Here is a 115,343-nt window from a genome sequence, read left to right as displayed (position 1 = left end):
AAGAGCGTAAGGATGAGTATAATGTGCATTTTTTGATTTAGGTATATTGTAAAATTGTCCAAATTTCAAAATGATAACTCATGGCTGTTGCTTACCGTGCTGAAGCAAACGTCCAATTTTCATAGTCGTCCTGCGATGTTAAAGGTGTAAATATGAAACGAATTCAAGCGCTGCTCCTTATCGGTTTTTTATTTTCCTTAACCGCTTGCTCAAAATGGTGGGCAAAAGATGACGATGATTACAATCCCTTTCAGGGCATGACTGCCAAACAATTGCTGACTGAGGCAGAAAAGCAAATTTCGAAAGAGCAATACGATTCAGCAGCTAAACGTTTGGAAGCTATGGAGTCGATGTATCCTTTTAGCGATTATGCTGAAAAGGCTCAAATGGATCTGATCTATGCCTATTATAAAAAGGATGATTTCGCTTCAGCGGCAGCTACTGCAGAGCGATTTATTCATCTCTACCCCAGGTCTCCCCACGTGGATTATGCCTATTACATGAAAGGCTTAGCGAATTTTCAGCAACCTCGGGGCACATTTGCTAATAAGTTGCCTTTGGATGAATCCTGGCGTGATCCTGGAACGCAGGCGCAAGCTTACTCTGATTTCGCAACACTGGTGCAACGATTCCCTGAGAGCCGTTACCGGGCTAACGCATTGCAGAGAATGATTTACTTAAGAAATATGTTTGCAAATCATGAGCTAAATGTTTCAAAATTTTATTACGAACGTAAAATGTATGTAGCGGCGATAGAACGAGCTAATTTTCTCGTAAGCAACTATCCGCAAGCGCCAAGTGCCGAAGAAGCACTGCGCGTCATGTATTTTGCAAACAAAAATCTTGGGTTGAATAAAGCTGCAAATGATGCTTTGGCTGTTTACCAGGCTACTTATCATAAGCAGCCCCGTGAGCTTGTGTTATAGAATACTGTTTTCCTGTTTCAGAAGAGGTTGTTAACTCACAACCTCTTCTTCCTCGATTCCCGTTTCGACTTTGGTTTGTGCCAAACCCGCCTGTAATTCATTGATAAGAGCTCTTAATTCCCCGCTTAATAAAGTCAAGGCTGCATCTTGCTGTTGGTATTCCTCTTCCAACTGCCGAATGTCATTGAATTCATCAATTAGATATTCCAGGGATTTGATGCGTTTGAAGGTTAAATCTTGCGTTAAAGTAAATTGAATGCGCTCATTCCAGATTAAGGAAATTTCAGCGGCTGCCAATCCTTGAGACAGCAAGGTCACAATTTCTTCCGCCGGCAATTCATAGCCTTTGCAATTAACCCGTTTCTTTTCATCGTCCAATGAAATGAGCAGGCAATCAGAAGCCAATTGAAAATTGGATGGGAGCAAACCCGGATCATTTATCCATTGAGCAAAGCGCATCGCTAAATTGTCTTGCTGTACCCATGGTTCAATCTGAATTCCCGGGATTGTCTTTCGCAAGAAGGAAGTTAATTGCGAGGCTTGATTATTGCTGGAGGCATTGACAATTAAACGGTTGTTGACGCTGTCTAGCAAAGCAAATAATTTTTTCTGGATGCAAAAGGATTTAGGTAATAATTCAAACTCCAAATCTTCAGCAAGCTGAGCACGCTCCGAACGTTTTATTTTTCGTTGTTGTTGAGTTTCTAATTGCTGTATTTTTTCAGTCAGTAGACGAGTGATTACGCTGCGGGGCAAAATGCGCTCTTCCTTTCCCAGACAGAGCAAAGAAGCACCAGCAACTTCCTGTACCAGCTCATCGGCAAAGGCGGGTAACCAGCCATAAATGAAACGCGCGTGAGGGGGGCAGGCTTTTAAAATGTCATGAGATAAGGCTTCACTTAAATCAAGTTCTTCTTTGAATTCATAATGATAAATTAAAGCATTGTTAAACCACATACTGCATCCTCTATGAGAAAAAAGAGGATGCTAGCATGTTTCTTTTTATGGGGCGATTGTAAATTCAATTTCACAATCTTCCAGGGAGGTCTATCTGTGATGGAATTTCTACAGGGAGAAGGATGGGGTCTTTTCGTTTTCATCCCTTTCATCAGAAGATAGCTTAAGCTCGGCTTTATCCATTCCACCGGTAAGTATCATCCTCTGGCCTTCTTTTCTTTTTAATTCAATGATGGGATTGAGTATTTTCAATTCCTTTACGCAAAGATGCCGTTCAACTTTCAAGGCCCCTATCTGTACTTTCAATTCGCTAATTTGTTTCTTGTGGCCTGCAATTTTGTTTTCTTTTGAACGACAAAATGAGCTGAAGCTAGCTTCATAGGAAATGTATAGGGAGTTTTGTATAAGCACTCCTTCAACACCCCGATCCCTTTCCCTGAGCATTTCCAGGCGGCTTTGCTCCAAGACTTCCGTTTCCTTTCTTTCCACCTCGATCTGCTGTTCCATATCTGCAATTTGGGAGCTTAACTGTTTAATGGTTTTTTTCCGCTCATCGATTGCGGCTTCAATGCGTTCAAAATGAGGAATATAGGATCGGTTCAAATTTTCCAGTTCACCCAGAGGTTTTGCCTCCAGGTGAGCTTTAAGCTGACTTGGACTATAAGCAGTAAAAAAAGGCATAATATCATCACTTTGATTAAGGATTGGTGATAATATTGCCTTTCTTGTGAAAAATAAACCTTTTTTGTAAAGTAAATTACCAGCTTTACCAATAAATATTGAGAGCAACAACGTAGGAAATAAAATCGGTTGTTTCACGCCCTGCTACCGTAAACCAAGGGCCAGCGATGATGCCAACGTTACCCGAAAAATTGTATTCAATGGCTGGGGCTAAGGTGATTTCTTCTATATCTCCATGACCGATACCCACGGGATTTCCTTGCGCATCAGTACCAACAAAGCCCCTGAATTTGGTTGCTGCCCGGGTGGCATAATAAGCTTCCATCACGGCAACCCAGTTTTGGTTAAGGCTAAATTCCGCTGCCAGATCTGCTGTGAACAGAGAGCCTGGATCGATGGAGCCTCGAGTTTGTGAGGTTCCGCCAAAACTGCTAAAACCGCGCAAGCTGACGCGGCTTGCTTCGAGGTAGTTTAAACTCAATCGGGTGCGAAGGTAATGATCATAGAAAGTTAGCAAATGTTGAGAATTAAAGGCAATACCAGATTGATAACTCCCAAGTCCGGTAGCATCGGCGCCATTATTCAGCGGGTTTAAATCTTTAAATTTTCCGGTGGGGACCACTTCTTGAAACGTGACGCGTAAATCAGGAATCCATTTGGATTTCCTTTGCTCCAGAAGCTGATAGCCAAGAGCTACGGAGGTGTCGCCAAGTCCTCGGGCAGAATGCCCCAGATTGCGATTGTAGACATAAGGAACACCATATTGAACATCCAAACGATCCGTAAGGCCATGGCTGAAAATGGGGTTGCCCACAATGCTTTCACTGCGGGGAGTATGGATGAAATTCCAGTTTTTACCAAAAACTCCGTTTACCTGAGTATCAAAGCCATAAATTTCAAGGTTGCTGTGACCGCGAGGAATGGTATGTCCCGCTGGTGCCAGAAGAGGTCCGGTAAACCATGGCCCTGCCCAACCAGGTTGTGCGGTAGTTAGCGACAGAGCCATTAGGGCGGTTGGAAGGAAATTCCGGGCTATTCTAGACATACAATCACCTTGCAGCATTTCAATACAATAGTGTAGATTAGCCGACTTTTAATGATTGGGAAATATATGAGACCAGCTATTTATTTGCAAAAAATGAAAGAAGGTGCCATTAGGCGCGGACATCCCTGGATTTTCCCAAAAGCCATTAGCAAAATCAAAGCGAAGCCCACTACTGGCGAGTTGGTTGATATCTTTAGTTCAGAAGGGGAATTGTTGGGAGTAGGGGCCTACAATCATCATTCCTTGTATCGGGTTCGCGTTTTGGCACAATCCTGGGAAAACCTGGATTGCACCTCTATTGAGACCTTGGTGCAACATCGTTTGCATCAAGCCTTTCAGGTCCGGGAAAGCCTTAATCTTCCAAATCCCCAAACGAATGCCTACAGGCTATTTAATAGCGAGGCCGATGGTTTGTCGGGACTAACCATTGATCGCTTTAATGATATTACTGTTGTTTCGAGTACCGCGTTTTGGGTAGAGGCAAATAAAAACATCATTAGCAATTGCCTCAGTAAAACAATTCAGGGCGAGCTGCTTTGGTTTTCGCAAGAAAAGCCACTTTCACAAGATGGTTGGCAGGAGTTTGTCGAACAGAAATCGGGTGCGAAAACCCAGGTAATGGAAGCCGGAATCGTCTACGAGATCGATTTTTCGAATGCCCAAAAGACCGGGCTTTTTCTCGATCAGAGGCAAAATCACCAACGCATGGCGGAACTGTCCAGGAACAGGAGGGTGCTTGATCTGTATTGTTATACGGGCGGATTTGCCTTGCATGCAGCAAAAGCCTCTGCCAGCAAAGTGACTGCCGTTGACAGCTCAGCGCAAGCAATAGTGCAAGCAAAACAAAATGCACAATTAAATGGACTTGAACACATCGAATTCATCGAAGCTGATGCCCGTGAATTTCTCAGCAAAGCAGGAGACTATGATGTTGTTATTCTGGATCCCCCCAAATTAGTTCCTTCGCAGCAACATTTGCAACGTGCAAAAAATTACTATCGTTTCTTGCATCGTGAACTGTTTAAATCCATGCGTCCAGGAAGCTTGTTGATGACATGCAATTGCTCATCGGCTTTGTCAACCGCGGAATTTGGTTCTTTGGTGACTAGCCAAGCAATGGCTGTGGGAAAACAGGCTAGAGTCCTTGGAATATATGGACCGGCAAACTGTCATCCAACCTTGCCGGTTTTTCCAGAGGGAAATTATCTCACAGCGGTATTGTTGGCGGTGGTTTAAACTTATCCTGTATGGCGGCCTTCAAGACAGGCTAGCACTGAGTAAAAGCTTACACCACTGGCTTGTAGAAGTACCAGGAAGTGAAATAAAAGGTCGGCTGCTTCATTGATTAATTGTGCAGCATCGCCAAGCGTTGCTGCAATTGCAGTTTCAACCGCTTCTTCACCCAGTTTTTGTGCGCAACGGGGGACACCAGAGGCAATCAGTTGAGCGCAGTAACTTTCGATATTACCGCCTTGGCTTTTCGTTTGAATAACCGCCATCAAAGTGGATAGAAATTGCAATTGAAAGGATGAGGGCTCGTGAAAACAACTGGTTAAACCCAAGTGGCAAGCAGGGCCCTCGGGTCTCACTTGTACCAGTAAACTGTCCCCATCACAATCCATGGTGATGGTTTGGATGCACATTGTATTTCCTGATGTTTCTCCTTTTTGCCATAGACGTTGCTTACTGCGGCTATAAAAGGTCAACTGTTTGGTTTCAAGGCTTCTGTCCAGAGCCTCCTGATTCATATAGCCAAGCATGAGAACACGGCCATTGCTTGCATCTTGAATGATGGCAGGAATAAGGCCATCCATTTTTTGCCAGTCTAACTGATTTAAATTTAGAGAATTCATAATCTTACCTCAATATGATGCGCTGCCAGCGCTTGTTTCACTTGCCTTATGCTAAAAATACCCTCATGAAAGACCGTCGCAGCCAAAGCACCATCTACTCTGGCTTGTGAAAACACCTGGACGAAATCCTCTAACTGTCCAGCTCCACCGGAGGCAATCAGTGGGACATGGGTAATCTCACGAATGCGATGCAGTTGCTCAAGGTCGTAGCCATGGCCAACACCATCTGTTTGCATGCAATTAAGGACTATTTCACCAGCGCCCCGGTCTTGGGCCTCATTGATCCAATCCACTGTCTTGCGCATTGAATTTCTTGTTTTGCTTTCATCGCCTGTGTATTGATAAACGTAGAAATCATCATCCAGCCATTGACTGTCGACCCCAATTACAATGCACTGCTTGCCAAAGGCGCGACTGAGCTCATTAATGAGTTGCGGGTTTTCCAGTGCGGGGCTATTGATAGACAGCTTGTCAGCCCCAGCATGCAAAACAGCTTTGGCTTTTTCTAGAGTGCGTATTCCTCCCGCAACGGTAAATGGAATATTTATCCTTTCAGCAACGGATGAAACCCAGCCTGGACAAACTGTCCGTCCATCACTGCTGGCAGTGATGTCATAGAATACCAGTTCATCTGCGCCTTGCCTGGAGTAAGCGGTTGCTAAAGAAAGAATGTCGCCCATCACTCGATGTTCACGAAAACGGATGCCTTTCACGACTTGATTGTTTTTAACATCGAGGCAGGGAATAATGCGTTTAGCCAACATGGCAGTCCTCCAGATAAATTGTCAAATCGAAGTCTGTTTCATAGAGCATGCGCCCAAGTATGGCGGCCGAAAGACCAATGGTTTTTAATTGTTTTAAATCCTTTTCATGACGGATGCCACCAGAAGCTTGCCAACGGATTTGTGGGAAAAAACGGGTGGCTTGCTGATAAAGCTGAAAATTAGGACCACTCATCATGCCATCGCAAGCAATGTCGGTGCATAATACCTCTCTGATGCCAAGATCCTGATAATAATTGACAACCTCCCAGAGATCGTAAGGAGTTGTTGTTTGCCAACCGTGGATGGCGGGTCTTGGGATGCCTGCATCAATATTCACATCCAGGGCCAAAACAATGCGCTGCGGATCTAAACTCTGGATGAGTTTTGAAACGAACAACCGATCATTTATGGCAATACTTCCAAGCACCAGTTTGTCAATGCCCGCCTTTAGGCAATTTTGGGCCGTTTCAAGAGTTCTGATCCCCCCGCCAACTTGCAACATTACTCCTGGTTGCTTAAGACTTTGAATCAACTCTAATTGCTGAATTTCTCCTGATTGTGCACCATCCAAATCGACAAGATGTAAGCGGCAAGCGCCTTGTTTAGCATAATGCCTCGCGAGTGTTTGAGGAGAAGATGGATAAATGGAAACTTCGGTAAACTGTCCTTGTTGTAAACGCACGCATTGACCCTTGCGTAAATCAATGGCAGGAATTATTAGCATGTTTCCCCCAACTTTAGGAAATTTCGCAATAATTGAAGCCCTGGCTCGGCTGATTTCTCAGGATGAAATTGCATGCCGAAGATATTTCGATGTTGGACAATGGCAGCAAACGGTTCACTGTACTGACATGTGGCCAAAGCGAAATCATCCTTCATCAGGGCATAACTGTGGACAAAGTAGAAATAGTCTTTGTCGCTAATTCCTTGGCCCAAGGGACTGTCTTGAGTCCAAACCAGACGGTTCCAACCCATATGTGGTACGGGGTAGTGCTTAGAGGCGGGTAATGGTTTGATTTCTCCAGGGATAAGCCCCAAGCAAGAAACATCCCCTTCTTCGCTGTGTTCAAACAACAGCTGCATGCCCAGGCAAATTCCCAATATGGGCTTTGTGCAATGTAATAGTGCATCGATTAGACCTGAGCGCTGCAAGGCCTTCATGGCCACACCGGCAGCGCCTACTCCTGGAAGAATAATATGACTGGCTTTTTGAATGTCCTGGCGGCAGTGGGTCAAAAGGCAATCGTCGCCTAATTGTCTAATGGCATTGGTTAAAGATTTTAAATTATTCCCAGCAATGTCAATTACAGCAATCATAGTACTCCCTTGGTGGAAGGTAAGTCGGTGCCGGTTTGCGAACAGGCTTGGCGCAAAACGCGGCCTAAAGCTTTAAAACAGGCTTCAATCATGTGATGGTGATTTTCTCCTTTTACCTGCACATGAATGGTTGCTCCGAGGGCATTGGCAAAAGAATGGAAAAAGTGAGGGATCATTTCAGTGGCTAATCCACCCACAAATTCACGACTGAATTGCCCGTCAAACTTACAATAACTGCGGCCGCTTAGATCAATGATTATTGACGCTTGGGATTCATCCATGGGTAAAGTAAAACCATAGCGGGCTATTCCTTTTTTATCGTTGAGTGCTTGTTTTAAGGCTTCGCCAAGGGCTAAGGCACTGTCTTCAATCAGATGATGATCATCGACTTCCACATCACCCTGTGCCTTTATCTCCAAACAAAAACCACCATGTTTGGCTACTTGTTCAAGCATGTGGTTAAAAAATCCAATCGGTGTCTCAATGGTACTGTCATGCTCATCATCTAAAGTCAATGTGAGCTCCAAGGCCGTTTCCTTGGTTCGCCGGATAACCTTGGCAGAGCGGGGCCTCTTTAAGAGCGAGGAGGTGATGTTTTTCCAGCCATGAGTGGGGTTAATCGGGAAAAAGCCCACGCCAAGATTATCTGCCAGTTGCCTATCACTCTCACGATCACCAATTACCCACGACTGATTGCAATTAAATTGGTTGTCGCGAATGTAATTCAGGAGCAGACCAATCTTGGGCTTTCGACAACTGCAGCCATCCATTTCTTTGTGTGGACATATGAAAATGTGGTCAAAATGAACTCCCTGTGAATTGAATAAATTCAATATAAACTTTTGGCAGAGCTCAAAATCAGCTTGAGGGAAACTCTCACTCCCCAATCCATCCTGATTACTAACCATGATCAACTGAAAACCAGCCTTTTGCAGGCTGAGTAAAGAAGGGATAACATCCTTACATAAGCGAATTTTCTCAAGTCTATCCACCTGAAAATCCTGCGGCTCTTCAACCAAAGTGCCATCTCGGTCAATAAATAGTACTTTTTTCATTGCATTTCCCTAGGTTTAAATGCGGATAGCAACATGAGCAATTCCTGGTTATGTTGTTCATCGCCCACCGTAATTCTTAACGTGTTTTCTAGAGGTGGATTGGTAAAATAGCGAACAGCAATACCAGCTCTCGCAAAAGTATTCATCAGAGCTTCTGCATAAGGACTTCTAATTAAAATGAAATTCGCATGGCTTGGGTAAACTGTGGTTATCCAGGCACAGCTTTGCAATTGCTCATACAACTTGTTTTTTTCGGCAAGAATTCGCTGCAAGCGTTGTGAAAACCAGCTCATATCCCTTAAAGCATTTTGAGCTAAAGCCATCACTGCTGAGGAAATGCTGTAAGGAGCCATACAATTGTGCAGGGCCTTAATGACTTGCTTTTGTGCGCAAATCGCTCCCAGTCGCAAACCGGCCAATCCATAGGCTTTTGACAATGTTCGAAGCACAATCAAATTGTCATAGGAAGGCAAAAGAGTGGTAGCGCTGGCTGATTCAGAGAACTCAATGTAGGCTTCATCCACCACAACAATAGCTTTATCCCTAAACTGTTCGCACAATCCGGCAATGGCGCCTAACTCAAGTAAATTTCCTGTGGGGTTATTCGGTCTGCATAACATCAGTAATTTACAATTTGGCTCCCAGACGCTTAACAACTGGTTAAAATCCATGTTGAAGTAATTGTTGCTGTCTAAGGGGCAATTGAGAACTTTGGCATGCTGTAGCCGTGCGTAAAAAGAATACATTGGGAAAGTAGGGGGGCATTGCAGAATGCTGTCCATACCTGCACGGAGAAACACACGCATGAGAAGGTCAATGCCATCGTCGCTGCCACGAGTAAGCAATAACTCATCAGAGTTCACTTTAAAGCACTCAGAAATACGCTGTTGCAAATCACGAAGTGCCTTTGCCTTCGGATAATAATTTAAGGGAACGGATTCCAGGGCAATGGAACACCATGGGAGTTCATTGGCATGCAAGCGGCACCGGCTGTCATCGCCGCTTGGGATATAAGGTTCTATCGTACTTAACTCTGGTCGAATGAGATCTAAAACCGACATGGCGTGCTCCTAAATGATTTCCATGACTTCCTTTTGAAGTTCAGATTGCAAAAAATCCATGCGCAATTTCACCGCTTGTGCATGGGCGTCCAAACCTTCGATATGGGCTAAAGTTTGTGCGGCTTCGCCAACTTGAGTTATTCCTTCTGCGGTAATTTGTTGCACGGTGATGCTCTTTAGGAAATCAAGAATGCCAAGGCCACTGTGATTACGGGCATAGCCATTCGTTGGCAAGACGTGGTTGCTTCCAGTGACGTAATCACCAAGCGTTTCAGCAGCCCATTCTCCTATAAATACGGTGCCTGCCGCTGTGATGTCTTCAAGATAAGACAGAGCTTCCTTGCAGTTTAAAATTAAATGCTCAGGTGCATAATCATTCACGATATTGATTTGCCTGGTTTTATCCCTGCATACAATAATGCTGCTCTGCTCTAAGGATGCCTGAATGATTTCCCTGCGCGATAACCCCGCCATCTGTTTGATTAAAGCTTGCTGGACGCAATTGGCAAAGAGTTCAGATGAACTGATTAGGATGACTTGCGAATCCATTCCATGCTCGGCTTGAGCCAATAAATCGGCCGCTACAAATTCGGGATTGGCCTCATCATCCGCTAAAATCATGACTTCGGAAGGACCGGCAGGCATGTCAATTGCGGCTCCCAATGGATCAGCCGCCACTTGATTTTTGGCTTCAGTAACAAAACTATTTCCAGGGCCAAAAATTTTATCCACCTTCACCAGGGACTCAGTTCCATAAGCCATGGCGGCGATGGCCTGAGCGCCACCGATTTGATAAATCTCTTCAATGCCACACAGCCTGGCTGCAACCAGAAGGTGAGGATCGATTGTCCCATCTGAGCTGGGTGGAGTGCATAAAATTTTAATGGGGCAGCCTGCAATTTTGGCAGGTATTGCTTGCATCAATAAGGAGGAAACCAGGGGAGTCTTATTTCCTCCAGGAACATATAAACCCACCTTGTTTATAGGTCTGTACAACTTTTCAAGCGTTATTCCTGTTCTTGTGGAAATTGGCCTTGTTTGCGGTAGCATGGCTTGATGGTAATTACTGATGGTTTCAATGGCTGTCATTAACGCTTTCGTTGCCTTTAAACTAATTTTTGCTTTAGCAATGGTTTGAAAAGGCACTCGTAATTGTTCAAGATTGATGTCATCAAACTGCCTCGTAAAAGCAACAAGGGCAGCATCACCTTGGCATTTTACGGTTTCAATAATCATTGAAACTTGCTGTTTAAAATTAAAATTGTTGATGGGCCTCGCAAGTTTTGCCGCTTTTTCAGTTTTTGTCAGTTGATCCCAATTGTTTATGGTTAACATTGCATTTACCCCAACATTTTTTCAATGGGCAATACCAAAATGGAGCTTGCCCCTAGTGATTGTATGGCTTCGAGTGTATTCCAAAAAATTCTCTCGCTTGAAACCACATGAACAGCTACTTTCTCAGGTTGAGCCGGCAAAGGCATGACCGTTGGTGCCTCAGCTCCTGGAAGGCATTGACAGATGCTTTCGAGCGCTTGCTTTGGAGCGTGGAACAAAATATATTTACGTTCCAAGGCTTGTTGCACAGCTTGTATTCGGCGCTTAAGCATGGTGAATAAATCTGAAAATTCTTCGGCAGCGCTCATGGATTGGATGAACATCGCTTCGCTTTCTAAAAGGGTATCCACCTCTATGAGTTTATTGTCTTCCAAAGTTTGGCCACTGGAGACCAAATCGCAAATCGCTTCAGCCATGCCCATGCGGGGTGCCACTTCCACAGAGCCTGAGAGGACTAAAATCTCGGCACGAATTTTATGTTGCCCCAGGTAGTTCTCAAGGAGACGCGGATAACTGGTTGCAATGCGAGTCCCTTCTAAACTGCCAAGACCTCGATAATCAAAATTTTGCGGCACAGCAATGGATAATCGGCAACGGCAAGTACTTAATGGCAGAAGCGTTTTGTAGCTTTGGTTTTTTAAGGCTAAGGCCGCTTCCAATAAGACGTTTTCGCCGACAATACCCGCATCACAAAGGCCATCAAAAATCAAAGTGGGAATGTCATCATCACGGACAAAAAGAAGATCAATAGGAAAATTGTCAACCTGCGTTAGAAGGGCGTTATCTCTCACCCGAAATTTTAGACCGCATCGCTCCAGTAAAGTAAGGGATTCTTGTGCCAGGCGGCCTTTTTTTTGTAAAGCTATACGTAAACGCTTTTTCACGACTGCTCCAAACGTTCTGCAATTAATCGATAGCCGCCACTGCCAAAAGTTAAGGAGCGAGCGACGCGGGTTATGGTGGTAACACTGACTCCTGTATGGTCGTGTATGGTCCTGTAAGGAGTATTCTTGCGCAGTAAAGGCACCACCTGCCAGCGGTCGGCCATCGCTTCAATTTCTGCGGGAGTACAAAGATCTGTAAAAAATGCTAAAGCTTCTTCTTCATTGTTTAATAAGCTAATGGCATGCATCAGTTGATGAATTGAGTCTTGTTTTGCAGTATGTGATTTCATAATAGTGTATTAACGCATTAAAACATTATCGCATTTTATCTTTGTAGTTTTGTACTTGTCAAATAAATTTGACAGCCGCTACGCTTTGGGTTGAGATGATGTTTTTGCGAGAGGGGAAGAAAGGATGTTATTAGAAAGAAATAAATCTTGTCTTGTACTTGTTGATGTCCAGGAAAAATTAGCTCCGCTGGTGAAGAACGCACAATATCTAATGGAACGTTGTGAATGGTTGTTGCGTTTGGCTGCTGATCTTAATGTACCTGTATTGCTGAGCGAACAATATCCGAAAGGATTGGGATCAACCCTTGAGCCGTTAAAAAACCTTATTGAGGGAGGCCCCATTGAAAAAGTACATTTCTCTTGCCTGCGAGAACCGTTCTTCGCGAAAAAATTAAAAGCTTTGTCGCGAACTCAGATTGTTTTAATTGGCATCGAAACGCATGTGTGTGTGCTCCAGACTGCAATGGATTTAAAAGACGAGGGTTATGAAGTGTTTGTGGTGGTTGATGCAGTCAGCAGCCGTTCGGAGCTTGATATAAAGTATGGATTAAAGCGGATGAAGCAAGCAGGAATTCAATTGCTTAGCTCAGAAATGGTCTTTTTTGAATGGGTTGAACAAGCAGGAACTGCAGAATTTAAGTCCTTAAGTAAGGCTTATTTGAAATAAAGGAGTAGGGATGAATTTAGATAATCAAATCGCCGTCATTACCGGCGGTGCCTCAGGAATGGGAAGAGCCTGCGCTCAATTTCTCAACTCACGGGGTGTTAAAGTGGTGGTTTGGGATAAACAAATCAATGCAGTGGATGAAGCCAATTTGACTATTGCTTGCGATGTCAGCTCTGAACAAGAAGTTGACGAGGCGATCGATAAAACCCTAAATGAAGTGGGTGTGCCTAGAATTTGCATCAACTGTGCAGGCATTGCTCCGGCAAAAAGAATGGTAGGAAAAGAAGGCGCTATGCCGTTAGCAGCGTTCAAGCAAGTGATTGATATTAATCTTGTCGGCACTTTTAATGTAATGCGGGTTGTGGCTGCAGCAATGAGCAAAGCAGATTTGATTGATGGGCGGGAAGAGAGAGGGGTGATCATCAATACCGCCTCCATTGCTGCCTTTGAGGGGCAAATTGGACAAATGGCTTATAGTGCATCGAAAGGGGGTGTTGTGGCTATGACCTTACCTGCTGCTCGAGAATTAGCTCAGTTCGCAATTCGTGTAAACTGCATTGCACCGGGACTTATCGCAACGCCACTGTTATTAAACATGCCATCAGATGTTCAGGAGGCTCTGGCTGCAACAGTAACTTTTCCAAAACGTCTTGGCAAGCCTGAAGAATTTGCTGCTTTGGCGGGCCATATCATTGAAAACCCAATGATCAATGGAGAAGTGATTCGATTGGATGGGGCTTTAAGGATGCAGGCACGGTAAACAGTCGGGTGGATTTATCCACCCAATTATTTAAAAGTCCCTAAAGGCATTATTAGGTATTTCGCTGTGTTCATCATCCTCTTCACGCAAAAACTGTTCAACAGCTTCCTTAGGGAAGGATTCAAACAAATCTGAAAATTTTGTGAGTAACGTTGACAATGCCTGATCCACTGACTTTCCAGGCGCGAGGGTTAATGCGAGTTCATCAAAATTGCCCTTTTTATCAAAATCCATTGATTCACTCGTTTTGAAAAAGTCTTGCATGAAGGTATTGCTAGCAAAATTCAATGTTCCCTCCAGGGATTCACCAATCCTCGAAAAATCTTGCAGGAAGGGATTTTTTTTCTCAAGTTTGCGAATTTCTTCTAATAAAACCTTTTGTTCGTTGGCAAGCCGTCTTTGCTGTTTGCTAGGCTTACCGTTGCACACCTGGGTTTTTATCTCCTGTTGCAATTGGAGCAACTCCGTTTTCTTCTGGATTAACTGTAGATGATTCTTGGAATTGGTAAGAACTTGTTCCTTAATGGTTTTAAAATCAAGGGTAGAGATATCAAATTTTGATAAAAATTTATCCAAATTATCCAAATGATTTCTAACATATACCTTGGCCTGTCTTAGTTGCTTTTTCGGGGTCAATGAAAGCAATTCTGCAGCACTGTCTTTGATTTCTCGGTTTATGGCAGTAATTTCTTCATCCTTGCGCAATTTTTCTATGAATGAATTCAAGTGTCTTTCTTCAAAACGATTCATTTTTTTCAACAAGAGCCTTGTTGAGGAATCCTGTTCAAGGCTGGTTAATTCCTTCATTTGTAATTCAAACTGTTCCAACTCTGCTTCGATGGTCTTTATTTCAGAGAAAGACAGCTCGTTTTGCGCTAAATAGATTGTTAACTGGGTAATTATTTGCCTCAAAAAAGACACTGAATTCAGGGTTTTTTCACGATGGCGGTACAATGTATTGCAAAGGGGATGAGCTGTTGCGCTTAAAATAGAATAAGCAATGGGTAAACCTTTCTCATCGCTAAGCAGAAGAGAAGCATCATGTTTGATAAGCACCGCAAGGCATTCACCCATTGGAAACTCTGGGGCATCCTCATAAAAACAGGCATGGACGGCAGATGGATAGTTTTTCTTGCGAATGTTGACAGGTTGATTATTAACATCAACATTAGCGTAAGTTAATACGAAATCCAGTAGCTCTGAATTTCTGGTTTGCAAAGCCACCAGTAAATATTTTTCATGGTTTAGCAAGTAATGAAAAGAAGTAAGAGATTTAGCCAGCTCGAATTTTTTCTGAAATAACAAGCCTGGCAGTAATTTTGTGCCAAACTGCTGCAGTTTGTTTCTTAAACTCTGTAATTGTTTTAACTCTGTAAAGTTGACTGATTTTTCAAAAAATAAATCCAGTTCATAGGTTTTAGCAAGTAAAGCTTCGACTTCTGTAGCTTGAAATTCTTCTTTAGCCTGCAAGAGAGATTCAAATCTGCTTTCTAAGGCTTTAAATTGTTCAGCAAATCTCACGCGCCTGGATGTCTTTGGCTTAAACATTGTGGGTGCTGTATGCAGATGTGCAAGAATTCCTGCTACTTCATGTTTGTTGACTCCCAGATCATCTTTTATTTCAACCTCATCCAAAGAAATAGGATCGGCTTCATGTGCCAGCTCAGACTTACTGCCTGCCATCACTTCTTCGGTTTCAAACTTATCCAATGATGCAAAGTCAGACCCTGGATCGGCTATATCCACAATCGAGCTTTCACAGCCTTCAGCCGTTGTCCCTGTTGTCTTCTCCTGATGCTCTTTCCTTATCGATCCTTTAATATAGGCAGCGGTTTTTTCATGCGAGGAAAGTGCTTTTGCATAAGCTTTGTGCTTGACTAAAGGAATTAACTCACGGAGTGTTTGACAGGCAGTGACTAAGGTTTCTAGAATTTTTTCGGGCTTAGCCTCAGAATCAAACAATTTCCATAATTGCTCCTCAGTGAGACGATGACGTTCTTCCAATGCTTTAATTGTTTGCATTTGCTGCTGTCGGAGCTGACCTATTACCGGTTTTGTATGCCGCAGTGCTTGTTGAATGAGGTGATGCTCAATGTGTTTGCTGTTCACCGTCTTGTAGCAATCAGGAGTTTTTACTTCAAATACTGCCTGTTTCGTTAATTGATCAAACGCATTGAAATAAACATGTAAGCGATAGCGCTCCTCATTTTTTCCGATAAATTCAGCGGTATAATGATATTGGCTTAAATTTGGGTTAGCTCGATATTCTTCTTCATAGACACTGATGTGATGATTGTCTAGCAGGTACTCCTGTTCTTTATCTTTTAAAATGACTGGCTGGGTCACTGGCAATTCAAGGCGAAAATAATTATCGCCGGCTAGATTGTTAGAGTGTATTGATTTGAGTGTTTGAGAAAATGCAGTATCTAGCCCATATATTTTGAGAAAATTATATAAAGTATTTCGAGCCATATTTTATCCAAGTGAAAAATTTGCTCAGATTATACTCAAGAAATACTCAGTGTAAATAATATGATTTTTTTGATCGTTCCTTAGGCTTTTTGAAAACTATTAGGCTCTTTCGAAGTGCTTACACTACCACTGGCGCTGTAAGTGACGGCCGCCTCGGATTGATCCTTGCCTGTTAATGCATTGATGATGTCCTGGCGTGTGCTGATGTTATTGACTATTACTTGCCCATTAACTGCATTTAACTCACGACAAATTAGAATTTTTTCTAAAAGGGTTTGATTTAAGGAGCTAATTTGCTGCCTCTCCTCAGGGCTACAACGCTTCAGAAATTCATCCAGAGCAAGCTTGGGATCGGCAAGGTTCAAATCAAGCCCTAACAATTTAATTCTTTTCTTACTGGCGCTTTCCAGCGATTCTGAAACTTGCTCTTTTTGATTGGCTAAAGTTTCAAGGCTTTCAAACTGTCGATTTGAAAGGGCCTGTTTTTCTAGATTAAGCAAATCAATTAATTGTTGGAGAAGAGCAATTTCAGTTTCAAGAGTTTCAATCAAATGAAGCGATTCTATTGCAGCCATAAAAATCCTTTGTGTTTATGTCAGCCCATATAGGCCATTTCAATATTCAACAAACATTCTCTCAGCAATATTTCTACTTAGAATGGCGTAGCGTCCACTGGCAATTTCCTCTTTAAAAAATTCCACCTTTCCTTTGTCCACAACGGGAGCATTTAAAATGGATTCTTTTAGTTGAGTTAATTGCTTGGATAAAGTGCTGAGATTCACTAAGTTAGAGTCTTCAAGATGAGAGTCCTTCTCAGCAGCCTCTCGACGTGCAAGCCGATTTTCTGAGTGTGAAATATTGAATGTCTTGGAATCATTAATCGGATTAACCATAACAGTGCTCTCAATTGCGCTCATGATTATTATCGGCTCCCTGACGTGCTTCTTTAGTTGATTTTCAAGCTATATCATAGTTTCAATATTTAGTCATCCACTTTTAAATCCTATTAAAGGGTTACTCTAACTTGCTGTTTGCCACTCACGGTGGCTTCGATGATCTTTTTAGATGACAAATTTTTAACCTGGATGACATCGCCTTCGCTGCCATCATTTAAAGCAATCCCAGACATACTGACATGGATTACCTCATTTACAGCCTCAATGCTGACCTGCTCACCTTTATGTATAAGAGACTCTGTTTTGAGATAGGTGGGGTTAATGGCACTCCCTTGGGCAATGCTGGTTTTGGTGAGATGATCAATGACTTCTTCAGAACGCGTGAAATAACCTTGTTTCAACAAGTTACTATCAATCTCCTGGATCTCAATGTCCTCTGAACTGATTTTAACTCCTTTAGGCAATGGACGTTTGGCTATAATAACTGATTTTTGTATCCTTATTTTTACCGGCACATACACGGTCCAATGGTTATCCTGAGCACTGCAGCGCACGCCAATGGTGCTTGCGCGCGAGGTGGATGTGGGAAAGGGATTAAACACCTGCAGGCTTGATTCAGCGCAAGCTTTTAATCTCAATCGGTCATCAATTTGTTCAACCTGTACCTGTATATTGCTGCCTTCCTGACTGGAGAGCGTTGTTAAGAGGTATTGTTCTATTTTCTGTTTTAATAAATCCAGCGATTGGACAGCCTTTGAAGCTAAAGATAAAGTGCTTGCAAATAACAATAAAAAAAATAGTATAGCTTTCATAAAAGAACTCTCAATTTAGAACGTGGAATTTAAGCAAGTTTTACGCCAACTTTGGAGAATACATGCATTTACGAATCCTTCCGTTAATCATTGGCAGCGTTCTGGCCTACACAACGAGTGCAGCTACGCACCATCCTCAAGAGTTTCTCAAAAATATTCAAGGCAGTAAGAATGAAGGAGAGCAAATCGTACAGCATTTTTGTTCAAACTGTCATGCCGAACAACCGATGATCGTCATTGGTGCACCAAGGATGAATCAAAAGGAAGACTGGGAGCCCCGAATAAAAAATGGGGTTTCAGTTGTCATGCAACACACCATTGAAGGGGTGGGTGCCATGCCGCCAAGAGGAGGTTGCTTTGAATGTTCGGATCAACAATTAATTTTGGCCATTATAGCCATGCTGCCTAAGGAATTTAAAGAAAGCTTCTCTACTGCACTGGAAAAGTCCAATTCAAAATAAGGGAAAAAATTGCAAAAACTTGTTAAGGGTCACTTTTAAAAAGATTTATCATGGCGCATCTGTTAGATGCTTTGTCCAGAGTGGCATTACCTCGGTTGATAGTCTTTTGAAAACTATCTGCATGTGGTTAATTACCTTGGTTAAAGAGCTCGCTGGAGCTGAAAAATCCTGCTGTGGCAATCCGGCACAAAAAACAAGTTGTGGGCTTATTAGCCTGAAGGTTAATACTAAAAATACATTCGTAATGATTTACTTGAAATCCAAACATTACCGACGGAACTGATCAAAAGGGTTTAATCAAACGTCGAAGACAATTCAAGTGGAAAATATTATTCCCTTAACCATGTCCCTGTAGGAATACAATATTTCTTGATACGATATAATTGTGTCTGCGCAGACAAAGAAGCAGTAGACGAAGACAGAATTGCCTCATCTCAATGACGCTCAATGGTAGTCTGACAAAAGCCAGTTGAAAGAGATTATTATTAAACAACTAATGCCAGGAGGAATTTAATTGTGAACATTTTTCAACAAAAAACCTATGTCGTAAGCGCCATCCTTTCCTTTTTTATTGTATCCTCAACCTATGCCAGGACGATAGTTAGCGAGGTCCATGCTACTACAGGCAATTCTCTTGGAACCGTTTCTTTTGAGGACAGCAAATATGGTCTCTTAATAAAACCTGAGCTTTCTGGATTGCCTGTGGGCTTGCATGGTTTCCATATACACCAGCATCCCGATTGTGGAGATCATGGGATGAAAGCTGGCGGTCATTTTGATCCTGGCGCTACCAATAGCCATCAAGGGCCCTACGGTGAGGGTCATTTAGGCGATTTACCAGTATTGGCTACCAATAGTAACGGTGAAGCAAATATACCTCTACTAGCCCCGCGTTTAACGACTAAAGATATTAAGGGACGTGCCATTATGATCCATGCCGGTGGTGATAATTACAGCGATAATCCTCCTTTAGGTGGTGGTGGCGCACGCATTGGATGTGGAAAAATTCCATCTTGATTATGAGTAATACTTCGGAATAAAACCAAGTCGTCTCTGCTGTTCTTTTTGCTAAATTCATAATGGCTTTCCCATGGGGATGGCGGGAAAACGAGATAAAAAATCATTAACATTCATGCGGGAAACTCCTTTAAGATGAGTTTTCCCATGAGGTCCCGTTAAAAAGGATCTATGACGGTCAATCCCATGCATCCACTGGCTTATAGATCATAAATAAAACAATAAGTTAAAAATTTTTGTAGAAAATACTAAATTTATTCAGAACTCTCCCGATAACATAAAAAAAAAAGGAGGGTTCACCAATGAAAAAACAACTCATCATTGGACCGCTGTGTGTGCTGACCGTAGCTTGTTCATCAATGGATCAAGTCGGTATCAGGGATGATGCTGGGCACATCCATTACACCAAAAGCATGGATGCCGACCATAAAGGAAGCTTTTATTTTCCCGAACAACGCCCGGCTACCGGCAAAAAAGTCTTCATCTTCGATCCTAAGGCCACTGCTTGGGCCGCTTATGACAAGGATGGTAAGCGCGTAAAAACCGGTAGTGCTTCTGGAGGAAAGGACTTTTGTGAGGATACCGGCAGACCTTGTCACACAGTTACTGGTACCTACCGCATTTACTCCAAAAAAGGAGAGGAATGCACATCAAGCATTTACCCGATTGAAACTGGCGGGGGGGCTCGAATGCCATATTGCATGCATTTTAGCGGAGGCTACTCCATTCATGCGGCTTACGAAGTGCCAAACTGGAACGCAAGCCATGGTTGCATAAGGGTATTGCCTAGCGCTGCTAAATGGCTCAATCAAGAGTTTTTGGATGTAGGCAGCACTGTGATTGTCAAATCCTATAACTAATTATTCAAAAATGTAAATTAACAACCCGCTTTGGCGGGTTGTTTTGTTTATCTGTCAGAACATTGCAAAACCCTTTACACTATTTTTGCTGCAGCAGAAGGGAAATTAATTTGAAGGATGAAAACTTGTGAAGCCAATTAAATATTTTTCTGGGATTTCGAAAAATACCATTCTCCTTGCATTAGCAAGTTTTTTTTCAGACGTTGCAACGGAAATGCTGTATCCCATCTTACCCGTTTTCCTGATGCAAACTCTGCAAGCCAACGGAATTATTGTCGGTCTTATAGAAGGAATTGCCCAGGCTGGTCAGAACATTATTCAAGGTTTTAGTGGATGGTTATCGGATAAGATGCAACAAAAGAAACGAATTGCTCTGATAGGCTATTTTCTTGGGGCACTGGCAAAGCCCTTATTGGGATTGGCGGGTATTTGGCAAATGGCTTTAGGTGCCCGTACACTGGATAGATTAGCCTCTGGTTTTCGTTCTGCCCCCAGAGATGCTTTAGTGGCTGCGTCGGTTACTCGGGAGCATCGAGGGAAAGCTTTTGGCCTCGAAGGATTCGGGGATAATTTAGGTGCTTTCATGGGCCCACTCGTGACGCTTATTCTGTTGGCGTGTTTTTGGAAAGTTCGTTCTATTTTTTATTTGGCTGTTCTTCCAGGTTTGTTAGCATTTTTCATGGTCTTGGCTGTTAAAGAAAAATCAATCGACGAAAGCGGGCAGGAGCCAAAAATTCAACTAACCAAATTTCCGAAAGCTTATTGGAAATATCTGGCGGTCATTGCGCTATTTGGGATTGGCAATTCCAGTAACGCCTTTTTAATTCTTAAAGCGCAAGACACTGGATTGTCTTTGGAAAAAACTGTGCTAATTTATGCTGGATACAATTTGTTGGCTGCACTGGTATCTTATCCGGCAGGATTTTTATCGGATAAATTTGGTCGCAAGTATTTGTTGCTATCAGCATTTTTAATTTTCTTCATTTGCTACCTGGGTTTTGCCCTAAGTGATAACTTCAGTTTTATCGCTTTTTTGTTCATTCTTTATGGTTGCTATCAAGGAATATTCCGCAGCGTAGGCAAGGCTTTGGCTCTTGATTTTGTCCCTGGAAATTTACATGCCAGTGCAGTGGGATGGTTTTCAACTACCGTCGGAATACAAGGTTTGTTCGCAAGCTTAATTGCTGGAATTTTATGGGATTACCTGAGTCATAGCGCCGTGTTTTTTTATGGGGCTTTGTTTGCCTTCTTGGGAAGTGTTGCTTTATTGATTTTGGTGTCAGCAGACAGCCACGCAAGAAGAAGTTAAAGCAGCTTATAAGCGTTGGGGGCGACCCTATTATCCAAAGAAAGCACCGGATAAAGAAGAGGAGTTCAAAAAGATAAACTCTCCCTGGAGTTAAAACAGGGGTTGAAATATTGTTGAACAACCCTCTGAAGAACAAAATGCCAGCAGGGCTGCGTTTAAGAAATTTTTTCTTGAAAAATTACACTCGAAAGATGGGTGAAATGTCCATCCATCATGAAAATTGAAATCACAAAGGTGCAATTAATACGACTTAATCTAAACAACTAACTACAAAAATGCGAAGAGAAGCATTTAAAAGCAAGCACATCTTTCAAAATGTAGTGAATAGCATACCAATAACCCTAAACCATAAAGGGATAGGGTATGAATGCATTTAAAAGGGCAATATCAATTAAGCATTTAAAAATTGTTTTAATAATTGATTAAGCTCTTCAGGATCAGCCAATCCTTTGGTTTCTTTCATAATTTGGCCAATAAAAAATCCCAATAATTTCTCTTTGCCTGCCCGGTACTCTTGAACTTGCTGCGGGTAACGCGCAATGATATTCTGGACGAGTTCGTCAAGTGCCTCATTGTTGTTTAACTGTGCAAGACCCTCCTGTTGGATAATTTCATCGATATTGCTTTCACCTTTCCATAATCGATTAAAGATGCGTTTGGCTGTGTTATTGGACAGGCGTTTTTCCGTCAGCAGATCGAGCAATTGGGCTAAGGATTTAGCTGAAACAGGGGCTTCTTTAAATCCAAGATTGTGGTCATTGAGCGCCGCAGCATAATTTCCCTTTAGCCAATTGACAATTGTTTTTTCCTTCGCAATGCTTTGCCGCTGCACCTCAAGATAAAATTGATAATGTTCTGGAGAAGACAGTAAAAAATGGATGTCCTCATGATTTAAATCCTGCAATTGACTCAATTCTTGCTTAATCTGGTTTGGCAAAAGGGGCATGTTGTCCTTTATTGACTGTAATTGAGCCTCGCTAATAAAAATAGGCAGAAGATCAGGATCTGGAAAATAGCGGTAATCGTTTTCGTTTTCTTTGCTTCTTAAGGCTTGTGTGGTATTGCTGTCTGGGCAATAGAGTCGGGTTTCCTGCTTGACCACTTGTCCGCTTTCTAGCAAATCCTGTTGCCGTGCTTGCTCATAAGCAATTGCTTTTTCAATGAAGCGGAAAGAATTTAAATTTTTAAGTTCGGTTCTTACACCTAACTCATTTGAACCATGCGGTTTTAACGATATGTTGACATCGCAGCGAAACGATCCTTCTTGCATGTTACCGTCACAAATTCCTAAAAAGCGCACCAATTGATGCAGTTGTCGGAGATAAGCTATGGCTTCTTCAGAGGAATAAAGGCAGGGTGTTGTAACAATTTCAAGAAGCGGGGTGCCTGCGCGGTTTAGATCGATGCCGCTATAAGCAGAATGTGCATCGTGCAGGGATTTACCAGCATCCTCTTCCAAATGGGCTCGAACAATGGCTACTTTTTTTTGCTGGCCATTGATCTCAATTTCCAGAAAGCCATTTTGGACAATTGGTGATTGAAATTGGCTGATTTGATAACCTTTTGGCAAATCTGGGTAGAAATAATTTTTGCGTTCAAAATAGGAGTGATCATTGATGTCTGCCTGGATGGCTAAACCAAATCGCACCGCCATAACAACTGCTTCTTCGTTGAGCACAGGAAGTACGCCAGGTAGGCCGGCATCAATAAAGCTTGTTTGTGAATTGGCTACTGCTCCAAAAGTTGTAGAACTCGCAGAGAATAATTTTGATTTTGTTTTTAACTGGGCATGAACTTCAAGCCCAATGACAGTATCCCATGACATAACTCTAGCCTTTATACGTTGGTCTGGCTTGATGCCAGTCAGTGCATTGTTGATAGTGGTGTGCTACGTTTAGCAGTAATTCCTCCTGAAAGTAATTCGCCATCATTTGCATTCCAATCGGCAAACCTGCACTAAATCCTGCTGGAATGGAAATCGCCGGGAGTCCAGCCAGATTGGCGCTAACTGTAAATACATCTGCTAAATAATTTTGCACCGGATTGTTATTATGATTACCTAATGTAAACGCGCAAGTAGGAGTCGTTGGCCCTAATATTATATCCACTTGCTTCAAAGTTGTTTGCAGCTCAAGTTGGATTAATCGTCTGATTTTTAAGGCTTGCAAATAATAGGCATCGAAATAACCTGATGATAAAACATGAGTGCCCGTTAAAATACGTCGTTTAACCTCGATCCCAAAACCTTCCATTCTCGAATTGCTAATTAATTCCCGCAGTGTATCCCCTTTGGTACTTCGGTGGCCATAACGTATACCGTCGTAGCGTGCCAAATTGGATGAAGCTTCCGCACAAGCGATGACGTAGTAACAAGGAACCCACAAGGATTGCAGGGAAAGTTCCAAGTCGATAATTTGCGCACCTTCTTGTTCTAAGATTTTAACAGAATTTTGTATACTGTTTTGAATATCAATGTCCACATCTTTGCTTAGGAAGCTGGTAGGAAGCCCCAATCGCAATCCTTTTATCGGGCGATTTAAAGCTTTAGAATAATCAGGTATCGCGCGATTTACTGAAGTAGAATCTTTGGCATCAAATCCTGCCATGGCTTGAAGAACAAACGCTAAATCCTCCGCACTTCTAGCAATAGGCCCAGCTTGATCCAGACTGGATGCATAGGCAATCAGACCAAAGCGCGATAATAATCCATAGGTCGGTTTTATGCCTGAAATGCCGCAAAAAGCTGAGGGCTGACGTATTGAGCCTCCTGTGTCGGAACCTGTAGCAAAAGAAACCAATGCAGCGGCTACGGCCGCGGCTGAACCTCCAGAAGATCCTCCAGAAACGCATTGCAAATTCCAGGGATTCTTTACAGGGCCGAAATAACTGAACTCATTGGAGGAGCCCATGCCGAATTCGTCCATGTTGGTTTTGCCAATCATGACGGCTCCCTTTTCTTCCAACTTGTGAGCGACGGTAGCTTGATAAGGCGATTTAAAATTAGCCAGCATTTTTGAACCACAAGTGGTCGGTAACCTTTGTGTGCAAAAAATATCTTTATGGGCCATAGGAATGCCGGTTAAATGACTATGTTTTTCTTCTTTAAGCATTTGATCAGCCCTGGCTGCCGACGTTAAGGCTTGCTCTTCATCCAGGCTAATAAAAGCATTCAAATTCTTGTGTTGTGCTATCCGGCTGAGGAAATATTTTGTTAATTCAACGCTTGAAAAATCCCTTTGTTGCAAAGCGAGGGATAATTCTTTAATAGAATAGTTATGCATAATTACTCACCTGAATCGATGACCTTAGGCACCAAGTAGAGATTATCTTCAAACAAAGGGGCGATAGCTGCTAGCTCTACACTGCAGTCGTTTTCATGCACCGTATCTTTGCGAAATCGCTGCTGCAGATCAAGAGGATGAAAGAGTGGTGAAACACCGGATGTGTCTACCTGTTTTAGTTGCTCAACAAAATCCATAATGGCATTAACGTCCTCAGCTAAGGTGTCGCCGTACTCTGAATCTATATCCATACAGGCTAATTGTGCCATATTTTTCAATTCGTCATCTCTAATAGTCATTAATATTCCCAGGAAAGAATGCAAAAGGCCTAAGATACATTTTTTTATCCCTGGATAAAAGTAAGGTTTGATTACGCAGTCCGATTTCGCTTCGCTAACGTACACTCATTTAATGAGGCATTTAAGCTCAGCTGACTGACTTTGATTTAAAAATTTGCTAAATTGCTGATCTTCTGAGAGCGATTAGGGAAAGGGATGCGCAATGAATAGATTAGGTTTATTAATATTATTGCTTCTATTGCTAACATCCTGCACCAATTTTGGTCCATATCGACTTCCACCCAATCGTTTGAGTTATAATTATTCCTTACAATACAGCGATGCTCAGCAGCAACTTCTGAACATTGTTCGCCTGAGATATTCGGATTCACCTTATTTTTTGACCGTGAATAACATCGTCTCACAATACAACTTTAGCAACGAAATTAGTGGGGAGGTCAGTAATAATTCGGGAACATTTCCTCTACGCACTATTGGCACAGCTGCTGGACAGGCAAGCTTTACTGAGTCCCCAACGATCACGTATACACCTTTACAGGGAAAAGCCTATGTCACACGGTTACTAACACCGATTGACCCAAGTGTCATTTATACATTGCTTCGTTCTGGTTGGGGTGTGCATCATGTACTTAGAATGTTGGTGCAGCGATTGGGGCCTGTCGAAAACGCGATTTTAGCTTCGAGGACCACTTCTTCGCGAGTGCCACGCTTTAAGGAGTTTCAGGAGCTTTTACTGGTTTTGCGAAAATTGCAATATAAAGAATCTTTGTTGATTGAAAACTCGACCATTGATAAACAGTTTGCTATTCAATTCAGGGTGCAAAACTTTGGAGGTTTAACCGTAAAAGAACGTCAACTTTTAGCCAGAATTGGCATCACCCCCCAGACTCCAGTAGTGTGGTTAGTGGGGCACCCAACGCAGCAAAAAAATCAAATTTATGTTCAAACCCGGACAGTACTAGGTCTTTTTAATTACCTATCCAAAAGCGTTGACTTGCCTAAGGCTGATATTCTTGGCGGCAAAGCACCAATGACATACATGGCAAATCGGCAAATTTTTGATTGGCGACAAGTCACTGCTGGGATTATGCGAGTGCACCACGCTAAAACCCCACCAAAGGATGCCTTAGTGGCTGTTCCTTATCGCGGGAACTGGTTCTATATAGCCGACTCCGATTCGGAATCTAAAGAAACCTTAAATTTATTAACCGTAATTATCGGAATTTATGAAGGTAATCCAAAGTCTAATATTCCTGTTTTTACCATTAGTTAATCATGATATTCCCTTGCAGAGACAAGGTTTTGCAGTAGAATGAAATAACGTCAGCCTTAAGAGTAGTTCGATGTTACAACAAGTAAAAACTGAAGGTGGTGTTCACATTGAATTTGAACAACACCAACTCAACTATGAAAATGCAATTTCCCCTTTACTTGAGCGGCTAGATACGCAACGCGGGGCATTATTTGCATCCAGTTTTGAATATCCTGGACGTTACACTTGTTGGGACATAGGATTTTATAATCCTCCCCTTGTGATTGTTTGTAAGGCTTCAGACATCAATATCGAAGCTTTAAACCAGCGAGGGGAAATCCTTTTATCCATGATTGATTCTGCATTGAGTGAGAATCAGGATCTAATCATTGCTTTGAAAGACAAAACTTGCATCAAGGTAAAAGTTCAAGCTTCCAATAAAATCTTTAGTGAAGAAGAGCGCAGCCTCCAGCCGTCTGTATTCACAATTTTACGAAGATTATTAGCTTTTTTTAAGTCTGACGAACCTTATTTAGGATTTTACGGGGCTTTTGGTTATGACCTCATTTTCCAATTTGAAAAACTGGTGCAGTGTAAGGAGCGTTCAATTCAACAACGAGAGATGGTTCTCTATCTTCCGGATGAAATTTATGTCGTGAACCATCGTAAAGAAGAAGCATTTATTAGACGTTATGATTTTCAATTTCAGGGTAAATCCACGCAAGCATTACCTCGTGAAGGAGAGTTTAGAAAGTATGAGCCTAAATACCAACCTGAGCAGGATTGCGATCATATGCCTGGACAATACGCAGAGTTGGTGGAGAAAGCTAAGGAGCGCTTTGCCTGCGGTGACCTGTTTGAAGTTGTACCCAGTCAAACCTTTTATGCTGCTTGTGACGAACAACCCTCGGCCATCTTCAGTAAGATGCGCCAATTAAATCCTTCACCTTACGGCTTTTTTCTTAACCTTGGGGAGGCTGAATATCTGGTAGGTGCTTCTCCGGAAATGTATGTTCGCGTTCAGGGAAAAAGGGTTGAAACATGCCCTATTTCCGGAACCATCAAGCGAGGTGCAGATGCCATTGAGGACGCGCATAATATCCAATTGTTATTGGATTCTGAAAAAGAAGCTTCAGAATTAACCATGTGTACCGACGTGGATCGAAATGATAAGTCTCGTATATGCGAAGCGGGGAGCGTCCGTGTATTAGGACGTCGTCAAATTGAAATGTATTCTCGTTTAATTCACACCGTAGATCATGTGGAAGGACTTTTGAGGGATGACTTTGATGCAGTAGATGCTTTTTTAACTCATATGTGGGTGGTTACCGTTACAGGTGCTCCCAAGCTGTGGGCAATGAATTTCATTGAGCAACATGAGCAATCACCCAGAAAATGGTATGCGGGGGCTGTAGGTTGGTTTGGCTTTAATGGTCACTTAAATACTGGCCTGGTATTAAGAACCATGAGGATTCAGGAAGGGATCGCCGAGATCCGTGTTGGTGCAACCTTGCTTTATGATTCAGATCCAAAAGCGGAAGAGCAAGAAACGCGCCTTAAGGCTTCTGCTTTTATCGATATGTTGCAAAAACCTGGAAAAACGATAAAAAAATCGGATGCCGAACAACGATCAGGCTTGGGAAAATCAGTTCTACTGATAGACCATCAGGATTCATTCGTACACACCCTGGCAAACTACCTTCGGCAAACAGGCGCACAGGTGCAAACCGTAAGAAGCGAATATGCAATTGAATTCTTGCAAGAACGTGATTTTGATCTGGTTCTGCTTTCCCCTGGTCCAGGAAGACCAGATGATTTCAAGTTGAAAGATAGCATTGATGCGGTTTTACAAAAGAAAATTCCGCTGTTTGGGGTGTGTTTGGGCTTGCAGGGTATTGTGGAATATTTTGGCGGAAGACTTGGTGTTTTAGATTATCCCATGCACGGCAAAGCCTCAAAAATTGAGGTAAAAACGAATTCTCTGTTATTTAAGGGATTAAACTCTCCTTTTACTGCTGGACGTTACCATTCTCTTTATGCTTTAAAAGAGTTTTTGCCTTCTGAACTTGAAGTGACTGCCGAAAGCGAAGACGGCATTATCATGGCGGTTTCTCATAAACAGCTTCCCATTCACGCCGTACAGTTTCATCCGGAAACTATTTTATCCATGCAAAATCAGGCGGGTTTGAAAATCATAAACAATCTTATGGAGACGATAGGGAGTCATGCGAAATAAACTATTAGTTTTGTATGCCATTTCCATTTTACTGGGTGTACTCACAGGGATTGTGGGCTCTTTTTTTCAGCTGTCCACGGTCTGGGGTTTACACTTGATTGGTAGGATTCTGGCAAGCGTCCAGGCTGTCGGTATTTCTCCCAGTTTGCTTTCCATATTGATTTCAATGTCACTCATTTTTTTATCCTGGTATCTTGTAAAAGGTTTCGCTCCCGAGGCATCTGGCAGTGGCGTTCAGGAAATAGAAGGAACCTTATTGCATAAACGGCCTATTTTTTGGCGGCGATTACTGCCCGTGAAATTTTTGGGTGGTGTTATGGCTATCTCAGCCCGATTAGTAGTAGGGCGAGAGGGGCCCACCATTCAAATGGGCGGCAATCTGGGTGAAATGCTTGGAGAATGGTTTGGTTTATCAACGAGACGTTGTGATGCTTTAATCGCAGCGGGTGCTGCTGCAGGCCTTGCTTCCGCTTTTAACGCCCCTTTAGCAGGTGTCCTCTTCGTAATGGAGGAAATGAAAGATAAATTCAATTTATCATTTACCAACTTTAAAACGGTAGCAATCAGTTGTGTGGTGGCAACCATCACGCTTCATTTGATTATTGGTCCACAAGCGGCAATTCCAATGGCTATTTTTACACTTCCCAGCCTTCATTCCCTATGGGCATTTTTCGTATTTGGTTTGCTGATGGGCTTTGTGGGGCTCTTATTTAATAAGGTGTTAATGGCTACTTTATCTTTAACGGACAAACTAACCACAAGAATGCGAATTGTTTATGTTCTTCTGTTAGGAGCAATCATCGGCTATCTCGCTCAGAACTATCCAGAGGCTGTGGGCGGAGGATATGACATTATCGAGCGTTCTCTAACTATGTCGCCGGCTTTCTCATTTCTATTGATTTGGATTGTGGTGCGTTTTCTAACCACCATGTTGTCCTATTCAACAAGTGTCCCGGGTGGTATTTTTGCTCCCATGCTGGCTTTAGGAACGCTGTTTGGTTTGGCTTTTGCCTACATTGCCCAAGGGCTTATCAATGATGCCAGCATTCATCCTGGCATGTTTGCTGTAGCAGGAATGGGGGCCTTGTTTTCTGCAGCGGTTAGAGCGCCCATTACAGGCATTATTCTCGTGGTTGAAATGACGCAAAATTATTCTTTAATTTTGCCGCTTATGGTGAGCTGTCTGACGTCCACTACAGTGGTACAAATTGCAGGGAATGAGCCAATCTATACCCAATTGCTGCATCGAACTCTAAGGCGTGAGCAACAAACCCATTAAACGCAACTGTGGTTGGTTACTTTGATAAAATCGTCTACAGTATGCTCGATGTTAATGTCTGTTGCTTCAACCTTATAAAGATTTCAATCCCTATCATTAGGGGCTAAGCCTTTCATGGCCCTTTGAAGCTTCCAAGATTTATAAGGACAAAGTTCTATAATTAAATTATCAGTTCATGGAATATGGATGAGTATTATGAAAGACAAGGAATTGAAAATACCCAAGGAAGCGGCAAATCAACAGCAGCAATCTTTAAAAGAAATCTATAAAAAACAATCTGAAGAGCGTGCCTGGGCAACTGCCTTAGAAAAGGATAAAGCGGGTAAATAGTACGAGGTAGAAAAGCAATTTGCATGCTCCTCTTGCAAATTGCTCTAACATAACTGCCATTTTGCTTCTACTATGTATTATAATGCGGCAATTTGTCTGCAAGGGTTTAGCGTGCATTCGAGACGTACTGTTGAGGTTGTAACTTTAGGTGCCAAAAATTCAGGCAAAACCCAAATCATTCACCGGCTTTTTTGCAGTTTGCCTTTTAGTGAAAGACCTTTAGACTGGGATCCAGTGTACTGGGTCACTAAATATTATTCACGAATAAAATTGAGCATCTGGGATTTAAGTCATGAGATGTGGGAGTGTAGAAAAAAGCCAAGGCTAAACTCCTTAGTCAAGGATTTCTATGCAAAGGCAGAAGTAGTCCTTTATTGCATTGACTTATCCCAGGAAATGAATGAAATCGCCATCCAAAACGACATCAATGCCTTTCGTCAAATCAATCCTGACGCCAATCTGATTTTAATCGGAACGAAATGTGACCTTGGCCTCCCTGATGCTGAAAGGCAATTCTTAAATCTTAACCTGGAAGTCACAAAAAGAATCATTACCTCTTTGAAATTTGATATAGGGATTGAAGAGCTTTGTGAGTCCATACTGTCCTGCAAAAGAACAATGTGGGATATATGCGAGCAAAACCTTCTTGATGCTTTAAAACATCTTCCATTCGATAAATGCAAGAAAATCGAACATGAGTTGGATTTTTTGTATGAAGAGTTAGGCCGCAATTCAGATAAAGAACAATGCATTAAAAACTTTGTTTTAAGTTCACAAAAAATTCTTGAAGGCAGTCATCCTTATTTTATAAACGCGGTGCTAACCTTTGCCTCAGCAATTGTGGTTACCCTTATCCTTGTATCGGTTGGTTTTACCGGCGGTTTAGCACTAGGGTTATGGACGAGTCCGTTCGTTTTGCTTTCTGCTTTTTTAAAAGGTAGTCCAGCTGCCATTTTTCTGGGCTCAACCGGCATTGGCTCAGGCATTTGTACAGCCGGTTTCTTTGGATATAATTTATTCAAAGAATCTAAGGAAATGGGGGCTATAAAGCGCTTTGCCGAAGAAATTAATTGTTCTTTATCTATCTGAGGAATACTAAATTTGTATATACCTGGATAGTGAAATCGTCCTCACAAAATCAGCGAATGTTTACAATAATTTTGCCCATATGTTCACTGCTCTTCATGCGTCGGTGTGCTTGTTCTATCTCCGATAAATCAAATTCCGAGTCAATGATGGGTAAAATATGCTTGTTCAAAATTGCAGTTTGCCAATGTTGCTGGGCCGATTTCCAAATAGCCTTCTTTTCAGCGAGTGATTGTGAGCGCAACACGAAACCATTTATTTGAAGGCGTTTCTGCATCAAAAAGAGCAGATTGGCTTCTGCCATATAGCCTTTCATACAAGCAATTTGAATTAGTCGACCCAGTGGTTTTAAAACGTTTAAGTGCTTGGAAAAATAATCACCGCCAATAAAATCAACCACAACATCAACGGATTGTGGACCTAAAATGTTTTCAAAATCCTCATTCTTATAGTTAATCGCCTGGATTCCCCAGCTTTGAGCCCGCGAAATCTTTTCATCCGTACCGGCAGTGCTAATCACCGAGGCCGATCGCAATTTGGCCATTTGAATAGCTAAAGAAGCGATGCCGCTGCCTGCCCCATGAATCAGCAATGTTTGACCGGAGTTTAATTGACCAAGCATAAAAACGGTGGCATGAGCCGTCATAAGCGCTTCAGGAAGCCCCGCAGCTTCTGAATACGTCCAGGCTGGAGGGATTACTTCTGCCAAATTTTGGTTTACACAACAGTACTCAGCGTAAGCGCCACCCGCAACCAATCCATAAACTGCATCTCCCGGTTTAAAACGGCTTACATTAGCGCCAATTTCAGTGACTTCACCAGCAATTTCAAGGCCTGGGATCAGAGATGCCCCAGCGGGTGGGGGATATTTACCCTGGCGTTGCAATAAATCAGCACGGTTTACAGCTGTGGCTTTTACAAGTACCAAAAGCTCGTCGTCACCGCATTTTGGTTTATCTTGCTGACTGAGTACCAGTTTGCTATCAGGGCCTGGGTTTTCAATTAATATGCAGCGCATCATCATCCGAGAATAAATAGTTATAAGATACAAGAATACAAGATTTAATAAAAAATCATACCCTCGGTAAATTATCAACCAAAAGCTCAATAGACTCGCAAAAACAAAAGCGTTCGTTATATACTGCCCCCCAAGCGGTATACCTTTTCATTTGATGGCTAAATACAAACACTATAAAAAATTGGCATTGATTTTTATTTTTCCTCAACTGCTAATTACCCTCCTTTTTTTTATTGGCCCTGCTTTGCGGGCTTTCGTGCAATCGTTTTTATTCAGCGATGCATTTGGCTTGCACAGTCGCTTTGCGGGCTTGCATAATTTTTTAGATTTGCTCAAAGATCCTAACTACGGCAAAGCTATAGGAGTAACGGTTTTACTTTCTTTCCTCGTCACTTTGCTGACCATGACCTGTGGGTTGCTTTTAGCTGTATTGGTACAGGGGAGAAGGAAAAGCCAGCAAATTTATAAAACCCTGCTGCTTTGGCCCTATGCGGTCGCTCCGGCGGTTGCGGCTATATTGTGGAGATTTTTATGCCAGCCCACCTTAGGGTGGTTAGCACAAGGCTTGCAGATATTTGGCATTTCATTTAATTATCTGACCCATCCCTGGCAGGCTCTATGGGTTGTTGTTGCTACAGCGAGTTGGCAACAGTTGAGCTACAATTTTTTATTCTTCCTGGCAGCACTTAAAGCAATTCCAAATTTTCTCATTGAAGCGGCTATTTTAGATGGTGCCTCAGCCTGGAGAAGATTTTGGCAGATCATTTTTCCTTTACTGTCACCCACCACGTTTTTTCTTCTAATCATGAATTTAATTTATTCATTTTTTGATACCTTTGGCATCATCGATATAATGACCAGCGGGGGCCTAATAATAGCACCACTACATTGATTTATAAGCTGTATAAAGACGGTTTCGCAGGTATGGATCTTGGGAGCTCATCTGCCCAGTCTGTTCTTTTGATGGCTATGGTTATCGCGTTAACGCTAATTCAATTCCGCTACTTAGAAAAAAAGGTTCATTATCAATGAGACAGTTCAAAGGTGTGATTAGTCATAGCTGTCTTTGTTTGTTTATTGTCTTGCTGTTTCTGCCTCTTTATTTAGCTCTCGTGGCAGCAAGTCATGACAGCTTGACAATGATGCAATCCCCACTTCCAATTTGGCCAGGATTTGCATTGTTTCATAATATAAAGACTGTTTTGACGCATGGTTTAACGGCAACAGGAGGCGAGCCGGTCTGGAGAATGTTGGTCAATAGCTTCTTCATGGCAATATTCATAGCCGGAGGTAAAATAACACTCGCGCTACTGTCAGCTTTTGCCCTGGTTTATTTCAGATTTCCTCTAAAGCGCCTTTGTTTTGCTCTAATTTTTGCAACCATGATGTTGCCGATAGAAGTAAGAATTATACCTACCTTCCAGGTTGTCGCTGCTTTTGGCTGGTTAAACAGCTTTGCCGGATTAAGTTTACCTCTTATGGCTTCGGCCACGGCGACTTTTCTTTTTCGCCAATTTTTTAAAACAGTACCACAAGATTTAGTTGATGCCGCAACTTTGGATGGCGCAGGGCCTTGTCGTTTTTTTATAGATATTTTGCTCCCTTTGTCAAAAACACAAATTGCCGCTTTGTTCATAATTTTGTTTGTGTATGGTTGGAATCAGTATTTATGGCCATTGATAACGACAACGGACAGCAACATGACCACCATAGTGATGGGTATTAGGTATTTGGCCGGCGTAGCTGATCAAATTCCGCAATGGCATTACATTATGACAATTGCTTTGATTGCTTTGTTGCCTCCCTGTCTGGTAGTGCTTACATTGCAAAAATGGTTTGAAAGGGGGTTGACGCATTAATGGGTATGGTTAATTTAATTGAGGTCAGCAAATTTTACGCGCAACACCTTATTCTTGACAAAATATCAATAGATATTGAGCAAGGCGAGTTTGTTGCTGTAGTAGGTCCCTCAGGGTGCGGTAAATCAACTTTACTTCGCTTGGTTGCTGGTTTGGAAGATGTGAGCAGCGGCAGCATTTTAATTAAAAATCAGTGCGTGAATAGCCTTTCACCAGCAAGGCGCGATATGGCAATGGTTTTTCAAAGTTATGCACTTTACCCGCACATGACCGTGTTTGATAACATGGCTTATGGTTTAAAAATGCGCGGTGTAAAGAAACCTGTTATTCAAGAAAAGGTAAGGGAAGCAGCGGCTTTGCTGCAGTTGACTGACTATTTGGATCGCAAGCCCCAAGCTCTTTCAGGTGGACAACGCCAACGGGTGGCAATGGGCAGGGCGATTGTTCGCTCTCCTGCTGTTTTTTTATTTGACGAACCCTTATCGAATCTGGATGCCAAGTTACGCTCAGAAATGCGCTATGAGATCAAAAAATTGCACCGGCAGCTCGGAACAACCTGTTTATACGTTACTCATGATCACACCGAAGCAATGACCATGGCTTCCAGAATCCTCGTCTTGAACAAAGGAAAAGTTGAACAAATTGGCTCCCCACAAACCCTCTATTCTCAACCAGAATCATTGTTTGTAGCGGGCTTCACCGGCCATTACCCAATCAATTTTTTACCAGCTAAAATGAATTTAGAATCGAGAAAAGTCGAAAGCAATTTAGGATTGGAATTGAAATGGCCCTCTTTAAAGGAAGCTGTTTTCAGTGATATGGATGTGGTGGTAGCGATTCGTTCGGAGGATTTGAGGTTGCTAAACAACAAACAGCCAGGAACGATCCCGGTAAAAATTGAATTTGTCGATGACATGGGTTCAGATAAATTGGTTAAGGTGATAACTGCCTGTGGGAAGGAACAATTTTCAGTCAGGGTTTCGGCTGATTTTCAGTTCAGTAACCCTGATCTGTTCTTGGAAGTTGTTGTAAATAAAGCTAATCTATTTCATCAAGAAACTGGTTTACGTCTGGGAGGATGGGATGACTAAGGAAAAAGTAGCCTTAAGAAAGGTTGATGCTCCCTTTTACAATTATTTTCAGGCCCTAATTTTATCCTTCTTCAGTTCACGGCTGTATGTTGATGTAGGAAAAAGATGGAAGGGATTAGGCATTCTTTACTTGCTTCTGGTGGTGTTTTTGTTTTCAATTCCATTTGCCTGGCGCATTACCCTGGAGTTCAATGCTTTCTTCGAAGAACAAATCATTGAACCCTTAAGTCGAATGCCAGCCGTTTTTATCCAGAATGGCAAAGTATCTTTTGACAAGCCAATGCCTTACCTCATTAAGAATAGGGCAGGGCAAGTGGTAACTATTATTGATACAACAGGAAAAGTGAATACCATTGATAACCGCTACCCTTACTTAACGGCTTTAATTACCACAGACAGATTCTTTTACAGAATTCCATCCCCGCAGTTGTTTTTTGCCAAGGATATGCAAAAGAATCCAACCCAGGTGTTATCACAAACCTTCAGTCCCAACATCAATCAGGTATTTGATGGCAATACCTGGATTAAGTCATCAGGAATCGAGCGAATCAAATTCCTATCTCAACTTATGGTATATCCAACTGTGGCATTGTTATTTTTTGCTATGTTTTTGGTCTTTTATTTAGTATTTGCCTTAATGGGGCAGTTCCTGTCCAAATTGTTCTTGAATTTTAGTATCAGTTACAAACAAGCTTGTCGTTTGCTCATGGTGAGCTCGACGCCTCAGCTTCTGCTGTTGCTTCTTGCTTTGGCAGCAAATGTTCTCTTTCCCGGCTTTGGCGCTTTGCTGATTATTATTTTTATCGGCTATTACTTGTTTGCCATGTATTCTCTAAAGCGCGAGAGTCAAAAATTGGTGCTTTTGTGAGGGAATTGATTCATTTTGCCCACGGAAATGGTTTCCCTTCATTGTGCTACTCCCAGCTACTTAAACAACTGGGCAATAGATACGATTACTGTTACATCGACAGAATAGGGCATAATCCCCAATTTCCAGTGACTGAAAATTGGCATTTGCTGGTCGATGAAGTGTTGGATAGTGTGAAAGCACAGGCCAATCAACCTGTTATTGCAATTGGACACTCCTTAGGTGGTGTCCTTAGTCTATTAGCAGCAATTGAAGAACCCTGTCGATTTAAGACGGTGATTATGATTGATTCCCCTTTGCTGGGGCGTTTCAAATCAAATGTCGTCAAACTCGCTAAAGCCGTTGGGATTATTGATCGGGTCACCCCGGCTTTCCGAACACGCAGTCGACGGGAACATTGGCAAAATAAAGAGCAAATTATCAATTATTTAAAAACAAGAGAGTTATTTAAAACCTTTGCCCCGGAATGTCTGCAGGATTATATTGACTATGGTTTAAGGAAGACGGATGATGGCTATGTGCTTCGTTTCGATCGCCACATCGAATACTTAATTTTTCGCACCATACCCCATACGCTTCATGAGTATGAGGGAAAATTAACTGTTCCTGCCGTTCTTATTTATGCCGACAGAAGCACGGTTGTAGACAGAATGGATATTCGTTATATGAAAAAGCACTATAATATTCAAAGCATTAAAATGAAAGGAACTCATATGCTCCCCATGGAGTCACCTATTCAACTTGCTGAGCAAATTTTTGCTGTCTTGGATGCTATACTGAACTAATGTAACTCTCTGGAATACCTTCAAAATTTTGTCCGTTGGCATTCCATTAACGCATGATTATCAGGATCAATTACTGAAAGGAGAAAACAGTGTTGCAAAGTCTAATTGTACTGGCGGTGATTTCTGGGGTTTTCTTACTGCTGGTCAAACAAGCGTCTTTGGTGGTGTGGACCATCAGTTATGCCATATTTGCATTGCTTGTGCTGAAATTTGGGGAGCCTGGTGTTATCCTGCAGTCTCTTTTATGGTTAACTTTTGCAGTTCTCCTGCTTTGCTCAATTAAACCATTCCGAAGCCAATTTATTTCTCGTCAGCTATTTAACAAAGTTCGTAAAGCGCTACCATCCATGTCAGCTACAGAGAGGGAGGCATTAGAAGCAGGTACGGTGAGTTGGGAGGGCGATTTATTCAGTGGTTCCCCTGATTTTAATAAACTTCTAAACGCTCCAACTGTGAGCTTGACTGATGAAGAGCAAGCCTTCATGGATGGTCCAGTCAACCAGCTTTGCCGCATGATAGATGATTGGGACATAACGCATGTGCGCACGGATATGCCTCCTGAAATGTGGCAATTTATCAAAGAAAACGGATTTTTGGGTATGATTATCCCGAAGGAATATGGAGGTTTGGAGTTCTCCGCAACAGCGCAGTTTAGCATTTTGTCAAGGCTTTATGGTCGTTCAATCACGGTAGGCAGCACCATTTCAGTTCCTAATTCCTTAGGCCCTGCTGAGTTATTGTTAAAATACGGTACTCAGGAACAGAAGGACTATTATTTACCGAGATTAGCAAATGGACGGGAGATCCCTTGCTTTGCTTTAACAGGCCCTAATGCAGGATCAGACGCAGCTTCAATTCCGGACAAGGGAATCGTTTGCCGAGGTGAATATAATGGCCAAGAAGTTTTAGGTATTCGGTTGAACTGGAACAAACGCTATATCACTCTGTGCCCCGTTGCAACGGTGATTGGTTTGGCGTTCCGCCTTTTTGATCCGGACAATATACTAGGGAAAGGTGTTGATGTTGGGATCAGTTGCGCCTTAATTCCTGCAGATACACCAGGAGTCACAAAAGGCCGCCGGCATTTTCCGCTCAATACCGGTTTTTTAAATGGACCTACACAGGGTAAGGATGTTTTTGTTCCGATAGATTTTCTAATCGGAGGGGCTGACATGGCTGGTTCTGGCTGGCGTATGCTCATGGAGTGCCTAAGCGCAGGCCGGGCTATCTCCCTGCCTTCCAGTGCAAACGGTGGGGCGCAAGCGGGTGCTTTAGCAAGTGGGGCATACGCAAGAGTTCGCAAACAGTTTAACCAACCCATCGCAAATTTTGAGGGAATTGAAGAACCTTTGGCTAGGATTGCTGGAAATGCCTATCTAATTAATGCTGGGTTAACGATGACTGCAGCCGCCATTGATCATGGAGCAAAGCCCTCTGTGGCCGGAGCAATTTTAAAATACCACAGCACTGAGCGAGCTCGCCGCGTAGGCCTTGATGCCATGGATATCCATGGTGGCAAAGGGATTTGCTTAGGGCCAAATAATTATCTTGGACGAAGCTTTCAAAATACCCCCATCGGCATCACAGTGGAGGGAGCGAATATCTTAACTAGAAGCCTCATCATATTTGGCCAGGGTGCAATTCGTTGCCATCCCTATGTATATCAAGAGCTGGAGAGCGTTAGAACAAACGACTTGTCCTTGTTCGATAAGGCCTTTTGGGGACATGTAAGTTTTGTATTTGCTAACTTTAGCAAATCCCTGTTATTTGCATTTACAAACGGTTATTTGATTCCGGTTCCAAAGAGTAAAGCAAAACGATATTACCAACTGGTTTATCGCTATAGTGCAAATCTAGCGTTCTTATCCGATTTCTGCATGGCTTTTTTAGGCGGTGAACTAAAACGAAAAGAGAAGTTGTCCGCACGCTTAGGAGATGTACTGAGTAATCTGTATTTGGCCTCTGCGGTTTTGAAACGTTTTCATGATGAGGGAGAACCGGCAGAAGATTTAATTCTTGTTGGTTGGTGTTGCCGAGAGTTGCTTAGTGAATGTGAAGTTGCTATCCAAGGACTAATAGGCAATTTTCCTGCCCTTTGGGGACGACTGTTCTTGCGCTTGCTGTTGCAGCCTTTTGGTCCACGCCATTATAAGCCGGCTGATCAATTGGGCAAACGTGTTGCTCATTTGCTAACTACGCCAAATCAATCAAGAGCGAGATTGACTCAAGTCGTTTTCGCTGAACCCTTAGAAAATTGTCCTTTAGGTCGTTTGGAAGAAACTTTTAGAAAAATTTGTGCTGTGGAAGATCTTGAAAAGAAACTGGGCCGTGCTGTCAAAGAAGGCAGCGTAATGGGTTTAACTATGCTTGAGCAAATTGATGAAGCTGAAAAAAGCGGAATCTTTACTCTCGAGGAAGCTTCTCGATTACGTGAGGCTGAAAAGGCTCGACAAGCAGTCATCGCTGTAGACGATTTCAGCGATGATGAGTTGCGAAGGCCTGTTGTTGAACGAGAAGGGCGTGAGCGAAAAAAGCGGGCTACCTCAAGTGAAGGTGACTTGGCTACGGAAGTCGTTTAGATATTGTACTTAATTCGAAAGTCTTAAGGAGAATTCTTGAAATGCTTAATTGGATTATTTTGTTTAAGAATATTCCTGCATTTCAAGAATCTTAAAGGTCATATTTTGCAATTTTCCGTTGGAAGAGCTCAAATTCTACTTTTCAGGAAGCAAAACCTTCTAGCACCATAAAGCCATGGTAAGAATTAGTCTTAGCAATCACAATAGCCAATCTCCCTACAAAACCGCAGTTTTGGATTTAAGTTTAAGAACTGTTGTGCTTAATAATCACAAATCGATGGGTTTAGATGATTTAAAAAAAAATTCTTTTTTCCACCCACTTCTTTCCCATCCAGTACTCTCCTCTAACGGCCATGTCTATGAATACAAAAGTAAGACGACAGAGGATTTGTTAAATACTGCAAAATATATTTATGCGACTTTAATACAGGCAAGTGATCCTAAAAATTGTCATTTTAAAATCAATTCAACGGATGCTAGCGCAGCACTTAAAATAAACTATCGGATCCCCTTATCTCTGGATTCTACAAAAAGAGCTAAAAGATACATATCAATAAATCAATTAAATGGAATCATTTCTGAAGATTCCGGTTTTGACTTTCATTTTTGCGATACATTGCTGATGCAGGATGAATTATCTTTTGCTGATTTACCCCAAGAGGTGAATGGGGATGATTTGTTTATATCTCAACCTGAGATTCTTGGATTTTTCCAGCTGCAGGAAAATTTTCAACGGCTTGAATTACGTTATATTAACCCATTGATTGGTTTTGGCGGGTTTAGCCGAGAAAAAATTAAGAAAAATGAACCTGTCGCTTTTTATTTAGGTGTAAAGACAAAAAAACATGAGCACTCAAAATATTATTATGGACCAGAGCGCGATTGTTTGTTAATGGGGATAGATGCGCAGCAATATGGAAATACTGCGAGATTTTTTAATCATGCACCCAATCCAGAGCCTGGGCAAAACGGTTGTTCTGATTTTCTTAGAGCCAATCTATCGCCTAAACGTTGTTTATTAAATGGCATAGAGCTGGTTCTCTTTACCGCCTCACGAGATATTGTTGAAGGAGAGCAGTTGTTTTTTGATTATGGTTTGTCCTATTACGATAAAGATAATTTTTTTAAATTTAACTTACAAGGAAGATTACTAGATGAGAATCAAAGGCCGATTAAAGGACAAAGATCACAAAAAATGAAGATGATAAGACTCATGGCTCGTCATGGAGTTGAAGAAGCCATGTACGGGCTATTCAAAAGGCCATTAATTGCCTTGGCCGTAGTCATCCTGATTGTTAGCGTCTTGAGGTATGTTTTGTAGCCTGATGGCTGATTAAACTTCCTCTAACACCCCATCAGGCATGGTAACATTCAATTCAAGAACAGAACTGTCACCAAGTCGCTCAAGATTCACACTAACTTGATCTCGGCTGATGCGAATGTATTTCGCAATAACAGCCAAAATCTCTTCCTGCAGCTTGGGTAAATAATCTGGCGTGTTACGTTGTGAGCGCTCATGAGAAATAATGATTTGCAAGCGCTCCTTGGCAACAGAAGCCGTACTATTTCGTTTTCGTAGGTAGCTGAATAGACTCATGCTGGGACATCCTCCTTGGTTTTACCGAATAAGCGGCGCAATAGTCCTTTGCGTTCACTTTGAATAAACCGCATGGGTCTGCTTTCGCCAAGGAAACGTGCAATGGCATCCTGGTAAGCAAGCCCGGCGTCACTGGTTTCATCAAGAACAACCGGTGTTCCTGTATTGGAAGCTTTTAGTACCGCCTTAGACTCAGGAATAACACCGATCAGAGGAATAGCAAGAATTTCTTTGACATCGTCCACAGACAACATTTCTCCTTTTTCAACCCTTTCTGGGTCATAACGGGTAAGGAGTAAATGCTCCTGTACAGGGGGTTGATTTTCAATGGCCCGCTTTGTTTTACTAGCCAGAATACCGAGGATCCTGTCAGAGTCACGTACGGAGGAAACTTCAGGGTTAGTGACCACAATAGCATGATCTGCAAAATACATCGCCATCAATGCACCCGTTTCAATGCCTGCGGGTGAATCGCAAATTATGTATTCAAACTCTTTAGCCAGCTCATTTAATATTTTTTCAACGCCTTCGACCGTAAGTGCATCTTTGTCACGGGTTTGAGAGGCGGGCAAGATGCATAAATCAGGCAGGCGTTTGTCTTTAATCAGCGCTTGATTTAAATTGGCTTCGCCATTAATGACATGAATAAAATCATAAACAACTCGTCGCTCGCAGCCCATAATGATATCTAAATTTCGAAGACCAATGTCAAAGTCAATGACCACGGTCTTATGACCAAGCATAGCCAGGCCTGAAGAAAATGCTGCAGAAGTGGTTGTTTTACCGACTCCACCTTTTCCGGATGTGACGACAATAATTTTAGCCAACGCTGAATCCTTCCTTCTTCATTGAGGAGTTAAATTATTTTCGTTCAGTTTACACGCTATTGTTTATTCTATTCAAGCTTAAAAAGACAGATTTAAGTAAAAATCCATTCTAATTTATCAGTTTGGCCAAGGGATATAATTTCATCGACATTGCCGCTCCACCAGCAATAAATTTCAAAGCAAATTAGAAGTTTTTTTAAGATAAAAGGAGAGGCAAGAATTTGATGTCAAAGAAAAAATTGGACTGTGAATCAATACACAGTCCGGGGATTTTTTTATTGAAAAATGATTTTAATACCAGCCATTAGAGCCACAACAAACAGTGGCATAGCTTCCACAGCCATTGCAAGAGGAGGCTCCACAACAACCACAACCGGCAAGAGCAATTGACGAACCAACTAGTGCTAACAAAAATACTAATTTTTTCATGATAGCATCCTTGCAGATGAGTTATTAATATAAACAAACAGTTATATTTAGATCCAGTTGAAAATCATAATGCTTCATTTTGAGCGTAGTCACCGAATTCATATTTATCAAGTTAGCCCGTAGTAAGTCTGCAATCCTTCAAATTTTTTTCTATAAATAGTATAGGGGCATATAAGGAATTTCATATGAAAAATGACGGTGCAGGCTTAAACCAAATACTAGATACTGCTCTTTCCCTGGCTAGTAAAAATTCCTGGGAAAATTTAAGGCTGTTTGACATTGCCCAGCAACTTGAAATTGGATTACAGGATATACATCGTTATTGTCGTGAAAAGAACGATTTAACGAAGGCTTTTTTTGATCGTGCTGACGACGCCATGTTATCTCGCTCAAAACAAGTTGAGATTGTGCATCTTAGGACGAGTAAACGTTTGCACGCTTTGTTGATGTCCTGGTTTGAAGTGTTGCAACAACATCGAAGCGTAGCAAAACAGATGCTTTGGGCACAACTTGAACCAGGACATTTTCACAGTCAAATTTCAGGAATTTTACGTGTAAGTCGAACAGTTCAATGGTGGTGTGAAGCTGCACAGCGAAGTACGTCTGGTTTTCAACGCCTGATAGAAGAAACCGTCTTGACCACAATTTTTTTAATGACTCTTATGTATTGGTGCTCTGATGACTCTAAAGATGCAATAAATACAAGCCAGTTCTTAGAAAACAGGTTGGATCAAGCAAGTTGTTTATCCACTTGTGGTAAACAGTCTTTGTAAAAGTACAAAACCTTTATTAAATAAATTTGCGATTTCCTATAATGATTGTATAATGTTCGGTTAATTTAATTCCAGGAGTGTGGGTATGTCGCTTTCTATCGTGCAACGAGCACTAACCTTCGATGATGTTTTATTAGTTCCCGCCCACTCAACCGTCCTGCCAAAAGAAGTCTCGTTAAAAACCCGCCTTACCCGTGAAATTACCTTAAATATTCCTTTGCTATCCGCTGCAATGGATACGGTAACAGAAGCCCGTCTGGCGATAGCATTAGCTCAAGAAGGCGGCATAGGCATTATCCATAAAAACATGACGTCTGATGCGCAGGCCAATGAAGTGCGCAAGGTAAAAAAATTTGAAAGCGGAATGGTTAAAGACCCGATTTCTGTCACACCTAAAATGACGGTGAAGGAATTGCTTGAGGTAATGGCCAAACATAATTTTTCGGGTATGCCCGTTATAAATGGTGAACAATTGGTTGGTATTGTTACAAGCCGTGACATCCGTTTTGAAACCAATTTATCTTTGCCGGTAGAAGCCGTGATGACCCCCAAAGACCGTTTAGTTACCGTGAAGGAAGGTGCGAGCCGTGAAGAAATACGAAGTTTATTGCACAAGCATCGCATTGAAAAATTGTTGGTAGTGAATGATTCATTCAATTTACGTGGTTTAATTACGGTTAAAGACATTCAAAAAGCCAAAGAAAATCCCTTCGCTTGCAAGGATAGTTTTGAACAATTACGCGTGGGGGCTGCTGTTGGAGTGGGTGAAGGCACCGAAGAACGTGTAGCTGCCCTGGTTGATGCGGGTGTTGACGTGATCGTAGTGGATACGGCACATGGACATTCTCAAGGTGTTTTAAGCCGGGTAGCCTGGATTAAGAAAAATTATCCAGATGTGCAGGTCATTGGCGGCAATATTGCCACAGCAGAAGCAGCCCTTGATTTAGTGAAAGCAGGTGTCGATGCCGTAAAAGTAGGGATTGGCCCCGGTTCCATTTGCACAACCCGAATTGTAACAGGCGTTGGTGTACCGCAAATTACGGCCATTGCGAATGTGGCTGAGGGTCTGAAAGGCCAAGTGCCTATTATTGCCGATGGTGGAATTCGTTTCTCAGGAGACGTTTGCAAAGCATTGGCTGCTGGTGCCGATACCGTGATGCTCGGTGGCCTGTTTGCTGGAACAGAAGAATCACCCGGTGAAATTGAACTGTATCAAGGTCGTACCTATAAGAGCTATCGCGGTATGGGATCGATTGGTGCGATGACACAGGCGCAGGGATCCAGCGATCGTTATTTCCAGGATGCCAGCCAGGGTAGTGAGAAGCTCGTGCCTGAAGGAATTGAAGGCCGCGTTCCTTATAAGGGTCCTGTGCAAACGATTATCCATCAGCTTATGGGGGGTTTGAGATCCTGTATGGGCTACACGGGTGCTGAAACCATTGAAATGCTTCACGACACGGCTAAATTTGTACAAGTGACTAGCGCGGGCATGCGCGAATCTCATGTTCACGACGTCAACATCACTAAGCAAGCTCCCAATTATCAAATTGACTAGTTTTAAATTATGAAAAATATTAAACAAAAACCCTTGATTATTCTGGATTTTGGTTCTCAATACACTCAATTAATAGCACGAAGAGTCCGCGAAATGGGGGTATATTGTGAAATACATCCTCATAACCTCCCTATTGAAATTCTACAAAAATTAAATCCATGTGGCATTATTCTATCGGGGGGCCCTCAACGGTAACTCTCGAGACAAACCCGAGAGCACCGGAGTGGTTATTTCAATCGGGTTTGCCGCTGTTAGGGATTTGCTATGGAATGCAAACGATGGCTGTACAGCTTGGAGGAGAAGTACAATCTTCCAATATACGTGAATTCGGTTACGCTGAATTGCGTTTGCATGGGCATAGTTCTTTACTTGAAAACATTGAAGATCGAACGACAGAGGATGGCACCGCTTTATTGGATGTCTGGATGAGTCATGGAGACAAAGTGACCCGTCTGCCTCCTGGGTTTGAGGTTATTTGTGAAACCAGGAATGCTCCAATTGCCGGGATGGCCTACGAAGCCAAGCATTGGTATGGTTTGCAGTTTCATCCTGAAGTAACCCACACCTTGCAAGGTTTAAGAATCTTACAACGGTTTGTGATTGATATTTGTCAAGCAGACAACAGCTGGACTGCCGACAACATTATTGAACAAGCCATTCAAACTATTCGTCATCAAGTTGGTGAAGAACAGGTTTTATTAGGTCTTTCAGGAGGGGTAGATTCCTCTGTGGTGGCTGCATTGCTGCATGAGGCAATCGGTTCCCAACTGGTTTGTGTTTTTGTAGATACTGGTCTGCTTCGCTTGCACGAAAGAGAGCAAGTGATGACCATGTTTGGAGAACACATGGGAATAAACATCATCGTTGTTAATGCCGAAGAAAAATTTTTAAATGCTTTAGCCGGCATTACTTGCCCGGAAAAGAAGCGGAAGATTATTGGCCATACTTTTATTGAAATTTTTGACGAAGAGGCTCAGCGATTCCCAAACGCCAAATGGTTAGCCCAAGGTACAATTTATCCTGATGTCATCGAATCAGCTGGAGTGAATAACGGAACTTCCGTAGTCATTAAATCCCATCACAATGTGGGTGGATTACCAGAAACTCTAAACCTTAAATTATTAGAGCCAATTCGGGAACTGTTTAAAGATGAAGTCCGAAAAATCGGGCTGGAATTGGGTTTGCCCTACGACATGGTTTATCGACATCCTTTCCCAGGACCTGGCTTGGGAGTTCGCATTTTAGCTGAGGTAAAGAAAGAATATGCTGAAATTTTACGCCAAGCCGATGCCATCTTTATTGAAGAATTAAAAAATGAGGGCCTATATCATAAAGTGAGTCAGGCCTTTGCTGTGTTTCTTCCTGTAAAAAGTGTCGGGGTCATGGGAGATGGTCGTCGTTACGATTATGTAATCTGTTTAAGGGCTGTAGAAACGATTGATTTTATGACCGCACATTGGGCGCAACTTCCTTGGGATTTTTTGGCGAAGGTATCCAATCGTATTATCAACGAAGTGTCTGGTGTTTCTCGAGTAACCTATGATATTTCCGGAAAACCCCCTGCGACGATTGAATGGGAGTAATTAACCGAGCCAAATACCGTTTAATCTTTTTGAGGCAATGCAACCATCATGAATGATGATGCTTTCTGGATGACCAAAGCTTATGAACTTGCCCTTAAGGCAAAAGAACAGGGTGAAGTCCCGGTGGGTGCTGTTCTTGTTGATGCTGATAATAATCTTTTAGGGTGTGGCTGGAACCAGGTCTTGCGAACGCATGATCCGTGTGCGCATGCTGAACTGATTGCCTTGCGGGAGGCGGCTTTAAATTTAAAAAATTACCGCCTTCTAAATACCACCTTATACGCTACCTTGGAGCCTTGTTCCATGTGCGCAGGAGCTATGGTTCATGCGCGAATTAAAAGGGTTGTCTATGCTGCGCGTGATTTTAAAGCAGGGGCTGCGGGTTCGGTATACAATTTACTCCAAGGCTATCCTTTAAATCATCAGGTACAAATTGATGAAGGTATTATGCAAAGGGATTGTGCTGCTTTGTTGGAGGATTTCTTTAAAAAACGGCGATAATTATTAGATTTTCAGGCTTAATTTATATATCTGAAATTCCCATCAATCAATTAATAACTCACCAAGCAATCGCTCCTTTAATTGATCTTTTTCTGCTGTACTTAGAGCTTTTCCATCTTGATTGCTAATGAAGAACATGTCTTCTACTCTCTCTCCGAATGTTGCGATTTTAGCATTGTGTAAACCAACGCGCATCGTTAAAAAAATACGGCTTATGGTGGCCAAAAGACCTGGCCTGTCTGTAGTAATTAGAAACAGTCTGCTGTGATGTTGAGAATCTTCCCCAAAATGGATTTGGGGCCTTAAATTAAAATGAGCCTGCGTGCGTGAAACGCGTCGTGGGTTGATCCCCGGCAGTTCCTGAGGGGTCATCAATGCGGATTGGAGGGCTTTTTGAATGGTTTCGATTTGATTGTTGTCGAACAAGGTTTGATGTTGTTCGTCGAGAATAATGTAGGTATCAAGGTCGTAGTCATTCTCACAGGTTAAAATTGTGGCCTCTTGAATGGTTGTCTGATAATTGCTCAGCACTGTGGTCGTAATCGTAAAACGCTCATCCATATGCGGCATATAAATCAAAACTTCGGTACCTCCCTGGCTGTGATGAGGCATAATCAGTACTAAAGGGAAATGCTCACAAGTCAATATGGATTTACTGTGCTTGGCTATAATTTCAGCTGGCTCATGGAGAAAATACCTGGCTTTGAAGTTTGACCATAAATTCTCTATGCTGATCTTAGCAAATCCATCGCTGAGAAGAATACGTTTTGCCTGTTGTTTGCGGGAATTGATTAATGCTGTCTCATCCAGTAGATCTTTTTCTGCAATTGCCCTATGGACGGCATGATAAAGCTCTTTTAGTAAGGAATCTCGCCAACTGTTCCACAATTTTATATTGGTGGCGCAGATGTCTGCCACAGTTAGTAGATATAGGTAATCCAAATATTCAGCTTGGGGCAATAGACTTAAGAATTGTTGAATGGTTTTGGGGTCGTAAATATCTTGTCTTTGTGCTGTTTGTGACATGATCAGATGATTTTTCACAAGCCATACCAGTAAATTTCGTTCCTGGTCATCCAAGCCATGGCGAAGGGAAAAGTGATAGGCTTCTTCAGCCCCTAATTCAGAATGATCGCCACCGCGCCCTTTGGCAATGTCGTGAAACAAGGCGGCCAAATACAATACCTCAGGTTTTTTGATAGCAGGCATAAGTTTGGCCGCCAATGAAAATTGTTTGCTGTATTCGGGTTTTAGGAAACGGGCCAGGTTGCGTATTACAAATAAAGTATGTTGATCAACGGTGTAAACGTGAAATAAATCATATTGCATTTGGCCAGTTACCACCGCAAAGCAGTTTAAATATTGACCTAAAACACCATAGCGGTTCATGTGATGCAAGGCTTCATAGGGATCTTCAGCGGTTTTAAAAATGCTCAAAAAACATTGGGTCGCTGCAATGGTATTGCGAAATTTTTCACTGAGTAAGTACAAGTGCTCACGTATAAGACGGATGGTGCTGGCGCGGACACCTTTGATGCTGGGTCGTTTAGCTATCCACAGAAATAGTTCAAGAAGTGCAATTGGTTTTTGACCGATGATGGAGGGATGTTTGACTTCGATGTAGTCATTAACAAGCTGAAAATGATTATCCAAAGGGGTAACTTTTAATTTTTGATTATGAACAATGGCTTCAGAAAACCATTGCAGCAGCATCTCATTGAGCTCTCTTATGCGTTTAATGACTTGAAAATAATTCTTCATGAACTGCTCAACTGCAAGGGAATGAGGTGTATCTTTAAACCCAAACAATTGGGCTAATTTCAATTGATAATCGAAAAGCAGGCGTTCTTCCGGTTTTTCAGCAACCATATGCAATGCAAAACGGATGCGCCAAAGATAGTGCTGACAAAAAATTAATTCTTCGTATTCTTTATTGGTGATGAATCCGCTGGGAATGACTTCAGCCAGTTTGCTGATATTAAAATGACGTTTACTGATGTTTAACAGAATGTGCAAATCGCGTAAGCCACCTGGGCCATTTTTTAAATTCGGTTCCAGGTTATAGGCGGTCTCACCATATTTAATGTAGCGTTGTTGCTGCTCTTGCAGTTTTGCAAAAAAATAGGCTTCACTAGGCCACATATGGAGAGGGTGGATTTGGTACATCAACTCTTCCATTAAAGAGCCACTGCCAACCAGTAGATGCATGTCCAGTAAACTGGAAATTACGCTCAAATCCTTGCTAGCCAAATCCGCGCAAGCGCTGAGAGTAGTAATTTGATGACTGATTTCCAAACCTATATCCCAGGCATCTTGAATAAAGGCTTGGGCTCGCTGAGTATGAATTTTTGATATGGTTTCGTTATGCAAAAGCAATAAATCGACGTCAGAATAAAGTTGCAGTTCTCTACGTCCATAACCCCCTACAGCCAACAAGCAAAATTTATTTCCGAGGTGCAGGTTATTTTTTTGAAAGAGAGTGATTAAAATTCCATCTATAAAATGAACTAATTTGCTTGTAATTGCAGCAATATTCGCGTTTTGACAAAATTCTGCGCAAAGTTCTTCCTTGAACTCTTTAATGGATTGTTTTAATTGGCGATTATCGCTCTTCATTGCGCAAGGTGAGTATTTCGACTCCATCATCAGTCACCAATAAGGTATGCTCCCATTGCGCAGAAAGGCTATGATCTTTGGTTACCACAGTCCAACCGTCTGGCAACAACCGGGTATGATGCTTGCCAATATTTACCATGGGTTCAATGGTAAACGTCATGCCTGGTTTTAATACTTCACCAGTGCCAGGTGTACCATAGTGTAACACTTGAGGATCTTCATGGAATATTCGGCCAATTCCATGGCCGCAGTATTCACGTACGACTGAGCAGCGGTTTTTTTCAGCATGCCTTTGAATGGCATGCCCAATATCTCCCAGGCGCACTCCTGGTTTCACCATTTCAATTCCGATGAATAAACATTCATGTGCAATGTTAACCACGTGCTTCGCTTGAATTGAGGGGGCTCCAATAAAAAACATCTTACTGGTATCCCCATGGAAGCCATCTTTAATAACGGTAACATCGATGTTAATAATGTCACCATTTTTTAAAACCTTTTTCCCTGGTATACCATGACAGACCACATGATTAATTGAAGTGCAAATGGATTTAGGAAAGCCATTGTAATTTAGAGGGGCAGGGATAGCCTTCTGCTCATTTACAATATAGTTATGGCATATATTGTTTAATTCATCGGTGGTTATTCCTTCCTTGACGTAAGGACCAATCATTTCCAAAACTTCAGCTGCAAGTCGTCCAGCGACACGCATTTTTTCAATTTCTTCATTGGTTTTTATAGTTACAGCCATCTGATCAATCCGCAAAAATATAAATATTAGCACAGGCCTGCAAGTCATCGTATAAAATTACGATAATTATTATTATAAGAAATTTTTAAGAACAATTTCTAATTGATTTAGAAATCCTGGGCTTACAATAAGATGTTTAATACTAAATGTGTGTATGTATCAATCGAATTGCAGTTTCGTCTCTTTAAAAAAGTAACCCCCGTCAAGCGGGGGTTTGAGAGTTTAGCATTTGTGGTTTTCACGGTCTTGTTCCCATTGTTGAAGCATTTGCTTGAACTGGGCTTTTTGTTGGTCATTTAACAAGCTATAAACTTGTTGTTTAGCAGTAACCTTTGCCTTCATCATTTGCGCAATCAATTCTTTCTTCTGATCAACTAAACTGTTTAACTTAGCATCATCAAGAGTGTCAGATGTAACCAAATCACGAATTTGAGAGCGGATTGATTTCATTTGCTCACGATTGGCTTGCAGAGTTTGCATCAGTTGACTTTTGATTGCCTGAACCTTGGTTTGTTGAGAAGAATCCAGGTTTAAAGCACTTAACATTTGCTTCATATGATTACCGCAACCACAATGAGAGCCCATTTGATCAGATGGATTGCTCGAAGTGCTTGTGGTCATCGTTTGATCAGGTGTTGAGCCAGTAGTACTAGAGGATGTGGTGGTATCAGAACTAGTAGCAAAAGCCACTTGTCCCATCACAAAAGATAAAACAACGGCAGCTAGCGATATTTTCTTCATTTTACTATCCTTAGTTAAAGTTATTGACTTCCAGCAATGAGTATAGACCGTGATTTTCAAATATATATGAAAATCGTTTAACTATAATAAAAAAAAATAAATTAAAGTCAATGACGTTGCCGAATTTGCCTCATTATGGTATAAATACGGCGCTTTTAACGACACACACGTTTCGTCACATGCGGTGGGGTCTCATTAATGAGTACCGCATGGGAAGCGTGGAGGCTTAACCCTGGAGATTTATATGAATGTTAGTATGCGTGAACTGCTAGAAGCGGGTGCACATTTCGGTCATAGAACCCGATATTGGAATCCAAAAATGGCTCCTTTCATTTTTGGCTCAAGAAACAAAATTCACATCATCAACCTTGAAAAAACCTTACCAATGTTGAGTGACGTCGTCAATTACGTAGGGCGTCTGGCTTCAAACAAAGCTAAGATTCTGTTTGTGGGTACTAAAAGAGCAGCCCAGGACAGCATCCGTGAACATGCAAAACGTTGTGGTATGCCATACGTGGATCATCGTTGGCTGGGTGGAATGTTGACCAACTGGAAAACCGTTCGTCAATCAATTTTTCGCCTGAAAGAATTAAAAGAGATGCGCGAAAGGGGCGATTTTGCTTCAATGATTAAAAAAGAAGCTTTGATGCTTACTCGCGAGCTTGAAAAATTAGAGCGTAGCTTAGGTGGTATCGAGGACATGGGTGGATTACCCGATGCTCTTTTTGTCATTGATGTGGGCTTTGAACACATCGCTGTTGAAGAAGCTCGCCGTCTGAAGATTCCAGTGATTGGTGTGGTAGATACCAATAATAATCCTGATAACATTGACTACATCATTCCAGGCAATGATGACTCCATGCGCGCCGTGGATATTTACGTACGTTGCATTGCTGATGCTATTCTTGATGCGAAGCAAGGCAATACAGTTGGCGGTGTGTCTTCAGATGCTGAATTTGTTGAAGTTCCTGTGAATGATAAAGAAGTAGAAAAAGCGGGTGAATAATTAACTTTTAACGAGAAGGGGCACCTCAAAATCTGTTGGGCGTGTCCCTTTTTGCTATGTGGAGGATTAAGTATGGCGATTAGTGCTTCCTTAGTGATGCAATTGCGTGAACGCACCGGTGCAGGCATGATGGAATGTAAAAAATTCCTGACCATGACCAATGGTGACATTGAGCAAGCGATCATGGAAATGCGTAAGGCAGGTCAGGCCAAGGCTGATAAAAAAGCTGATCGGGTTGCTGCAGAAGGAGTTATTGTTATTGAACGTTCTGCTGATAAACATTCTGCAGTCATTCTTGAAATTAACAGTGAGACCGACTTTGTTGCCCGGGATGAAAATTTCACCAATTTTGCGAAAAAAGTCGGTGAAACGGCATTGTCTTCATCCGCAGCTGATGTTGAAGTCCTGTCACAGGAGACAATAGCTGGGTCTAATACTACTATCGAGCAAACTCGTCAAGAACTGGTTTCAAAGATCGGTGAAAACATCAAGTTGAGACGGATGGAAAGAGTGGTCACCGATGGAGTTATTGGTTATTACTTGCACGGAACACGTATTGGTGTGGTAGTTGCTTTGAAAAATGGCGATGAAGAACTTGCCAAAGACATTGCTATGCATATCGCTGCAAGCCGCCCAATAGTAGTAAGTCGAGACCAGGTTTCTGCAGAAGCAATCGAAAATGAGCGTGAAATTTTTACTGCTCAAGCGAGAGAAAGCGGAAAACCACAAGAAATTATCGATAAAATGATTGAAGGTCGCATCAACAAATTTGTCGATGAAGTGAGCTTGTTGGGTCAACCTTATGTTAAAGATCCCAATAAGAAAGTTGGGCAATTATTGAAAGAAAAGAATGCGGAAGTGTTGTTTTTTACTCGTTTCGAAGTAGGAGAAGGCATTGAGAAGAAAGAAGATAATTTCGTTGAAGAAGTAATGGCCCAGGTTCGTGATTGATGATGAGCGATAAACAACCCCATTTAAAATATAAGCGAATTCTTCTAAAGTACAGCGGTGAAGCATTAATGGGAAAAGTCCAGTTTGGGATTGACCCATCTATTCTTGACCGCATGGCTAAAGATGTGGCCGAACTCATCCAGATGGGTGTGGAAGTGGGCATTGTTATTGGTGGCGGTAATTTGTTTCGGGGTAAAGCTTTGTCTGAAGCTGGACTCGGCCGGGTTACCGGCGATCACATGGGTATGCTTGCCACTGTAATGAACGCATTGGCATTAAGGGATGCGCTGGAGCGAATTGATCTACCAGCACGCATTATGTCTGCAATACCTATTCTTGGTATTGTAGACCCTTATCATCGCAGAAAAGCCATGACTCACTTAAGAAATGGCCATGTGGTTATTTTTGCTGCGGGTACTGGGAACCCATTTTTTACCACTGATTCAGCAGCTTGCTTAAGAGCGATTGAAGTAGGTGCTGATGTTGTCTTAAAGGCAACTAAAGTGGATGGAATTTATTCCGAAGATCCATTCAAGAACCCTCAAGCCATTCGCTATGATTTTCTGACTTATAAACAGGTTTTAAGCGAAGGTTTAGAAGTGATGGATTTAACAGCCATTTGTCTGTGCCAAGATCATAATATGCCTCTCCAGGTATTTGATATGTCGGCTCCAAATGCGCTGAAAAAAATTGTTCTCGGTGAAAGAGTCGGAACCATAGTAGGAGCAAACCATGATCAATGAGATCAAGCAGGACGCTGAAAAGCGAATGAAAAAATCAGTTGAAACGTTGCGACATGATCTGACGAAAATTCGAACCGGTCGTGCTAATGCCAGTTTACTTGATCACGTGCAAGTTGATTATTATGGTAATTTAACTCCCATTAATCAGGTCGCTAATGTTACTGTGAGTGATTCACGTACTATCATGGTTACACCTTGGGAAAAATCCATGGTGGCAGCGGTTGAAAAAGCCATTTTAACTTCTGATCTTGGTTTAAACCCTGCCACGGCTGGGAGTGCCATACGTGTTCCAATGCCACCCTTAACTGAAGAACGCCGCAAGGAAATGATTCGCGTTGTTCGTGGGGAAGGGGAACAAGGGCGCGTCGCAATTCGCAATATTCGCAGAGATGCGAACAATCATTTAAAGGAGCTTGTTAAATCCAAGGAAATTTCTGAGGATGATGAACGACGAGCCAATGAAGTGATTCAAAAATTAACGGATAAATACATTGCCGAAATCGATGAAGTTCTAGTAGAAAAAGAAAAAGATTTAATGGAAATTTAATCGTCTAGCCTCTTCTTAAGCTTTCGGTTCTGAAAAGCCTTGGGAAGAGGCATAGCCTATCCTCGTTCCAGCTGCTCTCCATTATTAGTGCATAAATATTGAGCTTATAATCTGTCCCTTGTAGACCAGGCTGCATTTATTTTTATAGAGTGAAGAAAATCAACTGGAATTAATTCCGTCCATATCCTTCCTGTAATTACAAATTCTAGCCTCAGGATGTCCAATTACCAATTTGGGTGGCTAACTGCGCAAATGGAACCCTTATGTGGCTTTGTGATAACATCCACTTTTTGTTTAATCCTCAAGAATGGTACATTATGTTTTTTGAACAGCCCCAAATCAATCGAGTAGCACATCACCTGGAAGCAACTTTAGCCGAGCTATGCCAGGGAAGTTGGACCTATTATCTTCGTAAATCACAATCTGCTTCACAGATCCATTACCAAAACCATTTAGAAAAAGAAATTGATTTAGAAAAAATCTTCAATACTCCAGAGATTTTCAGAGCAAGAGAGCATTTTTCCCTGGAACCTTCCTTTGATGATGAAGTTCCTGCCTTTGCCTTACTAAATGGCAGTGGAAGATATGTCTATTACAGTGCTCTTCTTGAAGAAGCACGCAAAATAAGAGATGAATTGCGCAAGCAAGATCCTGATTACAACAGCATTATCAACTGTGCGCGAGCAATCAAGGAGTCCTGTGCCGATATAACCGATGTAACGGGAGGCAAAATCCATATGCAAGTAGATAGGATGATGGGCGGCAATTTAGTGGTTGATTTATTCATGGGTGTCATTGGACTCGTGTGTACACCCGTTAAAATGTTAGCAGGGCTTGTTTGTGCAATTCCTTATTGCCTATCCTTTTCTGAATATTGTGGTGGCCCTCAATTCTTCCTTGATACCGCCCTTGAATTATTAGACTCAGTAGGCAAGATCCTTTTCTCGCTGGCATTTCCATTAGCCATGCTTAAATCGGCATATAACACGGGCTCATTCAACCCGCTAACCAAAGGTGAAGTGCAACGCTCAATCGATACGATCATTCGTCTAGCCGATTGCGAGATTAAATTAAATGAAGCAAATGTTGAGAAAACAAGCCCTAGCAATTAATTTAGCCTGTTATCTCGGCAATCTGGCCCCACTTGCTGTCCCAAAATAGTGCATTGAGTTTCTTAGACTGTTTTAGGACAGTGGGTAAAAAATCCACTGGCTCATTTTTAACTGCAAAAACGACAATGTTGGCGGATTTTTTAATAGCTACTGCTAAGGTGTTGTGAAAGTTGTTTTTAATCAGCTGCATTATTGGCCACTGCTCCTCTCGATTGGCCAAATTGATAGCAAGAATGCCTGAATCCAGCAAAATGCGTTTGCAGTGACTAAAAAAGGCTTCATTGTTACATTGCAAGGGAAAATTTTCGGCTTCAAACAAATCCACCAAAACATGCTGAAATTGCTCAGTCGTTTGTTCAACAAATAAGCGCGCATCCTGATGAATTACGTTTAGATTGTAAAGTTGATCCAACATAAAATAACGCTGGGCAATATCAATCACTTCGCAATCATTTTCTACCGCAGTAACTTTAATTTTTCCCAGATAGGGCCATAGTGCATGAGCTACGCCTCCACCACCTAAACCCAACATACAACAAGAGGCTGGTTTAACACGAACAAAAACAGTGAACGGTTTGACATAGTAAAGTTCTGGGCAGTGGGGCATGTAGCGGTTTATAAGGGTTTGCAAAGGCCTGCTGTTAAATTTCAGCCACCGAAACAGGACATTTTGATACACCTGTATCCCAGTTGGAGATTGATAAATGCATTTGCCCCCAAAAGTCTTCCACATAGGGTTTACTTACTCACGTTGGAAAGGATAAATTGAGCCCAAATTCAGCAAAGTGCTTAGCTCATCAAGAGCCGTTAGACATTCATCTATGAATAATGGATCACTTAAATCTTTAAGTTGCAGCTCAGAACGATAGTGACGATTAATCCAATGCTCCAGCTGATTAAGAAGTGCATCATCGATTAAAATGCCCTGATGCATTCTTGTCAGTTCAAGTTCTTGAATGGGGACTCTAAGGCGCAAACAAGCAGGCCCGCCGCCATTTTGCATGCTCTGTTTAAGTTCCAGGTAATAGACCTGGTTAATCGGATTACTTTGATCGGCGATGAGGCTCTCAATAATGAATTTCGTTCTTGGATTTTGCTCACATTCCGCTGGCGCTATGAGAACCATGCCGCGGCTGTTAGGAAGGCTTACCAGCTGGGAATTAAATAAATAGGTATTGACCGCTTCTGCGACACTTAATTCCTGAGAGCGAATCTCAAGAAGGTTAAGCGGAAATTCAAGCTTAGCTTTAAGCTCTGCCAAGATGTGCTTTTGCTCACACCAAGCCTCTTCATGAATCAACAATACAGTTTCATTGGCCACGGCAATGACGTCATTATGGAAAACCCCTTCATCAATAGCCTTTGGATTTTGGCGAGCAAAAATCACTTGCTCCGGGATTAATTGATGAGCCCTTGCAATGGCTTGGGAAGCCTCCAGTGTTTGTCTTGCCGGGTAATTGTTAGGGCCTTTTAATTGATCTCTAAACCCACGTTTACCATAAACCAAAAGAGTAATACCCGGTGTGCCATGGGAACGGCAAATGCGATTATGGTTAGCTGCTCCTTCATCGCTGGTTATTGCAGTCTTTGGAAGAACGGGATGATGCTCAAAGTGCATTGGATCAGCAAAAATTTGCTTTAATAAATCATGAGAAAAATCCGCTTCCTGGTGGCGATGTAAGTTGCTAATCAGATTGGCGGCGGTAAAATGCAGTTTCCCATCCGCACTATCCACGCTTGCTGAAACAGTTGCTGCATTTGCTGCCCACATGCTGGAGGCTGAGTAACAGGCACTTAAGAGTTCAGGCGCAGTTCTTAGGGCTTTTTCAATCTGTTGAGATGGGCTGCCGTGAAAACCCATTTGATGAAGTAGGTGCAAATTTGGACGTTGATGAGGGGGTAACACCCCTTGTTTCAAGCCCAAATTATGCAATAAGCGCATCTTTGCCAATCCTTGCAATGCTGCGCTTTTGGGATCAGACAAGCTCAGAGCATTCATGATTGAAGCAACATTTCCTGGAGACAAACCCGCGTAGTTATGAGTTGGTCCCACCAAACCATCCAAATTGAGTTCGAAAGCAGGCATAATTAATCCAGTATAATTCCAGGGTGCAATGATTTAGGCACGGACAGTTTATCTTGTTCTAGACTGGCTATAGGATAACTGCAATAGTCGGCAGCAAAATAAGCACTAGGCCTATGATTACCGCTGCAACCTACGCCTCCGAATGGAAGACTGCTCAGAGCACCAGTGGTCGGTCTATTCCAATTGATAAGGCCTGCGCGAATGCCATAATAAAACTGCTGGTACTGCCCACTATCTTCGCTTAAAAGACCTGCTGTTAAGCCATAACGGGTTTGATTGGCCATCTGGATTGCTTCTGTTAGTTCTTCGTGGCGATAAATTTGCACAAAAGGAGCAAAAATTTCCTCATCCGGTGCAGTTTGAATCGAAGTCATGTCCACGACTCCTGGTGAAAGAAAACCACTGTTTTCTTTTAGCAAACTCATTTTTAAGATGGGTTTCCCACCCAAGGCCAGCAATTTCTCCTGGGCTTCCAGGTGTTTAAGAGCGTGTTCATGATTAATGACTGGCCCCATAAAGGGTTCTGGGCGATCATTAAAAGTACCGATAGCTAACTGCTGACAAGCTTTGACGTATTGTTGCAAAAACTCATCACCGGTTGAATTATTGATAATAAATAGCCGTCTTGCACAGCTGCAACGTTGTCCTGAGGTAAGCATGGTGGACAAAAGGGTCTGATATACTGCCGCTTTAATATCTTTAATGGCGTCCACAATTAAGGGGTTATTGCCACCCATTTCGAGTGCAAGAATAACTTCTGGCCTACCGGAAAAGTACTGATGAATTGCCTTGCCAGCGCGATAGCTGCCAGTAAAATAAAGACCTTGAATGTCGGTGCTCATGAGACATTGTGCTGTTTTTACCCCACCTTGGACACAGTTGATAACACCGGAAGGTATGCCGCTTTCATGCCAGCATTGAATCATGAATTGCGCTACTGCAGGAGCCAGTTCACTCGGTTTATAAACCACAGTATTACCAGCCAATAGGGCGGGTACAATATGGCCATTGCTTAAATGGGCTGGAAAATTGAAAGCTCCCAAAACGGCAACTACTCCATGAGGTTTATACCTTATATTTGCATTTACTTCACCGCTTTGGAATTTCTTTTCTGCATTTCGTTCCTGATAAGCTTGCACGGATATGCTTATCTTTGTAATGACTGAATTGACTTCTGTCTTTGATTCCCACAGAGGTTTGCCAGTTTCCAATGAAATTAGATAAGCCAATTCATCCTGTTTAGCTTCGACTTCTTTGGCAAAGTTGTCTAAGTATGAGCAACGCTCTGAAACATTCAGCAAAGACCATGGGGAAAGAGCCAAATGAGCTGCTTCGCAGGCTGCAAAAACTTCTTCTGAAGTGGCTTCCCGCCCTTGCCAAACCACGCTTGAATCCACAGGATTTTTGGAATAAAAGGAGTCGCCCTCTCCTGATAGCCAGTGGCCATTAATATAATGCGTAGCATGATGTTTGTTCGTATTCATATTTTTATTTCACTTAGATTTAAGTTTTCCGTGTGTAAAGGGGATAGCCTGAGGTAGTCTCCAGCCCTAAGCTGTAATAGCTCAGCCGTATCCTTACTAATAATGCAGCAGCCTTGCTGGTCATTCACCATGGCTTGACTGAGAGTGGCCTTAAAATCAAGTTTTGTGTTGGATAAGAGAAAGGGTTTTGAGCTGACTTCATCACTGATGCTTTTTAAGTTTAATACACGGCTCATTGCTAGAGTTCTTATCTGATTCGTAGGCGCTTCAATGGTTGGGCCAGCATCAAAAATATCAATGTAATGGTTATAGCGGAACCCTTCACGCATTAAAATATTCATAGCAGGAATGGTGGATTGGTGAGGCCTGCCAATGACTGCCTGAGCTTCAGGAGCTAAGAGTTTTACATAGATGGGACTTCGTGGCATTAAGTCCGCAATAAACTGCTTGTTGGTGGAGGAGGTCAATCTATCTGCCTCTGCAAAGGGCATATGGAAAAAATGCCTACCGACATTGTCCCAAAAGGGTGAGTGTCCCAGCTCGTCTGAGATGCCACGCATTTCAGCAATTACAATCGGGGCAAAGCGGTTGGGAAATTGCGCCATAAACAAAAAACGCGACCGTGACAATAACAAGCCGTTGTTGTTGTGCCGGTAACCAGGTTCGAGAAAAAGGGTACAAATCTCGCTTCGACCTTGATTGTCATTAACTAAATTCAGTATTTCGTAATCGCTGCGTATATTCAATGAATGGCAAATTCGCGTGCGCTTGGATATTTTGTAGGAATAAAAAGGTAATTCATAACCGGTTGAAGCTTCGATTCCTGATGTTCCGACCACTTTACCAGTAGCAGGATCCTCCAGTACAAATAAATAATACTCATTGATGGGATGGTGAACGGATTTTTTAAAGGAGGAGAGTGATAATTTTAAACGCTTTCGTAAAAGGCTTTTATCTTTGGGTAGGGTAGTCATTCCAATACCAGAGTGTAATGCCAATTCTAAAATGGCATCTACATCGTTTTCGCGAACAGGGCGAAGCAACATCATTGTTTTAATTCCTCAAGTCCACCTTGAGATAGGTCGTCTAGCAATAATGCACTAAGTGCAGAGCGTTCAACCAGGCTATCTAATAAAATAAATTCATTGCTGCTATGAATATTACCGCCGCGAACCCCCAAGGTATCTAATACAGCCAAACCGTGTTGGGCAAGATTGTTGCCATCGCAACAGCCGCCGCTGTCTTGCCAATCGAATTGCAAACCCAATTGACTTCCAATTTGTTGAATGCGGGTAAATAAACGTTCGGTCGCCTGATTAATGCGTTTTACTGGGCGTTCAAACGAACCATGTAACGTTAGACTGTAATCAGTGTGCTTAAGTGTATGAATAATTTGGCCAATCTGCTCTCTCACCCAGAGCTCATCAGCCGGTTGGCTAATGCGAACATCCAATTTGGCCACAGCTTTATCGGGTACCACATTTAAGGCTTCACCGCCGGCTATTTTACCGACATTGATGGTGACCCCCTCTTTTAAGCCATTCAATTTGTGGATGGCCGTGATGGCTTCGGCTAAATAGCAAATGGCATTGCGTCCCTGATTAAAAGAACGGCCGGCATGTGCACTTTTTCCTGTCGCAACAAGGGTCAATTTGCCACTACCGCTTCTATTTTTGGCCAGTGTTCCTTGAGCATCCATTGCTGGTTCATAAACCAATCCCACCTGATAGAGAGCTGCAACTTCATCGTATAGGACCTGGGAAGCAGGGGAGCCAAGCTCCTCATCGGCATTAATTATCACATCCCAACCCAATCGGTTTTTGCTCTCCATATGTTCAAAAGCCTTTAAGGCATGCAACATAACGATTAATCCCCCTTTCATATCCGTTACTCCAGGGCCATTGATTTGATGCTCGTTGATATAGCGTGTCTTTTGAAAGGGGTGATCAGCAGCGAAGACGGTATCCATGTGGCCGACTAATAAAACCCGCCGTTCTAGTTCCGGTCGTTTACGAATAAAAAGAGCGTCCCCACAGGGTTGCTGGAAAGTAGTCCCTTCCATGTCCATGACAGAGATGGGTGAAAATTTGCGAACTTGAATCTCATCGGCCAAAGGGGAAAACACCGATCTTAAAGCCGCAAGCATATTTGACAGCCCTTGCAGGTTTTCACTGCCTGTGTTGATTTCACAAAATGCCTGCAATTGTTCAATCATCAGCGACTTGCTGTTCTTAAGGAAGGGCAGCAGATCCTTTCTTACTGTTTCCATGTACGAAAACCCATTCGCAAAGCTTATGACATTAACGGAAAATCAAAAGCTAAGCAACAGCTAAGCAACAGCAAAACTGCTGCTTTCGGTCAGTTTACCCGGATACCTTCGTCGTCGCGTTCCCCTTCTTCATCATTAAGATTCTCTTGAGGATTATTGGCTTGTTTTAACTGCACCAATTGTGCTTTGATGTCTTGGACAATTCCCTCTCTTCCATGTACTCCGGTTTTAAATGTCGCAATACCTGAATGCAACATGGATTGTGCATGGCCAAAAGACAGACCATAAGCCACAATGCCAACCAGCATTTTCATTAAGCCGGCTACAATATGTAAATTTGGAGAACGAATATTGATGCGGTTTGCCAATTTCTCATAAGCTTCTATTTGCTCATGACTGGGTTTTTCTGTCAAAGCGAGATCGCGAGTGCGTACAGTTGCCTCAAGTAAAAGCCGTTTGCCGCTGACCCCAAGATTTTTGTGGGTCTCTATTTCCTGCAAAATCTTCAAACTTTTAACGATTTTAGGATCTTTAGGATTCGCTTTATTGGCCTTTTCCAATTCTTCTAGGCTTTGTTTAATTCTTAAGTCCAGCAATTCCTTTACTCGAGAGTGTGGGCAATTTAAGTCTCGCCAGGCAATCAACCAGGCTTTTTGTGGATTGTCGCGAAGCGCTTCATAATTATTGTTTACATAACTATCAACAGCGTTCCAAATGAGTCTTAGATGGTGATTCATGCCGCGTGCTTTAACCATCGCGGGGGCAGCATGTAATGCACATTCGAATTCTTCGCGAGTCATAGGATTGGCAGTGGTAAAAGATTTCATTAAATTATAATAAGCCGAAGAAACACCACCTCGGTCAATCGCATCCTTACATGAAAAGTTGTAACTTCTAGGGTTTAGTTCTTCAATGATGAAATTGGTTAGTGCAAATTTAATAAAATGAAACCAGACGGCTTGCCTTTGCGCGCTACTCATCCTGTCTTTTTCAGGATCAAATCCTAAGTCCTGAAAACTTTTGGTCAATAATTTCTGAAGTGTTTCCCTTTCCACATCAGCACTGTATAAATCTTTATCTTTAAAAAGACGGGCCCTGATGTTTGAGCTGATGTAGAAATCCTTCACTTCAGAGACGGCTTTCGAGTTCTGATTGGCAATATTGAAAAATTCTTCGAATACTTCTTTGCATTTGTGACTGTCGCGAGTTTTTGAATATTCCCGGCTTTTCATATACCCCTGATCTGCAGGAAGGGTAATCACTGCTATTTTTGGCGGATCGGGGTTTAGAAAATCTCTCGTTTTCTCAAGTTCGTGCAGTTTAAGGGACAGTGCACGCTCCTTCGAACCTTCGATGCCACTTCTGTCGTAACCTAAATTATTAAAATAGATGTGAACAATTCGATCCGTGTTTTCTCTACGTGAGGCGACATCAAGCCATCTCTCAAATAGAGGGCTGACACGCTCTTCTCCATGATGACGCTGGCCTTGAGTGCCAAAACGGTATTCACGGCGGCTATTGTCCTGATACTCATATTTACGCACAGTTGCCAAACTGGTCGTGTGTTGAGGTTTGAAATCATCCGATAAAGTGGCTGATAATCGTCCAAATAAGGAACCTGCCTGCGCAGGCGATTGAGCATGTTTGTTTACGTTTTCGCCTTCATCTTGCAGAGATTTAGTGATGGACGATTCAATTTCGGTATCAACAGGGGCATGGCGTAGAGGAATCGATTTTATCGCTGCAAAGGTTTGCGGTAAAATGTTATTGTCATTGTCATAAATGGAAAATATAAAGTCATCCAGTTCCTGAATTTGCTGCTCAATGTCAGCCACATCGCCCAAACTCCTAGTATATAATCGGACAAAATCGTTTTTGTCGGAAAGTGGCTGGTTAGAAATCACTAATTCTTTGTTTCGTTCAAGATTCCTTCGGCGTTGGTCATAAATTTTATCAATTTTACTTTCTACTTCGCTAAAGAAGGCGGTATACAAATCGGCATAGGGATAATTTTCATCGTATTGACTTTGGCTCATCACTGCGCTGAGCGCGGTTTTCAACTCTTTTGAGAAGGTGTCCATCACATAAGGAGTTAATGCAAGTTGCTTAAGATATGAATAACAGTTTTTATTGTGAACTCTATCACTTGTCATTTTTATTATTTCTGCAGTGCTGCTAGCCATCTATACTTCTCTCTTGTATTGGATATCTAAAATTGTAGTACTCTATCCTTAACGAATTATGATATAAGCCAAATGGACATACAAATTGTTCTTAGTAAAACATAGGTTTAAGTGGATAATGAATTTGGTGCATTCTCTTGTTCAAAACGCACATCCTGAGTGGCATGCGATATTAACCAATGCCTTAAAAAATGTGGATAATGACTATCTTTTGTTACTGGAGCAAGATAAAAGTTGGCTGCCGGGAATTGATAAACTGTTTGCAGCATTTAGTTTGCCTTTAAGTGAAACCAAATACATTTTAATTGGCGAGTCGCCTTACCCACGTTCCCACTCTGCAAATGGTTATGCTTTTTGGGATAAAGCAGTCAATTCCTTGTGGTGCGAAACAGGCCTAAGCAAAGAAGTGAATCGAGCTACTTCATTAAGAAACTGGATAAAAACTTTATTGGTTGCTCGCGGTGATTTACAAGGGGATTTGTCACAAGCCGCTATTGCTAAACTTGATAAATCAACTTTTTGTCAAACCAGCGAAGAATTCTTTCAATCTTTAATGAAAAAGGGATTTTTATTGCTGAATGCGTCTCTTGTGTTCAGCAAGGGAAAGGTAAATTTTCATGCGCGGCACTGGAAGCCTTTTATGAATAGCTTGTTTGATCAATTGATTGTGTGCAAACCCTCTTTGCAATTACTTCTTTTTGGTCGCATCGCCAAAGACATACCTCAGGCCAATGGTTTTACTTGCTTAATTGCCGAACATCCTTACAATTTAAGTTTTATTCATAATCCACAAGTATTGGCCTTCTTTAAACCCTTGGATTTGCTAAATCGTCATGAACCATAAATTAAACGTTGATTCCGAAGAAATCGCTAAATTTTCCCAGTATGCTCAAGTGTGGTGGGATAAAGACGGCCCATTAAAAACATTGCATGACATTAACCCAGCCAGAATTGCATTTATTTTAAAAACCTGCCCCTTGGCAAACAAACAGGTGCTGGATGTTGGCTGTGGGGGAGGCATTTTGACTGAGGCCATGGCCAGCCAGGATGCAACAGTTACCGGGCTTGATTTATCCGAAGAGGCTTTGTCAGCAGCCAGAGAACATGCTTTAAGCAAACATCTAACAATCAACTACGTTTGTTCAGCTATTGAAGATTACGATGAAGCTCAGTTTGATGTCATTACTTGTATGGAGATGCTTGAGCATGTACCGCAGCCTGAGGTAATCATCAATCATTGCGCAAGGCTATTAAGACCTGGAGGATATCTGTTTCTTTCAACGATTAACCGCACGTTCAAAGCTTACACTTCTGTCATTTTGGCGGCAGAATACTTGTTGGGCATTTTACCCAGACAGACACATGATTTTGAAAAGTTTGTGAAGCCTAGCGAGTTGGCCCAAATGGCTCGTGCAGCTGGATTGGAAATGCTTAAGGTTTCAGGAATGAGTTATAATCCCTTTAGCCGAAGCGCTGACTTGCGGGTCTCTGTTGATGTTAACTATTTACTTTGCTGCCGCAAACCCGATGATGTCAACAGCATTTAAATCTAATGCATGCAACTTCGGTGTTGAACAGTTGTTTCACCTTTTGACCAAATGTGTTAACTGACATCTGGCCTATTCAATATTGTGGTTATGAAGTTAAGGCAGTCCGTTTGAGGGTGATGGTTAAAGCAGGTAGTCAAAGCGGTTCAATTGAAGATTAAAGTTAATAGTTGCCATAGCCCCAACCGTTGTAACTTGCACAAACCTGGTGCACGAATGTGTACTGCAGTATTGAGACTTTAAAAATAAAAAAATAATAGCAGCTGTCATTCTACTTTAGTTTTGAGCTTTTTTCTCACCGTATCTTTGCTGAAAACGTTGATAGGCATACTTCGCTTGATCTTCCGTGACGACATCCACTTCATTACCAAAGAGATCCACACGCGCAGCATTTGGCTTTTGGCAACTTAAGTAGGCCGGTGAAGAGCTGTAGTAACTGAGGGCCTCACGTAAAGCTTTTTTACTAAAAGGGGGGCTATCTAACCGTTCATAAAAATCAATTATTTCATCAAAAATGCCAATTTGCAGCGGTTTAACCTGACCACCTTTTTTAAAAAAGGCATTGGGGAAGTGCTCGATAAGCCAATCAATGATTTGCTGTTTGTCTTTTTTGGCTGTTTCATTCTGTTGATTCATCTTGTTCTCTAAGCCCAAGTTAAAACTCAAATAAACTACCACAATTATTGTGATTAGCAAGCTGGTTTTTATCATTTAATATAAAATTTAGTCAATTTTGCGGATTAGCATTATAGGGTTCGGGTTTTCCGTTAGAGCTACTGATTAATTACTCCAGAATAGAGTGTTTTGAATTCTAAGGAATTTGCTCAAGCATGCCCAAGAAATTTCTCAATCTCTTGCGAGAAATTTGCATGCAATAACTGCACTTATTTGCAATCATTTTACTAAGTAATTGATCTTTTTACATATTTATTAAAATGACGCAAAAGTAGAAAATTAATTTCACCTCGTATGCAAATTGCACAGTGTTGCAGAGCTAAATGCAAATTGCTACATTCTAAGTATGACTTCAACGGATTTGAGGTCTTACAAAGGGAATTGCAATCATAAGGATGTGAAAGTCAGGGATGAAATCGAGATAGGATATCTCGATTGGTGACTGCGAAGCCAGGGCTTGCCCTGGCTTTCTTTTTATACAGTGGCGTAGCCTGAATGCGACAGGTAGTAGCTATCGGGATAATACGCAAAAACGACCGAGCCATTTTTGATGGTGTTAATTACTGGTTTCGCGAGTGTTTTGGCAATGGATGGGCAACCCCAGCTGCGGCCGGCTCGTCCTGCCTTTCTGATGAAATCAGGCTCTACATACCATGCACCATGAATGACCACACGGCGATTATAAGCGTTATCGTTAAAACCGCGCTCCAAACCTTGTAAGTTCAAGGAATATCCTTTTGACCCCATATAGGTATCTCGCGTTATATAGGTACCAAGGCTTGTTGCTTTACTTGATGGCTTGTTTGAAAAATGACGGGGGACATCACCGCCTGAATTTCGGCCATGAGCTACATAGGTATTGTAAAGAAGACGTTCTTTGCTCACATCAAAAACCCACATACGCTGTTTGTTAGAGGGTAAAGAATAATCAATTACCGTTAGTACGGGTTTCTTGACGGCACCTTTGTCTGCTGCTTTCTTATAAGCTGTTAACGCTAACTTCAAAACTTTTTTATTAAGCTGGGGCGCCTTTTGGCTAAGGTGCTGAACTTCCTGATTCACATCAAACCCAGTTTTGGCTGAGGTCGTATTAGCAGGAGCTGGCGCATGATGAGCGCTAGTCGATAAAAAAGCCGCTGAAAGTATGCTTATAATTGTATTCATAACACTCCTTTCTCTTGTAAAATCGCAGAAATTAAGGTTTCTGAAAGCTGGTGATTATATTGACAACTGAGACAAAAGTAAAATTAGAGGGCGTTTTGTCGACCATTAAGAAAAAATATTAATCAATTCATTGGCTTAACTGGAATGGCGGTCTTAGGTATTGAATTGTATTCGCTCATATAGTATAAAAAATCAACAACAAGAAGTGCGATTTAAGGGTTTTGTAGTGCAAAAACTAATCAAGTTAACCATAATTAGATCTATTTTTACCTGTAAGAGGGTTGTTTTTTGAACGAGTTTTTAACACTTACAAGTCTTTTAGAGGTGTAAAATTTGCGCATTGCACGTTTTAATTCCTGGCATTCTGCATTATCATCGCTGAATATTTTTGACCTGTTTCAAATTGGAGAACAACATGCTTGAGCGGTATTCCATACAACCTCCGCAAGATCAGCGCGCACGCATTAATCAGGCTTACAGAATGGACGAATTAACGATCATATCGGAGCTTTTGGACAAGGCAGCGTTGGATAATAGACAACTTGCTGCAATTCGTGATCAAGCCACCTCTCTGGTGGAGCAGGTTCGGGCTGGCAGAAAAAAAAGCACGGGAATTGATTCATTTTTGACTGAATATTCGTTGTCAAGTGATGAGGGCATTGCGCTGATGTGTTTGGCTGAAGCATTGCTTAGAGTACCTGACAATGAAACGATAGATAGTTTAATCAAGGACAAATTAACCAGTGCCGATTGGCAAGCTCATCGTGGACAAAGCGATTCATTTTTTGTAAATGCCACCACCTGGGCGTTGATGCTAACCGGTAAAGTTCTAACTCCAGAACGAGCAGATGGTGTCTTAAGTAAGGCTCTGTTTAAATTAATAAACCGCAGTGGTGAATCCGTTGTGCGCAAGGCTGTGGATAAGGCAATGCGAATCATGAGCAAACAATTCGTTACTGGCCGGACTATCCAGGAAGCATTATCGCGAGCCAAGAAAAAAGAGGCGAAAGGTTACCGCTACTCCTACGACATGTTGGGCGAGGCAGCTCTTACTGCGGTGGATGCTGAACGCTATTTTGTTGCTTATCAAAAAGCCATTGAAGCCATTGGTAGGAGTGTAGATCCAAAGTCTAATGTTTATCAGCGTCCAGGCATTTCCATCAAATTATCAGCTCTTCATCCCCGTTATCAAGAAGCGCATCGGGCGCGGGTGCTGGAGGAATTATCCCCTAAATTATTACAATTGGCTCAACTGGCAAAAAAATACGATATTGCCATGACCATTGATGCTGAAGAGTCCGAGCGGCTGGAACTTTCCTTAGACGTCATTGAGCGGGTGTTTCGTGATGACAGCCTGCATGGCTGGCATGGCTTTGGAATGGCTGTTCAATCCTACCAAAAAAGAGGTTTTTATTTATTAGACTGGATTGCCGATTTGGCAAGAAGCAAACAGCGGCGGATAATGGTCCGGCTTATTAAAGGGGCATACTGGGATAGTGAAATTAAAAAAACCCAAATGCAAGGTTTGTCTGAGTACCCTGTATTTACACGCAAAGCCTTTACCGACGTTTCGTTTCAAGCCTGTGCCAAGAAATTGCTGACCATGACGGATGCAATCTATCCACAGTTTGCTACTCACAATGCCTATTCAGTCGCTATGATTTTGAATCTGGTCGGTAATTATCGGGATTTTGAATTTCAATGTTTGCATGGCATGGGGAATGAGCTTTACGAGCAAATTGTTCCAGCAAACCGCCTTGGTATTCCCTGCCGCATTTACGCTCCTGTTGGAAGCCATGAAGATTTATTACCTTATTTGGTGCGAAGACTTTTGGAAAATGGTGCGAATTCATCGTTTGTAAATCGCATTGTGGATGAGAAAGCCCCTATCAGCTCCTTAGTTGAGGATCCAGTCTCTAAAGCAAATCATCTATTATCCAAGATCAACCAAAATATACCTTTACCTGCTTCGATTTTTTTACCTGAAAGGAAAAATTCAAGGGGCTTTGATTTCACTAATCGGGAAGAGGTGGCTGATCTGCAACAACAATATATGGCTATGGATCTTTCCCGCTGGCAGGCCAAACCTCTATTGGCAGGCCGAGAAGGAGGGGAAGTGGATCGAAGTGTTACTTCTCCGCAAAATTTTGCCCATCCAATCGGTCGGGTAAGCCAGGCGACCCTTGAGGACGTTGATTGGGCTCTTAATCAAGCCCAACTTGGCTTTAGCCGATGGTCCCAAACTGTCGTTTCCGAACGTACTGCTTTAATTGAACGCTTTGCTGAGCTTTTAGAGGAAAATAGGGCAGAGCTATTAGCCTTGACCTGTTTTGAAGCTGGAAAAACCTGGACAGATGGAGTGGCTGAAATTCGCGAAGCAATTGATTTTTGCCGTTATTATTGCATGTTGGCGGAAAATCAAATGGCAAAGCCCAAGCGGTTGCATGGCTATACTGGGGAATTAAATGAATTAAGTTTACATCCTCGTGGTGTAATTGCTTGCATCAGTCCCTGGAATTTCCCTTTAGCGATATTTACAGGGCAAGTCATTGCGGCTTTGGTAACTGGTAATTGTGTTGTTGCCAAACCGGCTGAACAAACCTCCATAGTAGCAACTTTTGCTGTACAGTTAATGCATAAAGCAGGGATTCCAACACAGGTCGTCCAATTATTGCCGGGGACTGGTGAAACGGTAGGGGCTGCTTTGGTTGCAGACCAACGAGTGAAAGGAGTGATCTTTACAGGATCTACTCAGACTGCTGCCCTTATAAATCAAACCCTGGCCACTCGAGGTGGGGAAATTATACCTCTTATCGCTGAAACTGGCGGCCAGAATGCAATGATTGTGGATTCATCGGCTTTGTTAGAACAAGTTACTGTCGATGCTATGACTTCTGCTTTCGGTAGTGCGGGTCAACGTTGCTCTGCATTGCGCGTCCTTTTTGTGCAAGAAGAAGTTTATCCAAGAATGCTTGAGTTGATAAAAGGGGCCATGGCCGAATTAAAAATTGGCGATCCTCAATGGTTGTCAACAGATGTAGGTCCTGTTATTGATGCTGAGGCTCTATCTGGATTAAGGGCGCATGTACAAACCATGCAGCAGGAACATGAGATCATTTATCAGTGTAAATTAAGCGAAGAATGCAACAACGGTTATTTTATGCCGCCAACAGCTATAGCCATCAACAACATGTCAGCGCTTAAAAAAGAAGTTTTTGGTCCTGTATTGCATGTGATCAAATACAAGCGTAAAGATTTGGATGATGTGATTAAACAAATCAATAGTACTGGCTATGGTTTAACGTTAGGTATACACAGCCGCATTAATGAGACTGTGGAGTATATTCGTAAGCGGGCACACGCTGGCAACTGCTATGTAAATCGCAATATGATTGGTGCGGTCGTCGGTTTGCAACCCTTCGGAGGCGAAGGGCTATCTGGCACAGGTCCAAAAGCAGGAGGGCCACACTATTTGCTGCGCTTGTGCCATGAGCGTACCTATACTGTGGACACAACAGCAGCAGGCGGTAATGCGAGCTTAATGTCTATACCTGAGGGTTATTAAGGAATTCAGGTCCTTATTTAAGGACCTGATTTATTCGTGGTTTATTCTTGTTAGATCTTAAAAGTAGATGAGCCATCAAAGCTCAACTACTTTCCGCTGCATCGCTGTCTTAATCAACGTAATGGTCAGGGTGGGTTTTATCGAATTCCTCTTCATGCTTTTTGGCAAACCACCAGGGTAAAACCACAAATAGGAATAGCCCGCCAATGAGAAAGGTTTCAAAAAAGAATAGATTATCAATGGGAATTTGTGTTGGGGGTACAAAGCCGATGAGCATGGCTAGTAGACAACATAGAATTCCAATTCCTGCCACCAAAAACATCACAGCATTTCCACCTGGAACTGTATAAGAACCGGTATGATGAGGTTTGCTAATACGAAGTTTAATGGCCGCGGCAAACATGAATACATAAACCAACAAAGCCATCTGTGCGCTTAAATCGCTTAGCAGCCAATAAGCTGCATTGATTGAATCAAACAGGATAAATACTGAGCTTAGCAAGGTAAAGATTATGCCTTGAGCAATTAAAATGGCTACGGGAGCCCCATAGCGGTTTACCTTGGCGAATACTTCTGGCAAGGAACCATCCTGCGCCGAAACCATTAAACCCTTAGTTGGCCCTATGATCCAGGCTGAAACTCCGCTTAAACCGCCTAAAATGATTAAAAGAGCAATTAATCCGGTCATCCAATCATAATGGTAAGCCTGGAAAAAAACCGCATAGGCATCGATCAGACCAGATACCACACTCAATTGCTGATTGGGTACCACAATGACGATGGCAAGTGAACCAAAAACAAGGGTGGCAAAAATAATTAAAGCCGAATACAAAATGGCCTTTGGATAATCTCGTTGTGGGTTTTTGACCTCGTCAGCATGAACAGCTGACATTTCCATTCCGATTAAACCAAACAATATGGCAGAAAATAAAGACAGGTTCCCGATGGAACTCAGATCCGGCAGCCATGTTGAGGCTGAATCAGCGGCAATTGGCCGGCCCTGGAACAACCAGATAGCGCCTAGTACGCTAATGCCAACCATGGGCAGAATCGTTCCAATGGTGGCTCCTACGATGCTGACGATGCTCGAAATCCGCATTCCAAAACAATTTAGAATGGTAAAAACCCAGAAGAGGCCGAGAGCCGTCGCTAGTAAATAAAACTTGTTATTCGCCAATTCTGGTGCAAAAAGATAAGAAATGGTAGCGGCAATAAAGGCTAAAATGGTGGGGTACCACACCACATTATAAATCCACTGTAGCCAAATGGTGATGAAACCAGCGCGACGCCCAAAAGCTTCTCGAACCCAGATGTATAATCCTCCACGATTCGGGTAGGCGGTTGCCAATTCAGCAGCGACTAATGCCACGGGTATAAAGAAAGTAAAGGCGGCAATTAAATAATAAGTGAGCAGCGAATAGCCTAATTTGGCGCTCATAGGCAAGGTTCGCAAGCTGTCAACGGCAATGACGTTTATCATAACCAAAGAAAAAATAGATAATACTTTCTTAGAAGAATGCATGCGAAAATCCTTATGGGAATCAGGAAAAGCAGACGTGATGATCAATAATTTAGGCAAGCGGAAAATAGCAGCTTAACTCTACAAAATCAATCTGTTCTTTATTGGAGGCATCCTGATGTATCAGAATGCCTCTTACTTGGGTATTACATTAGATTGCGTAATACATAATGCAAAATACCTCCGTGGCGGTAGTATTCAAGTTCATTATTGGTATCAATCCTGCAAATGACTTCTATTTTTTCGAGAGTACCATCCCAACGCTCAATGAGCATGGGAATTTTGGCTCCAGGCTTTAATGAATCATCCACTTGGATGCTGATACGCTCCGTACCGTCCAACCCTAAAGTCAGACGCGAGACCCCTTCAGCGAATTGCAAGGGCAGCACACCCATACCAATTAAGTTGGATCGATGAATTCTCTCAAAGCTTTCAGCAATAACCGCCTTAACGCCCAATAGATTGGTCCCCTTCGCAGCCCAATCTCGAGAAGAACCAGTACCGTATTCTTTCCCTGCAATTACAACGAGTTCCTGGCCTTCTTTCTGATAAAGCATGGAAGCGTCGTAAATCGACATGACTTCATTAGAAGGAATGTGGCGAGTAACACCTCCTTCAATTCCAGGTGTCATTTCATTGCGGATTCGAATGTTAGCGAAAGTCCCTCGCATCATCACTTCGTGATTCCCACGCCTTGAACCATAGGAATTGAAATCAGCCTCCTGAACACCTTTGGATTTTAAGTACAATCCTGCTGGGGAGTTGGCTTTAATTGAGCCTGCTGGGGAAATATGGTCTGTGGTGATTGAATCGCCAAGTAGAGCCAGGATGTATGCTCTATTCACAGGCTCAATCGCCTCAGGTTTTGCTGACAGGTTTTCAAAGAAGGGCGGATGCTGAATATAGGTTGAATTAGCATTCCAATTATAGGTGGAGCTGCTGGCGGTCTGAATGGCTTGCCAGTGAGCGTCACCCTTAAATACGTCAGCGTACTCTTTACGGAACATGCTGCCTTTGACTTCTGCGACTTTTGCCGCAATTTCTTCATTACTTGGCCAAATGTCTTTAAGATAAATTTTGTTGCCGTATTCGTCTTGTCCAATCGGATCAGTGGCCAAATTGATGCAAGTTGTACCCGCTAAAGCAAAAGCCACAACCAGAGGAGGAGAGGCAAGCCAGTTGGCCCTTACTTGAGGATGCACCCGGCCCTCGAAATTACGATTGCCAGATAACACGGAGCACACAACCAAATCATTGTCATTAACGCATTCGGATATGACGTCAGGTAAGGGGCCAGAGTTGCCGATGCAGGTTGTGCAGCCATATCCAACCAGGTTAAAACCCAAACGATCCAGGAACTCCTGTAGACCAGCATGCTTTAGATAGTCAGTAACCACTTTTGAGCCAGGGGCTAAAGAGGATTTGACCCATGGCTTTCGTTGTAAGCCTTTCTCAACCGCTTTTTTAGCGACTAAACCTGCAGCCATTAATACGCTGGGGTTGGAGGTATTGGTACAACTGGTTATCGCCGCAATGACCACATCGCCATGTTGCATGCCATAATCCTGGCCTCTAACTGGAAATTTCCTTTCTTTCTCAATGGTCTTGCCTAATTCTCCCAGGAATGTATCAAACTCAGTGGGTAGAGACTCCAGTGTCACTTTATCCTGGGGACGCTTAGGGCCTGCTAATGAAGGTTCAACTGTACCTAAATCCAATGTTAAAGTGTCAGTAAAGACTGGATCTTCACTGTCGTGGTGATACCATAATCCTTGAGCCTTGCAATAATTTTCTACCAAAGCAATAAGATGGGGATCACGCCCAGTCAGCTCTAAGTAGCGAATAGTTTCTTTATCTACTGGGAAGAAGCCACAAGTAGCACCATATTCAGGAGCCATATTTGAAATAGTGGCTCGATCAGCTAAAGGCAAATCATTCAAGCCAGGGCCATAAAATTCAACAAATTTACCCACAACTCCCTTCTGGCGAAGCATTTGCGTTACGGTCAAGACTAAATCCGTTGCGGTTATGCCTTCTCTTAATTTACCGGTAAATTTAAAGCCAATCACTTCTGGAATCAGCATGGATACGGGTTGGCCTAACATTGCAGCTTCTGCTTCAATTCCTCCAACGCCCCAACCTAAAACACCCAGGCCATTGATCATGGTGGTATGAGAGTCTGTACCCACTAAAGTATCCGGATAAGCATAGAGGACCCCATTATCTTCGCTAGTCCATACTGTTCTTCCTAAGTACTCTAAATTGACTTGGTGGCAAATTCCTGTTCCGGGAGGGACTACGTCAAAATTGGCAAATGCTTTTTGACCCCATCGCAAAAATTCATAACGCTCCTTGTTTCTTTGAATTTCTATTGCTGTATTGATTTCAAGAGAATCTGGGCTGCCGAATTTATCAACCATAACAGAATGATCTATAACCAAATCAACCGGAGATAAGGGGGAGATTTTTTCGGGGTTGCCTCCTAATTTAGCAAGGGCGTCACGCATAGCAGCCAAATCAACGACAGCTGGTACGCCAGTAAAATCCTGCATCAATACTCGAGCCGGACGATAAGCGATTTCGTGCTGTGATGTTTTGGTCTTTAACCAGTCAGCCAGTGCTTGAATATCCTGGGTTGTTACCGTGGTGCCGTCTTCAAATCGCAATAAGTTTTCAAATAGGACCTTCAAGGAGTATGGTAAACGGTTGATTCCTGGGAAATGTTTATTCTCTGCTTCTTTAAGGCTGAAGTAATTATAAGATTGCCCATCGACCGACAACTGAGATTCAGTTGAGAGACTGTCTTGACCCACTTTCATATACCGACTCCAAAATTTTTTAAAACGGTATCATAGCTGAAATGTGTCAAGTTTTCATGATTTGCAAACCATGCTGCTGTAATTTTTTTGCAGTAGACATAAGGGGAGGCGTCATGGCTGCAAAAGGATTTGGCTTTCTGTTAGTAAAGGAATATTTGAGCCGACCAAAGAGTGGGCAATTTGAGTAAATAAAGTTTCTTCCTCTTTTTGGATTTTTAGCTGGTTAGGCCATGTTTCTACAAAATCATAGTAAGCACTTGGAAGTATAACCGTCACTGCAATGGCTAATAAAGATAGACTCCCGATCATGCTTAAAGGGAAGAGGAGGATGCTGAAAACCATCAATGCAAGGCTTGCATTAAAAATATGGTTGTTGACTTCGTCATAATAGGTCATGGAATAACAACCTTGGTCACCCCCAATGTGGCGATAATAGGAAGAGCTGTAATAATCCTGTGCTAAATCGGAAATCTCTTCAGCAGTGGCTTTAGTGCATTGCAAAAGAGTCTCTGCAAATAGGGCATAACTAAGTAGAAGTTTTTTCCTTTCCGAAGGATTGGTGGTTAAGTTAAGCTGGTGTTGAAAAGCATCCTGTCTTGATTCAATGAGTTTCGTTAACTCGGGATGAGCGGCAAAATGATGTCGTACATTTGCCATGACTTGACCAATTTCAGATTCATTCAATTGAATTTTTGGTTTTTCAAAAAAGGTAAACATAGCCGTCCCTGTTTTCTGTTGCTTTTTTAGGAGACTATCATGGGCTGAGGAGTGCGCTAGTGCTTTTGCGAGGGAGTAATAAATTTTAACGAATTCGTTAATCTGATTGTGCTTATGGAGTAAAATAAAGTGTGGGCATATTTCTTGCTAGGGGAGACTATAACAATTGGAGTGGGTTCATGATTAAATTGCCTCAGGTTATGGCTGTTCCTCAAGATTTAAAAGAAAATACGTGCGCCTCTGAATTGAAAGACAGTCCTGAGCAATCCTTCATGACTTTTATCGCTGAATATTTAACTCTGGATTCAAATCAACCTAAGGCGGAAAAGCCGGCATCAAATGCATTATATTTAGAGTTCACTGATGAACCAGAAGTGCGTGAAGAAAATAAGGTTGTTCTCCTTCCTGTTGAAAATAAACTAACCTTGGAAGAGACAGACGCAAACGAGTTGGATGAGTTCCCCATGGTTTTAGATCCTCTGCTTTGTTTTGCGCACAATGAGCTGGAATTAAAAAAATTTTTGGATGCTGAGCAGTTGGAATTGCCCGAGGAAAATAAGCCAATCCCTTCAGATTTTCAAATTAATGAGCAAGAAAGCCTCCCAATCCTACCTTCTTTAGGTGATGTGATTCATTATTCAGAGCCTTCAGGGGATGAATCTGATCTCATCGATGTGTTTTCTGAATCCAGGATTAATATTCCACAATTAGACCATTCCGCCGACCCGATGCTTGTTCAGGAAGAGCAATCGGGTGAATTGTTGTTAAACACATCACCTGTTGTCAACGTAAGCGAAGAACTTCCTATCCCTGATTTGAAGATTGCACCTCTGGACTCATCTGTAACCGAAGACGATTTATTTACTTTTTCTTTAATCACAAAACAGGATTCACAAGAATTCACTCAAGAACTGGATTTCGTAGCCCCAAAACAACAAGAAGCTAATGAAGAGCTTGCAAGTAAGCTGATTACCACAGGGATTGCCATCGAACAATTTAAAACCAGCGGTAGTGCCCCGGCTGGTCATGAAACTAACCAGGCCAGGTTGATGAGCATTGAGAGTCCAGTTGGTTCGAAAGAGTGGTCAGAACATTTCAACGATCATATTGTCTGGATAGGTCAGCAAAAATTAAATTCCGCCATCATCAGGATCAATCCTGAGGAACTTGGCCCAGTTGAGGTAAGCATTAAAATAATTAAAGAAGGAACGTCCCTTAATATAAATGCCCATAATGGCATGATCCGAGATCTAATTGAGCAGGGATTACCGCGGTTAAAAGAAATGATGACTGAGCAGGGTATTAATCTTAGCCAAGTTAATGTAGAGTCAAACGATAAGAATGGGCAGTTCTATTCTCAAGAGCGTCAGGAATTTTCATATGAATCGACGCTTGGCGAAGACAATAAAGACACAGAAGTTGTTGCCTTTCGTGCAAAAGGAATCGTTGATTATTTTGCTTAAATACAAGGACTTAATTTTGAGCTGCTAATTTAGTCCAACTCTTGACTATATTGGCAAAGTTCCTTTCAATAAGAGTTTACGTTCAAACAAGGATTGCTCAACGTGTCTAAATCTAAATTTTTACAAGACTGGATTGTAAGTAATAACTACTTACTAAAAACATCGGCCACAAAAGAGTGGGATAAAATAATTGGCGATAAAAAAACTCAAAAAGACATCAAAATGAGCAGTAATGGTCGGCAACTGTATGCCTACATTGAAGGCCATTTTGCTCATGACCATACGAGAATAATCGATTCCAAGTTAAGAGAAGCTTATGCAAATCTGTCATTAAGTGATTTTGCAAACCCCTCTGGATTCGCACAATCTAAAAAGGCGAGTAAGGCATTGTTACATTTTTTTGAAGTGCATCACGTGTTGGAAAATTTCATTAAACAGGATGTGGGGCAACATAAAAACAGAGACTCACAGGTTAATGCCTTTCGTAGATGGATTGTTGTTGCCAATTTGTTAAAACAGCGCGAGTGCTATGAAGGTTATTTTTTGGTAATCAATGCCCTTTGGACCTTAGAGGGTGATCTCAAATTCAGCAATGAACTTCCCGACCCTTGTTTGAAGTTATTTAAAAAGCAATGCAATAGCATCTCGCCCTTTGGCAATTTCGCAGAATTAAGACGTGAGATAAACTGCTCAAGTGGAGAGCGCAGGTTTACTCCCGTATTTTTACGCGCCAAAGACCTTACTGTGTTAAATGATGTTTTGGAAGATATTGAAGACAGCGTTCAGCCTGATGAACCCGCTTATGAGGCTTTAAGGAAAAAACAATCTTTTCTTAGAGAAATTGCTAAAGAGCAGAAAGTTAAGACTAGGTTGCCTGGTTATTTGGAAAAGAAATTCCAGGAAATGCATCTAGCCTTCCAGAAGCAAAACAAAAGGGGGAAAAATTGTCCTGCAGGCCAGGATAATAAAATAAAGCCTGAGGAAAAAAATAAACCTTCAACATTATATCAAGATTTACTTCCTTCATTTTGGCGCCGTAAATGCAATGAAAAAAAATACTGGGAAAAAGTGTTTGAACTGAATAACAGCCCCAGCTTATAAAGACTGGGACTGTTCAAAGATTAGAAGCAGCGGGTTCTGCAACGGATAACTCTTCCGTTGTGACGATTTATCAAGCAGCTTTTTTGACATCGGCTGCCCGCGCGCCAATAGTAAGGTCGCCAGCCACTCCAGTAAGTTCCATAGTAATATGGCCTATACCCATAATAGTATGGCCTATGTCCATAGCCATAATAACCAGGGGAACCAACTACATAATAGTAGGCCAATTGTGTTGGATTTGCTGTAGTTGAGGTTGGGGCTGCTGCCTGAGTACTAGCTGAAAATGACATGGCTAATACCAAGATAAAAGAAGCAACACAAGTAGGAAGCAACCTAAGCTTTTTTATAGAACAATTATTCATATCCCTGTCCTTAACTTAAGTTTGACCGACTTAAGTATAGACTATTGATTAAAAATTAACCAATGAATTGCTGCTGGTTCTTTGGGAATAATATCTAAAAAACAAAAAGTTATACAAACTTTGATGGTTTAACTTTTATATTCGATAGATGCTTGAAAATCGAAAAATTAATGGCCAATTGAACAATTCCCAGATTTTCTTCAAAGGCTAAAATTGCTAAGTACATCCGTTGGCGTGAGAGTTTATTAGGGTTTCCTTGTCGCTTCATTGACTAGGGTTTTCAAAAATTTCCGTCGCAAGTCGTTTCCTTCTATCCAATCTGTGATCTTGGAGCCAAGAGTATGGCTATTGAGCTATTTGAATTGGAGCAATTCAAAACAGAGTGGTGGTAATTTAGATATGGCGCGGTTATTTTGGATTATTAGAGCTCCTCAGGCATTAGAGGCGGTCATCTTCATTAAATTGCCAATCGACTGGTTGTGGAGGATTCTTTTGCTTGAGATTCTGATTCAGCATCCATTTTGCCTAATTGTTCAATTTTCTTTTTGATGCGCTTAGCCTGTGTCTCTAATTCAAACGAGTAACCCGTATAATTGTGGTAAAGAAAAAAAGTGGGTTTGTTTTTGTACTCCAGGGGGTTATCGTAACTTTCCCGGGTTATTGTATGTATGGGGTGCCTTTCAAGAAGAAGCTTTAAATTTTCTGCGTCAGAAATTTTTGTGGAAGCAGGAACTGCTCTTAATTCTTCATTTTTATAATAGGCTTTAAATAGCAAGACAGGATGGGCTATATCCGTACTAGGCAGTAATTCATCCCCATCCACCAAAGTGTTTTTGCCATCAAGTTCTTCTATTTTCTTGAGGCGTTCATCTAAATTTTCATACTGCTCCATCGAGACTTTTAATTTTGCAAGTAATTTTTGATTATGTGAGGAGCCTGGCAGTTCAGCAGTGTAAATTAAGGTTTTTGCCTCCTCCATTTGTGCAGCACTTAAACGCTTCGTAATAAGTCCACATGTGTGTATCTGTAAATGTTCAGGCGAGAATTTAACCTCATCAGAGGTTAAATTGTTTTGTGCACTTGTGCCGAAACTCCTGCGAAAAAGATCTATAGTGGAGACGGCAAAGAAAGCCAGCGTAGCAACCACTATAAGGATTGTAGAGGGTTGGCTTATTTGAGATAAACTAGAAATAAAAGAAACTGCTGCAGTGAAGTCCATGTTATGTCTGATGGTTTAAAATGAGTATTATCCATAAATTGAATCATCAGATAAACATGATTTTATCAAACTGTATTATTTTTCTAGCAACAGGCTGTATTTTGATATAGAGGGCATGTGTTCCATCATGATTTTGACCATAGCCAAAAGCGGTATAGACAATAATGCGCCACCAATACCCCAAATCCACACCCAAAATACAATGCTAAAAAACACAACTAGAGGGTTAAGGTTCATGCGATGGCCGATAAGTATAGGAGTTATGATTTGTCCTTCGATTGTGCTTGTTAACAAATAAAGCAGTGGGGGCAGCAGTATTTGAATATAAGAGTCGAAGGTTAATAAAGATACGAAAAATACGACGCCTATGCCGATGGATGGGCCAATGTAAGGAATAAAATTAAGAAGAGCAGCCATAACCCCCCAAAGGGCCGCATTGGGTAAATCTAAAAAATACAATTCCACCGCTATGGCAGCTCCAAGGCCAATGCAGATGAGGGTAAAGGTTCCCAAATAAGTTGAAATGTCAGTCTGGACGGTATGAAAAAAATTCATTGCCACTGTGGTTTGGCGATAGGTGCTGACCTGGGCTAGTTTATCGAAGATGGTTTTAAGATAAACCAATAGAAAAAATAGGAAAAGCGCCGTTAGGAAAATCATGAATATAGCATTTGTGGTTAAATCAAAAATGGAATAGCCAATATTGGTTGGCTGTGTGATTTCAACCTTCTGCACTTTCTTAGAGTCGGTAAAATGTTCAGCGGTTTTTATTGCTTCATTGAGTTTAGCCAATGGTTTTTTAATAAAAGAAAATTTATGTTCGATGATGTCGAAATTTTCCGGGGCCTTATCAACCCATTCAGAAGCAGGGCCCATTAAAACTGAGATGGCCAAGCTCAATAAGCCTACTATTAGAACGGTAATAATAGCAGCCGCCAACATGCGGGGTAGCTTGAGTGCTAAAAAAAATTGCATGAAGGGATTGAGCAAAGAGTATAAAAAAAATGAAAGGAATAGCGGGAACAAAAGGGGATAGCCAATATAAAAAATGAAGCAAATTGCCAGAAAACCTAAAATTTTTAATTCCCAGCCAGCACTGTTTTTGACCTCTTGTTCTTCCATAATGAGTTGATCCATTGATGCGTGATGAAATTCCCCAACAATTTGAAAATTAACACAGTTTAGGCCATGAAAGATAGTGTGACGATAATAGGCTTTTCAACTAAGGCAATAATGAAAATTTAGCTTTGGTATCAGGGTTCTCCATTCTCTTCGCCCGAATTTCAAGAGCCTGTTGCAATTCTTTAAAGAAAGGACTGAAAGACGATTGCTCTGCAGTAGAGTATTCCTCATCATTGCTTTCTAGGAACTCATCGCACTCTATCAGTAAAGTCAAGGGATGTTTTTGATGATAAGTGATTATAAATTTGCTAATGCATGAAGAGAAATGAGGATTATTTTCTGCCAGAACGTGTGCAGAAGTGGAAAGAAGGCTAATCAGTTTATGATCACTGTAAAGAGCCGGTCTGGATTTAATTTCATCAAGAATGATTAAAAGTTTGTTGTATATGGAGTGATGATGCTTATCCTTTGAGTGCTTATAATCCTCTAGCAAATTGTGAAATAATTGTTTAGCCGTGGGGCTTAGTGCCATTTTGTGCTCCTTCACTATTGTTTGAATTATTACACACCAATAAGAACTCAAGTGCAACAAGTGTGGAATTCTTAAATCTGAGTGATTTGATAGCAGCCATATTGTCTATAATATTTTTAAAGGATGCCTTAGTGATTAAATGGAAAGAATCATGAGTTTTCAAAGTTTTTTAGTTCTTCTTAAAAAGACCTTGAATGGTTGGAGTGAAGATAGAGTCTCTTCTCTGGCCGCAGCATTGGCTTATTACACCATTTTTTCAGTTGGACCTATTTTAATCATTGCTATCGCTATCGCAGGACTAATCTTTGGCAGAGATGCTGTGCAGGGACAGCTTTTGTCAAAAATCAGTGACATATTCGGGGCCGGAAGCGCCATTCAAATTAAAACCATGATTGTCAGTGCTTATAATCCGGAAACCAGTCTGTTGGCGCAAGCGGTTGCTGTAATTATCCTTTTATTTGGCGCTTCAGGTGTTTTTGGTGAGCTACAGACTGGTTTAAATGCCATTTGGGGTGTGGAGCCTAAACCCGGACGGGGAATCATGGGAATTATTAAAGATCGGTTTTTTTCGTTTACGATGGTTCTTGGCATAGGCTTTTTATTATTGGTTTCACTGATTTTATCGGTTGTGTTGTCCATGATTAGTAGTTATACCAGTCATTTATTGCCCGCCGGAGAGTTTATTGCATGGATAATCAATAGCATAATCTCACTTCTTGGAATTACTTGTCTTTTTGCTTTAATATTTAAGATATTGCCCGATGTAAACGTTTTTTGGCGTGACGTTTGGTTAGGTGCTTTTGTAACGAGTTTATTGTTTACCTTAGGTAAATACTTATTAGGTATTTATCTGGTTAATGTAAATGTACAAGACGGTTTTGGTGCCGCTGGATCATTAATAATTGTATTGGTTTGGGTTTATTATTCCGCTCAAATTCTATTTATAGGTGCTGAATTTACCAAAGCTTTTGCAACTCGGAACGGACGCACGATAAAACCTTACCCAGAAGCTATTTTAGTGAATAAATGTAAGGAGGAAGAATAAGAAAATTGCATTACCCCCTAGCTTTGTGGTTTTGAGCTGGTTATCATTAATGGTGTTTTAAAAACTTGTTATTAAAAGAAAAAAAATTTAAGCATATTATTTTTAAATACTATACTTATACTATTAAATAAGGAAAGAAGGAGAAAGTCATGGCTGATAGAGATGATAACAGTGTCGGTATTGTTGCTATTATTGTAATAATAATCCTTGCCGGTATCGCATTATGGTATTTCTTTGGAGCTCCGCGTACGACGACCACCACGCCTGCTGGAACGAACGTGAATGTAGAGACACCTGCTACAACCCCTGCCACAACCACCACTACTCCAGGTAGTACAACCAATGTAATCACTCCATCTACAGGTACTGAAAGTACTTCTGGTACTACAAGCACTACAACAGGCACTGGTACTGATACAACTGGGACTGGCACCTCTACTGGTACAGATAATACCGGTTCTAGTACGACCACTACAAAAACAAACCCATAATTTCTTACAGTTAGCATGACCACCAGGTCATGCTAACCCTTTTCAAAGATACGCTACTGCCAGCTACTAAAAGCCCATCTCTTCATGGTTTTGTTCTCAGCAGGAAAGGTCCTCATGCATAGGATAAATAAATCGAAAGAAATCGTACTTAAATTACTGGATATGGCAAATATTCAAGTAAATGGCAAATCTCCTTGGGATATTCATGTCCACGATGAGCAATTTTATGAGCGTGTTTTAAAGAATGCTGATTTAGGCCTTGGCGAGTCCTACATGGAAGGTTGGTGGGATTGTGAAAGACTCGACCTTTTTTTTGAAAGAATCATCAGAGCTGATATTGCAAGCAAGATTAAGTTACAGCCCAAATTGGCATTTAGGCTCTTGCTGTCAAAAATCCTTAACTTTCAAACAAAAAAACGCGGCTTGCAGGTCGGTCGCAAACATTATGATCGGGGGAATGATTTATTTGAAGCGATGCTGGATAGCAAGATGACTTATACCTGCGGCTATTGGAAAAACGCACATAGTTTGGAACAAGCGCAAACGGCTAAATTGGATTTAGCCTGTCAAAAACTGTTTTTAAAACCCGGTTTGACGTTATTGGACATTGGCTGTGGATGGGGAGGATTGGCCGAACATGCAGCGAGGCATTATGAAGTTAACGTGTTGGGTATTACTATTTCTCAGAGGCAGTGCGAGCTTGCCCGTGAACGCTGTAAGGGTTTGCCGGTTAAGATTCATTTTCAAGATTATCGTGATGTAACCGGGCAGTTTGATCGTGTGGCCTCCTTAGGGATGTTCGAACACGTGGGATATTTTAATTATCATCGTTACATGAGGGTGGTTTCCAGATGTCTAAAGGAGGATGGGCTATTTTTGCTTCATACTATTGGCGGCAATGAAAGTACGACTCAGACGATACCCTGGATATCCAAATATATTTTCCCAAATGGAATGATACCCTCTATAGCCCAAATCGGACAGGCAAGTGAACAGCTGCTGATTATGGAAGACTGGCAAAATTTTGGCCCTGATTACTATCAAACTCTTCTATCCTGGCATGAAAATTTTAACAAGAACTGGCATCGATTAAAGCATAAATACGATGAAACGTTCTTTCGTATGTGGAATTATTATTTATTGAGTTGTGCAGGGGGCTTCAAGAGCCGAATGCTTCAACTTTGGCAGATTGTATTTTCAAAAGGCTTGGAACAACGATACGATGCGCCAAGATAATTGATTCGCCAACGTATTCACCATTGGCTTGAGATTTAATCATTCCTTGCCTGCAACAATTCCCGAAGTTGCCTCGGCAGTATGGATTGAGCCTTTTCGGTTAAAAAAGCCTCATGTTTTTGCCATAAAGTTCCTAAATAAATGATTAAAAATCCGATGAATGCGAGTGCTACAGGAAACAAAATACTGTTCTTAAAAACTTGCGAGGCGAGATAACCTAAATATACCCCAAACCCGATAGCTCCAAAAATAACAAATACCTTACGCACCAAAATAACGCCTATTATTATCATGAGGAGATTAACGCAACAATAAAAAAATTTCGCCCACTCACTGTCTGAGTATTGGCAAGTTAAGCCTCCCCAGAAAGTGATAACGCCAAATAAATACAGCCAAAATGCATAATCCAAACTGGCTCTTGATCGCAAATCGACCCAAAAAGCCAACAAAATCATGATAAGTCCGAAATACATTGAAATTTGGGCACTTAATTGAAAAGATGCATCTTGCCCCGCAAATAAAAGGCTTATGTCCATAGACATGTACCATAAGGTCACAGCAATTGGCATTAACATAAATGGGTATCGATAAATCCAGGCCAGAACAACAGCAACTAATAAAGTGCCCAATTCCATTAAAATCCAGTTCCACTCCACTGTATTGTGGTACTCACGATAAGGACTGTCATTGGGCCACCAGCCTATAGCCAATTGCAAACCATAGATGGCTAGAGGGGTTATTGCAATGACGAAAGTCGCACAAATTCCTGCCGGGATAAACAAGGATTTTTTGGCAAATTGATGAGCTAGCAATAAGCCTAAAACCGCATAGAGCAGGGATAAATATACAATTCCCCAGCCCCCAAACATTTCCCAGCCCAGATTCATGAATAGGCTCATGGCCCCAATGGCTAACAAACCTCCCAAATAATACAACACATTGGTCATATTAAAACTGGGCGTTTGTTCTGGCTGGTGCTTAACAAAATCAACTAAGTCATCCGCTTGTTTAGCAGAAATAATGCCGGCTTCAACGGCTTTATTTAGTGTGATGCGGGAAATTTTCATCATTTGATCCGCAATCCTGGTTATTTTTTCGGTTTGTCATTGTTCTGCAACGTTTTCCCGGTTTGTTTATTTACAACGTCGCAAACATCGCGCGTGTTTTTGTGCCCAGGTGTGATGTCGCAAATATTTTTGGTGGTTCTTACTTCGGGATGATCTTTCTTTCCTTCTTTTTTCATGACTGTCTCCTTGCCTACACAGTTATGGCTAATAATCAACCAACATACTCTTATTTTAATCGAACCTTTACAGGAATACCAAAGGCTTGATAGCGCAGGGGAATGGACTGCATTGGAGCAACAATAGCTATAAGCTTGTTATATGCTGACTTGCATGATGGTTCCGCTTTTTGAATATTCTTGGAGCCCACCGGCAACATAGCCTCCAGGAGTTGATAATCCTGTTGATTCATTTGGGCTATCAGTTTTGCAAGAGCTGTTCTATCTTTGTAAATACGTAACTTGACGTCCATGAATGATTCACCTTTGGAATTAAAGACCTTTCTGATAACTCGTCATAAAATGGTTTAACGCTTCAATTCTATCCTTGTCGAGACTAATGTAGCATTGGATTAAATCCACAGGCTCCATTGTTCCTCCTTCATGCTGCAGGCTTAGAAAATTACATTGTTTTTGACGGTAGGTAAGCCAAGCCCTTTGCGTGTCGATTAGGAGCTCCCGCTTCTCAGCGGGTAATAGGTTCATAAGTTTTTGATATTGTTTATTCAATAAATCATCATAAAAACCATACTCACGATTAGCACAAATTTTAATGTCCATTACACTGAGTGCTTTGTCGTAACAAGTTTTAATAGCTTTTAAACTGGGTTCATTCTGGCTTTTTGAATCACTACCCTGAGCAAGCTCAGGAATGTCTCCTGGAAAAAATTCATGTTCATCAGAATCCAGAGGGATGCTTAATTTTTCTAATACATCAGGCGATAATTCAGAGGTAGGTTCAGTTGTACAGGCTTGATAGCTCATAAATTGACCTTGATTGAGCACAACTACACCGCTGACCTTCCATCCCTTGCCGACTCCATTATATAAAATATAATCATAGCCGCGGTTATGAAAACGCAGATAAATGCCACCTCCACCACTAAACATTTGTGCTCTTCCAGTAAATGCTTTACTGGCTGGAAGGGCGTTCGCCGGATAAGAAAACTCAGGCTTCCCCGCTTGGCCAAAATGATAGCGAACCACAGAATGTAAAGACAGCTCTGCTGGTGCGCATAGTGAAATAATTTTGTTGTTCTTTGTGGTGCAAGCAAATAGAATTTGCTCATTACTTTGGCACACTGGGAACTCAGCAAAGGCGGTGGTGGAGATTGAAATCAGCGCAGAGAGGCAGAGTATTTTCTTTTTATCCATGGTTTTTTATCCTTTATCCAGATACTTAAACTATAGCCAATCCAGAACAAAATTATCTTTGTTTCACCTTAATAATCATTAAATTAAAGTGTTGCATGAATTCGAAACGATTCGCACTAAGGAGTGCATAGAAACTATGATTCATTTTAAAGATTTAAACACTGAAGAATTTCTTAGCTCCTATTGGCAGAAAAAACCACTGGTAATCCGCAAAGCATTTACTGATTTTCAAAATCCCTTAAGCCCGGAAGAATTAGCTGGTTTGGCCATGGAAGAAGAAATAGAAAGCCGAATAGTCACCGAAACTCAACAAGCGCCATATTGGCACCTCAAGCGTGGACCTTTTTTACTGAATGACTTTAAAGAACTGCCAGAAACCCGATGGACTTTGCTGGTGCAGGGAGTGGATCGCTTCATTCCCGAGGTTCATTTGTTGTTGGATCACTTCAATTTTCTCCCTCAATGGCGAATTGATGATGTGATGATCAGTTATGCGACAAGGGGCGGTAATGTAGGACCTCATTTTGATCATTACGATGTATTTTTATATCAAGCGCTAGGATCTAGACGTTGGTCTCTGACATCCAAAAATTGTCAACCTGAAAATTGTTTGGCCGGGGTTGAGTTGCGGATTATGCAAGATTTTGAAATTGAAGAAGAATACCTGTTAGAAGAAGGAGATATGCTGTATTTGCCTCCCCATATTGGCCATCATGGCGTGGCTGTGTCTTCCGATTGCATGACGTATTCTTTTGGCTATCGCAGCTATCAGGGGAGGGAAATGCTTGAGGATTTCACCGATTTCTTAGCAGAGCATGAAAACATTGCTTTATTTAAGGATCCGGAGTGGAATCAATTAAAGGCCCCCTCACAGATACCCTTAGAAGCTTGGCAAAAAGCCCGTGAGTTCCTCAAAGAGCTTTTCGAAGATGACAACAGAATGAAAAATTGGTTTGCCCGTTTTGTAACCAGGCTGGATAGGCACGCGGAAGATTTATTACCCTCACCCTCAGTTAAAAAAGTTAAAGAAGAACAGTTTCTTAAACGATTGTTGCAATCAAAAGGTTTGTCTCGCAATCCTCTTTGCCGCTACGCTTACGAAGAAGATGAAAAGGGGCTCAACTTATTCATCAACGCTGAACAATGGCATACCGAAGGAGTCTCAGAGGAATTAATTCGCTGTGTGGCTAACCATCGTTTACTCAATCTTGAATCGTTGGCCAATTTCCTTGAGAAGACACAAGATCGAGCTTTTCTCTTTAAGTTGTGGAAGCTTCAGTGGCTTGAGATCCAAGATTAATACCTTTGAATTTTTCCTAAGTGTGGTACAAAGATTGCAAGTTCCGAAGGAAGCAAAATTCTATTCAAGGGATTAAGTAAATGAAAAAATACATTCTATGGGTAGCATTAGGATGCTTTTTTTATCATTGGTCCTATGCCCAGGAGAAGGAAATTGCAATTACCATCGACGATTTGCCATTTGTGGGCTCCTGCAATGGCAACAGCGCCAAGTTACAACGCGAAAATGAACGCTTTACCCAGATGCTACGCACCTTAAACGAGCAAAAAATACCCGTCACTGGCTTTGTTATCGCTGGATCGATTGAAGAAGGGCAGTGGGAACTGCTGGAACAATTTCGAAAAGCAGGATTTGACTTAGGCAATCATACCTATTCTCACAAAAGCTTAAATGGACAAACCGCCGAAAAATACATCGGTGACATTGAGCGTGCTGATAAAATCTTGGCTCCTTTATTCCCACAACACAAATATTTCCGTTATCCTTATCTGGCCGAAAGCTCAGGGGAAAAAAAGCAACAAGTCCATGATTATCTTGCAGCTCATGGCTATCGGATTGCACCTGTAACGATTGACAGCAAGGACTTTATGTTTAACCAGCAACTATTTGCTATTCCTTACCGTTTACGCGAGAAAAACCTTCCACAATTGCGCAAACGTTATCTCGCATTTATTTGGAATCAAACGCTAAAAGCAGAGGCAAAGGCTGCTAAATTGAATCCCAATAAACCCGTTAAACAAATTCTTTTAATCCATGCTAACTTGCTTAATAGCCATTTTTTAGGGGATGTAATTAATTTATATCGAGAAAATGGTTACCGGTTTATCAGTTTGGATGAAGCATTATCTAATCCTACTGAGGATAAGGATTTATCTGATGTGCTTTTTGATTAGTCATCTTAAAACACAGTAGCCATGCGTTGAACTGGTTCGCCATTTATCCAGGCGAACCAGTGTAAGAAAAGTGAGTTAAATTATTTACCCAGTGGGATTTTGTCTTTCAGCGTTGCAAATTCTTGCTGCAATCGCTCTGTTGCATGGTGAGGAAGTAATAACCAGTAATGACCTTCGTTTTTCATATGACCGGCAATATAGGTTGCTTTTTTCCCAGCACCCCAAAATACATCCCCGCGCACTAAACCACGAATGGCCCCACCCGTATCCTGAGCGATCATTAGCCGCTGGAATGGCTTTTGATTATCACTCTGTCTGTCAGGTCTTGTGGTGTTTAGCCAAAGAGGGGTCCCCATTGGAATCCATTTTAAATCGATAGCCAAAGAATAGCCGGGTGTTAATGCAACTCCTTGAGTTCCTAGGGCGGCATTCATTCTCAATTCTTCAAAAAAGACGAAGGATTTATTCTGATTTAAAACCTGATTCATCTCTTTGGGGTGAGACATTAAATAACGCTTAATGGCTTGCATGGACGCATTGTGTTTGGTCATAACGCCTTTGTCGATTAACACTTTCGCGATGGCTGTATAAGGGGCGCCATTTTGTGCCGCATAGCCTAAATAAATCCTTTGGCCATCGGGCAGCTCAACAATTCCTGAGCCTTGAATTTCTAAAAAGACTCTGTCGACTGGATTATCAATCCAAACAAGGACTGGAGCTTTCTTTTTGATTGCACCCTTATTGATTTGGGCTCTCGTGTAATAGGGCACAACTCTATGACCAGAGACACGGCCGATTAATTTCTTATGTTTTAAATTAGGATCAAATTGACTTAGATCAATGGTGAGTAAATCTGAGGGAAGTCCGTAAATAGGAACATTGAATTTATCAGTTTTGGTACGGCTCCCATAAAGAAGAGGCATGTAATAGCCGGTAAACAATCCCTGAACAGGCTTGCCGTTGTAAAATTCAAGAGGTGTGAACCACTTCTGGAAAAATGCTTTTGCATTTTCAGGCGTAACCGAATTGATTGCAAGGGCTGCTTGGCAAGCCGGATGCCAATCTTTGGCCTTTAAATTCAAATGATGGCTGCCTACCAGTTTTTCGGGATCTTGTTTTAAGAAAGTCTTGCAAGAGATCTGAAAGGTTTGCAAGGACTTACTAACATTGGCCTTGTCCCAGCCTGGAAGGCTTGTAAAGGAGGCTTGTTTCAGCGCAATGGGTCGAGGTGGATTTGGCCAAAACCACCATACGGCAAAGCCCGCGCCTAACAGAGAAATAGCCAGTAATGAGTAGAGTAGCGTTCTTTTCATTGGGCAAATTTTACACCAAATGGGATTTAATGCAACTTAAATTATAAAATTTCACAAGTATGTTCTTGTTAAATAGAGTAAAATTTTTAATAAAAACTTGTTTTCGTTTGTCTTTGCTTCCTGTTTTATCTCGCTTCGGCATCAAATATACCCTCGATTTACCAACTGGGTAGGCCGTTTGGCCATCGCAACCAATTCGTAGCTGGGTAAGGATAGGCCGCATCGATGGTATGAAGGGTAAAGGCATGACGCGATTTTTTTGATTGGTTAGCATTGCTTTTATGAGGCAGGCGACCACTCAATAAAACCAGGGATCCTTGTTTTACCTCAAGGGGAATGCCGTCCTGTTCATCCCAGCTTGGCTGTTGATACTCCTCAAAATAAATGTCATTGTTTCTCCTGATCATGCGCCTCGTTAAAGGGGTTAGAACTGATCCGGGAATGACTTCCAGGCAACCATTTTCCTGCGTGGCATCTTCAAGGGCAAACCAAAAACCCAATACATGGTCATCCCTGGCATGTAAATAGGTTGCATCCTGATGGCAACTCACCTCAGCACCAATGTTGGGTTGTTTGAAAATGTACATTGACTGTATTGGGCAAGGTTTTTTGAAACCCAACTGTTGGCACATTTCTTTGAGGCGTAAGTCGCGCGAATGCTTGCGAAATACAGGATCATATTCGTGTAGAGCATGACCAACTTTATTTAATGACTGTTCAAGTGGATAAATTAAACCACCAGCTCCATGGAAAGCATCAGGTTCAAAAAAGAAATGAATCTTATCCCCTGAATTTAAAAAATAATCCGTACGGGCATGCTCATTGGTTTGCGTTGAAAATATAGTGCTTGGGATTTCATCTCGGTGCTTATCGATTAAGTAATGGATTTGAGCCATTAAAGTTTCACAAACAGCTGAGGTGAGGAAATCTTCAAGGATTAAATAGCCGTTAGTTTGAAAGAAGTCCATTTGTTGTTGAGATAATTCCATTATACTACCTAGTAATAATATTAAGCTTGTCGTCATTTTTGATTTCACCAAGCTTACTGGAGATGAATTTTGCTTTCAATGTTGAACGCTGAATGAATGTGAATTATAGAGTGGATGTTATCTCAACATCCCAAAAAAATCTGAATCAAACAGCGAGAGAACAGTGTTAATTATTTTTAGCGGTCTTCCTGGCGTGGGTAAAACGACGATTTCAAGAAAGCTGGCGCAGGCATTAAAAGCTGTGTACTTGAGGGTTGATACCATTGAGCAGGCATTAACATCCACAACAAACTCTGATTTTATTGGGCCAGAAGGTTATGTGATTAGTTATGCTATAGCCAAAGAGAACCTCAAATTAGGCTTAAATGTTGTTGCGGATTGCGTAAACCCGCTTGAGATTACAAGAAAGGCTTGGCGGAAGGTTGCGCTTGAAGCAGATTCAACTTATTTTGAAGTTGAATTAATTTGCTCAAATATTGGAGAACATCGAAAACGAGTTGAGAGCAGATTGCCTGATATTTGTAATCACCGGCTACCGACCTGGCAAGAGGTAGTGGATAAGGATTATGAAACTTGGAAATACCCTGTTTTTGTTTTTGACACTTCAAAGCTTTCGGTAGACCGTTGCGTTGAAGGCATTTTGCAGCAGATTAGTGTTTCATCCCAATCTTAAAAGAACAAAATATTGTTGGTAAAATGAACAAAGTGAATAAAGTCCCCAAGCTCAGTCCCCCCAATAGTATGAATCCGATTGCGTGACGCGCCTCTGCCCCCGCTTCTTGTGAAAACACCAGAGGAAGAACTCCAAAAATCATAGCGCCTGTGGTCATTATGATTGGCCTAAGACGCAAAACAGCAGCTTTTTTAACGGCTTCATGTACCTCTAGATTTTTCTTAAGTTGATTGGCAAATTCCACGATGAGAATCCCGTGTTTGCTCACAAGACCTACTAAGGTAATAAGTCCTATCTGCGTATAAATGTTGAAGGACTGGCCAAAACAATAGGCAAATAAAAATGCGCCACAACTTGCCAGAGGAACGGTGAACATAATATTTAAAGGATCAGTGAAATTTTCAAATTGGATTGAAAGAATGGCGAAAATAAAAAATCGGTTAGCTCTGCTTTCTTTTTTTAGTTTCTACTGATGAGCAGTCAAATACAAAACCAGCCCCATTGGGCAATTCTTTTTGATATTGCCCAAGCTTATCCAATAACTCCGAAGCATATTTGTGGTCGGTTGCATAAAAATGCACTACACGATCATCGGCAGTAATTAATGGCCCTTTGAAGTATAGGCATCCCAGTAGCTGCCAATTTTCTGGGGCGGAGTAAAACCAGCTGTTATAAAGCATCGCGAGCTTAATTCCAGCTTGCCTGGTTTCCAGATCCATCCAATTGGTTGAATAAATATCCGCAACTCGCTCTTGATACGCTCGATAATTTGCGAGCCCCCATAAATCTAAAACGTAATAGGGGTTATCAAAAGAAAGCCAACCGATGTCATTGGCTGCAACGGGCCCCTTTAAATTTTGCAGCACGAATTTTCGCATTTGATATTGTTGAATGTAGATGTTGTTTGCGCCGATTGGGGTGGTGATCGGTACAGTAAAATACGGTAAGCTGGCGAATACGAACCCCAGCACCAACAAAAAAAAGAAGCCTTTTCTTTTTCCGGCGGATTCCTCAGGAACCCTGTCGAAGAAAAGATAAAAAATTAATACCCATGCGGCTGCATATAAATGCATTTCATAGCGGTAATACCAATTAAATCTTCCAAACAGCAAGTGCAGCAACAGACTTGCGCTTAAAACCATGAGCAGCTGCTTTTTGACTGTAGAAGTATCTGAGTACAGAATCAGGACTAGGAAACAAGTCAGTAAAAACAGAAAAATCAAAGCTTGGCGCTGAATGAAATTAACATGAATGCCCATCATCAATTTTTGAGCAAAACCCCAATGAAAGCCATAGCTTAGCTTCACTAAGGTAGAGGTGGGCAGAAGTGGTTGATTCATGGAATATAAAAACAAACTAAACAATCCCAATGCAAGCAACAGGATGGCCAAAGTATAGAGCGCTGTTTTGCGATGGCCGCGGTAGTATAAAAAAATTAAGGCAGGGAGGGATAAAGCCAGACTTTCATAGCGCACTAAAGGACCTAAAAAAATAGCTAGAATCAACCATCTTGAAGTCCGATGAGATTTACTTTCATTAATTAGGCCAATAACAAGAAGCACAGCCAGGAGCATCTGCAGAGCATGCTCCATGCCCGAAAAGATTAAACCAATAAAATTAAAACCCGGTATAAGTAGGCAGAATACAATTAAATAGCCCCAACTGAAGACAATGCTTTTTTGGATTGATAAATAGAAATCAATTAAAATCCATAAAATACAAAAACAAAGAAAACTATTCAGTATGAAGGGGGCTATGTCAAAAAAGGGAAAGTAGGACAATGGGGCTAGTAAAAAGGGCCAAAGGATGCTTGAAGAGGGGCTGGCATGTTCAAGAAAACTAAGTCCATACCATCCTCTGGCTATGTGTTTAGCCAGTGATAAATGAATATAAGGATCATCAAGGCTATAGCTAAACACGCCTCCGTTCATGGATAAAATAAGCTGAAATTCCAAAATAATTAGAGTCAGCAGTAACAATGAGGGGATAAGGAAATAAACGGTCTTTGTAGAAGAAGGGTTCATTAAAGTATCTATTATAAAGCGACAAGATAGACGGCAACTCGAAAAATTATCATAATCATTATCTTATAATTTTCCAATACCTAAAAACCTCATCCATGGTTTTGAATGTTTTCAAAATAATATCCGATTTTCACAATAATTTCAGCGGTTGGGATGATGGCAATTTCGGTTTAACTCTCCTTGCGCCATTAACCTGTTAGTCCAGTAACTGTGGGTGGGATGTAGGCCCAAGAGTTTCATGAGTCAGACTCATGATTCGACACAATGACTTTGAAGGTTATCCAGGAGTTATTTTTAATGAATTAGGTTAACTCAATTTGAAACTTATGTGTGCAGATGTTAATCAGAATTATGAAGGAAGAGCCCATTTAAATGGGCTCTTGAAAGCTTTTGTCAATGCTCTTAGCCAGATTTTTAATCGAATAATATTGCAGTAGCCAATTTCTTAGATTCGCCCAAACTGTTGATTTAACGAACATGAATTTGGCCAATTGCCGAGAGTCTTTTTGCGTTTTTTCAACTCGTTGCTGGCGACTTTTCTGATATAAAGACAACGCCCAACCCAGATAATTTTGGTCTGTACGGGATAATTCATCAGCGAGTACGGCGGCAGATTCCATCGCCATGGACGCGCCGATCCCAGCTGTGGGTAAAAATCCTACCGCGGCGTCTCCTACCAAAGCAACCCGACCACTGTACCATCGCTTTGTTCTTACATCAGATAAGGGCCAATAGAAAAAATGTTCATCATCATCTTTTGGAATTTGTGAAAACAAAGTGGGGTAAATTTTAGCCAGTTCAGGAAATTGCTTTTTTATGTCATTTGCGCGCCCCGAGTAAGCTTTCACTTTTTCTGGCATAGTTGGAGTAACAGCAATTACGCCAAATTTGTTTTCGGTTGGATAGATTCCAAAAAAAGTTCCTTCTCCCCAAAATTCCCTAATCATGTTTTTATTGAGCATGGGATCATCACTCCACCAGACCCAACCACCCCAGCCTGTGTCATAATAATCGTAATCATTTTTATTAAATGCAAGACGGCGAACGCTGGAGTGCATGCCGTCTGCCCCTACTAGCAAATCGTACTCTCCTTTGCTGCCGTCGTTGAATGTCACGCTCACTTTATCCTCATACGACGAAAGAGATTCAAGGGTTGAATTAAAACGAATTGGTATGCCTTCGCAGCCCTTAAGTAAAACCTGGATTAAAGCTTTTCGGGAACAGCAACGATAGGGACCGTAAGCTGTAAACAATTCAGAGAAGGGCAGTTGTTGAATGATTTCATTTTCCCCATTGGCCATGATGTAATTGTCCGCCGGAACGGTGCCTTCGATAAAGTCTCTCATGAGTCCTAACCCATACAACACTTTACTGCCTAAAGGATAAATCCCAAGCATATAGCCAGCATTCGACAAATTAGCTTGTCGCTCAATGATCTCACAAGGGATTTCTCTTTGTTTAAGTAAGGCCGCTAAAGTGAGGCCTGCAATCCCGGCACCGACGATTAAAACGCGCATTCTCTCTCCTTGACAATGCTTCGATACCCAAGGTATGCAAAATGCATACCTTGCACACGAAAATCAACATCTTATCCCTTGGGAAGGAAAGTAAATCTAAACTTTCTTATTTAGGGCGTAGAAGGTGACGGCGAGTATGAGGCCGTAAACCAGGTGACCTATTAAAGGAGGAATGTTGTTTTGCATGCTAACAAGGCTCCATTTCGAAAACAACGGAGCTCCGGTTGCCAAGTAGGGCAAAAGCGTCATGGGGCCAATTGACCACATCAACAAGCCAACGAGTAATCCCAAAACGATTGCTGCGACCCAGGAATGAATTAACCAACCAAGGATAAGTGCAAATAGAACTCCACTGATGAGACTCACAATTGCATGGACTATTAGGCCGCCGGTGAGGGTTGGCATATGTATGATTGAACCCAGTGTGGTTAACATGCCTGCTTTGAATAAAAAAACTGCAAAAAAAACTCCTGCCACAATTCCCGCAACTAGGCCATTGGTGATGCATTTCATGTTGCACATAGAAACTCCTTATCTCAACTTTAAACAGGCTGGACTTATTTAGTCCTTAGCCACTTCCTTTTTCTTTTTGCCATGAACAAAAGTCGTTTTTTCGGGCTCTTCATGAGGGGCCATATCGTAGAGAACAGCACCTACATGAGGGTCAACAGGTTGTAACCATACTGAGTCTTTAAGTGCATCTGAAGCTTGTTGGTATCCCATTCGGATCCCTTCTGAAATGGCCAAAGAGGAGAAGGCATAATCTTTGGAAGACAAATCACTTTCAATGGCATGACGATGAAATCTAACCATCACCATAACAGTCCTGCAACCCATAGCTCGGATTTCCTGAACTTTTGGTTCTTTTTTCATTGCTTCAGGAAGTAAGTCATATAATTCAGTAATTGCATGCCGTAAATCGTGTGCCTCACAAAAAGATTTAATGGCTCTTTTGTAATTGCTGGCATAGGTTAAATCTTTCTGCTTAAGCAACACCTCATCCAAAGTAGCCGGCTCTTTACCCTCGGGATCGAATAATTGAATCATAAAACACAAAGTACTTACCCTTGGCAAATCATTTAAAATCACTTCAATAGGTGTGTTGTTGACCAAGCCACCATCCCAATAAAGCACTCCATCAATTCTTACTGCGGGAAATCCAGGAGGCAGCGCGCCGCTGGCCATAATGTGTTCGGGATAAATGATTTGGTTTTTACTATCAAATAAAACTTGCTCACCATTGTCAACGCGGACTGCAGGTAAGGTAAGACGTGTTTTGCCGTTGTTTAGAATATTAAAATCTATTAAATGCTCCAGGGTTTCTCTTAAGATGGCCGTATCATAAAAACTGATTTCATCAGGAGTGCTTTGGGATAAAAAATGAGGGTTAACCAATCTTGGCTTAAAAAATCCTGGTTGACCAAACAGCAGGGTGGTCTGCGCGTGCATTTGATTGTACAGGCGTCTTAACCCCATGTTTTCCAGATATTGATCCCACCAGGAAAAATAGGCCGGGCTTGCTATGATTTGCCAAAACTCCTTGAGTTTATCCACTCGGTGCTCGGGTTTGTTGCCGGCTACAATAGCGGCATGGATGGCGCCAATTGAAATGCCACTGACCCAGTCAAGTTGATATCCGGCCTCATGCAGTGCCTCATAGACCCCCACCTGAAAAGCACCCAGAGCGCCACCTCCTTGAAAGAGGAAGGCTACACGATTCCAAACTGGCGGGCTGCTTTTACCTTTGCTCATTTGATTCTCCCTTAGGCTGGCCTCGTATGGATTAATACTTACTGAAATGCAGTTTTAATCGAGGACTTCTTTTTGTAAGCAATTTTTTTGCCCGTCTTATCGTAATAGCTCCCCAAAAACCATATAAAGCTTGCAAATGTAAAAAATAAAGCGCTCTATACATTACCCGGGCTACTTTTCCGCCTATGGAATGTTGCCACTTGCGGAAACTCGTAAGGCTTCCAAAAGCATCGTAGCAGCTTAGAGCAACCAAAGAGCCATGATCTTGGTATTTGAAATCCATAAGAGGTTTGTTTTCAAGCTTGTTTTGCAAAGATTTAACCAAGATTTCAGCCTGTTGATGAGCCGCTTGTGCACGAGGTGGAACGGGCATACCAGTCGCTTTATCAATAACATAAGCACAATCGCCAATTGCAAAAATATTGGGGTCTAGAGTCGTTTGTAATTTGTTATTGACGATCAATCGATTGATTTTATCCGTTTCCAAGCCCAGTTGAGCTAAAAAATCGGGTGCTTTGACACCAGCAGCCCAAACCGATAGGTCGGCAGGGTAGAAATTCCCTGAACTGGTTTCTATGCCATTTTTTCTTACTCTGGTGACTTGTTCTTGCGTATAAACGCGAATACCTAAAGATTTGAGACGCTCAAAAACTGCTGTCGCAACTGTTTCTGGCAAAGGCGGCAAAATTCTTGGCCCCGCTTCAATTAAACTGATTTGAGCCAGTTGAATCGTGGGCCTTGTCAGACCATAAGCAGATGCTTGCCTTAAGGTATGGTGCAATTCAGCAGCCAATTCAACTCCTGTTGCACCGGCACCTACAATAACTACTTGGAAAGGTTCCTGGCGGTTATCTGGGCCGTATTGGGCGCAGAGTAGTTCGTTTAAGTATTTTTGCTGAAACTCATTGGCTTGCTCCAGGTTATCAAGGGATAAGCAATATTCTTTTACACCAGGGGTATTAAAATCATTACTTAAACTTCCTACTGCCAACACCAAAGTGTCGTAAGACAAACTTCTTTCAGGGATGACAACTTCACCATGATGATTCGCTAAAGGCCCCAGTTTTATAGTTTTCGCTTCTCGATTAAGTCCAATCATGCGACCTGGTTGAAAGACATAGTAACTATCAGCACTGTGAGCATAGTAGTTAATTTGATCTATGTTTGAATCCAAAGAACCCGCTGCGACTTCATGAAGCAAAGGCTTCCAGAGATGGACTGTTTGCTCATCCACTAAAGTAATCCTGGCTTTGTTATATTTACCGAGTTTGTGCCCTAATCGAGTTACCAGTTCTAAACCGCCGGCTCCGCCACCAACGACTAATATGTGATGAGGTTTTGAAATGGCCACGGTCATGACGTCCTGTTTTTGATGCATACCATGATATTAGGAGAAGTTCCTTAAGGATGCATAATTTTTAAAATCAATCCACGAGTGTGCGGATTTTTTGTAATTCTTTATCTCCAGGTAACCAATTGGCAATCATCTCATGCTCCCTGCGGTGAAAAAGGATAGGAGCATGTCCGGCCTCTTCAATTTCAAACACATCCACTGAAGGGTGGCTCCGTTGCATTCGCCTAATGTATTCGGGTAAAAGTAAGTCAGATTTTTTACCGTGAATAACCAATACAGGACATTTAACTTTTTGCCACAGATACCAGAGATCAATATCAAAAAAAATGCCCTCTAGAGCCCGATGAGGATTACTAAAGAATTCTTTTAAAAGCTGGGTAGCAGGTTTAGAAGCCTTAATGTGTGGATCTACTTTAGGAACAAACACTCCCGGGGATTGTTCTTTAATGCTATGTCTAGTTACATAATCCCATTGATCTTCTGTGAGCTCACCAAAGCCTGAGTGAATGGTTTTATAATGTTGCTTGGCTTCCTCCAGAGTTTTAAAACGATTACTTCTACCAACGTATTGATTTAATCTTCCCAAAGCATCAAGAGGAAGTTGGGGGCCAATGTCATTCAATATCAAACTTTGAATGGGTGAGTTTGGGAGTCCCGCTAAAAACATGCCGATTAAGCCTCCCATAGAGGTACCAATCCAGTGAAGCCGTTTTGCGCCGGTTCGAGCAATCAATACATTCATATCCAGAATGTATTGCTGGTAATTATAATGTTTGAAATTTTTTAGCCAATCACTATCCCCACGACCAACAATATCAGGACAAAAGACATGGTGGCCATCTGCACTTAGAAATTGCGCTAAGGGATCAAAGTCATGGCGATTTCGGGTTAAACCATGGACACAGATGACAGCGCTTCCATTTTGTTCAGACAAACCCCACTCCGAGTAGACAACTTTATGAAAACCTTCTTCGGAGGCACACATCACGTAATCAAGCTTCATAACGGTCCTTGTTTATTGCAGTCATTTAGCAAGTATATCTTAGAAAATTATTGCCGACAGAAAATGCACAGAGGTTTTTCCGCTTTTAATCTTAAATAGAGATTACAGTGAGCTAATTTTCAAGTCGCTATAATCGGTTTTTTTCACGTTTAACTGGTTTAGTCGATTAAAAACCTGCAATGCCCACTTTTTTTGACCATGTTCATAACGAAGTTTTCCCAAATAGTTTAAATACATTTCAGCGTATTCATTTTGAATTGGGTAGTTTAATCCCGACTCAAGGAGCTCATGCGCGTGAACCAGCTCCCCTTTAGCGATTAAAAATTGGGCTAGAGTGAGCCGCGCCAAATTAAATTGAGGGTATAATGTCACAGCTTTATTGAATAACTGTTCGGCTTGAGTGGTTTTGTTCAGGTAAAGGCTATAGACTAATCCCAGCTGAAAATAGGCTTTGCTGTTGAAAGGATTTTCGATTAATGCCAAGCGTAATTCTTCCTCGACAGCTTTGCCAATTCTATGAATTTCACTTTTTTTTCTGCAGGCTTCAGCTTGCTTTAAGAGAATATCAACTCTTCGACTGCGAAGATCGGAATAAGGAAACCAACGAATGGCTTGTTTGATGTGGTCGTCCGCCTGGTTGAAATTTAATAATTGCAGTGACCGCTCAGCTCTTTGAACATAAACATCAAGCATCAGCAAGCGCATTCCCTGGATTGTTAGAATCAAGAACAGGGCCGCCATTGATATTTGCGAGATGCTGCGAATAGTTGGAGCTATTTTAATTTCACAGACAGGAAACACATCGACTTCATGCAAGGTTCGATGAACATAACCCAATCCACAACCCAGCAAGCAATTCAATCCTAAAACGTAAAAGTTAAAATCGACAAAACTATGTAAGCTGAGCGCAGCGACAGCTAAAGTGGCTGATTTTAAAGAAATGGCTTTGGCCGTTTGATGGGCTGCTTTAAAACACCATCCAGTAGCAATAATGTAATACAAAATGGCCATAAAACTGAGCAGACCAATGACTCCAATCTCTATAAGTAGCTGCAAGTAGTCATTATGAGCATACTGTAAATTTGAGCCATCACCAGGCAGACTGAAGGCTGGATAGTAATGCATGAAATTAAAAATACCCACACCAAACCATTTTTGGTTTTGCCAGAGATGCCAGGCGCCTTCCCAAAGAACAACTCTTGATTTCTCCTGGTGTAATAATGCTATTCGGTGAGCAATGGCCGGTTTTGCGAATAGAAAAATGGCTAATAAAGCCGCAAAAAAAATCAGCGCGAGCTCAAACCATCGATCCCTATTTCCCCCATCCCTAGTTTGGAAAAACAATGCTGGCATTGCAATTGAAAAGCTGACGATGATGCCTCGACTTAGCACCAGTAGCATCACTGTACTCATTAAAAAAATACTGGCTCCTAACCCCCATTTAAAAATTTTCCCTAAAGGCTGAGTGGTGCTCTTAATTGTGAGAAATTTTCCACTCAAAAGAATGACCACGAACATTAAAAATGCCGCGTGGCTATTTTTGTTGATAAATAAACCAACAGGCATTTCTTGAAGGGCAACAACTTGCACCAGGGCTTGAAATGAAGAAATTAATGCACATATCCACAGCGTGGTGAGAATGTATGACCACAAGCGTTCGGGATTAGGGCAGTAGGTAAAAATTAAAAAAGCACTAAGCCAAAGACTGCATTGGAATACTCCAAACCAGGCGGTTGTGGCAACATAGCCTAAGAAAAGGGGTGCAATGCTTGATATTAGCCAAAGTACAATAAAAAATAGAACAGGGTTAATGCTCAATATAATTTTATCGTGGTAATGGATAAACATTAAAAAAAAGCAAAACACCATGAGACTATAACTAATCCCTAACACCGAGAGATCAGAAGTTCCTTGAAATAAAAAAGCAAGGGCTAATAGACCGGAAAATAAAACTGCCTGACAAGATTGAATATTTATTTTGCCCAGCATAATTCAATCCATCAGGCAGAAATAAAGGTGAGCACTAAGCGTTTGCAAGCCATTTTCCTTTAATGAAGGGGCCGCTTAATGTGTACGGGTGGCTGCTAAGCTTATTCTCTGTGTTAATGGTTTCACCTGGCACCAGCATGAAAATATCAATGTAATGCTGCACGAGCCAACCAGCCATGAGACTCATCTGCCCGTTGAATAAGTTAAAATCATAACTGGCGCCTAAGCTGGCCTCAAGTTCCGGTACCATGCGGTATCGCTGATTGGCAGTGGTTAAAAATTGAGTTTGCAGACTGCTTAGCAATTCTCCGGACAACTTGGCTTTGCCTTTGCCCACCAGCAAAGCGGCGGCTCCCTTTGCAAATAGTGAAAATGAAGCGGGTAATTTGCGAGTCATATCAATACCTAGTCGAGGGCCCACGCCTTGATAACTTGAGTCTAGGGTTGTACCCCGAAACTCAAATAAAGGGCCTGGATCTCCTGTACGCTCATAATCATGAACAGTCCTTAACACATCTGCATAGACGTATTGGAGACCGGCAAAATATCGAAAATCACTGTGGCGGCCAATACTACTGGTCTGGGCAAATTCAACGTTTACTGCATTAAAATGGTTATCAAAAACCAGATCAGTTCGACGAAATGTGGTGGGGATGTCGACGTCTTCAAACACACGGAAGCGAGAGTCAGAGTAATCCGTGTCAAAATGCAGCCAATTAATGTTAATATCATTTCCTGTGTTGAAATGGTAACTGCCCTCAAGCAAAAATCCCCAGTCTTGTTCGGATTTAATGGCCTTATACTCTCTTGGATAAAATACATAGGGTTGAAGCAGGGGGGAATAAGGTTTAAGGTAAAGTGCAGAAATACCAACGTCCCATTGAGGATTTGGGCAGGGAACAGTTAGGGAATCACTGATGCAAACAGGCTCATCCTTCATCGGTGGAAGTGCATATAATGCAAAAGAGCTCAATGATAAGCTTATCCATAGTAATCGTTTATACATAACTTTCCCTAGCCGAGTTAGAAAGAACTACTATAAATTTCAAAAATAGAAAAGGTCAATAGAGTGCGCGACTTTCTTCTTCTATAAGCAAAACGCTGTGTACTAGGTTTTTGCGGCATCCAGTGGCTCTAAAGCTGTGGTTTTATCAAAATGGATAATTGAGTCGAATTGATAGGATAAATGAGTGAAAAAATAATGGCTATGACGTTCTGCGTCTGGTCTATAAATCACCCCAATTGCTCTTTGCAGACGGGGAATTTTTAAAAAGTGCTCTAACTTGGGATTATTGATTAAATTCAGGAAAAAATTTTTGTATTGTAATTCATGGAATAATTCTTCATAACTGCCTTCAAGTCCAGGATTAATCGTTTTACATTCAGCGGCAGCACCCCATTCGGATGCAGCCGTAACCGTTCCTGAATAGGTTGAAAAACCTATGGCATAGGCATGGTGATTATGCTGCTCTCGAACCAGCTGTCCAATATTTATTTCTCCTTGATCGGCCATTTCAGTGGCGCGCGCATCACCCACGTGTGAATTGTGAGCCCAAATGATGATTTTAGCTGGTGTGGCGAAGCGATTTTCTAAATGATCAGCGAGTACATTCAGTGTTTCTGCCATGTGTCTGTCGCGAATGTTCCATGAAGAAGCCCGTCCTTCAAACATGGACCGATAGTAGGTTTCAGCGTCCTTTACTACACGAGCATTTTGCGTAGCAAAAAAATATTCGTCTTCTGTAGCAAGGCCATCGTTGCGAATGTATGCAAATGCATTATGCTGCAATTCTAAAAGTACGGACACTGCTTCCTTAATGCAAGATTTTTTAACTCCGATATTGGTTAAATACCCATAAGTCTGTGGATCAGTACTGCTGTGATCAAAACAGGAATAACGGGTTCGGGCACGTTGAGCGGCAGCAGGATCAACGCTCATTAGATAGCTTGTCACTGCTTGCATGGATGAATTTAGACTATATAAGTCAAGTCCATAAAATCCGATTTTGCGTGCAGGGGAGAGCGAGTCATTATATTGGCGAAGCCATTCTAAAAAAGGAGGTATGGTGGCATTTCTCCACATCCACATTGGGAAACGCTTAAAATCCTCTAAAGCGTCTAATGCATTGTTTTGTGAGCTCTGACCCTGAATATAGCGATGGACGCTATAGGCGTCTGGCCAGTCTCCCTCAATAGCAATAGCCATGAAACCTTTCTTTTCAATAAGCTGACGGCTAATTTCAATTCTTGCTTGATAAAACTCATAGCTGCCGTGGGTGGCTTCACCAAGCAAAACAAAACGAGCATTACCAATTTTTTTTAGTAAATTGGAGAGGGTCTGTTCTTCAAGTTCCAAAGGTTCAATGTATTCATTTAATAAATTTATCAATTTTTGTTCGGCTTGCTCTATCATCTAATTTCCTTTTACCGCCATTGGGTTTCAGATAATCTAAAAACCAGTCCCTTGTGAGTCTTGCAACTTCACTTAAAGTTCCAGGTTCCTCAAACAAATGGCTGGCACCCGGGACAATTTCCAATTTTTTGATGCAAGACATCTGTGCAAGTGCCTTCTTATTTAGATTAATCACAATTTCATCATTGGCTCCAACAATCAATAAAGTGGGGGCTTTAACCAAGTGTAAGCAATTTCCGGCTAAATCCGGCCGGCCTCCACGAGAAACCACCGCTTGTATTAAATGATTTTGTTTTGTTTCAGCTATCAATGCTGCTGCAGCTCCTGTGCTGGCGCCAAAATAAGCCATTGGTAAATTTAGCTCTTCTTTCAAGCACCAATCCGCCGCTTGCAGCAACCTTAAAGACAGCAGATTCACGTTAAAACGAAATTCACGAGTTTCTAAATCTATAATCTCTTCTTCAGGAGTCAGCAAATCAAACAAGAGGGAAGCAATTCCCGATTTATTCAGTATCTTAGCCACGAATTGATTGCGGGTGCTGAATCGGCTACTGCCGCTACCATGAGCAAATAAAACAAGACCCACAGCCTTTTTAGGAATATACAGAAATCCATGAAGTACTGTATTTTTACCATTGATGTTTACAGCATGCTCCATGTTTAAGGAATAATGCGTCATATATAGCTCCTAGAAATTAGACAGCTGTAGACATCTCTTTCATGTAATTAGTTTTTCTTTTTTCCAGTAATTCAGAAACCTCAGTATCTGTCGTTTGAGAAAAATCTTCGTACCACAAACCTACCGCGTAGAAATGTAAAGGCTGAAGAGGGCATATGATTTCGTCCACCAGTCCTGACATTTCTTTGTAAGTTGAAAATGCAGCCACAGGAACTGCCATAATCAATCGGCTCGGTTGTTGTTTTCTTAAAGCCTTAATGGCTGCTCGCATGGTCGCTCCGGTGGCAATACCATCATCCACTAAAATAATGATCTTGTTTCTAAGAGAAGGATAAGGTGAATTGTTTCGATATATGGATTCACGACGAGAGAGTTCCTTTTTTTCTATACTGATGGTTTCTTCAATGTCTTTTTTTGGAATGTGTAATGCATCAATAATTTCTTGATTAAAAATAATGGTATCGCCTGAAGCAATGGCACCCATAGCTAATTCTTCATGGCCGGGAACACCGAGTTTACGAACAATAAAAACATCAAGAGGAGCAGAAAGCGCAGCAGCAATCTCATAAGCCACTGGTACACCACCTCTTGGTAAGGCTAAAACAAGAACGTTGGGGTTATTGATGAATGATTTTAATTGATCGGCAAGAATCCGTCCTGCTTCATGTCGATTAATAAATTTTTCCATAACCCTCTCTCCATATTAAATCCTGTCGTGCGGATCATAGTGAATATTTTTAACAATTTGATGCAATTTATTATCAATAATCTCACCATTTATTTCGGAGTAATTCCTCTTTGCCTCCTGCTTCATCCATACAAGCAATTTTGAGATTTTATCACCATGTTTCTTTATTGTTTTTCCATCTTCAAAATGGACTTTTGCGGTGTATTTGTATCTCATGATACTCACAGCTTAGCTTGTATTTATACCTTAATTTTAGCATATAGTTTCTTTCACGATTCGCGAAAAATTATGGCAATACTATACTTAAAAAAATTGGCATTCATGTAAGGAAATATGAAATGAAATGGATAGTGACTGCAAATAGCAATGATTGTCGAATTTATAATTACGAACAAAAATCTCATCAGCTAAAACTGATAAAGGAAATGAAAGCTCCTGAAAATAAACAGAAAACCAGTGAGATTGTTTCAGATAGGCAAGGTCGCTATCAAACGATGGGGCCAGGGCATGGTGCGTACAGCCAGCCTACTGATCCTGAGGAAATCCAAATTGATAATTTTGCCAGAAAGGTAGCTCATGAATTAGAGCATGGCAGAACTCATCAAGATTACGATGGGCTTGTTTTTATTATGGGCTCTGACATCGAAGGATTGGTTGAACAACATTTAAACAAGAATGTTAAGAATATGATTAAAAAAAATATTCACAAAAATATGATGCATCTTAATGAAAGGGAGCTTTCAGATTATCTAAAAGATCATTTAAAGCCTTTTAATTAATATGGGGCGGGAAGCAACAAACGCGATTGCTTCCCAAAGCAAGTTTCAAGAAATTAAACCATATAGAATAGCTGAAATAGCTACAAAACCAATGAAAGTAATGAATAAATTACTTAAAGGACGTTGAAATTTTTTCATGGCAGGTACTTTTAAAATGGCATACATGGGCATTAAAAATAAGATTACTGCAATTACTGGTCCGCCCAGAGTCTCTATCATACCCAGAATACTGGGATTTAAAGTAGCTACAATCCAGCAAGTAATTATCATGAATCCTTCAATAAAATAGCAGAGGGTTTTGGAACTTAAATTTTTCCCTCGGCTTTCAAGCGCTTTACTGACTAATCCCTGCAGGCCCTCACTTGCTCCCAAATAATGGCCGAGAAATGATTTGGAAATGGCTATAAAGGCAATCAAAGGAGCAATATAGGCCATGATTGGCGTTTTAAAATGATTAGCCAGGTAAGACAGGATGGAAATATTTTGTTGTTTTGCCTGCGCCAAGTCCTGGGGTGATAAGCTAAGCACGCAACTGAATACAAAAAACATCACAGTACCCACCATCATAATGTGACTGTATTTTAAAATCCAAGAGCTTTTCTCATCGGCATCCTTCCCATAGTATTTCTTTTGGCTTACTGCAAATGAAGAAATGATAGGGGAATGGTTAAAGGAGAAGACCATGACCGGAATAATAAGCCAGAGAGTCATTAAAAAACCATGTGATCCGTTGCTATTTACCGTAGCGCTGTGTTGAAAAATGGCATCATTCCAGTGAGGAACCAAATACAGAGAGAGAATAAGCAAAATACTAACGAACGGATAAACCAATACGCTCATGGATTTTACAATGATTTCTTGGCCGAAGCGAACAATGGCCATCAACACTAAAATCAAAAGAATGGCTAGTAAGGCTCTGGGAGGGGCTGTTAATCCCATTTGATGAACAATAAAATTCTCTGTCGTATTTGTAATGGCCACGCTGTACATCAGTAAAATGGGGTAGATTGCAAAAAAATAAAGAAAGGTTAATATTTTTCCTGCGAGAGGGCCAAAATGCTCATCAACAACCTCAGTAATGTCTGAGTTGGAAGAAGAGCCTGAGAGGACGAATCGGCATAGGGCCTGATGAGAAAAATAGGTCATCGGAAAGGCCAATACTAACATAATAATGAGAGGCCAAATGCCAGCAAGACCAGCATTAATTGGCAAGAATAATGTGCCTGCGCCAATTGCTGTACCATAAAGACTAAGCATCCAAACGGTATCTTGCTTCTGCCATTTAGAAGCCTGAATTTCAGTTTCAGGCGAACTCATTACCTTATTAAAAGACATGAAACATCCTCGTTTATCACTTTACAATCATTTTCTTGACGTTGGAGTGTTCTTTTTTTGGTCAATAGCACCATCTTAACCAAAGGCTGAAAACAAATCAAGCAAGAAATTAGGAATAGAAAAAGAATATTCTCCTACTCTTTCAACAAATCGGCTTTAAGGCTAGGAGGAAGTGAAGAGCCTCCTGTAAGAAAGGTTTACTTCTGCTATGCTTAGCACAAGAAATTTGCCGGACAGAGTGCATGCTTACATCCGATGTTATTTTTAAACAACTTCAAACTCAATTTTATGCTCCTGTTCCTTTTGAAATTGAGCATAGCGTTCTTCTGGAAGCCATGGAAGCTTTTTTTAAGTTCCTAGAGGAGCCGGCAGAGGTGAAAGAACACATCAATTTCACGATAGCCCCTCAGCATCGACGGGGCGATGTTGGCTTTAAACATCGGGAGGCGGCAGATCATATTTATAATGATTCAAAAGATTTTTTTCATTTTCATCCAGCGTTGTTAAGAAATTACGCTAATTTTCTCGATAAGCATCCTGTTGTTCTGGACTTTATGTTAAAAGCAAAGCCTATTTGGGACCTTGCTTATCAGACTGTATTTAATGTATTGCAAGTCTTGGATGGACAATTTGCCGGTGTTACTGAAAAAGTTTTTGCGGCTGAACCGGCTCATGTTCTGTTGCGATTTTTACGCTATGATTGGCAACAATCTGGTAAGTACTTGGCCAAACCCCATTTTGATGCAGGTTCTTTTACTTTGGCGATTGCCGAAAGTTCACCAGGATTAAGAATTGGAAGTTGCCCGGATGATTTGCAGTTAATCGAACATGTAGAGGGACAAGCTATTTTTATGCTCGCCAGTAATTTCAAACAACTTATGCCTTCAGCAGATTTTAAGGCTGGATGGCATGATGTTATTCAACTTGACGACACACTGGTCGGAAAACCCTTCGCCCGTTGGGCTATCGTTGCTTTTATTGAGGGGCATGGAGTAAAGGCATTACCGAGAACCGAAACTCATAAGTGGTATATTGCCGAGCAATCTGGCTAAAAATTGCTTGACGGTGCCATTATTTATCCACCATCAAAAGGTATTTCTCAAATTTGCTTATTTCATTTTTAGTGCCTAATTCCATAACAGTTACTTCAGGATATTGCTTACTTAATTCCCTAAGTAAAATTTGAGAGTAAAAATCCCAATGCCAAATGTATTTTAAATAAGTCCAGCTACACGCCTCGCGCCACGTCAAATTTCTCTTGCTTTCGCTGGATTTTGAGAAGAGATGTTTTAACATTCTTAAATAGCAGTGCCAGCGAGGAAATTTTAAATAAAGGCATAGTTTCGCATCGGGATAGTGCCTTTGTAAGGAGTCAAATGAATGCTCTTCAATAATCCAATTTTCTGTATGAATCATATCGGGATTGAGTTGCGCAAGGCGATCTTCTTGATCGGCCAGTCGTGATGAAAGAAGGCGGTCCAGATACAGAAGGGGCAAACCCAGTTTCTTTTTTAGTGCTTGAGTAAAACTGGCTTTCCCGCTCCCTGGCTTACCTACTACTAAAATTCGCTCAGGTGGGTTAATGGACTGATGCAAAGACAGTAGCTGATGTGCTTTCCCCTTAGAAGATATGTCCGTAATCACCTCAAAACCCAGGCGCTTGTATGTGTGTAGAGCTTTATAATTATTTACATCTGGATCCACTAAAATTTCAGCAGCCATAAAACAATATTTTTTAATAAATTCATGCAAAATGGTTGCTGCCAAACCCTTTCCCAGGTAGGTGTAATTGCCGATAAAAAAATCCACGCCGACACAGGGGAAGCTTTGGGTATAAATCCAGAAAGGATGATGCCGCTCAATGGGATATTGTTGAATATAACCAATGGGTTCATCACCAATTGAAATAATAAAGCGCATGGTGCCATCGTCTTTCAGATAGTGTTTTTTGACGGCCCCTAACTTGCGATGTCCATCATCCCAAAATTCACGAATATGAGCCAATTGCAACCATGCATGGAGAATAGAAATATCCTTGTTTTTTAATGGCTTAAAAAAAATCATTGGTATAGCTTCTTTGCAAAAAGACTAATTATATTCGCAATTCTTTAGAGAAGATACGACTGTTTGTAAAGGTTTTCTTGTCCGCTACGATCCAGGAATCTATGTACTATACTTTAACAGAATCATCATCTTATGGGAGAAATTTAATGTCTCAGACAAAAGAAAGGGAAGGTTCTAATCTCGTACTTGATTACATTAGCGAAATCCTTGCATGCCTTCCCAATCTTCTTTATATATTAGATAAAAACTGCATTTTCATCGGTGCAAACCGTAATTTTCTGGAGCTTATTGGCTTAAAAAATCCTGAAGATTTGGTCGGAAAAACATATAAGGAGATTACCCAACTTCTCCCATGGTCTGAAGAAAGGATTCAGCAGTTCAAGCATGAAGACATTAACTCCCTGGTTTCTGGCGAAGTTGTTGAACAAAAAGAGGAATCTCCTGTAATTGATTCCAGGAATAATCAAATCCTTTATTTTCAATCAACCCGAATACCACTCATCAATGAAGATAAAAAAGTAGAAGGTTTGATGGTTATTTTAACGGATGTGACTGAACGTAAAAAAATGGAAGAGCAATTAAGCAAGGTAAAGGAGCAATTACAAAAAAATAATGCTGAGGTGAAAATTGCTGAAAAAAAGCCCCTACCTTTCACCCACAGCAAAATTCCTAAAATCTTGATGGTTGAAGACAACACAATCGCGCAAAAAGCTGCTCAGGCCTTACTGATGCAGTTGGATTGCCAGGTGGATATTGCTGAGTCAGGAGACAAAGCGATTGAACTGTTTAAACCCGGTAAATACGATTTAGTGTTCATGGATATTGGCCTTGAAGGCACATCAGGTTATGTCGTTTCCAAACAAATGAGAAAAAAAGAAGAGGGCAGCGGGTTTCGCGTGCCTATTATTGCTTTAACCGGTTTTGAAGCGGAAGTCGTGAAATACGATTGCGTAGATTATTTCATGGAAGGTGCCCTGACCAAACCTTTGACAAGTGAACAGGCTAAACAAATCATTCAGCACTATATCTATGATATCGATATTCCCGTCCGCGGTCTAAGGAGTACCAAAGAAGCAGGGCACTAGACGTTTAGTTTGCCAATGTTTTAGATGCCTGGAGTGAGTTCCTGTACAGAGGACTGGAACTGCTCAAGTTTCACTAGAGAGTCCGTTTTCGGCTTTGGTAAAAAGCGGAACTGCCCGGTAGCGCAATAGCTAACCGTATTCACTATAAAGAACGACAACATAGACAATAGAACGTAGGTAAAGTTGTTCAAAGCCTCAGCCCAGCCTCGATGATTTTTTAATTCAGATTTGGCTGCTTGGATGTACGCTAGGCAATCTTGTTTAAATCCATTTATCTTCTCAAGGGAGCCATTCTCAAAAAAGCATTTACTTCGCGCAAGCAGCTCTTTATATAGGGTTTGTCCTTCCTGACTAACCTTTGAATAATTTTCATCACCTTTTGAATTTTTAAGGGATAAATCATCTATTTTCAATTTGAGCTTTGCCAGGGCTTTTTCAAATTTGCTCTGTACTGACCTCATAAGATCAGTAATGTAATTTTCAATTGTTATTTTAATTAATGGATAATCATTGATGCGCTTGCTTAATGCTTCATGTGCTTCGTTTAATGAAACGAAATAACCATCTAATTGCATTTGCAGAGCTGGATCAGCATCATCAGCTAATTGCTTTTGCCTGATTTCAAGTTGATTCAGAGCTTTAGTAATTGTTGTATGAAGAACGTAGATGCCCATCCTGAAATTAATCTCTTCGCGATATAAGCTATAGATGAAGTGCGTAAATTGTTCTAAGGAATTTATTCGTGGTAAAGGAAAATCCAGAGACAAAGGGCTTTCTTCTAATGTTTTTTGCTCAAATTTGATTTTATCCATTAATTCTTTGAGCGCTTTATTGGCAACAGCAGGATCGTTTGATTGAAACCTAACTTCCCATTTTTGCTGTAATTTCATTTCATAAGCATCAGCTTCCTTGGAAAAATTCAGGTAAGTGCCTAATTTTTCTGAAAATTCAAAGCTTTTTGGAGGATAAATGAAGTGTTTGGTGTCGTATCTGTTTCTTGATAACAAACGGGATGTTTTTTGTAATTCTAAGTGCTTGTCTCTAAGTTGAGCTAAATCTTCTAATTTCATGACTAACAGTCTAAGTTTAAATTGTTCAATATGATTGCATATTTAGCAATTGCAAGCAATTAAAATATACATTTATGACATATAATCAACATTGAGTTTTTAATTTGTATAGAATAAATTTAATGTAGGAGAGTAATTCTAAGGAGGGGCTATGCTGAACCTTAACTCAGGTATCATTTGCGACATTCTCTGGAGAGCAAGGGAATTCCAGGCGAAAGAGGGGGTTAGCTTTCCAGAAATCACCGACGATATGGATGCCAACTACGTTTTAGCTGATCACGCCGAAGATCTTAGTTATCAAGAAGTGGCGAATGCCATTGATAATCTGCGCCCAGATCAACAATCCACTTTAGTCGCATTAATGTACATTGGTCGCGGTGATTACAGTAAGGATGAATGGGAAGAAGCTTACCGAGTGGCCCGGGAAGAGTGGACTAATAAAACCGGACAATATTTGTTGTCAAGACCGTCCGTGGCCGATGACATTGAGCGCGGTTTGAATCAATTGGGTATCTCTTGCAATGACTGACAGCGCCCATAGGCTTTTACAATAAAACTTTTTGGTTGATGGCTACAGGTTTCGTTGCGGTCTTTGACTCCGACTCATCAAAAGATCTGTTTAAAGTTTCAGCCAAGACAGTGAAAAATACTGCTTGATGATTTTGTCTGGTAAAAGGTTGTTGAAAAAAGTCACTACTAAACGTAATACCTGTTTTAGACAGTAACTCCCTTATCTCTTTTATATACCCTTGATGTTCAAAGGTTAACTGAGTAATAACCGATTGATGCAATTTAAGTTTGAAGCTGCTGTCTTTGGAACATCCCTGCAGAAAAACCATCAGCGCTTTTAAAAGTTTGCTCGCTTCTTCGCGTCGAATGTTTTGATCTTCTGGCAGATAATTTAAACACAACTCCAAGCATTCCAGGTTTTCAGGTAAAAAACTCGGTAATTGTGCAAATAACTGCTGATTTTCGTCAACTCGAGTAAATTCTATCGACAAAGAAGCCAATGAAGCAGATGATTTAAAACTGGGGAGCATATCCAATGGGAGGGGTTGATTTAAAGAAATAGAAAATGCTTCAATCCCAGATTCCGTTAGTATGCAATTTAAGGTATCCCAAACTTGCTGAGAGGAGTTTGACTTATAAAAACCTTGCAAATGCAATTCCTTTAAAAATTCCCCAAAAAAAGATGTACTGCCTTGAACGGGTGAGTACATACAAGCTTGTAATAGATCCTGTAGAGCAGACAATGGTGTTGCTGCAACATCATTTACTACCAATTCCAAACCTGTTTCTGAATCTTTCATCCGCTCTTCATCAAACCTCAATGCAACTCTTCCCGTGAAATAATCCTTTAGGGTTTTTGGCGCTTTGCTAAATTGTTTCGGAAAATCAGGATTTGAATGCAGCAGGATGTTTTTAATTTCAATGCTCAAGAAAAAGCTGCTTTGACTAATTTCAGCAAGGACCTGATTTAAAAATCGAGGATTTAAGCTGCTTGAGGAAAACAGCAAAACGGTTTTTTGTTGCCGATCGGCTATGATTTTTCTCAACAAAACAAATGCTTCATGCTCGGATTCAGCGTCTAATATATTCCTAAGCAGAATAATGCCTAAATGGTTTTGCTCCATAAAAAGATGGAGCTTATCTAGCGCTTTCTGGAGATGGGGGTGGGAAAGATCGAGTATCATGTATCCAATCCTACTGTCAATTGGCGATGAATACTGCCTTAATCTTTATGCTATCGCAATATGCAAAAATCAATGTTGAGACTGGATATTATAAAAATTTCGCAGAATAACTAGCATTTCTTTTCTAAGTTTCATTAATTGGTTAAGCTCTGCGAACAAGTTTTAATATTTAATTTTCATGAATCAGCAACTGACATGCATTCGCTCAAGATTGCTTTCTCTCGATGTCTTTCGTGGCTTTACCATTGCTTTAATGATATTGGTAAATAGTCCAGGCAATCGCAGCACCTATTCCTGGCTTGAGCATTCTGCGTGGAATGGATGTACTTTAGCCGATGTGGTATTCCCGTTTTTTTTATTTATAGTCGGCGTATCCCTGGTTTTTTCCTTGAATAAGGCAAGGTCAAAAGGAGTTTCTTCTGCGCAGCTGTCAAAAAAAATCCTTCGTCGCACCTTCATTATTTTTTTTATTGGCCTTTGCTTAAATCTTTTCCCATACCATGGTCTTGAACATTTAAGGGTGTATGGGGTCTTACAGCGAATTGCAGTTTGCTATGCAGCCGCTGCCTTTGTTTTTTTATATTCTTCAGTGGTTTCCCAGCTTCTGATTTGCTCAGCTCTTTTACTGTGTTACTGGATGGTCATCCCTTTATCATCTGGTCATGGCCATTTTTCCCTGGTTTCTCTTACTCCAGAACACAATTTAGGGGCATATGTTGACCGTTTGCTGTTTTCAGGCAGCCATCTATATGGCAAAACTTATGATCCTGAAGGTTTATTGAGCACTCTGCCTGCTGTTGCAAGCACGATGATTGGCAATTTTGTTGGTATTTGGCTTTCATCCGCAACCAAAGCTTTCTTTAAATTCTATGGCCTTGTGATCGCTGGTTTGATATGTGCTGCGGCCGGATGGGTTTGGGGACTTAGCTTTCCCATCAATAAAATTCTTTGGACCAGCTCTTATGTGTTATGGACAAGTGGCCTAGCAATGCTCATTCTGGCTTTCTGTTATGGTCTGATAGATATACGAAACATTGAAAACTGGTGCAAACCCTTTGAAATTTTTGGTCTAAATGCTTTGGCCGTTTACATCCTCCATGTTTTGTTTCTTAAAATTCAATTTATGATTCCGATGCCTTCTGGAAATTTAAAGAGTTATTTTACGCAATTGCTTTTTGGTTGGGCAAGCAGCACAAATGCCTCCCTGTTTTATGCATTAAGTTACACTTTGCTCTGGTATTTTATTCTTTGGATTTTTTACCGAAAAAACATCTTCATTAAAATTTGAGAATCAAGCTATTTGAAATTGTGCACTTTGCTTAACTTTGTGGCATTATAAGAAAGCATATTTAATCTGACGCTTGTTTCCCATGAACGATCCACACAATCGAATTAAAGCAAAAAACAGAGGTGCAATCAGCAATCCTGAGGGGAGATTTGAACTTAATACCTATGAATATTTTTATGACGGCTGGGATCTAGAGGAGGAGGGTTTGCCGCCATTAGAGACCAAGCTTATGCCTGAGTTTTCCAAGTCAATTATCTCACGCAACGATTCCCCAGATCTTGGTTTTGAGCAATCCATTAATCCCTATCGGGGCTGTGAACATGGATGCATTTACTGCTATGCCCGCCCCAGTCATGCTTATGTGAATTTATCTCCTGGTTTGGACTTTGAAACCAAGATCTTTTATAAAATGGATGCAGCCAGTTTATTGGCTCAAGAACTGAATAAGCCTCGCTACCAATGCAAGCCGATTGTATTAGGGGCAAACACGGATCCCTATCAGCCTGCGGAAGGTACTTTTAAGATTACTCGAAGCTTGCTGGAGGTTTTAAAGGATCACAATCATCCGGTCATCATTATCACTAAGAATTCCTTAATTGAGCGAGATTTGGACCTTCTGAGCGCAATGGCTAAGGAAAACCTGGTGCGGGTGGCAATAAGCATTACCTCGCTTTCCCGAGATCTGAAACGTATTTTAGAGCCGCGCACATCGGCTCCCTCAGCACGGTTGCGGTCAATGAAATCATTGTCTGAAAATGGCATCCCGGTTCGTGCCATGGTGGCGCCAATTATCCCCATGGTCAATGACATGGAGCTTGAGAAAATCTTACAATCCGCAAGCGAAGCCGGAGCCGATTACGCAAATTATGTATTAATTAGATTGCCTCACGAAGTGAAGGATCTTTTTAAAGAATGGCTGGGTGAGCATTTTCCGCTCCGTGCTGAGCACATCATGAGCTTGATTCGTCAAATGAGAGGAGGCAAAGACTACGATTCTACCTTTGGCAAACGAATGAGAGGCGAAGGGGAATTCGCCAATCTAATCGAGAGCCGGTTTGCGATGGCTTGTAAACGTTTCAAGCTCAACACCAAACCCATCCCTGAGCTTGATGTGAGCAAATTCAGGAAAAAAAATTCCCCACATAGCCCTGGGCAACTGAGTTTATGGAATGAAGAAGATTATGGATAAATGGGTTGACGCTATTCCAAGGTTCTGTAGAATTAGGTCACTCTCTCTGCCAGTGACCCATGCGAAATTTACCTAATACTCAGAGAGACGTTTTGTACG

Annotated in this window: 107 protein-coding genes and 3 pseudogenes; 47 read left to right on the top strand and 63 right to left on the bottom strand. The window is 41.5% G+C overall.

The features are described from left to right. Positions 1-152: 152 nt before the first annotated feature. The gene (locus EL203_RS08275; protein ID WP_058470766.1) at positions 153-926 is read left to right on the top strand and encodes an outer membrane protein assembly factor BamD; all 774 of its coding nucleotides are present in this window, start codon (positions 153-155) and stop codon (positions 924-926) included. A gap of 30 nt (positions 927-956) precedes the next feature. Here the strand turns inward: EL203_RS08275 and EL203_RS08270 are convergent, their stop codons facing one another. The 3 genes from EL203_RS08270 to EL203_RS08260 all read right to left on the bottom strand — a co-directional run bounded on the left by EL203_RS08270 (position 957) and on the right by EL203_RS08260 (position 3,609). Then, entirely contained in the window at positions 957-1,883 is a 927-nt protein-coding gene (locus EL203_RS08270; RefSeq protein ID WP_058470767.1) for a recombination-associated protein RdgC, read from the bottom strand. A 108-nt stretch (positions 1,884-1,991) separates the two neighbouring features. Beyond that, on the bottom strand, positions 1,992-2,564 hold the full coding sequence (locus EL203_RS08265; RefSeq protein ID WP_126320106.1) for a hypothetical protein: 573 nt from the start codon (positions 2,562-2,564) through the stop codon (positions 1,992-1,994). Positions 2,565-2,649: 85 nt separating this feature from the next. Further along, on the bottom strand, positions 2,650-3,609 hold the full coding sequence (locus EL203_RS08260) for a hypothetical protein (RefSeq protein ID WP_058470769.1): 960 nt from the start codon (positions 3,607-3,609) through the stop codon (positions 2,650-2,652). A gap of 66 nt (positions 3,610-3,675) precedes the next feature. Here EL203_RS08260 and EL203_RS08255 point away from each other — a divergent pair, with 66 nt between their 5' ends. Then, positions 3,676-4,845 carry a class I SAM-dependent rRNA methyltransferase gene (locus EL203_RS08255; RefSeq protein ID WP_058470770.1) on the top strand — a complete coding sequence of 390 codons (1,170 nt, stop codon included), beginning with the start codon at positions 3,676-3,678 and terminating at the stop codon, positions 4,843-4,845. A 2-nt stretch (positions 4,846-4,847) separates the two neighbouring features. Here EL203_RS08255 and hisIE read toward each other — a convergent pair whose 3' ends face one another. From hisIE to EL203_RS08210, 9 genes are read right to left on the bottom strand one after another with little or no spacing between them, the layout of a single operon-like run. Beyond that, positions 4,848-5,462, bottom strand: coding sequence for a bifunctional phosphoribosyl-AMP cyclohydrolase/phosphoribosyl-ATP diphosphatase HisIE (gene hisIE, locus EL203_RS08250; RefSeq protein ID WP_058470771.1), 615 nt, complete (start codon positions 5,460-5,462; stop codon positions 4,848-4,850). Continuing rightward, on the bottom strand, positions 5,459-6,226 hold the full coding sequence (gene hisF / locus EL203_RS08245; protein ID WP_058470772.1) for an imidazole glycerol phosphate synthase subunit HisF: 768 nt from the start codon (positions 6,224-6,226) through the stop codon (positions 5,459-5,461). The genes hisIE and hisF overlap by 4 nt, the downstream gene beginning before the upstream one ends. After that, positions 6,216-6,950, bottom strand: coding sequence for a 1-(5-phosphoribosyl)-5-[(5-phosphoribosylamino)methylideneamino]imidazole-4-carboxamide isomerase (locus EL203_RS08240; RefSeq protein WP_058470773.1), 735 nt, complete (start codon positions 6,948-6,950; stop codon positions 6,216-6,218). Before EL203_RS08240 ends, hisF begins: the two co-directional genes overlap by 11 nt. Continuing rightward, positions 6,944-7,543, bottom strand: coding sequence for an imidazole glycerol phosphate synthase subunit HisH (gene hisH, locus EL203_RS08235; RefSeq protein ID WP_058470774.1), 600 nt, complete (start codon positions 7,541-7,543; stop codon positions 6,944-6,946). The genes EL203_RS08240 and hisH overlap by 7 nt, the downstream gene beginning before the upstream one ends. Next, positions 7,540-8,598: a bifunctional histidinol-phosphatase/imidazoleglycerol-phosphate dehydratase HisB gene (gene hisB / locus EL203_RS08230; protein WP_058470775.1), complete on the bottom strand. Its 1,059-nt coding sequence runs from the start codon at positions 8,596-8,598 to the stop codon at positions 7,540-7,542. The genes hisH and hisB overlap by 4 nt, the downstream gene beginning before the upstream one ends. Next, complete coding sequence (gene hisC, locus EL203_RS08225; RefSeq protein ID WP_058470776.1) at positions 8,595-9,659, bottom strand: histidinol-phosphate transaminase; 1,065 nt, start codon at positions 9,657-9,659, stop codon at positions 8,595-8,597. The genes hisB and hisC overlap by 4 nt, the downstream gene beginning before the upstream one ends. Before the next feature lie 9 nt (positions 9,660-9,668). Further along, positions 9,669-10,994 carry a histidinol dehydrogenase gene (gene hisD, locus EL203_RS08220; protein WP_058470777.1) on the bottom strand — a complete coding sequence of 442 codons (1,326 nt, stop codon included), beginning with the start codon at positions 10,992-10,994 and terminating at the stop codon, positions 9,669-9,671. A 5-nt stretch (positions 10,995-10,999) separates the two neighbouring features. Beyond that, positions 11,000-11,878 carry an ATP phosphoribosyltransferase gene (gene hisG, locus EL203_RS08215; protein ID WP_058470778.1) on the bottom strand — a complete coding sequence of 293 codons (879 nt, stop codon included), beginning with the start codon at positions 11,876-11,878 and terminating at the stop codon, positions 11,000-11,002. After that, positions 11,875-12,168, bottom strand: coding sequence for a YerC/YecD family TrpR-related protein (locus EL203_RS08210; protein WP_058470779.1), 294 nt, complete (start codon positions 12,166-12,168; stop codon positions 11,875-11,877). Before EL203_RS08210 ends, hisG begins: the two co-directional genes overlap by 4 nt. Positions 12,169-12,292: 124 nt before the next feature. Here EL203_RS08210 and EL203_RS08205 point away from each other — a divergent pair, with 124 nt between their 5' ends. Next, positions 12,293-12,835: a hydrolase gene (locus EL203_RS08205; protein WP_058470780.1), complete on the top strand. Its 543-nt coding sequence runs from the start codon at positions 12,293-12,295 to the stop codon at positions 12,833-12,835. Between the two features lie 10 nt (positions 12,836-12,845). Continuing rightward, a complete protein-coding gene (locus tag EL203_RS08200; RefSeq protein WP_058470781.1) occupies positions 12,846-13,595 on the top strand; it encodes an SDR family NAD(P)-dependent oxidoreductase in 750 nt (249 codons plus the stop codon). 30 nt (positions 13,596-13,625) lie between these two features. Here the strand turns inward: EL203_RS08200 and EL203_RS08195 are convergent, their stop codons facing one another. The 4 genes from EL203_RS08195 to flgA form a co-directional block, all read right to left on the bottom strand. Then, positions 13,626-16,067 (bottom strand): hypothetical protein, encoded by a 2,442-nt coding sequence (locus tag EL203_RS08195; protein WP_058470782.1) that lies wholly within the window; start codon positions 16,065-16,067, stop codon positions 13,626-13,628. A gap of 80 nt (positions 16,068-16,147) precedes the next feature. Then, a complete protein-coding gene (locus EL203_RS08190) occupies positions 16,148-16,642 on the bottom strand; it encodes a flagella synthesis protein FlgN (protein WP_064108387.1) in 495 nt (164 codons plus the stop codon). A 39-nt stretch (positions 16,643-16,681) separates the two neighbouring features. Then, positions 16,682-16,984 (bottom strand): flagellar biosynthesis anti-sigma factor FlgM, encoded by a 303-nt coding sequence (flgM, locus tag EL203_RS08185; protein ID WP_058470783.1) that lies wholly within the window; start codon positions 16,982-16,984, stop codon positions 16,682-16,684. A gap of 89 nt (positions 16,985-17,073) precedes the next feature. Next, complete coding sequence (gene flgA / locus EL203_RS08180; RefSeq protein ID WP_058470784.1) at positions 17,074-17,775, bottom strand: flagellar basal body P-ring formation chaperone FlgA; 702 nt, start codon at positions 17,773-17,775, stop codon at positions 17,074-17,076. 62 nt (positions 17,776-17,837) lie between these two features. Between flgA and EL203_RS08175 the strand changes: the two genes are divergently transcribed. The 5 genes and pseudogenes from EL203_RS08175 to EL203_RS14775 form a co-directional block, all read left to right on the top strand. Further along, positions 17,838-18,236, top strand: coding sequence for a c-type cytochrome (locus EL203_RS08175; protein WP_058470785.1), 399 nt, complete (start codon positions 17,838-17,840; stop codon positions 18,234-18,236). Between the two features lie 570 nt (positions 18,237-18,806). Then, positions 18,807-19,253: a superoxide dismutase family protein gene (locus EL203_RS08170; protein ID WP_232004074.1), complete on the top strand. Its 447-nt coding sequence runs from the start codon at positions 18,807-18,809 to the stop codon at positions 19,251-19,253. Positions 19,254-19,555: 302 nt separating this feature from the next. After that, entirely contained in the window at positions 19,556-20,113 is a 558-nt protein-coding gene (locus EL203_RS08165) for a L,D-transpeptidase (RefSeq protein WP_058470787.1), read from the top strand. 127 nt (positions 20,114-20,240) lie between these two features. Then, positions 20,241-21,422 (top strand): MFS transporter, encoded by a 1,182-nt coding sequence (locus EL203_RS08160; RefSeq protein ID WP_058470788.1) that lies wholly within the window; start codon positions 20,241-20,243, stop codon positions 21,420-21,422. 22 nt (positions 21,423-21,444) lie between these two features. Then, positions 21,445-21,516 (top strand): annotated as a pseudogene (locus tag EL203_RS14775) (hypothetical protein); the annotation flags it as partial. A gap of 297 nt (positions 21,517-21,813) precedes the next feature. Here the strand turns inward: EL203_RS14775 and gatB are convergent. From gatB to gatC, 3 genes are read right to left on the bottom strand one after another with little or no spacing between them, the layout of a single operon-like run. Further along, a complete protein-coding gene (gene gatB / locus EL203_RS08150) occupies positions 21,814-23,247 on the bottom strand; it encodes an Asp-tRNA(Asn)/Glu-tRNA(Gln) amidotransferase subunit GatB (protein WP_058470789.1) in 1,434 nt (477 codons plus the stop codon). Positions 23,248-23,251: 4 nt separating this feature from the next. Beyond that, positions 23,252-24,703 (bottom strand): Asp-tRNA(Asn)/Glu-tRNA(Gln) amidotransferase subunit GatA, encoded by a 1,452-nt coding sequence (gene gatA, locus EL203_RS08145; RefSeq protein WP_058470790.1) that lies wholly within the window; start codon positions 24,701-24,703, stop codon positions 23,252-23,254. A gap of 2 nt (positions 24,704-24,705) precedes the next feature. Beyond that, positions 24,706-25,002, bottom strand: coding sequence for an Asp-tRNA(Asn)/Glu-tRNA(Gln) amidotransferase subunit GatC (gene gatC / locus EL203_RS08140; protein WP_058470791.1), 297 nt, complete (start codon positions 25,000-25,002; stop codon positions 24,706-24,708). A gap of 202 nt (positions 25,003-25,204) precedes the next feature. Between gatC and EL203_RS08135 the strand changes: the two genes are divergently transcribed. The 5 genes from EL203_RS08135 (at position 25,205) to EL203_RS08120 (ending at position 31,188) form a co-directional block, all read left to right on the top strand. Then, a complete protein-coding gene (locus EL203_RS08135; protein WP_058470792.1) occupies positions 25,205-26,275 on the top strand; it encodes a hypothetical protein in 1,071 nt (356 codons plus the stop codon). Between the two features lie 70 nt (positions 26,276-26,345). After that, complete coding sequence (locus tag EL203_RS08130) at positions 26,346-28,490, top strand: anthranilate synthase component I (RefSeq protein WP_058470793.1); 2,145 nt, start codon at positions 26,346-26,348, stop codon at positions 28,488-28,490. Continuing rightward, the gene (gene clcA / locus EL203_RS08125) at positions 28,480-29,769 is read left to right on the top strand and encodes a H(+)/Cl(-) exchange transporter ClcA (protein WP_058470794.1); all 1,290 of its coding nucleotides are present in this window, start codon (positions 28,480-28,482) and stop codon (positions 29,767-29,769) included. The genes EL203_RS08130 and clcA overlap by 11 nt, the downstream gene beginning before the upstream one ends. A gap of 186 nt (positions 29,770-29,955) precedes the next feature. Next, positions 29,956-30,099, top strand: a complete 144-nt coding sequence (locus tag EL203_RS14400) for a hypothetical protein (RefSeq protein WP_156413821.1) — start codon at positions 29,956-29,958, stop codon at positions 30,097-30,099. A 111-nt stretch (positions 30,100-30,210) separates the two neighbouring features. Beyond that, entirely contained in the window at positions 30,211-31,188 is a 978-nt protein-coding gene (locus EL203_RS08120; RefSeq protein WP_162262737.1) for an ADP-ribosylation factor-like protein, read from the top strand. Between the two features lie 49 nt (positions 31,189-31,237). On the opposite strand, the gene EL203_RS08115 is transcribed toward EL203_RS08120, so the two are convergent. Next, a complete protein-coding gene (locus EL203_RS08115) occupies positions 31,238-32,203 on the bottom strand; it encodes an NAD(P)H-quinone oxidoreductase (RefSeq protein ID WP_058470796.1) in 966 nt (321 codons plus the stop codon). 154 nt (positions 32,204-32,357) lie between these two features. Here EL203_RS08115 and EL203_RS08110 point away from each other — a divergent pair. From EL203_RS08110 to EL203_RS08080, 7 genes and pseudogenes are all read left to right on the top strand, one after another. Beyond that, positions 32,358-33,235: pseudogene (locus EL203_RS08110) on the top strand (ABC transporter permease subunit). Then, positions 33,232-34,062: a sn-glycerol-3-phosphate ABC transporter permease UgpE gene (gene ugpE / locus EL203_RS08105; RefSeq protein ID WP_058470798.1), complete on the top strand. Its 831-nt coding sequence runs from the start codon at positions 33,232-33,234 to the stop codon at positions 34,060-34,062. Before EL203_RS08110 ends, ugpE begins: the two are co-directional and overlap by 4 nt. Next, complete coding sequence (locus EL203_RS08100) at positions 34,062-35,153, top strand: ABC transporter ATP-binding protein (protein ID WP_058470799.1); 1,092 nt, start codon at positions 34,062-34,064, stop codon at positions 35,151-35,153. The genes ugpE and EL203_RS08100 overlap by 1 nt, the downstream gene beginning before the upstream one ends. Then, complete coding sequence (locus tag EL203_RS08095) at positions 35,146-36,021, top strand: DUF1189 family protein (protein ID WP_058470800.1); 876 nt, start codon at positions 35,146-35,148, stop codon at positions 36,019-36,021. Before EL203_RS08100 ends, EL203_RS08095 begins: the two co-directional genes overlap by 8 nt. Beyond that, the gene (locus EL203_RS08090) at positions 36,018-36,806 is read left to right on the top strand and encodes an alpha/beta fold hydrolase (protein WP_058470801.1); all 789 of its coding nucleotides are present in this window, start codon (positions 36,018-36,020) and stop codon (positions 36,804-36,806) included. Before EL203_RS08095 ends, EL203_RS08090 begins: the two co-directional genes overlap by 4 nt. An 89-nt stretch (positions 36,807-36,895) precedes the next feature. Further along, positions 36,896-39,385, top strand: a complete 2,490-nt coding sequence (locus EL203_RS08085) for an acyl-CoA dehydrogenase (protein WP_058470802.1) — start codon at positions 36,896-36,898, stop codon at positions 39,383-39,385. A gap of 175 nt (positions 39,386-39,560) precedes the next feature. Next, entirely contained in the window at positions 39,561-40,706 is a 1,146-nt protein-coding gene (locus EL203_RS08080) for an SET domain-containing protein-lysine N-methyltransferase (RefSeq protein WP_058470803.1), read from the top strand. A gap of 12 nt (positions 40,707-40,718) precedes the next feature. Here EL203_RS08080 and minE read toward each other — a convergent pair whose 3' ends face one another. The 3 genes from minE to EL203_RS14395 form a co-directional block, all read right to left on the bottom strand. Continuing rightward, the gene (gene minE / locus EL203_RS08075) at positions 40,719-40,982 is read right to left on the bottom strand and encodes a cell division topological specificity factor MinE (protein ID WP_058470804.1); all 264 of its coding nucleotides are present in this window, start codon (positions 40,980-40,982) and stop codon (positions 40,719-40,721) included. Next, complete coding sequence (gene minD / locus EL203_RS08070; RefSeq protein ID WP_058470805.1) at positions 40,979-41,809, bottom strand: septum site-determining protein MinD; 831 nt, start codon at positions 41,807-41,809, stop codon at positions 40,979-40,981. Before minD ends, minE begins: the two co-directional genes overlap by 4 nt. Before the next feature lie 291 nt (positions 41,810-42,100). Next, positions 42,101-42,238 carry a hypothetical protein gene (locus tag EL203_RS14395; RefSeq protein ID WP_165481222.1) on the bottom strand — a complete coding sequence of 46 codons (138 nt, stop codon included), beginning with the start codon at positions 42,236-42,238 and terminating at the stop codon, positions 42,101-42,103. Positions 42,239-42,423: 185 nt separating this feature from the next. Between EL203_RS14395 and EL203_RS08065 the strand changes: the two genes are divergently transcribed. From EL203_RS08065 to tadA, 4 genes and pseudogenes are all read left to right on the top strand, one after another. Continuing rightward, positions 42,424-43,011: a ubiquinone biosynthesis protein COQ9 gene (locus EL203_RS08065; protein WP_058470806.1), complete on the top strand. Its 588-nt coding sequence runs from the start codon at positions 42,424-42,426 to the stop codon at positions 43,009-43,011. A gap of 85 nt (positions 43,012-43,096) precedes the next feature. After that, on the top strand, positions 43,097-44,566 hold the full coding sequence (gene guaB, locus EL203_RS08060; RefSeq protein ID WP_058470807.1) for an IMP dehydrogenase: 1,470 nt from the start codon (positions 43,097-43,099) through the stop codon (positions 44,564-44,566). 9 nt (positions 44,567-44,575) lie between these two features. Continuing rightward, positions 44,576-46,149 (top strand): annotated as a pseudogene (gene guaA, locus EL203_RS08055) (glutamine-hydrolyzing GMP synthase). A gap of 48 nt (positions 46,150-46,197) precedes the next feature. Further along, positions 46,198-46,650, top strand: coding sequence for a tRNA adenosine(34) deaminase TadA (gene tadA / locus EL203_RS08050; protein ID WP_058470809.1), 453 nt, complete (start codon positions 46,198-46,200; stop codon positions 46,648-46,650). A gap of 42 nt (positions 46,651-46,692) precedes the next feature. Here tadA and glnD read toward each other — a convergent pair whose 3' ends face one another. The 3 genes from glnD to EL203_RS08035 form a co-directional block, all read right to left on the bottom strand. Then, positions 46,693-49,266 (bottom strand): [protein-PII] uridylyltransferase, encoded by a 2,574-nt coding sequence (gene glnD, locus EL203_RS08045; protein ID WP_082647152.1) that lies wholly within the window; start codon positions 49,264-49,266, stop codon positions 46,693-46,695. Continuing rightward, complete coding sequence (gene map / locus EL203_RS08040; RefSeq protein ID WP_058470811.1) at positions 49,253-50,017, bottom strand: type I methionyl aminopeptidase; 765 nt, start codon at positions 50,015-50,017, stop codon at positions 49,253-49,255. Before map ends, glnD begins: the two co-directional genes overlap by 14 nt. A 222-nt stretch (positions 50,018-50,239) precedes the next feature. Continuing rightward, complete coding sequence (locus EL203_RS08035; protein ID WP_058470812.1) at positions 50,240-50,758, bottom strand: Spy/CpxP family protein refolding chaperone; 519 nt, start codon at positions 50,756-50,758, stop codon at positions 50,240-50,242. A gap of 244 nt (positions 50,759-51,002) precedes the next feature. Between EL203_RS08035 and rpsB the strand changes: the two genes are divergently transcribed. The 5 genes from rpsB to EL203_RS08010 all read left to right on the top strand — a co-directional run bounded on the left by rpsB (position 51,003) and on the right by EL203_RS08010 (position 55,117). Continuing rightward, complete coding sequence (gene rpsB, locus EL203_RS08030; protein ID WP_058470813.1) at positions 51,003-51,764, top strand: 30S ribosomal protein S2; 762 nt, start codon at positions 51,003-51,005, stop codon at positions 51,762-51,764. A gap of 72 nt (positions 51,765-51,836) precedes the next feature. Next, positions 51,837-52,715, top strand: a complete 879-nt coding sequence (tsf, locus tag EL203_RS08025; RefSeq protein ID WP_058470814.1) for a translation elongation factor Ts — start codon at positions 51,837-51,839, stop codon at positions 52,713-52,715. Next, complete coding sequence (gene pyrH, locus EL203_RS08020) at positions 52,715-53,458, top strand: UMP kinase (protein WP_058470815.1); 744 nt, start codon at positions 52,715-52,717, stop codon at positions 53,456-53,458. The genes tsf and pyrH overlap by 1 nt, the downstream gene beginning before the upstream one ends. Beyond that, complete coding sequence (gene frr / locus EL203_RS08015; RefSeq protein WP_058470816.1) at positions 53,448-54,005, top strand: ribosome recycling factor; 558 nt, start codon at positions 53,448-53,450, stop codon at positions 54,003-54,005. Before pyrH ends, frr begins: the two co-directional genes overlap by 11 nt. A gap of 263 nt (positions 54,006-54,268) precedes the next feature. Continuing rightward, the gene (locus EL203_RS08010; RefSeq protein WP_058470817.1) at positions 54,269-55,117 is read left to right on the top strand and encodes a hypothetical protein; all 849 of its coding nucleotides are present in this window, start codon (positions 54,269-54,271) and stop codon (positions 55,115-55,117) included. A 1-nt stretch (position 55,118) separates the two neighbouring features. Here the strand turns inward: EL203_RS08010 and EL203_RS08005 are convergent, their stop codons facing one another. The 6 genes from EL203_RS08005 to EL203_RS07980 all read right to left on the bottom strand — a co-directional run bounded on the left by EL203_RS08005 (position 55,119) and on the right by EL203_RS07980 (position 63,139). Then, a complete protein-coding gene (locus EL203_RS08005; protein ID WP_058470818.1) occupies positions 55,119-55,850 on the bottom strand; it encodes a spermidine synthase in 732 nt (243 codons plus the stop codon). Between the two features lie 9 nt (positions 55,851-55,859). Next, positions 55,860-57,203, bottom strand: a complete 1,344-nt coding sequence (gene astB, locus EL203_RS08000; protein ID WP_058470819.1) for an N-succinylarginine dihydrolase — start codon at positions 57,201-57,203, stop codon at positions 55,860-55,862. A gap of 2 nt (positions 57,204-57,205) precedes the next feature. Then, a complete protein-coding gene (astD, locus tag EL203_RS07995; protein WP_058470820.1) occupies positions 57,206-58,687 on the bottom strand; it encodes a succinylglutamate-semialdehyde dehydrogenase in 1,482 nt (493 codons plus the stop codon). After that, positions 58,684-59,736, bottom strand: coding sequence for an arginine N-succinyltransferase (locus EL203_RS07990; RefSeq protein WP_058470821.1), 1,053 nt, complete (start codon positions 59,734-59,736; stop codon positions 58,684-58,686). The genes astD and EL203_RS07990 overlap by 4 nt, the downstream gene beginning before the upstream one ends. After that, a complete protein-coding gene (locus EL203_RS07985; RefSeq protein ID WP_082647153.1) occupies positions 59,733-60,956 on the bottom strand; it encodes a hydrolase in 1,224 nt (407 codons plus the stop codon). The genes EL203_RS07990 and EL203_RS07985 overlap by 4 nt, the downstream gene beginning before the upstream one ends. Before the next feature lie 89 nt (positions 60,957-61,045). Continuing rightward, complete coding sequence (locus EL203_RS07980; RefSeq protein WP_058470823.1) at positions 61,046-63,139, bottom strand: hypothetical protein; 2,094 nt, start codon at positions 63,137-63,139, stop codon at positions 61,046-61,048. Positions 63,140-63,263: 124 nt separating this feature from the next. Here EL203_RS07980 and EL203_RS07975 point away from each other — a divergent pair, with 124 nt between their 5' ends. Together EL203_RS07975 and ubiG are read left to right on the top strand one after the other, a co-directional pair. Then, positions 63,264-63,983, top strand: a complete 720-nt coding sequence (locus EL203_RS07975; RefSeq protein ID WP_183145712.1) for a uracil-DNA glycosylase family protein — start codon at positions 63,264-63,266, stop codon at positions 63,981-63,983. Then, complete coding sequence (gene ubiG, locus EL203_RS07970; protein ID WP_058470825.1) at positions 63,973-64,686, top strand: bifunctional 2-polyprenyl-6-hydroxyphenol methylase/3-demethylubiquinol 3-O-methyltransferase UbiG; 714 nt, start codon at positions 63,973-63,975, stop codon at positions 64,684-64,686. Before EL203_RS07975 ends, ubiG begins: the two co-directional genes overlap by 11 nt. 276 nt (positions 64,687-64,962) lie before the next feature. Here ubiG and EL203_RS07965 read toward each other — a convergent pair whose 3' ends face one another. Together EL203_RS07965 and EL203_RS07960 are read right to left on the bottom strand one after the other, a co-directional pair. Continuing rightward, positions 64,963-65,322: a ProQ/FINO family protein gene (locus tag EL203_RS07965; protein ID WP_058472187.1), complete on the bottom strand. Its 360-nt coding sequence runs from the start codon at positions 65,320-65,322 to the stop codon at positions 64,963-64,965. 513 nt (positions 65,323-65,835) lie between these two features. Beyond that, entirely contained in the window at positions 65,836-66,525 is a 690-nt protein-coding gene (locus tag EL203_RS07960; RefSeq protein WP_058470826.1) for a murein L,D-transpeptidase catalytic domain family protein, read from the bottom strand. A 415-nt stretch (positions 66,526-66,940) separates the two neighbouring features. Between EL203_RS07960 and putA the strand changes: the two genes are divergently transcribed. Beyond that, complete coding sequence (putA, locus tag EL203_RS07955) at positions 66,941-70,090, top strand: bifunctional proline dehydrogenase/L-glutamate gamma-semialdehyde dehydrogenase PutA (protein WP_058470827.1); 3,150 nt, start codon at positions 66,941-66,943, stop codon at positions 70,088-70,090. A 109-nt stretch (positions 70,091-70,199) separates the two neighbouring features. Here putA and EL203_RS07950 read toward each other — a convergent pair whose 3' ends face one another. The 3 genes from EL203_RS07950 to EL203_RS07940 form a co-directional block, all read right to left on the bottom strand. Beyond that, complete coding sequence (locus EL203_RS07950; RefSeq protein WP_058470828.1) at positions 70,200-71,612, bottom strand: APC family permease; 1,413 nt, start codon at positions 71,610-71,612, stop codon at positions 70,200-70,202. A gap of 143 nt (positions 71,613-71,755) precedes the next feature. Continuing rightward, complete coding sequence (gene acnA, locus EL203_RS07945) at positions 71,756-74,428, bottom strand: aconitate hydratase AcnA (RefSeq protein ID WP_058470829.1); 2,673 nt, start codon at positions 74,426-74,428, stop codon at positions 71,756-71,758. A gap of 111 nt (positions 74,429-74,539) precedes the next feature. After that, positions 74,540-75,145, bottom strand: coding sequence for a lpg1689 family Dot/Icm T4SS effector (locus EL203_RS07940; protein ID WP_058470830.1), 606 nt, complete (start codon positions 75,143-75,145; stop codon positions 74,540-74,542). A gap of 179 nt (positions 75,146-75,324) precedes the next feature. On the opposite strand from EL203_RS07940, the gene EL203_RS07935 reads away from it, so the two are divergent. Further along, positions 75,325-76,608 (top strand): flagellar hook-length control protein FliK, encoded by a 1,284-nt coding sequence (locus EL203_RS07935; RefSeq protein ID WP_058470831.1) that lies wholly within the window; start codon positions 75,325-75,327, stop codon positions 76,606-76,608. Between the two features lie 102 nt (positions 76,609-76,710). After that, positions 76,711-77,709, top strand: a complete 999-nt coding sequence (locus tag EL203_RS07930; protein WP_058470832.1) for a RasGEF domain-containing protein — start codon at positions 76,711-76,713, stop codon at positions 77,707-77,709. A gap of 819 nt (positions 77,710-78,528) precedes the next feature. Here the strand turns inward: EL203_RS07930 and EL203_RS07920 are convergent. The 3 genes from EL203_RS07920 to EL203_RS07910 all read right to left on the bottom strand — a co-directional run bounded on the left by EL203_RS07920 (position 78,529) and on the right by EL203_RS07910 (position 80,944). Next, positions 78,529-79,290, bottom strand: coding sequence for a hypothetical protein (locus EL203_RS07920; RefSeq protein WP_058470833.1), 762 nt, complete (start codon positions 79,288-79,290; stop codon positions 78,529-78,531). 75 nt (positions 79,291-79,365) lie between these two features. Beyond that, positions 79,366-80,412, bottom strand: a complete 1,047-nt coding sequence (locus tag EL203_RS07915) for an AI-2E family transporter (RefSeq protein ID WP_058470834.1) — start codon at positions 80,410-80,412, stop codon at positions 79,366-79,368. A gap of 100 nt (positions 80,413-80,512) precedes the next feature. After that, the gene (locus EL203_RS07910; protein ID WP_058470835.1) at positions 80,513-80,944 is read right to left on the bottom strand and encodes a hypothetical protein; all 432 of its coding nucleotides are present in this window, start codon (positions 80,942-80,944) and stop codon (positions 80,513-80,515) included. 151 nt (positions 80,945-81,095) lie between these two features. On the opposite strand from EL203_RS07910, the gene EL203_RS07905 reads away from it, so the two are divergent. The 3 genes from EL203_RS07905 (at position 81,096) to cfa (ending at position 83,716) form a co-directional block, all read left to right on the top strand. Continuing rightward, positions 81,096-81,989, top strand: a complete 894-nt coding sequence (locus EL203_RS07905; RefSeq protein ID WP_058470836.1) for a YihY/virulence factor BrkB family protein — start codon at positions 81,096-81,098, stop codon at positions 81,987-81,989. A 149-nt stretch (positions 81,990-82,138) separates the two neighbouring features. Beyond that, the gene (locus tag EL203_RS07900) at positions 82,139-82,480 is read left to right on the top strand and encodes a hypothetical protein (RefSeq protein WP_058470837.1); all 342 of its coding nucleotides are present in this window, start codon (positions 82,139-82,141) and stop codon (positions 82,478-82,480) included. A 114-nt stretch (positions 82,481-82,594) separates the two neighbouring features. Beyond that, complete coding sequence (gene cfa / locus EL203_RS07895; RefSeq protein ID WP_058470838.1) at positions 82,595-83,716, top strand: cyclopropane fatty acyl phospholipid synthase; 1,122 nt, start codon at positions 82,595-82,597, stop codon at positions 83,714-83,716. Between the two features lie 35 nt (positions 83,717-83,751). Here the strand turns inward: cfa and EL203_RS07890 are convergent, their stop codons facing one another. The 4 genes from EL203_RS07890 to EL203_RS07880 are packed head-to-tail and all read right to left on the bottom strand — an operon-like array spanning position 83,752 to position 86,153. After that, a complete protein-coding gene (locus tag EL203_RS07890; RefSeq protein WP_058472188.1) occupies positions 83,752-84,783 on the bottom strand; it encodes a hypothetical protein in 1,032 nt (343 codons plus the stop codon). Between the two features lie 20 nt (positions 84,784-84,803). Next, the gene (locus EL203_RS14390) at positions 84,804-84,959 is read right to left on the bottom strand and encodes a hypothetical protein (RefSeq protein WP_156413822.1); all 156 of its coding nucleotides are present in this window, start codon (positions 84,957-84,959) and stop codon (positions 84,804-84,806) included. Between the two features lie 50 nt (positions 84,960-85,009). Continuing rightward, a complete protein-coding gene (locus EL203_RS07885; protein ID WP_058470839.1) occupies positions 85,010-85,252 on the bottom strand; it encodes a hypothetical protein in 243 nt (80 codons plus the stop codon). 19 nt (positions 85,253-85,271) lie between these two features. Continuing rightward, positions 85,272-86,153 carry a lysozyme inhibitor LprI family protein gene (locus tag EL203_RS07880; protein WP_058470840.1) on the bottom strand — a complete coding sequence of 294 codons (882 nt, stop codon included), beginning with the start codon at positions 86,151-86,153 and terminating at the stop codon, positions 85,272-85,274. 136 nt (positions 86,154-86,289) lie between these two features. Here EL203_RS07880 and EL203_RS07875 point away from each other — a divergent pair, with 136 nt between their 5' ends. Together EL203_RS07875 and EL203_RS07870 are read left to right on the top strand one after the other, a co-directional pair. Next, entirely contained in the window at positions 86,290-87,453 is a 1,164-nt protein-coding gene (locus tag EL203_RS07875; protein WP_058470841.1) for a JmjC domain-containing protein, read from the top strand. A gap of 80 nt (positions 87,454-87,533) precedes the next feature. Then, positions 87,534-88,346 (top strand): polysaccharide deacetylase family protein, encoded by an 813-nt coding sequence (locus tag EL203_RS07870; RefSeq protein WP_058470842.1) that lies wholly within the window; start codon positions 87,534-87,536, stop codon positions 88,344-88,346. A gap of 80 nt (positions 88,347-88,426) precedes the next feature. On the opposite strand, the gene mltA is transcribed toward EL203_RS07870, so the two are convergent. Then, a complete protein-coding gene (gene mltA / locus EL203_RS07865) occupies positions 88,427-89,659 on the bottom strand; it encodes a murein transglycosylase A (RefSeq protein ID WP_058470843.1) in 1,233 nt (410 codons plus the stop codon). A gap of 158 nt (positions 89,660-89,817) precedes the next feature. Next, the gene (locus tag EL203_RS07860) at positions 89,818-90,648 is read right to left on the bottom strand and encodes a phytanoyl-CoA dioxygenase family protein (protein WP_058470844.1); all 831 of its coding nucleotides are present in this window, start codon (positions 90,646-90,648) and stop codon (positions 89,818-89,820) included. Between the two features lie 163 nt (positions 90,649-90,811). On the opposite strand from EL203_RS07860, the gene EL203_RS14670 reads away from it, so the two are divergent. Then, positions 90,812-91,321, top strand: coding sequence for an AAA family ATPase (locus EL203_RS14670; protein ID WP_058470845.1), 510 nt, complete (start codon positions 90,812-90,814; stop codon positions 91,319-91,321). Here the strand turns inward: EL203_RS14670 and EL203_RS07850 are convergent. From EL203_RS07850 to EL203_RS07790, 13 genes are all read right to left on the bottom strand, one after another. Further along, positions 91,299-91,697 (bottom strand): efflux RND transporter permease subunit, encoded by a 399-nt coding sequence (locus tag EL203_RS07850; protein ID WP_058470846.1) that lies wholly within the window; start codon positions 91,695-91,697, stop codon positions 91,299-91,301. The two genes, EL203_RS14670 and EL203_RS07850, sit on opposite strands and share 23 nt — an antisense overlap. Before the next feature lie 64 nt (positions 91,698-91,761). Next, entirely contained in the window at positions 91,762-93,345 is a 1,584-nt protein-coding gene (locus tag EL203_RS07845) for a hypothetical protein (RefSeq protein WP_058470847.1), read from the bottom strand. 368 nt (positions 93,346-93,713) lie between these two features. Next, positions 93,714-94,862: an FAD-dependent oxidoreductase gene (locus EL203_RS07840; RefSeq protein ID WP_058470848.1), complete on the bottom strand. Its 1,149-nt coding sequence runs from the start codon at positions 94,860-94,862 to the stop codon at positions 93,714-93,716. 96 nt (positions 94,863-94,958) lie between these two features. Then, positions 94,959-95,384, bottom strand: coding sequence for a hypothetical protein (locus EL203_RS07835; protein ID WP_058470849.1), 426 nt, complete (start codon positions 95,382-95,384; stop codon positions 94,959-94,961). Between the two features lie 39 nt (positions 95,385-95,423). After that, positions 95,424-96,614, bottom strand: coding sequence for a patatin-like phospholipase family protein (locus EL203_RS07830; RefSeq protein WP_058470850.1), 1,191 nt, complete (start codon positions 96,612-96,614; stop codon positions 95,424-95,426). 31 nt (positions 96,615-96,645) lie between these two features. Further along, entirely contained in the window at positions 96,646-97,992 is a 1,347-nt protein-coding gene (locus tag EL203_RS07825) for an NAD(P)/FAD-dependent oxidoreductase (protein ID WP_232003916.1), read from the bottom strand. A gap of 46 nt (positions 97,993-98,038) precedes the next feature. Then, on the bottom strand, positions 98,039-98,971 hold the full coding sequence (locus tag EL203_RS07820) for an alpha/beta fold hydrolase (protein ID WP_058470851.1): 933 nt from the start codon (positions 98,969-98,971) through the stop codon (positions 98,039-98,041). 102 nt (positions 98,972-99,073) lie between these two features. Continuing rightward, the gene (locus tag EL203_RS07815) at positions 99,074-100,960 is read right to left on the bottom strand and encodes an O-antigen ligase family protein (RefSeq protein WP_058470852.1); all 1,887 of its coding nucleotides are present in this window, start codon (positions 100,958-100,960) and stop codon (positions 99,074-99,076) included. 34 nt (positions 100,961-100,994) lie between these two features. Then, positions 100,995-101,966 (bottom strand): Lpg1974 family pore-forming outer membrane protein, encoded by a 972-nt coding sequence (locus EL203_RS07810; RefSeq protein WP_058470853.1) that lies wholly within the window; start codon positions 101,964-101,966, stop codon positions 100,995-100,997. 102 nt (positions 101,967-102,068) lie between these two features. After that, entirely contained in the window at positions 102,069-103,373 is a 1,305-nt protein-coding gene (locus tag EL203_RS07805; protein ID WP_058470854.1) for an erythromycin esterase family protein, read from the bottom strand. Continuing rightward, entirely contained in the window at positions 103,330-104,052 is a 723-nt protein-coding gene (locus EL203_RS07800; protein WP_058470855.1) for a dienelactone hydrolase family protein, read from the bottom strand. The genes EL203_RS07805 and EL203_RS07800 overlap by 44 nt, the downstream gene beginning before the upstream one ends. Positions 104,053-104,068: 16 nt before the next feature. Then, the gene (locus EL203_RS07795) at positions 104,069-104,740 is read right to left on the bottom strand and encodes a phosphoribosyltransferase (protein WP_058470856.1); all 672 of its coding nucleotides are present in this window, start codon (positions 104,738-104,740) and stop codon (positions 104,069-104,071) included. Positions 104,741-104,755: 15 nt separating this feature from the next. After that, the gene (locus EL203_RS07790) at positions 104,756-104,956 is read right to left on the bottom strand and encodes a hypothetical protein (RefSeq protein ID WP_058470857.1); all 201 of its coding nucleotides are present in this window, start codon (positions 104,954-104,956) and stop codon (positions 104,756-104,758) included. A 122-nt stretch (positions 104,957-105,078) separates the two neighbouring features. On the opposite strand from EL203_RS07790, the gene EL203_RS07785 reads away from it, so the two are divergent. Continuing rightward, positions 105,079-105,519 (top strand): host attachment protein, encoded by a 441-nt coding sequence (locus tag EL203_RS07785; protein WP_058470858.1) that lies wholly within the window; start codon positions 105,079-105,081, stop codon positions 105,517-105,519. Between the two features lie 45 nt (positions 105,520-105,564). Here the strand turns inward: EL203_RS07785 and EL203_RS07780 are convergent, their stop codons facing one another. Then, positions 105,565-106,854 carry a serine/threonine transporter gene (locus tag EL203_RS07780; RefSeq protein ID WP_058470859.1) on the bottom strand — a complete coding sequence of 430 codons (1,290 nt, stop codon included), beginning with the start codon at positions 106,852-106,854 and terminating at the stop codon, positions 105,565-105,567. 242 nt (positions 106,855-107,096) lie between these two features. On the opposite strand from EL203_RS07780, the gene EL203_RS07775 reads away from it, so the two are divergent. After that, the gene (locus EL203_RS07775) at positions 107,097-107,906 is read left to right on the top strand and encodes a hypothetical protein (RefSeq protein ID WP_058470860.1); all 810 of its coding nucleotides are present in this window, start codon (positions 107,097-107,099) and stop codon (positions 107,904-107,906) included. Between the two features lie 19 nt (positions 107,907-107,925). On the opposite strand, the gene EL203_RS07770 is transcribed toward EL203_RS07775, so the two are convergent. Beyond that, the gene (locus EL203_RS07770; RefSeq protein WP_058470861.1) at positions 107,926-108,918 is read right to left on the bottom strand and encodes a GNAT family N-acetyltransferase; all 993 of its coding nucleotides are present in this window, start codon (positions 108,916-108,918) and stop codon (positions 107,926-107,928) included. A gap of 146 nt (positions 108,919-109,064) precedes the next feature. Here EL203_RS07770 and EL203_RS07765 point away from each other — a divergent pair, with 146 nt between their 5' ends. Further along, positions 109,065-110,003, top strand: a complete 939-nt coding sequence (locus EL203_RS07765; RefSeq protein WP_058470862.1) for a response regulator — start codon at positions 109,065-109,067, stop codon at positions 110,001-110,003. 20 nt (positions 110,004-110,023) lie between these two features. On the opposite strand, the gene EL203_RS07760 is transcribed toward EL203_RS07765, so the two are convergent. After that, on the bottom strand, positions 110,024-111,073 hold the full coding sequence (locus EL203_RS07760; protein WP_058470863.1) for a hypothetical protein: 1,050 nt from the start codon (positions 111,071-111,073) through the stop codon (positions 110,024-110,026). A 151-nt stretch (positions 111,074-111,224) separates the two neighbouring features. Between EL203_RS07760 and EL203_RS07755 the strand changes: the two genes are divergently transcribed. Then, positions 111,225-111,602 (top strand): DUF3775 domain-containing protein, encoded by a 378-nt coding sequence (locus tag EL203_RS07755; protein WP_058470864.1) that lies wholly within the window; start codon positions 111,225-111,227, stop codon positions 111,600-111,602. Positions 111,603-111,618: 16 nt separating this feature from the next. On the opposite strand, the gene EL203_RS07750 is transcribed toward EL203_RS07755, so the two are convergent. Continuing rightward, positions 111,619-112,767: a hypothetical protein gene (locus EL203_RS07750; protein WP_058470865.1), complete on the bottom strand. Its 1,149-nt coding sequence runs from the start codon at positions 112,765-112,767 to the stop codon at positions 111,619-111,621. Positions 112,768-112,945: 178 nt separating this feature from the next. On the opposite strand from EL203_RS07750, the gene EL203_RS07745 reads away from it, so the two are divergent. Beyond that, complete coding sequence (locus EL203_RS07745; RefSeq protein ID WP_058470866.1) at positions 112,946-114,055, top strand: acyltransferase family protein; 1,110 nt, start codon at positions 112,946-112,948, stop codon at positions 114,053-114,055. An 82-nt stretch (positions 114,056-114,137) separates the two neighbouring features. Beyond that, positions 114,138-115,244, top strand: coding sequence for a PA0069 family radical SAM protein (locus EL203_RS07740; RefSeq protein WP_058470867.1), 1,107 nt, complete (start codon positions 114,138-114,140; stop codon positions 115,242-115,244). Positions 115,245-115,343: the final 99 nt, after the last annotated feature.

The sequence above is a fragment of the Legionella jordanis genome (assembly GCF_900637635.1).
GTDB lineage: Bacteria > Pseudomonadota > Gammaproteobacteria > Legionellales > Legionellaceae > Tatlockia > Tatlockia jordanis.
This window is presented reverse-complemented; position numbering and strand designations above follow the sequence as displayed.

Coding starts and splice junctions, on each gene's coding strand:
- EL203_RS08270 (WP_058470767.1), bottom strand. CDS start 1,883: ATGTGGTTTAACAATGCTTTAATTTATCATTATGAATTCAAAGAAGAA.
- EL203_RS08265 (WP_126320106.1), bottom strand. CDS start 2,564: ATGCCTTTTTTTACTGCTTATAGTCCAAGTCAGCTTAAAGCTCACCTG.
- EL203_RS07785 (WP_058470858.1), top strand. CDS start 105,079: ATGAAATGGATAGTGACTGCAAATAGCAATGATTGTCGAATTTATAAT.
- frr (WP_058470816.1), top strand. CDS start 53,448: ATGATCAATGAGATCAAGCAGGACGCTGAAAAGCGAATGAAAAAATCA.
- EL203_RS07750 (WP_058470865.1), bottom strand. CDS start 112,767: ATGATACTCGATCTTTCCCACCCCCATCTCCAGAAAGCGCTAGATAAG.
- pyrH (WP_058470815.1), top strand. CDS start 52,715: ATGATGAGCGATAAACAACCCCATTTAAAATATAAGCGAATTCTTCTA.
- EL203_RS08200 (WP_058470781.1), top strand. CDS start 12,846: ATGAATTTAGATAATCAAATCGCCGTCATTACCGGCGGTGCCTCAGGA.
- EL203_RS08010 (WP_058470817.1), top strand. CDS start 54,269: ATGTGGCTTTGTGATAACATCCACTTTTTGTTTAATCCTCAAGAATGG.
- EL203_RS07805 (WP_058470854.1), bottom strand. CDS start 103,373: ATGATAGAGCAAGCCGAACAAAAATTGATAAATTTATTAAATGAATAC.
- EL203_RS07820 (WP_058470851.1), bottom strand. CDS start 98,971: ATGAAGCTTGATTACGTGATGTGTGCCTCCGAAGAAGGTTTTCATAAA.
- EL203_RS07800 (WP_058470855.1), bottom strand. CDS start 104,052: ATGACGCATTATTCCTTAAACATGGAGCATGCTGTAAACATCAATGGT.
- EL203_RS07835 (WP_058470849.1), bottom strand. CDS start 95,384: ATGTGCAACATGAAATGCATCACCAATGGCCTAGTTGCGGGAATTGTG.
- hisIE (WP_058470771.1), bottom strand. CDS start 5,462: ATGAATTCTCTAAATTTAAATCAGTTAGACTGGCAAAAAATGGATGGC.
- EL203_RS07950 (WP_058470828.1), bottom strand. CDS start 71,612: ATGCATTCTTCTAAGAAAGTATTATCTATTTTTTCTTTGGTTATGATA.
- flgM (WP_058470783.1), bottom strand. CDS start 16,984: ATGAGCGCAATTGAGAGCACTGTTATGGTTAATCCGATTAATGATTCC.
- hisF (WP_058470772.1), bottom strand. CDS start 6,226: ATGTTGGCTAAACGCATTATTCCCTGCCTCGATGTTAAAAACAATCAA.
- EL203_RS07740 (WP_058470867.1), top strand. CDS start 114,138: ATGAACGATCCACACAATCGAATTAAAGCAAAAAACAGAGGTGCAATC.
- EL203_RS07810 (WP_058470853.1), bottom strand. CDS start 101,966: ATGTATAAACGATTACTATGGATAAGCTTATCATTGAGCTCTTTTGCA.
- EL203_RS07910 (WP_058470835.1), bottom strand. CDS start 80,944: ATGGCACTAAGCCCCACGGCTAAACAATTATTTCACAATTTGCTAGAG.
- EL203_RS07875 (WP_058470841.1), top strand. CDS start 86,290: ATGATTCATTTTAAAGATTTAAACACTGAAGAATTTCTTAGCTCCTAT.
- clcA (WP_058470794.1), top strand. CDS start 28,480: ATGCGAAATAAACTATTAGTTTTGTATGCCATTTCCATTTTACTGGGT.
- EL203_RS07965 (WP_058472187.1), bottom strand. CDS start 65,322: ATGAATCAACAGAATGAAACAGCCAAAAAAGACAAACAGCAAATCATT.
- EL203_RS14395 (WP_165481222.1), bottom strand. CDS start 42,238: ATGAAAAAATTAGTATTTTTGTTAGCACTAGTTGGTTCGTCAATTGCT.
- EL203_RS07935 (WP_058470831.1), top strand. CDS start 75,325: ATGATTAAATTGCCTCAGGTTATGGCTGTTCCTCAAGATTTAAAAGAA.
- EL203_RS07960 (WP_058470826.1), bottom strand. CDS start 66,525: ATGAATACAATTATAAGCATACTTTCAGCGGCTTTTTTATCGACTAGC.
- ubiG (WP_058470825.1), top strand. CDS start 63,973: ATGAACCATAAATTAAACGTTGATTCCGAAGAAATCGCTAAATTTTCC.
- EL203_RS08255 (WP_058470770.1), top strand. CDS start 3,676: ATGAGACCAGCTATTTATTTGCAAAAAATGAAAGAAGGTGCCATTAGG.
- EL203_RS07795 (WP_058470856.1), bottom strand. CDS start 104,740: ATGGAAAAATTTATTAATCGACATGAAGCAGGACGGATTCTTGCCGAT.
- EL203_RS08190 (WP_064108387.1), bottom strand. CDS start 16,642: ATGGCTGCAATAGAATCGCTTCATTTGATTGAAACTCTTGAAACTGAA.
- EL203_RS08115 (WP_058470796.1), bottom strand. CDS start 32,203: ATGCGCTGCATATTAATTGAAAACCCAGGCCCTGATAGCAAACTGGTA.
- EL203_RS08080 (WP_058470803.1), top strand. CDS start 39,561: ATGGTAAGAATTAGTCTTAGCAATCACAATAGCCAATCTCCCTACAAA.
- astD (WP_058470820.1), bottom strand. CDS start 58,687: ATGAATACGAACAAACATCATGCTACGCATTATATTAATGGCCACTGG.
- EL203_RS07830 (WP_058470850.1), bottom strand. CDS start 96,614: ATGAGCAAAGGTAAAAGCAGCCCGCCAGTTTGGAATCGTGTAGCCTTC.
- tsf (WP_058470814.1), top strand. CDS start 51,837: ATGGCGATTAGTGCTTCCTTAGTGATGCAATTGCGTGAACGCACCGGT.
- gatA (WP_058470790.1), bottom strand. CDS start 24,703: ATGCATAACTATTCTATTAAAGAATTATCCCTCGCTTTGCAACAAAGG.
- EL203_RS08210 (WP_058470779.1), bottom strand. CDS start 12,168: ATGAAATCACATACTGCAAAACAAGACTCAATTCATCAACTGATGCAT.
- EL203_RS07985 (WP_082647153.1), bottom strand. CDS start 60,956: ATGGAAACAGTAAGAAAGGATCTGCTGCCCTTCCTTAAGAACAGCAAG.
- EL203_RS08135 (WP_058470792.1), top strand. CDS start 25,205: ATGAATAGATTAGGTTTATTAATATTATTGCTTCTATTGCTAACATCC.
- hisH (WP_058470774.1), bottom strand. CDS start 7,543: ATGATTGCTGTAATTGACATTGCTGGGAATAATTTAAAATCTTTAACC.
- EL203_RS07845 (WP_058470847.1), bottom strand. CDS start 93,345: ATGAACCCTTCTTCTACAAAGACCGTTTATTTCCTTATCCCCTCATTG.
- acnA (WP_058470829.1), bottom strand. CDS start 74,428: ATGAAAGTGGGTCAAGACAGTCTCTCAACTGAATCTCAGTTGTCGGTC.
- EL203_RS08260 (WP_058470769.1), bottom strand. CDS start 3,609: ATGTCTAGAATAGCCCGGAATTTCCTTCCAACCGCCCTAATGGCTCTG.
- EL203_RS07775 (WP_058470860.1), top strand. CDS start 107,097: ATGCTTACATCCGATGTTATTTTTAAACAACTTCAAACTCAATTTTAT.
- EL203_RS07980 (WP_058470823.1), bottom strand. CDS start 63,139: ATGGCTAGCAGCACTGCAGAAATAATAAAAATGACAAGTGATAGAGTT.
- EL203_RS07990 (WP_058470821.1), bottom strand. CDS start 59,736: ATGATGTTGCTTCGCCCTGTTCGCGAAAACGATGTAGATGCCATTTTA.
- EL203_RS07745 (WP_058470866.1), top strand. CDS start 112,946: ATGAATCAGCAACTGACATGCATTCGCTCAAGATTGCTTTCTCTCGAT.
- EL203_RS07760 (WP_058470863.1), bottom strand. CDS start 111,073: ATGAAATTAGAAGATTTAGCTCAACTTAGAGACAAGCACTTAGAATTA.
- astB (WP_058470819.1), bottom strand. CDS start 57,203: ATGCCTGCTTTCGAACTCAATTTGGATGGTTTGGTGGGACCAACTCAT.
- EL203_RS08005 (WP_058470818.1), bottom strand. CDS start 55,850: ATGTGGAAGACTTTTGGGGGCAAATGCATTTATCAATCTCCAACTGGG.
- EL203_RS07770 (WP_058470861.1), bottom strand. CDS start 108,918: ATGATTTTTTTTAAGCCATTAAAAAACAAGGATATTTCTATTCTCCAT.
- putA (WP_058470827.1), top strand. CDS start 66,941: ATGCTTGAGCGGTATTCCATACAACCTCCGCAAGATCAGCGCGCACGC.
- mltA (WP_058470843.1), bottom strand. CDS start 89,659: ATGAAAAGAACGCTACTCTACTCATTACTGGCTATTTCTCTGTTAGGC.
- EL203_RS07780 (WP_058470859.1), bottom strand. CDS start 106,854: ATGTCTTTTAATAAGGTAATGAGTTCGCCTGAAACTGAAATTCAGGCT.
- EL203_RS07940 (WP_058470830.1), bottom strand. CDS start 75,145: ATGTTTACCTTTTTTGAAAAACCAAAAATTCAATTGAATGAATCTGAA.
- EL203_RS07900 (WP_058470837.1), top strand. CDS start 82,139: ATGGCTGATAGAGATGATAACAGTGTCGGTATTGTTGCTATTATTGTA.
- EL203_RS07920 (WP_058470833.1), bottom strand. CDS start 79,290: ATGGACTTCACTGCAGCAGTTTCTTTTATTTCTAGTTTATCTCAAATA.
- map (WP_058470811.1), bottom strand. CDS start 50,017: ATGGCTGTAACTATAAAAACCAATGAAGAAATTGAAAAAATGCGTGTC.
- EL203_RS07815 (WP_058470852.1), bottom strand. CDS start 100,960: ATGCTGGGCAAAATAAATATTCAATCTTGTCAGGCAGTTTTATTTTCC.
- EL203_RS07915 (WP_058470834.1), bottom strand. CDS start 80,412: ATGGAAGAACAAGAGGTCAAAAACAGTGCTGGCTGGGAATTAAAAATT.
- EL203_RS14390 (WP_156413822.1), bottom strand. CDS start 84,959: ATGAAAAAAGAAGGAAAGAAAGATCATCCCGAAGTAAGAACCACCAAA.
- EL203_RS08035 (WP_058470812.1), bottom strand. CDS start 50,758: ATGAAGAAAATATCGCTAGCTGCCGTTGTTTTATCTTTTGTGATGGGA.
- EL203_RS14400 (WP_156413821.1), top strand. CDS start 29,956: ATGAGTATTATGAAAGACAAGGAATTGAAAATACCCAAGGAAGCGGCA.
- EL203_RS08195 (WP_058470782.1), bottom strand. CDS start 16,067: ATGGCTCGAAATACTTTATATAATTTTCTCAAAATATATGGGCTAGAT.
- hisB (WP_058470775.1), bottom strand. CDS start 8,598: ATGAAAAAAGTACTATTTATTGACCGAGATGGCACTTTGGTTGAAGAG.
- minE (WP_058470804.1), bottom strand. CDS start 40,982: ATGAGTCTATTCAGCTACCTACGAAAACGAAATAGTACGGCTTCTGTT.
- cfa (WP_058470838.1), top strand. CDS start 82,595: ATGCATAGGATAAATAAATCGAAAGAAATCGTACTTAAATTACTGGAT.
- EL203_RS07880 (WP_058470840.1), bottom strand. CDS start 86,153: ATGGATAAAAAGAAAATACTCTGCCTCTCTGCGCTGATTTCAATCTCC.
- EL203_RS07765 (WP_058470862.1), top strand. CDS start 109,065: ATGTCTCAGACAAAAGAAAGGGAAGGTTCTAATCTCGTACTTGATTAC.
- EL203_RS07755 (WP_058470864.1), top strand. CDS start 111,225: ATGCTGAACCTTAACTCAGGTATCATTTGCGACATTCTCTGGAGAGCA.
- glnD (WP_082647152.1), bottom strand. CDS start 49,266: ATGAAGAGCGATAATCGCCAATTAAAACAATCCATTAAAGAGTTCAAG.
- rpsB (WP_058470813.1), top strand. CDS start 51,003: ATGAATGTTAGTATGCGTGAACTGCTAGAAGCGGGTGCACATTTCGGT.
- EL203_RS07870 (WP_058470842.1), top strand. CDS start 87,534: ATGAAAAAATACATTCTATGGGTAGCATTAGGATGCTTTTTTTATCAT.
- hisD (WP_058470777.1), bottom strand. CDS start 10,994: ATGTTAACCATAAACAATTGGGATCAACTGACAAAAACTGAAAAAGCG.
- EL203_RS08100 (WP_058470799.1), top strand. CDS start 34,062: ATGGGTATGGTTAATTTAATTGAGGTCAGCAAATTTTACGCGCAACAC.
- EL203_RS08205 (WP_058470780.1), top strand. CDS start 12,293: ATGTTATTAGAAAGAAATAAATCTTGTCTTGTACTTGTTGATGTCCAG.
- EL203_RS08175 (WP_058470785.1), top strand. CDS start 17,838: ATGCATTTACGAATCCTTCCGTTAATCATTGGCAGCGTTCTGGCCTAC.
- guaB (WP_058470807.1), top strand. CDS start 43,097: ATGTCGCTTTCTATCGTGCAACGAGCACTAACCTTCGATGATGTTTTA.
- gatB (WP_058470789.1), bottom strand. CDS start 23,247: ATGTCATGGGATACTGTCATTGGGCTTGAAGTTCATGCCCAGTTAAAA.
- EL203_RS08130 (WP_058470793.1), top strand. CDS start 26,346: ATGTTACAACAAGTAAAAACTGAAGGTGGTGTTCACATTGAATTTGAA.
- EL203_RS08065 (WP_058470806.1), top strand. CDS start 42,424: ATGAAAAATGACGGTGCAGGCTTAAACCAAATACTAGATACTGCTCTT.
- EL203_RS07860 (WP_058470844.1), bottom strand. CDS start 90,648: ATGGAATTATCTCAACAACAAATGGACTTCTTTCAAACTAACGGCTAT.
- gatC (WP_058470791.1), bottom strand. CDS start 25,002: ATGACTATTAGAGATGACGAATTGAAAAATATGGCACAATTAGCCTGT.
- flgA (WP_058470784.1), bottom strand. CDS start 17,775: ATGAAAGCTATACTATTTTTTTTATTGTTATTTGCAAGCACTTTATCT.
- EL203_RS07850 (WP_058470846.1), bottom strand. CDS start 91,697: ATGTTCACCGTTCCTCTGGCAAGTTGTGGCGCATTTTTATTTGCCTAT.
- EL203_RS07885 (WP_058470839.1), bottom strand. CDS start 85,252: ATGGACGTCAAGTTACGTATTTACAAAGATAGAACAGCTCTTGCAAAA.
- EL203_RS07905 (WP_058470836.1), top strand. CDS start 81,096: ATGAGTTTTCAAAGTTTTTTAGTTCTTCTTAAAAAGACCTTGAATGGT.
- EL203_RS07840 (WP_058470848.1), bottom strand. CDS start 94,862: ATGCGCGTTTTAATCGTCGGTGCCGGGATTGCAGGCCTCACTTTAGCG.
- EL203_RS08275 (WP_058470766.1), top strand. CDS start 153: ATGAAACGAATTCAAGCGCTGCTCCTTATCGGTTTTTTATTTTCCTTA.
- EL203_RS08095 (WP_058470800.1), top strand. CDS start 35,146: ATGACTAAGGAAAAAGTAGCCTTAAGAAAGGTTGATGCTCCCTTTTAC.
- ugpE (WP_058470798.1), top strand. CDS start 33,232: ATGAGACAGTTCAAAGGTGTGATTAGTCATAGCTGTCTTTGTTTGTTT.
- EL203_RS07825 (WP_232003916.1), bottom strand. CDS start 97,992: ATGCATCAAAAACAGGACGTCATGACCGTGGCCATTTCAAAACCTCAT.
- EL203_RS08240 (WP_058470773.1), bottom strand. CDS start 6,950: ATGCTAATAATTCCTGCCATTGATTTACGCAAGGGTCAATGCGTGCGT.
- hisC (WP_058470776.1), bottom strand. CDS start 9,659: ATGTCGGTTTTAGATCTCATTCGACCAGAGTTAAGTACGATAGAACCT.
- tadA (WP_058470809.1), top strand. CDS start 46,198: ATGAATGATGATGCTTTCTGGATGACCAAAGCTTATGAACTTGCCCTT.
- EL203_RS07890 (WP_058472188.1), bottom strand. CDS start 84,783: ATGAAAATTTCCCGCATCACACTAAATAAAGCCGTTGAAGCCGGCATT.
- EL203_RS07790 (WP_058470857.1), bottom strand. CDS start 104,956: ATGAGATACAAATACACCGCAAAAGTCCATTTTGAAGATGGAAAAACA.
- EL203_RS08165 (WP_058470787.1), top strand. CDS start 19,556: ATGAAAAAACAACTCATCATTGGACCGCTGTGTGTGCTGACCGTAGCT.